94 protein-coding genes and 1 riboswitch (1 of these 95 running past the window's edge) are annotated in these 115,343 nt (G+C 72.3%); of the genes, 55 read left to right on the top strand and 39 right to left on the bottom strand.

Translation table 11 applies throughout. The annotated features are described in order from the left end of the window. A protein-coding gene (locus ACZ58V_RS05080) for a LysR family transcriptional regulator (protein ID WP_468187097.1) crosses the window boundary here: on the top strand, positions 1–663 show its 3' portion. It extends 234 nt beyond the left edge of the window; only the last 663 of its 897 coding nucleotides appear in the window; its start codon lies off the left edge, out of view; the stop codon is at positions 661–663. 47 nt (positions 664–710) lie between these two features. Here the strand turns inward: ACZ58V_RS05080 and ACZ58V_RS05075 are convergent, their stop codons facing one another. Beyond that, entirely contained in the window at positions 711–1,040 is a 330-nt protein-coding gene (locus tag ACZ58V_RS05075; protein ID WP_184591351.1) for a WhiB family transcriptional regulator, read from the bottom strand. Positions 1,041–1,420: 380 nt separating this feature from the next. Here ACZ58V_RS05075 and ACZ58V_RS05070 point away from each other — a divergent pair, with 380 nt between their 5' ends. From ACZ58V_RS05070 to ACZ58V_RS05055, 4 genes are all read left to right on the top strand, one after another. Then, positions 1,421–2,032, top strand: coding sequence for a response regulator transcription factor (locus tag ACZ58V_RS05070; RefSeq protein ID WP_003948568.1), 612 nt, complete (start codon positions 1,421–1,423; stop codon positions 2,030–2,032). A 430-nt stretch (positions 2,033–2,462) separates the two neighbouring features. Then, on the top strand, positions 2,463–3,050 hold the full coding sequence (locus ACZ58V_RS05065; protein WP_382827644.1) for a sigma-70 family RNA polymerase sigma factor: 588 nt from the start codon (positions 2,463–2,465) through the stop codon (positions 3,048–3,050). Positions 3,051–3,199: 149 nt separating this feature from the next. After that, a complete protein-coding gene (gene guaB / locus ACZ58V_RS05060) occupies positions 3,200–4,702 on the top strand; it encodes an IMP dehydrogenase (protein WP_193481566.1) in 1,503 nt (500 codons plus the stop codon). A 105-nt stretch (positions 4,703–4,807) separates the two neighbouring features. Then, complete coding sequence (locus tag ACZ58V_RS05055; RefSeq protein ID WP_184591345.1) at positions 4,808–5,932, top strand: GuaB3 family IMP dehydrogenase-related protein; 1,125 nt, start codon at positions 4,808–4,810, stop codon at positions 5,930–5,932. A gap of 15 nt (positions 5,933–5,947) precedes the next feature. Here the strand turns inward: ACZ58V_RS05055 and ACZ58V_RS05050 are convergent, their stop codons facing one another. Beyond that, positions 5,948–7,156, bottom strand: a complete 1,209-nt coding sequence (locus ACZ58V_RS05050) for a nucleotide sugar dehydrogenase (RefSeq protein WP_471288425.1) — start codon at positions 7,154–7,156, stop codon at positions 5,948–5,950. Between the two features lie 271 nt (positions 7,157–7,427). Between ACZ58V_RS05050 and ACZ58V_RS05045 the strand changes: the two genes are divergently transcribed. Further along, positions 7,428–9,134 (top strand): glycerol-3-phosphate dehydrogenase/oxidase, encoded by a 1,707-nt coding sequence (locus ACZ58V_RS05045; RefSeq protein WP_471288424.1) that lies wholly within the window; start codon positions 7,428–7,430, stop codon positions 9,132–9,134. A 66-nt stretch (positions 9,135–9,200) separates the two neighbouring features. On the opposite strand, the gene ACZ58V_RS05040 is transcribed toward ACZ58V_RS05045, so the two are convergent. Next, complete coding sequence (locus ACZ58V_RS05040) at positions 9,201–10,244, bottom strand: serine hydrolase domain-containing protein (RefSeq protein WP_471288422.1); 1,044 nt, start codon at positions 10,242–10,244, stop codon at positions 9,201–9,203. A 172-nt stretch (positions 10,245–10,416) separates the two neighbouring features. On the opposite strand from ACZ58V_RS05040, the gene ACZ58V_RS05035 reads away from it, so the two are divergent. From ACZ58V_RS05035 to ACZ58V_RS05000, 8 genes are all read left to right on the top strand, one after another. After that, positions 10,417–12,459, top strand: coding sequence for a serine/threonine-protein kinase (locus ACZ58V_RS05035; RefSeq protein WP_471288420.1), 2,043 nt, complete (start codon positions 10,417–10,419; stop codon positions 12,457–12,459). Positions 12,460–12,612: 153 nt separating this feature from the next. After that, entirely contained in the window at positions 12,613–15,114 is a 2,502-nt protein-coding gene (locus ACZ58V_RS05030; RefSeq protein WP_471288417.1) for a protein kinase, read from the top strand. Between the two features lie 167 nt (positions 15,115–15,281). Further along, a complete protein-coding gene (locus ACZ58V_RS05025) occupies positions 15,282–17,042 on the top strand; it encodes a serine/threonine-protein kinase (RefSeq protein ID WP_468187118.1) in 1,761 nt (586 codons plus the stop codon). Positions 17,043–17,147: 105 nt separating this feature from the next. Next, complete coding sequence (locus tag ACZ58V_RS05020) at positions 17,148–18,362, top strand: serine/threonine-protein kinase (RefSeq protein ID WP_468187121.1); 1,215 nt, start codon at positions 17,148–17,150, stop codon at positions 18,360–18,362. 81 nt (positions 18,363–18,443) lie between these two features. Further along, complete coding sequence (locus ACZ58V_RS05015) at positions 18,444–20,105, top strand: serine/threonine-protein kinase (RefSeq protein WP_471288415.1); 1,662 nt, start codon at positions 18,444–18,446, stop codon at positions 20,103–20,105. Between the two features lie 73 nt (positions 20,106–20,178). Next, on the top strand, positions 20,179–21,783 hold the full coding sequence (locus ACZ58V_RS05010; protein WP_471288414.1) for a serine/threonine-protein kinase: 1,605 nt from the start codon (positions 20,179–20,181) through the stop codon (positions 21,781–21,783). A 144-nt stretch (positions 21,784–21,927) separates the two neighbouring features. Then, complete coding sequence (locus ACZ58V_RS05005; RefSeq protein WP_468187130.1) at positions 21,928–23,556, top strand: succinic semialdehyde dehydrogenase; 1,629 nt, start codon at positions 21,928–21,930, stop codon at positions 23,554–23,556. Between the two features lie 81 nt (positions 23,557–23,637). Continuing rightward, positions 23,638–25,425 carry a GMC family oxidoreductase N-terminal domain-containing protein gene (locus ACZ58V_RS05000; protein WP_468187133.1) on the top strand — a complete coding sequence of 596 codons (1,788 nt, stop codon included), beginning with the start codon at positions 23,638–23,640 and terminating at the stop codon, positions 25,423–25,425. A gap of 82 nt (positions 25,426–25,507) precedes the next feature. Here the strand turns inward: ACZ58V_RS05000 and ACZ58V_RS04995 are convergent, their stop codons facing one another. Beyond that, positions 25,508–26,494 (bottom strand): LAETG motif-containing sortase-dependent surface protein, encoded by a 987-nt coding sequence (locus tag ACZ58V_RS04995; protein ID WP_468187135.1) that lies wholly within the window; start codon positions 26,492–26,494, stop codon positions 25,508–25,510. 213 nt (positions 26,495–26,707) lie between these two features. Here ACZ58V_RS04995 and ACZ58V_RS04990 point away from each other — a divergent pair, with 213 nt between their 5' ends. Then, on the top strand, positions 26,708–27,844 hold the full coding sequence (locus tag ACZ58V_RS04990; protein WP_468187137.1) for a hypothetical protein: 1,137 nt from the start codon (positions 26,708–26,710) through the stop codon (positions 27,842–27,844). 456 nt (positions 27,845–28,300) lie between these two features. On the opposite strand, the gene ACZ58V_RS04985 is transcribed toward ACZ58V_RS04990, so the two are convergent. Then, a complete protein-coding gene (locus ACZ58V_RS04985) occupies positions 28,301–28,603 on the bottom strand; it encodes a chorismate mutase (RefSeq protein ID WP_471288411.1) in 303 nt (100 codons plus the stop codon). A 357-nt stretch (positions 28,604–28,960) separates the two neighbouring features. Here ACZ58V_RS04985 and guaA point away from each other — a divergent pair, with 357 nt between their 5' ends. Continuing rightward, positions 28,961–30,541 carry a glutamine-hydrolyzing GMP synthase gene (gene guaA / locus ACZ58V_RS04980; RefSeq protein ID WP_471288410.1) on the top strand — a complete coding sequence of 527 codons (1,581 nt, stop codon included), beginning with the start codon at positions 28,961–28,963 and terminating at the stop codon, positions 30,539–30,541. 9 nt (positions 30,542–30,550) lie between these two features. Here guaA and ACZ58V_RS04975 read toward each other — a convergent pair whose 3' ends face one another. Next, positions 30,551–31,024 carry a pyridoxamine 5'-phosphate oxidase family protein gene (locus ACZ58V_RS04975; protein WP_471288409.1) on the bottom strand — a complete coding sequence of 158 codons (474 nt, stop codon included), beginning with the start codon at positions 31,022–31,024 and terminating at the stop codon, positions 30,551–30,553. Between the two features lie 188 nt (positions 31,025–31,212). Between ACZ58V_RS04975 and ACZ58V_RS04970 the strand changes: the two genes are divergently transcribed. Continuing rightward, a complete protein-coding gene (locus ACZ58V_RS04970) occupies positions 31,213–32,007 on the top strand; it encodes a class II aldolase/adducin family protein (protein ID WP_471288406.1) in 795 nt (264 codons plus the stop codon). Positions 32,008–32,031: 24 nt separating this feature from the next. Here the strand turns inward: ACZ58V_RS04970 and ACZ58V_RS04965 are convergent, their stop codons facing one another. After that, positions 32,032–32,574, bottom strand: coding sequence for a DUF4429 domain-containing protein (locus ACZ58V_RS04965; protein WP_471288742.1), 543 nt, complete (start codon positions 32,572–32,574; stop codon positions 32,032–32,034). Between the two features lie 331 nt (positions 32,575–32,905). Here ACZ58V_RS04965 and ACZ58V_RS04960 point away from each other — a divergent pair, with 331 nt between their 5' ends. Next, positions 32,906–34,147, top strand: coding sequence for a hypothetical protein (locus tag ACZ58V_RS04960; RefSeq protein WP_471288741.1), 1,242 nt, complete (start codon positions 32,906–32,908; stop codon positions 34,145–34,147). A 137-nt stretch (positions 34,148–34,284) separates the two neighbouring features. After that, on the top strand, positions 34,285–34,812 hold the full coding sequence (locus ACZ58V_RS04955; RefSeq protein WP_471288404.1) for a DoxX family protein: 528 nt from the start codon (positions 34,285–34,287) through the stop codon (positions 34,810–34,812). Positions 34,813–34,826: 14 nt separating this feature from the next. Here the strand turns inward: ACZ58V_RS04955 and ACZ58V_RS04950 are convergent, their stop codons facing one another. Further along, complete coding sequence (locus tag ACZ58V_RS04950) at positions 34,827–35,045, bottom strand: hypothetical protein (RefSeq protein ID WP_468187148.1); 219 nt, start codon at positions 35,043–35,045, stop codon at positions 34,827–34,829. After that, positions 35,032–36,513, bottom strand: a complete 1,482-nt coding sequence (locus ACZ58V_RS04945) for a PspC domain-containing protein (RefSeq protein ID WP_471288402.1) — start codon at positions 36,511–36,513, stop codon at positions 35,032–35,034. Before ACZ58V_RS04945 ends, ACZ58V_RS04950 begins: the two co-directional genes overlap by 14 nt. A 178-nt stretch (positions 36,514–36,691) precedes the next feature. On the opposite strand from ACZ58V_RS04945, the gene ACZ58V_RS04940 reads away from it, so the two are divergent. Together ACZ58V_RS04940 and ACZ58V_RS04935 are read left to right on the top strand one after the other, a co-directional pair. After that, positions 36,692–37,978 carry an ATP-binding protein gene (locus tag ACZ58V_RS04940; protein ID WP_468187152.1) on the top strand — a complete coding sequence of 429 codons (1,287 nt, stop codon included), beginning with the start codon at positions 36,692–36,694 and terminating at the stop codon, positions 37,976–37,978. Continuing rightward, positions 37,975–38,715, top strand: a complete 741-nt coding sequence (locus ACZ58V_RS04935; protein WP_471288400.1) for a LuxR C-terminal-related transcriptional regulator — start codon at positions 37,975–37,977, stop codon at positions 38,713–38,715. The genes ACZ58V_RS04940 and ACZ58V_RS04935 overlap by 4 nt, the downstream gene beginning before the upstream one ends. Before the next feature lie 26 nt (positions 38,716–38,741). Here ACZ58V_RS04935 and ACZ58V_RS04930 read toward each other — a convergent pair whose 3' ends face one another. Next, positions 38,742–39,809: a C40 family peptidase gene (locus ACZ58V_RS04930; protein WP_471288739.1), complete on the bottom strand. Its 1,068-nt coding sequence runs from the start codon at positions 39,807–39,809 to the stop codon at positions 38,742–38,744. A 421-nt stretch (positions 39,810–40,230) separates the two neighbouring features. Between ACZ58V_RS04930 and ACZ58V_RS04925 the strand changes: the two genes are divergently transcribed. Next, the gene (locus ACZ58V_RS04925) at positions 40,231–40,584 is read left to right on the top strand and encodes a hypothetical protein (protein ID WP_471288398.1); all 354 of its coding nucleotides are present in this window, start codon (positions 40,231–40,233) and stop codon (positions 40,582–40,584) included. Here the strand turns inward: ACZ58V_RS04925 and ACZ58V_RS04920 are convergent. Further along, a complete protein-coding gene (locus ACZ58V_RS04920) occupies positions 40,562–41,578 on the bottom strand; it encodes an SLAC1 family transporter (RefSeq protein WP_471288397.1) in 1,017 nt (338 codons plus the stop codon). The genes ACZ58V_RS04925 and ACZ58V_RS04920 overlap by 23 nt on opposite strands. A 76-nt stretch (positions 41,579–41,654) precedes the next feature. After that, positions 41,655–42,833, bottom strand: coding sequence for a C40 family peptidase (locus ACZ58V_RS04915; protein WP_468187158.1), 1,179 nt, complete (start codon positions 42,831–42,833; stop codon positions 41,655–41,657). Between the two features lie 8 nt (positions 42,834–42,841). Next, positions 42,842–43,013: riboswitch (cyclic di-AMP (ydaO/yuaA leader) on the bottom strand. A 290-nt stretch (positions 43,014–43,303) separates the two neighbouring features. On the opposite strand from ACZ58V_RS04915, the gene pcrA reads away from it, so the two are divergent. Continuing rightward, positions 43,304–45,781 (top strand): DNA helicase PcrA, encoded by a 2,478-nt coding sequence (gene pcrA, locus ACZ58V_RS04910; RefSeq protein ID WP_468187160.1) that lies wholly within the window; start codon positions 43,304–43,306, stop codon positions 45,779–45,781. Positions 45,782–45,876: 95 nt separating this feature from the next. On the opposite strand, the gene ACZ58V_RS04905 is transcribed toward pcrA, so the two are convergent. Then, the gene (locus ACZ58V_RS04905) at positions 45,877–47,544 is read right to left on the bottom strand and encodes a M23 family metallopeptidase (protein WP_471288395.1); all 1,668 of its coding nucleotides are present in this window, start codon (positions 47,542–47,544) and stop codon (positions 45,877–45,879) included. A 97-nt stretch (positions 47,545–47,641) separates the two neighbouring features. Further along, complete coding sequence (locus tag ACZ58V_RS04900) at positions 47,642–48,508, bottom strand: esterase/lipase family protein (RefSeq protein WP_468187164.1); 867 nt, start codon at positions 48,506–48,508, stop codon at positions 47,642–47,644. Between the two features lie 476 nt (positions 48,509–48,984). Here ACZ58V_RS04900 and ACZ58V_RS04895 point away from each other — a divergent pair, with 476 nt between their 5' ends. Further along, positions 48,985–49,401 (top strand): cobalamin B12-binding domain-containing protein, encoded by a 417-nt coding sequence (locus ACZ58V_RS04895; RefSeq protein ID WP_184591296.1) that lies wholly within the window; start codon positions 48,985–48,987, stop codon positions 49,399–49,401. A 143-nt stretch (positions 49,402–49,544) separates the two neighbouring features. On the opposite strand, the gene ACZ58V_RS04890 is transcribed toward ACZ58V_RS04895, so the two are convergent. After that, on the bottom strand, positions 49,545–51,221 hold the full coding sequence (locus tag ACZ58V_RS04890) for a DUF5691 domain-containing protein (RefSeq protein WP_468187167.1): 1,677 nt from the start codon (positions 51,219–51,221) through the stop codon (positions 49,545–49,547). Between the two features lie 142 nt (positions 51,222–51,363). Next, the gene (locus ACZ58V_RS04885; protein WP_468187169.1) at positions 51,364–52,719 is read right to left on the bottom strand and encodes an SWIM zinc finger family protein; all 1,356 of its coding nucleotides are present in this window, start codon (positions 52,717–52,719) and stop codon (positions 51,364–51,366) included. A gap of 145 nt (positions 52,720–52,864) precedes the next feature. On the opposite strand from ACZ58V_RS04885, the gene ACZ58V_RS04880 reads away from it, so the two are divergent. The 6 genes from ACZ58V_RS04880 to sucD all read left to right on the top strand — a co-directional run bounded on the left by ACZ58V_RS04880 (position 52,865) and on the right by sucD (position 61,648). After that, a complete protein-coding gene (locus ACZ58V_RS04880) occupies positions 52,865–53,983 on the top strand; it encodes an ATP-binding protein (protein ID WP_468187171.1) in 1,119 nt (372 codons plus the stop codon). 51 nt (positions 53,984–54,034) lie between these two features. Next, positions 54,035–56,437, top strand: a complete 2,403-nt coding sequence (locus tag ACZ58V_RS04875; protein ID WP_471288392.1) for a DUF5682 family protein — start codon at positions 54,035–54,037, stop codon at positions 56,435–56,437. 139 nt (positions 56,438–56,576) lie between these two features. After that, complete coding sequence (locus ACZ58V_RS04870) at positions 56,577–57,740, top strand: VWA domain-containing protein (protein ID WP_471288389.1); 1,164 nt, start codon at positions 56,577–56,579, stop codon at positions 57,738–57,740. Between the two features lie 277 nt (positions 57,741–58,017). Next, positions 58,018–59,061, top strand: coding sequence for a hypothetical protein (locus tag ACZ58V_RS04865; protein ID WP_471288387.1), 1,044 nt, complete (start codon positions 58,018–58,020; stop codon positions 59,059–59,061). Positions 59,062–59,563: 502 nt separating this feature from the next. Further along, positions 59,564–60,742 carry an ADP-forming succinate--CoA ligase subunit beta gene (sucC, locus tag ACZ58V_RS04860; protein WP_189722767.1) on the top strand — a complete coding sequence of 393 codons (1,179 nt, stop codon included), beginning with the start codon at positions 59,564–59,566 and terminating at the stop codon, positions 60,740–60,742. 21 nt (positions 60,743–60,763) lie between these two features. Further along, positions 60,764–61,648, top strand: a complete 885-nt coding sequence (gene sucD / locus ACZ58V_RS04855) for a succinate--CoA ligase subunit alpha (protein ID WP_359887117.1) — start codon at positions 60,764–60,766, stop codon at positions 61,646–61,648. A 74-nt stretch (positions 61,649–61,722) separates the two neighbouring features. Here sucD and ACZ58V_RS04850 read toward each other — a convergent pair whose 3' ends face one another. Next, positions 61,723–62,958: a helix-turn-helix domain-containing protein gene (locus ACZ58V_RS04850; protein WP_471288384.1), complete on the bottom strand. Its 1,236-nt coding sequence runs from the start codon at positions 62,956–62,958 to the stop codon at positions 61,723–61,725. 96 nt (positions 62,959–63,054) lie between these two features. Here ACZ58V_RS04850 and ACZ58V_RS04845 point away from each other — a divergent pair, with 96 nt between their 5' ends. Continuing rightward, positions 63,055–65,094, top strand: coding sequence for a cell division protein PerM (locus tag ACZ58V_RS04845; RefSeq protein WP_471288381.1), 2,040 nt, complete (start codon positions 63,055–63,057; stop codon positions 65,092–65,094). A gap of 16 nt (positions 65,095–65,110) precedes the next feature. On the opposite strand, the gene ACZ58V_RS04840 is transcribed toward ACZ58V_RS04845, so the two are convergent. Next, positions 65,111–65,890: a hypothetical protein gene (locus ACZ58V_RS04840; protein ID WP_471288379.1), complete on the bottom strand. Its 780-nt coding sequence runs from the start codon at positions 65,888–65,890 to the stop codon at positions 65,111–65,113. A gap of 333 nt (positions 65,891–66,223) precedes the next feature. On the opposite strand from ACZ58V_RS04840, the gene purN reads away from it, so the two are divergent. Further along, positions 66,224–66,862: a phosphoribosylglycinamide formyltransferase gene (gene purN / locus ACZ58V_RS04835; RefSeq protein ID WP_184591279.1), complete on the top strand. Its 639-nt coding sequence runs from the start codon at positions 66,224–66,226 to the stop codon at positions 66,860–66,862. After that, positions 66,859–68,424 carry a bifunctional phosphoribosylaminoimidazolecarboxamide formyltransferase/IMP cyclohydrolase gene (purH, locus tag ACZ58V_RS04830; RefSeq protein WP_468187186.1) on the top strand — a complete coding sequence of 522 codons (1,566 nt, stop codon included), beginning with the start codon at positions 66,859–66,861 and terminating at the stop codon, positions 68,422–68,424. Before purN ends, purH begins: the two co-directional genes overlap by 4 nt. A gap of 248 nt (positions 68,425–68,672) precedes the next feature. On the opposite strand, the gene ACZ58V_RS04825 is transcribed toward purH, so the two are convergent. Next, positions 68,673–69,311, bottom strand: coding sequence for a peptidase inhibitor family I36 protein (locus tag ACZ58V_RS04825; protein WP_471288376.1), 639 nt, complete (start codon positions 69,309–69,311; stop codon positions 68,673–68,675). A gap of 78 nt (positions 69,312–69,389) precedes the next feature. Here ACZ58V_RS04825 and ACZ58V_RS04820 point away from each other — a divergent pair, with 78 nt between their 5' ends. After that, positions 69,390–69,755 carry an ArsR/SmtB family transcription factor gene (locus ACZ58V_RS04820; protein ID WP_471288738.1) on the top strand — a complete coding sequence of 122 codons (366 nt, stop codon included), beginning with the start codon at positions 69,390–69,392 and terminating at the stop codon, positions 69,753–69,755. A 63-nt stretch (positions 69,756–69,818) separates the two neighbouring features. On the opposite strand, the gene ACZ58V_RS04815 is transcribed toward ACZ58V_RS04820, so the two are convergent. The 8 genes from ACZ58V_RS04815 to ACZ58V_RS04780 all read right to left on the bottom strand — a co-directional run bounded on the left by ACZ58V_RS04815 (position 69,819) and on the right by ACZ58V_RS04780 (position 77,613). Continuing rightward, positions 69,819–71,306, bottom strand: a complete 1,488-nt coding sequence (locus ACZ58V_RS04815; protein WP_468187190.1) for a protein kinase domain-containing protein — start codon at positions 71,304–71,306, stop codon at positions 69,819–69,821. After that, entirely contained in the window at positions 71,303–71,479 is a 177-nt protein-coding gene (locus ACZ58V_RS04810; protein ID WP_189722778.1) for a hypothetical protein, read from the bottom strand. The genes ACZ58V_RS04815 and ACZ58V_RS04810 overlap by 4 nt, the downstream gene beginning before the upstream one ends. A gap of 122 nt (positions 71,480–71,601) precedes the next feature. After that, positions 71,602–72,210 (bottom strand): ALF repeat-containing protein, encoded by a 609-nt coding sequence (locus tag ACZ58V_RS04805; protein WP_471288372.1) that lies wholly within the window; start codon positions 72,208–72,210, stop codon positions 71,602–71,604. Between the two features lie 103 nt (positions 72,211–72,313). Further along, positions 72,314–73,666, bottom strand: coding sequence for a protein kinase domain-containing protein (locus tag ACZ58V_RS04800; protein ID WP_471288370.1), 1,353 nt, complete (start codon positions 73,664–73,666; stop codon positions 72,314–72,316). Continuing rightward, the gene (locus tag ACZ58V_RS04795; RefSeq protein ID WP_468187196.1) at positions 73,663–74,403 is read right to left on the bottom strand and encodes an FHA domain-containing protein; all 741 of its coding nucleotides are present in this window, start codon (positions 74,401–74,403) and stop codon (positions 73,663–73,665) included. Before ACZ58V_RS04795 ends, ACZ58V_RS04800 begins: the two co-directional genes overlap by 4 nt. A gap of 192 nt (positions 74,404–74,595) precedes the next feature. Next, positions 74,596–76,155 carry a protein kinase domain-containing protein gene (locus ACZ58V_RS04790; protein WP_468187198.1) on the bottom strand — a complete coding sequence of 520 codons (1,560 nt, stop codon included), beginning with the start codon at positions 76,153–76,155 and terminating at the stop codon, positions 74,596–74,598. Further along, positions 76,152–76,898: an FHA domain-containing protein gene (locus tag ACZ58V_RS04785; RefSeq protein ID WP_468187200.1), complete on the bottom strand. Its 747-nt coding sequence runs from the start codon at positions 76,896–76,898 to the stop codon at positions 76,152–76,154. The genes ACZ58V_RS04790 and ACZ58V_RS04785 overlap by 4 nt, the downstream gene beginning before the upstream one ends. A gap of 133 nt (positions 76,899–77,031) precedes the next feature. Then, positions 77,032–77,613 carry a hypothetical protein gene (locus ACZ58V_RS04780; RefSeq protein WP_468187202.1) on the bottom strand — a complete coding sequence of 194 codons (582 nt, stop codon included), beginning with the start codon at positions 77,611–77,613 and terminating at the stop codon, positions 77,032–77,034. Between the two features lie 278 nt (positions 77,614–77,891). Here ACZ58V_RS04780 and ACZ58V_RS04775 point away from each other — a divergent pair, with 278 nt between their 5' ends. The 10 genes from ACZ58V_RS04775 (at position 77,892) to ACZ58V_RS04730 (ending at position 90,944) form a co-directional block, all read left to right on the top strand. After that, positions 77,892–78,746 (top strand): bifunctional methylenetetrahydrofolate dehydrogenase/methenyltetrahydrofolate cyclohydrolase, encoded by an 855-nt coding sequence (locus ACZ58V_RS04775; RefSeq protein ID WP_382835631.1) that lies wholly within the window; start codon positions 77,892–77,894, stop codon positions 78,744–78,746. Positions 78,747–79,095: 349 nt separating this feature from the next. Then, positions 79,096–79,647, top strand: coding sequence for a DUF3017 domain-containing protein (locus ACZ58V_RS04770; RefSeq protein WP_471288736.1), 552 nt, complete (start codon positions 79,096–79,098; stop codon positions 79,645–79,647). 385 nt (positions 79,648–80,032) lie between these two features. Beyond that, positions 80,033–81,334: a helix-turn-helix domain-containing protein gene (locus tag ACZ58V_RS04765; RefSeq protein ID WP_471288367.1), complete on the top strand. Its 1,302-nt coding sequence runs from the start codon at positions 80,033–80,035 to the stop codon at positions 81,332–81,334. Positions 81,335–81,970: 636 nt separating this feature from the next. Then, entirely contained in the window at positions 81,971–82,960 is a 990-nt protein-coding gene (locus ACZ58V_RS04760) for a malate dehydrogenase (protein WP_184591259.1), read from the top strand. A gap of 82 nt (positions 82,961–83,042) precedes the next feature. Beyond that, positions 83,043–83,627, top strand: a complete 585-nt coding sequence (locus tag ACZ58V_RS04755; protein ID WP_471288364.1) for a DinB family protein — start codon at positions 83,043–83,045, stop codon at positions 83,625–83,627. 180 nt (positions 83,628–83,807) lie between these two features. Beyond that, positions 83,808–85,328: an aldehyde dehydrogenase family protein gene (locus ACZ58V_RS04750; RefSeq protein WP_471288361.1), complete on the top strand. Its 1,521-nt coding sequence runs from the start codon at positions 83,808–83,810 to the stop codon at positions 85,326–85,328. A gap of 67 nt (positions 85,329–85,395) precedes the next feature. Beyond that, the gene (locus ACZ58V_RS04745; protein ID WP_468187211.1) at positions 85,396–86,928 is read left to right on the top strand and encodes a GMC family oxidoreductase; all 1,533 of its coding nucleotides are present in this window, start codon (positions 85,396–85,398) and stop codon (positions 86,926–86,928) included. A 38-nt stretch (positions 86,929–86,966) separates the two neighbouring features. Then, the gene (locus ACZ58V_RS04740) at positions 86,967–88,037 is read left to right on the top strand and encodes a quaternary amine ABC transporter ATP-binding protein (RefSeq protein ID WP_468187213.1); all 1,071 of its coding nucleotides are present in this window, start codon (positions 86,967–86,969) and stop codon (positions 88,035–88,037) included. Continuing rightward, the gene (locus ACZ58V_RS04735) at positions 88,037–89,986 is read left to right on the top strand and encodes an ABC transporter permease (RefSeq protein ID WP_468187215.1); all 1,950 of its coding nucleotides are present in this window, start codon (positions 88,037–88,039) and stop codon (positions 89,984–89,986) included. Before ACZ58V_RS04740 ends, ACZ58V_RS04735 begins: the two co-directional genes overlap by 1 nt. A 1-nt stretch (position 89,987) precedes the next feature. Then, positions 89,988–90,944 (top strand): ABC transporter substrate-binding protein, encoded by a 957-nt coding sequence (locus ACZ58V_RS04730; RefSeq protein ID WP_468187217.1) that lies wholly within the window; start codon positions 89,988–89,990, stop codon positions 90,942–90,944. A gap of 6 nt (positions 90,945–90,950) precedes the next feature. Here the strand turns inward: ACZ58V_RS04730 and ACZ58V_RS04725 are convergent, their stop codons facing one another. From ACZ58V_RS04725 to ACZ58V_RS04715, 3 genes are read right to left on the bottom strand one after another with little or no spacing between them, the layout of a single operon-like run. Beyond that, entirely contained in the window at positions 90,951–91,667 is a 717-nt protein-coding gene (locus ACZ58V_RS04725; protein ID WP_471288357.1) for an isocitrate lyase/PEP mutase family protein, read from the bottom strand. Beyond that, positions 91,664–92,110, bottom strand: coding sequence for a carboxymuconolactone decarboxylase family protein (locus ACZ58V_RS04720; RefSeq protein WP_471288355.1), 447 nt, complete (start codon positions 92,108–92,110; stop codon positions 91,664–91,666). Before ACZ58V_RS04720 ends, ACZ58V_RS04725 begins: the two co-directional genes overlap by 4 nt. Next, positions 92,107–92,616: a carboxymuconolactone decarboxylase family protein gene (locus ACZ58V_RS04715; protein WP_471288353.1), complete on the bottom strand. Its 510-nt coding sequence runs from the start codon at positions 92,614–92,616 to the stop codon at positions 92,107–92,109. The genes ACZ58V_RS04720 and ACZ58V_RS04715 overlap by 4 nt, the downstream gene beginning before the upstream one ends. Positions 92,617–92,662: 46 nt before the next feature. Between ACZ58V_RS04715 and pdxR the strand changes: the two genes are divergently transcribed. Further along, positions 92,663–94,051, top strand: coding sequence for a MocR-like pyridoxine biosynthesis transcription factor PdxR (gene pdxR / locus ACZ58V_RS04710; RefSeq protein WP_471288351.1), 1,389 nt, complete (start codon positions 92,663–92,665; stop codon positions 94,049–94,051). Positions 94,052–94,100: 49 nt separating this feature from the next. After that, positions 94,101–94,568 carry a carboxymuconolactone decarboxylase family protein gene (locus tag ACZ58V_RS04705; protein ID WP_471288349.1) on the top strand — a complete coding sequence of 156 codons (468 nt, stop codon included), beginning with the start codon at positions 94,101–94,103 and terminating at the stop codon, positions 94,566–94,568. A 95-nt stretch (positions 94,569–94,663) separates the two neighbouring features. Here ACZ58V_RS04705 and ACZ58V_RS04700 read toward each other — a convergent pair whose 3' ends face one another. From ACZ58V_RS04700 to ACZ58V_RS04670, 7 genes are all read right to left on the bottom strand, one after another. Continuing rightward, the gene (locus ACZ58V_RS04700) at positions 94,664–95,461 is read right to left on the bottom strand and encodes an aminotransferase class IV (protein ID WP_471288734.1); all 798 of its coding nucleotides are present in this window, start codon (positions 95,459–95,461) and stop codon (positions 94,664–94,666) included. Positions 95,462–95,474: 13 nt separating this feature from the next. Then, positions 95,475–96,653 carry an FAD-dependent monooxygenase gene (locus ACZ58V_RS04695; RefSeq protein ID WP_471288347.1) on the bottom strand — a complete coding sequence of 393 codons (1,179 nt, stop codon included), beginning with the start codon at positions 96,651–96,653 and terminating at the stop codon, positions 95,475–95,477. After that, complete coding sequence (locus tag ACZ58V_RS04690) at positions 96,650–98,239, bottom strand: class I adenylate-forming enzyme family protein (protein WP_471288345.1); 1,590 nt, start codon at positions 98,237–98,239, stop codon at positions 96,650–96,652. Before ACZ58V_RS04690 ends, ACZ58V_RS04695 begins: the two co-directional genes overlap by 4 nt. A 23-nt stretch (positions 98,240–98,262) precedes the next feature. Beyond that, the gene (locus ACZ58V_RS04685; RefSeq protein WP_468187233.1) at positions 98,263–99,786 is read right to left on the bottom strand and encodes an AMP-binding protein; all 1,524 of its coding nucleotides are present in this window, start codon (positions 99,784–99,786) and stop codon (positions 98,263–98,265) included. Beyond that, positions 99,783–102,524 carry an aminodeoxychorismate synthase component I gene (pabB, locus tag ACZ58V_RS04680; RefSeq protein WP_471288342.1) on the bottom strand — a complete coding sequence of 914 codons (2,742 nt, stop codon included), beginning with the start codon at positions 102,522–102,524 and terminating at the stop codon, positions 99,783–99,785. The genes ACZ58V_RS04685 and pabB overlap by 4 nt, the downstream gene beginning before the upstream one ends. Before the next feature lie 30 nt (positions 102,525–102,554). After that, positions 102,555–103,133: an antibiotic biosynthesis monooxygenase gene (locus ACZ58V_RS04675; RefSeq protein ID WP_468187237.1), complete on the bottom strand. Its 579-nt coding sequence runs from the start codon at positions 103,131–103,133 to the stop codon at positions 102,555–102,557. A 123-nt stretch (positions 103,134–103,256) separates the two neighbouring features. After that, positions 103,257–104,126: a DMT family protein gene (locus ACZ58V_RS04670; RefSeq protein WP_468188271.1), complete on the bottom strand. Its 870-nt coding sequence runs from the start codon at positions 104,124–104,126 to the stop codon at positions 103,257–103,259. A 163-nt stretch (positions 104,127–104,289) separates the two neighbouring features. Between ACZ58V_RS04670 and ACZ58V_RS04665 the strand changes: the two genes are divergently transcribed. The 5 genes from ACZ58V_RS04665 (at position 104,290) to ACZ58V_RS04645 (ending at position 109,395) form a co-directional block, all read left to right on the top strand. Continuing rightward, entirely contained in the window at positions 104,290–104,652 is a 363-nt protein-coding gene (locus tag ACZ58V_RS04665) for a hypothetical protein (protein ID WP_468187239.1), read from the top strand. A 14-nt stretch (positions 104,653–104,666) separates the two neighbouring features. Then, the gene (locus ACZ58V_RS04660; protein WP_471288339.1) at positions 104,667–105,848 is read left to right on the top strand and encodes a glutathionylspermidine synthase family protein; all 1,182 of its coding nucleotides are present in this window, start codon (positions 104,667–104,669) and stop codon (positions 105,846–105,848) included. Between the two features lie 201 nt (positions 105,849–106,049). Continuing rightward, positions 106,050–107,546 carry a glycine hydroxymethyltransferase gene (locus tag ACZ58V_RS04655; RefSeq protein WP_468187243.1) on the top strand — a complete coding sequence of 499 codons (1,497 nt, stop codon included), beginning with the start codon at positions 106,050–106,052 and terminating at the stop codon, positions 107,544–107,546. A gap of 115 nt (positions 107,547–107,661) precedes the next feature. Next, complete coding sequence (gene trpS / locus ACZ58V_RS04650) at positions 107,662–108,675, top strand: tryptophan--tRNA ligase (RefSeq protein WP_468187245.1); 1,014 nt, start codon at positions 107,662–107,664, stop codon at positions 108,673–108,675. Positions 108,676–108,816: 141 nt separating this feature from the next. Next, positions 108,817–109,395, top strand: coding sequence for a 2'-5' RNA ligase family protein (locus ACZ58V_RS04645; RefSeq protein ID WP_471288336.1), 579 nt, complete (start codon positions 108,817–108,819; stop codon positions 109,393–109,395). A 432-nt stretch (positions 109,396–109,827) separates the two neighbouring features. Here ACZ58V_RS04645 and ACZ58V_RS04640 read toward each other — a convergent pair whose 3' ends face one another. Together ACZ58V_RS04640 and ACZ58V_RS04635 are read right to left on the bottom strand one after the other, a co-directional pair. After that, positions 109,828–110,583, bottom strand: coding sequence for a decaprenylphospho-beta-D-erythro-pentofuranosid-2-ulose 2-reductase (locus ACZ58V_RS04640; protein WP_468187250.1), 756 nt, complete (start codon positions 110,581–110,583; stop codon positions 109,828–109,830). A 120-nt stretch (positions 110,584–110,703) separates the two neighbouring features. Continuing rightward, entirely contained in the window at positions 110,704–112,086 is a 1,383-nt protein-coding gene (locus tag ACZ58V_RS04635; RefSeq protein ID WP_468187252.1) for an FAD-binding oxidoreductase, read from the bottom strand. Positions 112,087–112,219: 133 nt separating this feature from the next. Between ACZ58V_RS04635 and ACZ58V_RS04630 the strand changes: the two genes are divergently transcribed. From ACZ58V_RS04630 to ACZ58V_RS04615, 4 genes are read left to right on the top strand one after another with little or no spacing between them, the layout of a single operon-like run. After that, positions 112,220–112,741 (top strand): phosphatase PAP2 family protein, encoded by a 522-nt coding sequence (locus ACZ58V_RS04630; protein ID WP_468187254.1) that lies wholly within the window; start codon positions 112,220–112,222, stop codon positions 112,739–112,741. After that, positions 112,734–113,678, top strand: a complete 945-nt coding sequence (locus ACZ58V_RS04625; RefSeq protein ID WP_471288330.1) for a decaprenyl-phosphate phosphoribosyltransferase — start codon at positions 112,734–112,736, stop codon at positions 113,676–113,678. The genes ACZ58V_RS04630 and ACZ58V_RS04625 overlap by 8 nt, the downstream gene beginning before the upstream one ends. Beyond that, positions 113,675–114,130, top strand: a complete 456-nt coding sequence (locus ACZ58V_RS04620) for a GtrA family protein (RefSeq protein ID WP_468187257.1) — start codon at positions 113,675–113,677, stop codon at positions 114,128–114,130. Before ACZ58V_RS04625 ends, ACZ58V_RS04620 begins: the two co-directional genes overlap by 4 nt. Continuing rightward, entirely contained in the window at positions 114,118–115,047 is a 930-nt protein-coding gene (locus ACZ58V_RS04615) for a YihY/virulence factor BrkB family protein (RefSeq protein ID WP_468187260.1), read from the top strand. The genes ACZ58V_RS04620 and ACZ58V_RS04615 overlap by 13 nt, the downstream gene beginning before the upstream one ends. Positions 115,048–115,343: the final 296 nt, after the last annotated feature.

The raw sequence follows: 115,343 nt of genomic DNA, 5'->3' as shown, positions 1-115,343 counted from the left end.
GCGGAGGAGGAGATCGCCGCCATCGCCGGGCTGCGCGCGGGACGGGTCCGGCTCGTCTCCTTCCCCAGCGGCAGCTCCACGCTGGTGCCGACGGCCCTCGCCGCGCTGCGCGCGGCACATCCCGGCACCCGCGTCTCCCTGGAGGAGGCCGAACCGCCCGCATCGGTCGGCCTGCTGCGCGAGGGCGACTGCGACGTGGCGCTCGCCTTCCGCTACGAGGGAGCGGCGGGCGCGGAGGAGTGGGACGACCTCGTCGTACGGCCGCTGCTTTCGGACCGGCTCGTCGCCCTCGTGCCGGAGCGGCACCGGCTCGCGGGCGCGCGGTCCGTCGCCATCGGCGAGCTCGCGCAGGAGCCGTGGATCGCGGGCTGCCCGCGCTGTCGAGGTCAGTTGGTCGAGGTGTGCGCGGCGGCCGGCTTCACGCCTCGCATCGACTTCGCCACCGACGACTATCCGGCGGTGGTCGGCCTGGTCGGCGCCGGACTGGGCGTGGCCGTGCTGCCGCAGCTGGCCGTCGAGTCGGTACGGCCCCGGGGTGTACGCACCGTGACGCTGGAACCGGCGGTACGGCGGGAGATCGTCGCGCTCACCCTGCCCGACCTCGCACAGGTCCCGGCGGTGTCGGCGACGCTCGACCAGCTGGCGCGGGCGGCCGTCCGCTAGCGAAAACCAAGGGCACGCGTGCGCGTGCCATCCGCAGAAACGTTATTTCAATGGTGCGAGGCGGTATGCCCGCCAGGTGCCGACGCCGACACCAGCCGGTTGCGCGCCCGCCCCATGAGCTCTTCGCGCTCGTCCTCGGTCAGCCCGCCCCACACGCCGTACGGCTCACGCACCGCCAGCGCGTGAGCGGCGCACTCGGCGCGTACCGGGCACCTCATGCAGACCTCTTTGGCCGAGTTCTCGCGAGCACTCCGAGCCGCACCGCGCTCGCCCTCCGGATGGAAGAAGAGCGAGCTGTCCACCCCGCGGCAGGCGGCCAGCAGCTGCCAGTCCCACAGGTCCGCGTTCGGTCCGGGAAGGCGGGAGAAATCTGCCATTACGTGACCCCTTGTAGCCGTTTTGGGCGGATCCGGTGTCTACGACCGTACAACTACGATCTAAGGAGATGAAAATATGACTCATTGCGAATCTAGCTCCAGACACTGGCAAAGCGGAAGAAATGGGTCTGAATGGGGCATAGGTTGTGATGAAAGTTCGTGGGTCTGCTGCGCATGTCTGCACCGTGTCCGCCCCCTCACGTAGAGTGCCGAAGATGACAGCCGACCCCGTAACTCTTTCGAGTGACCGTCGTTGAGAGGGCGAGGCGGTTGAAGGAACAAGCGCTCGGACGGGTGTCCGAGACGGTCGACCGCACAGGTGACGATTCCGTACCAGCCTGGAGGCTCAAGGTGACGTGCATCAGCTGCGGAGGGCGGTCATGACTTCCGTCCTCGTCTGCGACGACTCCCCGCTTGCCCGAGAGGCGCTCCGTCGCGCGGTCGCGACCGTGCCCGGCGTAGAGCGCGTGACGACGGCGGCCAACGGCGAGGAAGTCCTCCGCCGCTGGGGGGCCGACCGCTCGGACCTGATTCTGATGGACGTGCGCATGCCCGGTCTGGGCGGCGTCGAGACGGTCCGGCGGCTGCTGTCCGCCGACCCCGGCGCGCGCATCATCATGCTCACCGTCGCCGAGGACCTGGACGGCGTGGCCCTCGCGGTCGCCGCCGGTGCCCGCGGCTATCTGCACAAGGACGCCTCCCGCGCCGAGCTGCGCGCGACGGTGACGCAGGCCCTGGCCGACCCGACCTGGCGGCTCGCCCCGCGCCGGCTGCGCTCGGCCGAGATGGGCGCCGCGCCCACGCTCACGGCGCGTGAGATCCAGGTCCTCGAAGGCATGAGCCACGGCCGCTCGAACGCGGAGATCGGCCGCGAGCTGTTCCTCTCCGAGGACACCGTCAAGACCCACGCCCGGCGCCTGTTCAAGAAGCTCGGCGCCTCGGACCGGGCCCACGCCGTGGCGCTCGGCTTCCGGTGGGGCCTGGTGCGCTAGGACCTGTCCTTCGGATCGGGCCGGCTTCGGCGCGAGGCACCCGGCGCGGGCCGGGGAGCGGGGGCATGCGGATGCCCCCGCGCGGGCCGTACGCACGGGTGCGAGGGTTCGGCGGGGTGCCTGCGAGGCCGCCCGGCCCCGGGACGATCCGAACGGCAGGTCCTGAGGGCGGCCGCGCGTGTGGCGGTGGTCGCAGTGGGGGCGCGAAAAGGCAGGTGGGCGGGGTCGGACCGGGTGTCCGCCGGGTGCCCGCTGCTTGTTTCGCCGCGGATGCCGCATCCTTGAGGGTGTGGAGTTCCTCGGGGACGAGTCGGTCGAGCGGAAGGGGAGGGCGCAGGGGATGAGTGCCGGCGCACCTGCTCATAACGCTTCGGTGCACAACAACGGGCGCGGTGCCGCGGACCCAACGGCCGCAAGGCACCATGGACCGATGCGCGACGACGAGGCGGTCAATGCCCAAGGGGCGATCGGCGCGCTCGTCCACCGCGCCGTCGACGGGGACGAGCAGGCCACGCACGATCTGCTCGCCCATGTCCACCCCCTGGCGCTGCGCTACTGCCGCACCCGCCTGTCCCGTCTCCCGGGCGACGCCCGGCACTTCGTGGAGGACCTCGCCCAGGAGGTGTGCGTGGCGGTGCTCCTCGCACTGCCCCGCTACCGGGACACCGGGCGTCCCTTCGAGGCGTTCGTCTTCGCCATCGCCGCCCACAAGGTCGCCGACCTGCAGCGCGCGGCGATGCGCCACCCCGGCTCGACGGCCATCCCCTCCGACGAGATGCCCGAGCGCCCCGACGACTCCCTGGGACCGGAGGAACGCGCCCTGCTGAGCAGTGACGCGGCATGGGCCAAGAAACTCCTGGCCAACCTGCCCGAGAACCAGCGGGAGCTGTTGCTGCTGCGCATCGCGGTGGGGCTCACGGCCGAGGAGACGGGCCAGATGTTGGGAATGTCACCCGGCGCCGTCCGGGTGGCGCAGCACCGGGCGCTGAGCCGGCTGCGGGCGCTCGCCGAGCAGTAGCCCTTCAGCAGCCCTTGGTTGAACAGGCGGTGCGCGGCTTCCGTACGAACATACGAAGCCCCGAGCCGACCGGAACCGTGGAATGAGACAGCCGCGCTTCCCGTTAGCATGGACATCCGCACCGATCAAGGCCATTTGGGGAAGGTGTCATGACTGCAAACGTCGACGGAGTGCCCGGAAAATTCGCGACACTCGGGCTGACCTACGACGACGTGCTGCTGCTGCCGGGCGCATCCGAGGTGCTGCCCAACGCGGTCGACACCTCGTCCCGCATCTCCCGCAACGTCCGGGTCAACATCCCGCTGCTCTCCGCGGCGATGGACAAGGTGACCGAATCCCGCCTGGCGATCGCGATGGCCCGCCTCGGCGGCGTCGGCGTGCTGCACCGCAACCTGTCGGTCGAGGACCAGGTCAACCAGGTCGACCTGGTCAAGCGGTCCGAGTCCGGCATGGTCACCGACCCCATCACGGTGCACCCCGACGCGACGCTCGCTGAGGCGGACGCCCTGTGCGCCAAGTTCCGCATCAGCGGCGTCCCCGTCACCGACCCGGCCGGCAAGCTGCTCGGCATCGTCACCAACCGTGACATGGCCTTCGAGACCGACCGCAGCCGTCAGGTGCGTGACGTCATGACGCCGATGCCGCTGGTCACCGGCAAGGTCGGCATCTCCGGCGTCGACGCCATGGAGCTGCTGCGCCGCCACAAGATCGAGAAGCTGCCGCTCGTCGACGACCGGGGCATCCTCAAGGGCCTGATCACGGTCAAGGACTTCGTCAAGGCCGAGAAGTACCCGAACGCCGCCAAGGACGCCGAGGGCCGGCTGCTGGTCGGTGCCGCGGTGGGCGCCAGCCCCGAGGCCCTGGAGCGTGCCCAGGCGCTCGCCGAGGCCGGGGTGGACTTCCTGGTCGTCGACACCTCGCACGGCCACAACAGCAACGCCCTCAGCTGGATGTCGAAGATCAAGTCGAGCGTGTCCGTCGACGTGATCGGCGGCAACGTCGCCACGCGCGACGGCGCGCAGGCCCTGATCGACGCCGGTGTCGACGGCATCAAGGTGGGTGTGGGCCCCGGCTCGATCTGCACCACGCGGGTGGTCGCCGGTATCGGCGTCCCGCAGGTCACCGCCATCTACGAGGCCTCCCTCGCCGCCCGCCCCGCGGGCATCCCGCTGATCGGCGACGGCGGTCTGCAGTACTCCGGCGACATCGGCAAGGCGCTCGCCGCCGGTGCCGACACGGTCATGCTGGGCAGCCTGCTCGCGGGCTGTGAGGAGTCGCCCGGCGAGCTGCTCTTCATCAACGGCAAGCAGTTCAAGTCCTACCGCGGCATGGGCTCGCTGGGCGCCATGCAGTCCCGCGGCCAGGGGAAGTCGTTCTCGAAGGACCGCTACTTCCAGGCCGAGGTGGCCTCCGACGACAAGCTCGTGCCCGAGGGCGTCGAGGGCCAGGTGCCCTACCGCGGCCCCCTGGCCAACGTGCTGCACCAGCTCGTCGGCGGTCTGCGCCAGACCATGGGCTACGTGGGCGCGGCCACCATCGAGGAGATGGAGTCCAAGGGCCGCTTCGTCCGCATCACCTCGGCGGGTCTGAAGGAGAGCCACCCGCACGACATCCAGATGACGGTCGAGGCGCCGAACTACAGCCGTCAGTAGGCATCGGGCTCGATGGGGCGGCCCCGGAAGCATCCGGGGCCGCCCTCGTCATGCCCGTCGGCGATACTGGAAGACGCTGCAACGCATCAGGGAAAGGCCACAAACGTGACTGAGATCGAGATCGGGCGCGGCAAGCGCGGCCGCCGGGCGTACGCCTTCGACGACATCGCCGTCGTCCCCAGCCGCCGTACGCGGGACCCGAAGGAGGTCTCGATCGCCTGGCAGATCGACGCCTACCGCTTCGAGCTGCCGTTCCTGGCCGCCCCCATGGACTCGGTCGTCTCCCCGGCCACCGCCATCCGCATCGGCGAGCTGGGCGGCCTCGGCGTGCTGAACCTCGAGGGCCTGTGGACGCGCCACGAGGACCCGCAGCCGCTGCTGGACGAGATCGCCGAGCTGCCCGCCGAGGCGGCGACCCGGCGCCTCCAGGAGATCTACGCCGCGCCGATCAAGGAGGAGCTGATCGGCGCCCGCATCAAGGAGGTGCGCGACTCGGGCGTCGTCACGGCCGCCGCGCTCTCCCCGCAGCGCACGGCCCAGTTCTCCAAGGCCGTCGTCGACGCGGGCGTGGACATCTTCGTCATCCGCGGTACGACGGTCTCGGCGGAGCACGTCTCCGGGGCGTCCGAGCCGCTGAACCTGAAGCAGTTCATCTACGAGCTGGACGTCCCGGTGATCGTCGGCGGCTGCGCCACGTACACCGCGGCCCTGCACCTGATGCGCACCGGCGCGGCCGGTGTGCTGGTCGGCTTCGGCGGCGGCGCCGCGCACACCACGCGCAATGTGCTCGGCATCCAGGTCCCCATGGCGACGGCTGTCGCCGACGTCGCGGCCGCGCGCCGTGACTACATGGACGAGTCCGGCGGCCGGTACGTGCACGTGATCGCGGACGGCGGTGTCGGCTGGTCGGGCGACCTGCCCAAGGCGATCGCCTGCGGTGCCGACGCGGTCATGATGGGCTCCCCGCTCGCGCGCGCGACCGACGGCCCGGGCAAGGGGCACCACTGGGGCATGGAGGCCGTGAACGAGGAGCTGCCGCGCGGCAAGAAGGTCGACCTCGGCACCGTCGGGACCATCGAGGAGATCCTCACCGGCCCGTCCCACACCCCCGACGGCTCGATGAACCTCTTCGGCGCCCTGCGCCGCGCCATGGCCACCACCGGCTACAGCGAGCTGAAGGAGTTCCAGCGCGTCGAGGTGACGGTGGCGGACTCGCAGCACCGGCGGTAGGACCCGGGCACGACGTCACAGACGGTGGGCGGCACCCGCGGGTGCCGCCCCTCGTGTGTCCAGGAGCAGCTGCGCCTTCACCGACAGGCCCTGGAGGTCGTACGTGCGGTGCTGCTGGAGCAGGATGGTCAGATCCGCGTCGGCGGCCGCTTCGTAGAGCGAGTCCGCCCGGGGGACGGGGCGGTCGAGCACGCTCCAGTCGGGGACGTGCGGGTCGTGGTAGCTGACCGACGCGCCCAGATCCATCAGACGCAGGGCGATCTCCTGGGCGGGGGTGCCCTGCAGGTCGGCGAGGTCGGGCTCGTAGGTGACGCCCAGGAGCAGTACGCGTGCGCCGCGCGCGGACTTGCCGTGCTCGTTGAGGAGCTGGGCGCCGCGCTGGACGACGTAGCGGGGCATCCGGCTGTTGACCTTCTGGGCCAGTTCCACCATGCGCAGGCTGCGGCCGCCGTGGGCGGTCAGGTCCTGGGGGAGGGTGTGGCCGCCGACGCCCGGGCCGGGGCGGAAGGCCTGGAAGCCGTACGGCTTGGTCTCCGCGCAGCGGATCACGTCCCACAGGTCGATGCCCATGTCGTGGCAGAGCGCGGCCATCTCGTTGACGAGGGCGATGTTGACGTGCCGGTAGTTGGTCTCCAGCAGCTGCACGGTCTCCGCTTCGCGCAGTCCACGCGCGCGTACCACCTTGTCCGTGAGCCGTCCGTAGAAGGCGGCGGCCGACTCGGTGCAGGCCGGGGTGAGGCCGCCGATGACCTTCGGGGTGCCGGCGGGCGTGAAGTCGCGGTTGCCGGGGTCGACGCGGCTGGGGGAGTGGGCGAGGTGGAAGTCGCGGCCCGCCCGCAGGCCCGAGCCCTCTTCGAGGAGGGGGCGCAGGAATTCCTCTGTCGCCCCGGGATACACAGGTGACTCCAGGATCACCGTGGTGTGCGGGCGCAGGTGGGCGGCCAGGGTGCGGGCGGCCGTCTCCACCTGGCTCAGGTCGAGCCGGCCGTCCGTGCCCGGCGGGGTCGGTGCGCAGATCACCGCGGTGCGCACCCTGCCGAGCTCGGCGGCGTTCGTGGTCGGCCGGAAGCCCTTCGAGAGCATCCGGCGCAGTTCGGCGGGGCTGAGGGAACCGGTCTCGGGTCCGGTCCGGTAGCCGATGGTGGGGACGCCGGCGGCGACGGCGGCCTGAGCCAGGGGCAGGCCGTAAGGGCCGAGTCCGATGACGGCGAGATCTGCGGGCACGGCGTGGCCGTCCTTCCCAGTAGCCGAAGTGGGACAGGTGCGCAAGCCCTGTGGACAGGACGGGCGAGCGCAATGTCAGACTAGGAGTAAATATGACCGATATGTGGGATTGCCCGGCCGAGTTTCGGTGAGTGTTCCGTGCGGGTTGTCCACAGGCTGAGGGCCCGTGGTGGCTGAAGTCAGGCAACCCGGTCAGAATTTGGGCATGGGGGATACGGACGGGGCCTCACCCGACGGGTGCGGCCGGCGCGACCGATGAGCGGGAGGCAGCGTGAGGACAGCGACACTCGGGCCGGCGCAGCGAGCCGAGTCACTTGCATCCATGGCCGAGCGAGAGCTGGACGTGCTGGTCGTGGGCGCGGGCGTGGTCGGAGCGGGCACCGCCCTCGACGCCGTTACCCGGGGCCTCGCCACGGGCCTGGTCGAGGCCCGCGACTGGGCCTCGGGCACCTCCAGCCGGTCCAGCAAACTGATCCACGGCGGCCTGCGCTATCTGGAGATGCTCGACTTCACGCTCGTCCGGGAGGCGCTGAAGGAGCGCGGCCTGCTGCTGGAGCGGCTCGCCCCGCATCTGGTGAAGCCCGTGCCGTTCCTGTACCCGCTGCAGCACAAGGGCTGGGAGCGGCTCTACGCCGGGTCGGGCGTCGCGATGTACGACGCCATGTCCATGGCGCGCGGCCATGGCCGGGGCCTGCCGATGCACCGCCACCTGACCCGCTCTCACGCCCTGCGCGTGGCGCCCTGCTTGAAGAAGGACGCGCTGGTCGGGGCGCTCCAGTACTACGACGCCCAGATGGACGACGCCCGCTATGTGACGAACCTGGTGCGCACGGCGGTGGCGTACGGCGCCAAGGCCGCCAACCGCGCGCGGGTGACGGGCTTCCTGCGCGAGGGCGAGCGGGTCGTCGGCGCCAGGGTGCAGGATCTTGAGGGGGGCGGGGAGTACGAGATCCGCGCCAAGCAGGTCGTCAACGCGACCGGCGTGTGGACGGACGACACCCAGGCCATGGTCGGGGAGCGCGGCCAGTTCCACGTCCGGGCCTCCAAGGGCATTCACCTGGTCGTGCCGCGCGACCGGATCCACTCCACGACCGGGCTGATCCTGCGCACGGAGAAGTCCGTGCTGTTCGTCATCCCGTGGGGCAGGCACTGGATCGTCGGGACCACGGACACCGACTGGGACCTCGACAAGGCGCACCCGGCCGCGTCCAGCGCGGACATCGACTACCTGCTGGAACATGTGAACTCGGTGCTCGCGGTGCCCCTCACCAGGGACGACGTCCAGGGCGTGTACGCGGGGCTGCGGCCGCTGCTCGCGGGCGAGTCGGACGCCACCAGCAAGCTGTCGCGCGAGCACACCGTGGCGCACCCGGTGCCCGGGCTCGTCGTCGTGGCGGGCGGCAAGTACACGACGTACCGGGTCATGGCCAAGGACGCGGTGGACGCGGCGGTGCACGGGCTCGACATGCGCGTCGCCGAGTGCGTCACCGAGGACGTGCCGCTGGTGGGCGCCGAGGGCTACCGGGCGCTGTGGAACGCGCGGGCGCGGATCGCCGCCCGGACCGGACTGCACGTGGTGCGGGTGGAGCACCTGCTGAACCGGTACGGGGCGATGACCGAGGAGCTTCTGGAGCTCATCGCCGAGGACCCGTCGCTGGGCGAGCCCCTGGCGGCGGCCGACGACTATCTGCGTGCCGAGATCGTCTACGCGGCCTCGCACGAGGGGGCGCGGCATCTGGACGACGTGCTGACCCGGCGGACGCGCATCTCGATCGAGACCTTCGACCGGGGCAGCCGCAGCGCGCGCGACGCCGCCGGCCTGATGGCGCCCGTGCTCGGCTGGGACAAGGACCAGATCGAGCGCGAGATCGAGCACTACCAGAAGCGGGTGGAGGCCGAGCGGGAGTCGCAGCGGCAGCCCGACGACCTCACGGCGGACGCGGCGCGGCTGGGGGCGCCGGACATCGTGCCCCGGTAGGCCCCGGTAGGCATCTCACTCGAACGAGTGTCACGAGCGGGGATCTCCGTTCGGGGCCCGGTCGTTCTACGAGGTGCGGGGGCAGAACTCGGCCGCGAGCACCGCGGGTTCGAGGTCGGGATCCGCGATCGCGTCCGTGTTCACGCGGAGGGTGAGGGCACGCCGGCCGTCGACGGTGGCTGCGGTGCGCACGTAGCTGCCGGATATGTGCCCGTTGTGCCCCCACACCGTGGTGCCGCACGGAAGTTTCTCGGGGAACAGCCCCATGCCGTACGCGCCGTGTGCGGCACGGGTGTCGAGCATCTCGCGCAGCCAGTGCGGGGGCAGCAGCCGCCCGCCGAGCAGGGCCGCGTAGAAGCGGTCCAGATCGGCGAGCGTGGTCACCAGCTCGCCCGCGGCGCCGGCCACCCGCGGGTCGAGATCGGTGACGTCGGTTCCGTCGGCGGCGTAGGCGCGGCCGTGCGGAGAGGGCAGCGAGGGGCGGGAGCCGGGGAAGGAGGTGCCCGTCAGGCGCAGGGGAGTGATGATGCGGCGCTCGGCCTCGGCGGCGTACGAGTCGCCGGTGACCTGCTGGATGACCAGACCGAGCAGGACGTAGTTGGTGTTCGAGTAGGAGAAGCGGCCGCGAGTGGCCGGAGGGTGGGTGAGTGCGATGCGTACGGCCTGACGGGGTGTGACGGGTGCCGTTCCGCCGGTGTCCGCGGTGAAGTCGTACAGGCCGCTGGTGTGGGTGAGCAGGGAGCGCAGGGTCAGCGCGCGGCCGTCGTTGCCCGCTCCCCGCACCAGGCCGGGCAGGTGCCGCTCCACGGTGTCGGACAGCGACAGCCGGTGCTCGGCGGCCAGTTGCAGCACGACCGTCGCGATGAACGTCTTCGTGATGCTGCCGGCGCGGAAATGGTCCGACCGGGCGATTCCGGGACCTGCCTGGGCATAGCGGGTGGTGCGCCCTTCCCGGGCCAGCAGGGCCGCGGCGGGAGCCTTGCCCCGGGTCACGAGCAGCGGCAGCACCGCGTCCGTGGGCGGGGCCGAGAGGGCCGAGGAGTCGGCCGGGGGCAGACCGAGGAGGGCGACGGACACCGGCAGGGCCAGCAATGTCCGAAACGGCGGCATGCGGGCTCCTCCCTCGTCAGGGCCCATCATGCAAGGCGGCGAGGGGCGCGGCACACCCGGGTTCCGGGTGGACGGGCCCGGCGCCCCGTGCCCAGGGGCCCCCTGGGCACGGGGCACTTGTCGGGTGAGAGACAATGGAGGCTCTGTCAGGGCGGGTTGTATGAGGGGACGCATGTCGGAGGCGGAGCGGGCGGCGGGCACATCTCGTCAGGACACTCGTCAGGACAACAGGGAGCGTCTCCTGGCCGGGCGGTACCGGCTGGGCGAGGTGCTCGGCCGCGGCGGCATGGGCACCGTGTGGCGTGCCGAGGACGAGACGCTGGGGCGGACGGTCGCCGTCAAGGAGCTGCGGTTCCCGACGAACATCGACCAGGAGGAGAAGCGGCGGCTGATCACGCGGACGCTGCGCGAGGCCAAGGCGATCGCGCGGATCCGCAACAACAGCGCCGTGACCGTCTTCGACGTGGTCCAGGAGGACGACCGGCCCTGGATCGTGATGGAGCTCGTCGAGGGCAAGTCGCTCGCCGAGGTCATCCGGGAGGACGGCCTCCTCGAGCCGAAGCGGGCCGCCGAGGTCGGGCTGGCCGTCCTCGACGTGCTGCGGTCCGCGCACCGTGAGGGCATCCTGCACCGCGACGTGAAGCCGTCGAACGTGCTGATCTCCGAGGACGGCCGGGTCGTGCTCACCGACTTCGGCATCGCCCAGGTCGAGGGCGACCCGTCCATCACCTCGACCGGCATGCTCGTCGGCGCGCCCTCCTACATCTCCCCGGAGCGGGCGCGCGGGCACAAGCCGGGCCCGGCCGCCGACCTGTGGTCGCTCGGCGGGCTGCTGTACGCGTCGGTGGAGGGAGCGCCGCCGTACGACAAGGGGTCGGCCATAGCGACTCTCACCGCGGTGATGACCGAGCCGCTGGAGGAGCCGAAGAACGCGGGCCCGCTGACGGACGTCATCCACGGGCTGCTCACCAAGGACCCCGCCAAGCGGCTCGACGACGCGGGCGCCCGGGCGATGCTGAACTCCGTCATCCACGCGCCGGAGACGACCGAGCCGGAGCCGATGGACGCGACGAAGGTCGTGCCGCTGCCGGCGCAGCCGGACAAGGCGTCGCGCAAGGGCAGTCCCTCGGGTGCCGCGGGCAAGCGGGGCGAGGAGGCCGGGGAGCGGCTGCGCGGGGCGCTGCGCTCCGTGCGCAAGGCCGCGGCCGGACCGGCCGCGGCGTCGGCAGCGACCCGTACCGAGACCGAGGACGCCAAGGCCGCCTCCGGACAGAAGGACGAGGCGGCCGCCGGGGGCGCGGGCGCGGCCGTGTCGCAGTCGGGTCCGAAGCAGGACTCGGGGGCGGCGGCCTCCGGGTCCGGTGAGCGGGGCGCGCAGGACGCGAAGGCGACCTCCGAGGGGCGGAGTTCGGGGTGGCCCGTCATGCCGCCGCCGGACCTGCCGCCCCGGCAGGTGCCCCGGGCGCCGCTCACCGACGTGGTGTCGCGGCGGACCCTGGTGATCATCGCCGTGGTCGTGGTGCTCGCCGTGCTCGGCACGGTGCTCACCATCGCGTTCAGCGGGGACGACAAGGGCTCGAACGGGGCGGGCGAGAGCGGCGGCAAGACCGTCGCCACCGCGTCGGGCAGCGCCGACACCAAGGGCGACGAGAAGGACGGCACGCGCACCGACAACACGGCGACGCAGCCCGCGCCGTCGGGGCCCTCCTCGAAGGCCGAACCGAGCGGCGGGGCGAGCGGATCCGCCGGCGGCGGTGCGGGCGGGTCCGCCGGAAAGGGCACCGCTGCGGAGTCGACTCACAAGGGGAACCAGGGGTACTCGATAGGCCTGCCGAAGGGGTGGAAGTTCCAGTCCACGGGCTCCGCCGGCGACCGGTTCACCGGGCCCGACGGGCAGAAGCTGCTCATCGCCTGGACGTCCACGCCCAAGGGCGACCCGGTGGCGGACTGGAAGAGCCAGGAGCGCTACATGCAGCGCGCGGAGTACAAGAAGATCCGCATAGAGAAGGTGGACTACCGCGGCTGGAACACGGCCGACTGGGAGTTCACCTACCGGGAGAGCGGCACCGAGTACCGGACCATCGACCGCGGGTTCGTCGTCGACGACTCCCAGGGCTACGCGCTGATGTACACGGCGAAGGCGGCCGACTGGGACGGCGACTCACGCAAGGACACCTGGGCGACGCTGACCAAGACCTTCGAACCCAAGTCCTGAGCATGAGGGTCCCCGGGTTTGGGGAGGCAGATCTGGCATCCCCACATTGCGGGTTGCCTGCGGCACGTATCGTAAATATTTGCGGTCCGTGCGCAGCCGGAACGGACCGTGGGGCGAACGGATGTGACCGACCGGGCTGACGGGGGAGGCAACGTGGACGACTATGCGGGCCGGGTACTCGCCGACCGCTACCGCCTGCCGCTGCCGCCGTCCGACGAGTACGAACTCACCGAGACCCGGGCCTTCGACACCTACAGCGGACAGGAAGTCCTGGTCAGGCAGGTGCCGTTGCCGGAGGTGGTCGAGGCCGAGGTCCTCGACGCGGAGGGACTGCCCGACGGCTTCACCGCGCGTGACGGTGGCGCGCGACGGTCCGGCACGCGTCCGGGCCCCCGGCGGCCCGCGGACCCGGTGGTACGGCGCGCGGTCGACGCCGCGCAGGCCGCCGCGGCCATTCCCGACCATCCGCGGCTCGACCAGGTATTCGACGTGTTCGCCGAGGGCGGTTCGCTGTGGATCGTCAGCGAGCTGGTGTCCGCGCGTCCGCTGGCGGCGCTGCTCGCCGAGAAGCCGCTGACGCCGTACCGGGCCGCCGAGGTCGCCTCCGACGTCCTCATGGCGCTGCGGGTGCTGCACGCCCACGGCTGGGTGCACCGCAATGTCACCGCGCGGACGGTGCTCGTCTGCGACGACGGCCGGGTGATGCTGACCGGTCTCGCGGTGGGCGCCGCGGAGGAGGCGCTGTGCGGGTACGACCCGGTGCCGGCCTCCGAGGAGTTTGAGCAGGGACCGGGCCACGAGGGCGGCGGTGGTGCCGTCCGAGGTCCGGGTGGCGGCGCCCCGGCCGGCCTCGGTGGCGGGGCCGATCCCGAGGCCGCGCGGCGAGCCGCCATAGAGGCGCGGGAGTCCAGGGGACTGCCCGCGGCCGGGAGTGACACGGCGGGCCGGGACCCGGCCGTGCCGGCCCGCAGGAGTGGGGACGACAGCGGTGACCCACGGGTCGCGCGAGCCGGGGCGATCGCGGCCTACCGGGCGGGTGCCCGGGCCGCCGCACGGGTCCAGGAGGCGCAGGAGGGCGGGCGGGCCGCACTGCCCGGTGCCCGGTCCGCCCCGGACGGCGGGCCCGTGCCCCACAGCAACGGCTCGGCGCAGTCGCCGTACATCCCCGGGCAGGGCACGGCACCCGGTGCGGCCCCGCCGGGTCGGATAGCCGACCCCTACGGAGTCGGCGGCGCCCCCCGGACGACCGCCTGGCACGGCGCCACCCCCCGGGGCGGAACCGGCGGCGTGCCCCTGCCGCAGGGGCAGGAACAGGCGGCTCTCCCGCCGGCCCCGGACCCCTCCGCCCAGGGCTCGCCCGCCCGGTGGGACGAACTGGTCGCCGACACCCCCGCACCCCGGCGCGGCCCGGCCACGGCCCTGGCCGCCGAGCGGGCGCGGCAGGCGCGGATGGCCGTGGTCGGGCCGGTGACGGAGCGCTGGGCGCCCGAGCAGGCCGGACCCGTGCACGAGAACTGGCAGTTGGCCGCCCCGATCGGTCCCGCGACCGACCTGTGGGCGCTCGGCGCGCTGCTCTTCAGGGCCGTACAGGGGCATGCGCCCTACCCGGAGGAGTCGACGGCCGAGCTGGTGCAGATGGTGTGCGCCGAACCGCCCGCCTACGCCGAGGAGTGCGGGCCGCTCCGGCCGGTGGTGGAGTCGCTGCTGCGTCAGGACCCCACCGAGCGCCTCGACTTCGAGGAGCTGCGCGGCTGGCTGCGCTCGCTCGTACGCTCGGCGCCCGAGCCGGAGGCCGGGGTGCACGTCGTCGCGGCGCCGCCCGCCGACGCGAGCCGGCTGCCCGTCGTACGCCGCCGGGGCGAGCTCGTGCGCAGGCGCAAGGCCGGACTGCCCGCACACCACGGGCGGCACAAGCGGGCCAAGCGCGAGTCCCGGTCGCCGAACCGTCTCGGCCGCACCCTGCTTCTGCTGGTCCTGCTCGTGATGGCCGCCGCGATCGCCTACGCCATGCTCTTCATGCCCAAGTCGAAGACCGACGGCGCAGAAGGCACGGACCGCACCGGTTCCGCCGGTGAGGTCAGCCAGGCACCCGAGCCCGACGCCAGCAGCGAGCCCCGGCCCGACCAGACGTCGCCCGAGCCGGAGAAGAGCCCGTCGACGTCGGCCGGTTCCGCCGAGACACAGACCGCGGGCCCCGGTGCCGCCGACGGCTTCACCCTGCGCAAGGACGCGGCGGGGTTCCAGGTCGCCGTCGCCAAGGGCTGGGGGCACACCCCGCGCAACGGCAGCGGCCAGGTCGTCTACGCGAAGGGCGACTTCGAGCTCATCGTCGTACCGGGCCGGGACAGCGCCTCCGAGTTCGGCAGCGATCCGATGGCCTACCAGCGGGAGAAGGAGCGCGAGTTGCAGCCGTACCGCGACTCCAGCTGGGCCACCTCCACCGGGCTGAAGACGATCGAGGTGGGCGGGCGGACCATGGCCGAGGGGCAGTTCACCTGGACCGGCGGCGACGGGGGCGAGCTGTATGTGCGCAACCTCGCGATGCTGGTCGGCGGGCGGTACCACGTGGTCCAGGTGCGCGGGCCGGAGGCCGAGCGGGACGAGGTGACGCGGCTGTACGAGCAGGCGGCGGCGACCTACAAGGCGACGGGCTGAGCGCTCGGCGCGCCGCCTGTACCCGGTAGTTCAACCTCTGGTTGCCTCTCGTCCCGGCAGGCGACAACCGTCACAGTGCGGTCACCGTGCTACCCCGCTTGTTCCCTGGGGAAGGGCGGGTCCTTACGCTGACCCTGTCAAGACCATTGCGGGGCAACGTGAATCAGATGCAGGGCCAGCTCGTCGCGGGCCGCTACCGGCTCGCCGACTCCATCGGCAGCGGCGGCATGGGCCGGGTGTGGCGCGCCCATGACGAGGTGCTGCACCGATCCGTCGCCATCAAGGAGTTGACGGCGGCCCTCTACGTCTCCGAGAGCGAGCAGGCCATCCTCCTGGCGCGCACCCGGGCGGAGGCGCGGGCCGCCGCCCGGATCAACCACTCGGCGGTCGTCACGGTGCACGACGTGCTGGAGCACGACGGCCGCCCGTGGATCGTGATGGAGCTGGTCGAGGGCCGCTCGCTGGCCGACGCGGTCAAGGAGGAGGGGCGCGTCGAGCCGCGCGAGGCGGCACGCGTCGGCCTCTGGGTGCTGCGGGCCCTGCGCGCCGCGCACACCGCCGGTGTCCTGCACCGCGACGTCAAGCCGGGCAACGTCCTCCTCGGCCGGGACGGACGCGTCCTGCTCACCGACTTCGGCATCGCCCAGATCGAGGGCGACACGACCATCACGCGGACCGGAGAGGTCGTCGGCTCGGTCGACTACCTGGCGCCCGAGCGGGTGCGCGGCCACGACCCGGGCCCGTCCTCCGATCTGTGGGCGCTCGCCGCGACGCTCTACACGGCGGTGGAGGGCCGGTCGCCGTTCCGCCGCACCACCCCGCTGACCACCATGCAGGCGGTGGTCGAGGAAGAGGCCGCCCAGCCGCAGCACGCCGGTCCGCTCGCGCCCGTCATCAACGCCCTGCTGCGCAAGGACCCGGCCACCCGGCCCGACGCCTCCCAGGCCGAGCAGATGCTCGCCGAGGCGGCGGAGGGGCGTCGGCCGAGCGGGGCACAGGCGTACGTCCCGACGCAGTACGGGGGGACGCCGTACCGGGACGTCCACAGCGGCATGGGCACGCTGGGCACGACCGGCCAGGGCATGGGCGCGGGCCCGTCCGGCACCGGCTCGGGGTCTCACACCCGGACGCCGCTTCCGCCGCTGGCCGGCACCCTCGCCACCGGTGCCCCGGCCTCCGGGACGCCGGCGTCCGGGACCCCCGTCGCCGGCCATCCGACGACCGGACCCACCACCACCGGTCCGACGGCGACGGGTCCGCAGGGGTCCGGGCCGCAGCAGACCGGTTCGGGCCGGCGCCGCCGGCTGCGTACGCTCGCCCTCGTCGTCGCGCTCGCGGCCATCATCGGCGGGGGCACCGCCGTGGTGCTGCAGCAGTGGAACGAGGGCCGGCAGACGCCGGGCGGCGCCTCCGGATCGGCGAGTCCCACGAGCACGCGGCAGCCCGGGGGATCGGTTCCCGACAGCTGGGTCCGCCACGACGACCCCGCGGGTTTCAGCCTCTCCCTGCCCAAGGGCTGGAAGCGCAAGCCCTTCGGTCCGCAGGGCGAGCTCAAGCAGATCGACTACACGCCCGACGGCGGACGGCACTTCGTGCGCATCGCCATCGACACCTCCCCGGACTTCGCCGACCCGTACGCGCACCAGCTCGACCTGGAGCAGCAGATCAAGGATCTGGTCGACTACAGGCGGATCACGCTGGAGCGCAACGTCTACCGTGACCGGGGCGGCGCCCTGTGGGAGTACACCTGGACCGCGCGCGCGAAGGACACCCCGTTCCCCGGCCCGCGACGCGCCATCGAGGAGACGTACGTCGCCCGCGACGGCACCGAGTACGCGCTCTACATGTCGTCGCCGGTGGAGGACTGGGCGAAGGCGCGCAAGCAGTTCACCTCGCTGCTCCAGGGCTGGCAGGAGAAGACCTCCTGACGCAAGGGCCTCGTGACGTGGAGCCCCTCTGACGCGGGCCGTCTGTTTCGGCCACCCGCGGCCGCGGCCCCGGAGCCGTTCCGTCCGGTGGGGCATGATTGCCGCATGGGGACCGAGGGGCACAACACGCGTGTCATCGCGGGCCGCTACCGGTTCGAGGAGAGACTCGGGCGCGGTGGCATGGGCGTGGTGTGGCGGGCGACCGACCAGCTGCTCGGCCGGGGCGTGGCCGTCAAGGAACTCCCCTACGACGAGACGCTCTCCGCGGCGGAGGCACGCAGACAGCGGGACCGTACGCTGCGCGAGGCCCGGGCCGTCGCCCAGCTGAGCCATCCGCACATCATCGTCGTCCATGACGTCGTCGAGGACGACGAACGCCCGTACATCGTCATGGAGCTGATCGAGGGCGGCTCGCTCGCCGACCGGCTCGCCCACGATGGCCCGGTCGACGCCTCCGAAGCGGCCCGCATCGGCATCGCCCTGCTCGGCGCGCTGAGCGCCGCGCACGCGGCCGGTGTGCTGCACCGCGACCTCAAGCCGGACAACGTGCTGCTGGAGACCGGCACCGACCGCGTCCTCCTGACCGACTTCGGCATCGCCCAGGTCGCCGGAACCCCCACCCTCACCGAGAACAACTCCTTCGTCGGCTCGCCCGAGTACACCGCGCCCGAGCGGATGTCCGGAGCCAGGACCGGGCCCGAGTCCGACCTGTGGTCTCTGGGCGCGCTGCTGTGCGCGGCCCTCAGCGGCGAGTCGCCGTTCCGCCGCGACTCGTTGGGCGGCATCCTGCACGCGGTCGTCGCCGCCGAGATCCGGCCACCCGCGCAGGCCGGGCCGCTCCTGCCCGTCGTACAGGGCCTGCTCGAACGCGATCCGGACCGGCGGCTGGACGCGGACCGGGCGGAGCGGATGCTGCGGGCCTTTCGCGACACGGGCCGGACACCGGAGGCGCCGCCGCCCGGCTACGCGCCGACGGTCCGGGGCGCGGCGCGCGGCCGGTCGCGCGGAGCATCTCGGGACACCGCGGACCGGCAGCCGTTCACGCCGCCGGCGGGCATGCCCGCCCCGGGCCGGCTCGCCGAACAGCTGATGCGGCAGCCCACCCGGAGGGTGCTCGTGGCCGCGCTGCTGGTCGCCGCGATGGCGGGGGCGGGGGTGTCCGCGGCGGCGCTGCTCATGGACGAGGGCGGCGAGCCGGGAGGCGGCCCGACGCCGACGAGTTCGGCCCCCGGGACGCCCACGACCCGGCCCTCCTCCCCGAGCGCCCCCGTCCCCACGACCACTCCTGTCAGCTCCCCTACCGGCACAAACGGGAGATAAGCCCCGGCCAGGGTCACGGGTCTGTGACCGGTTCGCGGCCTTGGTGGATACGTAAGCGCTTGGCGCGATATGGATGACCTCATGAGCAGCAGCGGGGGATCCCGATCCGGGGCCGATGAGCCGACAAGTTTTGTTCTGCAACCGCCCAGCCCACCGGCACCGGTACCGGGCAACCCCTACGCGACGCCCACCCAGGTCGTGCCGCCCCGGTCGGAGGCCGCGGCACCGGCGGCGACGGAGGCGGCCGAGGATCCCGGTACCGGGCGCCTCATCGCCGGGCGTTACCGGCTGATCGCCAAGCTCGGGCACGGCGGCATGGGTACGGTGTGGCGGGCCGAGGACGAGACGGTGGACCGGGAAGTCGCCGTCAAGGAGCCCCGCGTCCCGGATCATCTTCCCGAGCGCGAACGTGCCAACGCCTTCGAGCGCATGCGTCGTGAGGCGCGTGCCGCGGCCCGGCTCGACCACCCGGCGGTGGTCGACGTCCACGACGTGGCGGTCGTGGACGACCAGCCGTGGATCGTGATGGAGCTGGTGCGGGGACGGTCGCTGGGCGACGCGCTCCAGGAGGGCACCCTGTCCGCGCGCGAGGCGGCCCGGATCGGCCTGGAGGTGCTCGGCGCGCTGGAGGCCGCGCACGCGGCGGGCATACTGCACCGCGATGTGAAACCGGACAACGTGCTGCTCGGCCGGTACGACCGGGTCGTCCTCACGGACTTCGGCATCGCCCAGATCGAGGGCGAGACCAACCTGACCGACACCGGCGGCTTCGTCGGCTCGCCCGAGTACATCGCTCCGGAGCGGGTGCTGGGCCAGCGCCCCGGCCCGGCCAGCGACCTGTGGTCCCTGGGCGTGGTGCTGTACGCGGCGACGGAGGGCGTCTCGCCGTTCCGCCGCAGCAACACCCCCGCCACGCTCCAGTCCGTCCTCAACGCCACGCCCGCGCCGCCCGCCTCCGCCCCGGGCCCGCTCGCCGAGGTCATCACGGGCCTGCTGCACAAGGACCCGGCCCGCCGCCCGAACGCCGCACAGGTGCGGGCCCGGCTGGAGGCGGCCGCGAACCCGCCCGCCGCTCAGCCCACCCAGGCCGTGCAGGTCACGGGCCAGGGCACCGGAAGCCGGGGCATCCGGCTCGGCCGCCGGGCGTGGACCGGCCTCGGCGCGGCGCTCGTGGCGGCGGCGGTGACGGCGTACCTGGTCATCGCGGACCCGTTCGCCGGGCCCTTGCCCGACGGCTGGCAGACCAAGCAGGAGAAGGGCCTCGCCGTGTCGCTGGCGGTTCCCGGCGGCTACCAGCGGACCGTGCCCGACCGGGAGCGGGACCAGGGGCACTGGGTCACGTACACCGACTGGAGCGGCAGCGTCTGGATCGGCCTGACCCTCGACAAGAAGGCGGAGGACACCGGCAGCACCATCGCGGGCTCCGCGGCCGCCGAGATGTACGACGACGACAGCGGGTTCAAGGAGAGCGGCAGTTACGACCTGGACATGCCGGAGAACCCGAAGACGAACCCCAGGGTGACCACCTACAGAGACAAGAAGGCCGCCGAGAACACCGTCGTCTACGACACCGACGACAGCGAGAACCCCCGCCCCCGCGAACTCCGGATGTTCTACTACAGGACTGCCGGCGGCGACATGTACAAGCTCACCGTCAGCTATCCGGGCGAGGGCGACTTCACCGAGCGCGGACGTGAGGTGGCGAGCACGGCGATCGCCAACCTGGACATCGACGGGACCTGAACCCGCGCTCCTCCAACACCCCCGGAAATGACCCGCGTCGACAATCGCCCGCCCCGCACGGTACTGATGGGGTATGAGCAACGACGGGGGCGGGACGGGAGCCCAGGGCCGGCTGATCGGTGGGCGCTACCGGCTGATCGAGCGCATCGGCTTCGGCGGGACGGGCACCGTCTGGCGGGCCCGCGACGAGCTCGTACAGCGTGAAGTCGCCGTCAGACAGCCCCGGTTGCCGGGCACCCCGGAGGACGAGAGTCACCGGCGGGCGGCCCACCGGCTCCACCGGGAGGCCCGGGCCGCCGCCCGCGTCGACCATCCCGCCGCCGTCACCATCCACGACGTGGTCGTCGAGCCGGAGCGGCCGGACGAGGGCCCGCGCCCTTCGGGCCCCGACGAGCTGGACGCGGCCGAGGCGCTCGACGGACTCCCCTGGATCGTCATGGAGTCGGTCCAGGGCGAGTCCCTGCACGAGACGCTCCGGCGCGGACCCCTCGACGCGCGCGAAGCGGCCCGGATCGGCCTCGCCGTCCTCGGCGCCCTGCGCGCCGCGCACTCCGTCGGCATCGTGCACCGGGACGTGAAGCCCGCCAATGTGCTGCTCGGCCCCGGCCGGCGCGTCGTCCTCACCGACTTCGGCATGGCCCATGTCCAGGGCGAGGAGTCCCTCACGGGCGGCGGGGAGTTCGCCGGCTCGCCGGAGTTCGTCGCCCCCGAGCGGATGTCCGGCCGTATCGCCGGGCCCGCATCCGACCTGTGGTCCCTGGGCGTCCTGCTGTACACCGCCGTGGAGGGCTCGTCGCCGTTCCGCCGGACCACGCCGGAGGCCACACTCGCCGCGATCCGCGCCGCCGAGCCGCCCGAACCGGAGCGGGCCGGACCGCTCGGGCCGCTGATCGTCCGGCTGCTGGCGCACGACCCCGACCGGCGGCCGGACGCCGAAGAGGTCGCGAAGGAACTGGAAGCGGTGGCGGGACCGACAGCGGCCGGAGAACCTCAGGAGGCCGAGTCCATACGGGAGTTCACGCAGGACACGCCGAGGCCCGAGGAGACCGCCGAACCGCCGGAGGCCGGCCTCGCGGAGCGGCACGACGTACCCCCGAAGCGCCAGAGCCTCCTCCGCCCCGCCCCCCTCGCCCTCCTCAGCGCACTGCTCGCCGGCGGGATAGGCGCAGTCACCCACCTCGATGGCGCCGGCACCGCTGAGAGCGCCGAACAGACCGCCGACACGGCGGACACCTGGACCCCGCACCACGATCCGGACCTGGCGGCCGTCCTCCATCTCCCGCGCCACTACCGCGAACTCGACCGGACCGGCAGCGCGACCGACCAGCCCCGTACCGTGCTCTACGGCGACGAACGGGGCGGCACCGTCCAGGTCCGCCTCCTCCTCTGGGACCGGGCCCCGGGCTCCCCGATGGACCAGGCCCGGAAGGAACCCGTCGTCCCAGGGGACACCCGCTACACCCGCACCGGCGTCCAGGGCCACGAGGCCGCCCTCGCCGACACCACCTACCAGGCGGACGAGGGCCCCAGGCGGGTCACGCGCGTGCTGATCCGCACCGGCGACGACCGCATGTACGAACTGCGCGTCGACATGCCCAGGGGCACGCCGGAGGAGGAGGAAGGCACCGCGGTGTTCCAGGGAGCCCGGGACCGGCTCGGGCTCGCCACGGGATCGTAAAAGGCTGAATTACACCGACTGTCACCGCACAACGCCCTGATCAGGGCGTTTGTTGCCAGCAGCCACTGGCATCGTGTGTGTACTCGGTGAAGCCGTATTACCGACGGGTACCCAAAGCCTTCGCCGGGGCATACCCTGCGGCTCATGACGGACGCGCACGCCCCGGAGAAGACCGGCACGGCACAGACCGGCACGAACCCCCTCGCCCCCGCCCCGGAGGGCGCCCGCACCGCCGCCGACGTGGTCACCCCAGAGCTGGTCGCCCAGCTCACCAAGGGCGTGGCCGGTTCCGGTCGCACCGCCAACCACACGCCGTTCACCGGGGAGAAGCTGGCCGACCTCCCCGAGTCGACGCCCGAGGACGTGGCGGAGGCCTTCGAACTGGCCCGCACCGCCCAGGCCGTGTGGGCGCGGACCCCCCTGCGGCAGCGCGCCGCCGTCCTGCTCCGCTTCCACGACCTGGTGCTGGAGCGCCAGGCCGAGGTGCTCGACCTGATCCAGCTGGAGACCGGCAAGGCCCGGCTGCACGCCCACGAGGAGGTCCAGGCCGTCGCGGTCGCCGCCCGGCACTACGGCCGCAAGGCCCCCGCCTACCTCCGGCCCAAGCGGCACGCCGGTGCCATGCCGACCCTCACCAAGGTCACCGAACTGCGCCACCCGCGCGGTGTGATCGGCCAGATCGCCCCCTGGAACTACCCGCTTGAACTGTCGGTCGGCGACGCGATCCCGGCCTTCGTGGCGGGCAACGCGGTCGTGATGAAGCCGGACACGGAGACCTGCCTCACCGCCCTGTGGGCCCGTGACCTGCTCATCGAGGCCGGCCTGCCCGCCGACGTCTTCCAGGTCGTCCTCGGCGACGGCCCGGTCGTCGGCCCCGAGGTCGTCCGGCACGCCGACTACGTCTCCTTCACCGGCTCCACCCGCACCGGCCGCGAGGTCGCCCAGGGCGCCGCCGCCCGGCTGGTCGGCGTCTCCCTCGAACTCGGCGGCAAGAACGCCATGCTGGTGCTGGAGGACGCCGACATCGAGAAGGCCGCGGCCGGCGCCGTCCGCGCCTGCTTCTCCTCCGCCGGCCAGCTCTGCATCTCCATCGAGCGGCTCTACGTCCACGAGTCGATCGCGGACGCCTTCCTGGACCGCTTCGCCGCCCGTACGAGGGCGATGCGCCTCGGCACCTCGCTGGCGTACGGCGCCGACATGGGCTCCCTGGTCGGCGAACGCCAGCTGGAGACCGTCACACGGCACGTGGAGGAGGCGGTTGCCAAGGGCGCGAAGGTCCTCGCCGGCGGGACGGCCCGCCCGGACATCGGCCCGTACTTCTTCGAGCCCACGATCCTCGACGGGGTTGAAACGGAGATGTCCGTCTGCGCCGAGGAGACCTTCGGCCCGGTCGTCTCGGTCTACCGCTTCAAGGACGAGGACGAGGTCATCGAGCGCGCCAACGCCACGGCGTACGGCCTGAACTCCTCGGTCTGGACGAAGAACGGCCGACGCGGCCAGGAGGTCGCCGCCCGGCTGCGCACCGGCACGGTCAACATCAACGAGGGCTACGCCCCCGCGTACGGCAGCGTCCAGTCGCCCATGGGCGGCATGAAGGACTCCGGCCTGGGTCGCCGCCACGGCTCCGAGGGCATCCTCAAGTACACCGAGGCCCAGACGGTCGCCCACCAGAGGGTTCTCCCGATGGCCCCCTCCCTGGGCATGGACGACGAGAAGTACGCCCAGTTCATGAGCAGGAGCCTCCGCCTGATGAAGGCATTCCGGTTCCGGTAGCCGACCTTTCTTTTCAGGGGCGCGGGGAACTGCGCTATCAACCGCTGACGGCCCGCACGCGAAACTCAACGAGGAGAACACGTGCCTCAGGACGTTCATGACTACGACGTCATCGTCGTAGGCTCCGGCTTCGGCGGCTCCGTGACCGCCCTGCGCCTCACCGAAAAGGGCTACAAGGTCGGCGTCCTGGAAGCAGGCCGCCGCTTCACCCGCGAAACTCTCCCCAAGAACTCCTGGGACCTCAAGAACTACCTCTGGGCGCCGAAACTCGGCATGTACGGCATCCAGCGCATCCACCTGCTGGGCAACGTCATGGTCCTGGCCGGCGCGGGTGTCGGCGGCGGTTCCCTCAACTACGCCAACACCCTCTACGTACCGCCGAAGCCGTTCTTCGAGGACCCGCAGTGGCGGGACATCACGGACTGGCAGGACGAGCTGAAGCCGTTCTACGACCAGGCCCGGCGCATGCTGGGCGTGCGACTCAACCCGACCATGACCCCGTCCGACGTCCACCTGAAGGCCGCAGCGGAGCGCATGGGCTGCGGCGACTCCTTCCATCTCGCCCCGGTCGGCGTCTTCTTCGGCGACGGCGAGGACGCCGACGGCACGGCGAAGGCGAAGCCGGGCCAGGAGGTGCCCGACCCGTACTTCGGCGGGGCGGGCCCGGCCCGCAGGGCCTGCGCGGAGTGCGGCGAGTGCATGACCGGCTGCCGCCACGGCGCGAAGAACACCCTCAACGAGAACTATCTGCACCTGGCCGAGAAGGCCGGCGCGGTCGTCCACCCCCTGACGACGGTCGTCTCGGTCACCGACGACTCGCGCGGCGGGTACGCCGTCGCCACGCTCCCCACCGACGACCGCCGCAAGGCGAAGGGCCGCACCTACACGGCCCGCCGGGTCGTCCTCGCCGCCGGCACCTACGGCACCCAGACCCTGCTGCACCGCATGAAGGCGGGCGGCCAACTGCCGTACATCTCAGACAAGCTGGGCGAGCTGACCCGTACCAACTCCGAGGCCCTGGTCGGCGCCCAGACCGACGACCGGCGCTACCGCAAGGCCCACGGCGCCCGCAAGGCCGACTTCACCCGGGGCGTGGCCATCACGTCCTCGATCCACCCGGACGAGAACACCCACATCGAGCCGGTCCGCTACGGCAAGGGCTCCAACTCGATGGGCGGCCTGTCCATCCTCCAGGTCCCCTACGCCCGCGGCGCCTCGGGCACCTCGCGGGTCCTGGGCTTCCTCGCCCACGCGGCGAAACACCCCCTGCTGGTGCTGCGTTCCCTGTCCAACCGGCGCTGGTCGGAGCGGACCATCATCGGCCTGGTGATGCAGTCGCTGGACAACTCCCTGACGACGTATCTCAAACCGTCGGGTGCCGGCCGCGGACTGCTCACCGCACGCCAGGGCCACGGAGCCCCCAACCCCAAGCAGATCAAGGCCGCCACGGAGAGCGCCTCGGCCCTGGCCGCCGAGATCAACGGCTTCGCGGGCTCCAACGTCGGCGAACTGATGGGCACCCCGCTCACCGCCCACTTCCTGGGCGGCTGCCCCATCGGCGCCTCCCGCGAGACCGGCGTGATCGACCCGTACCACCGCCTCTACGGCCACTCCGGCATCTCGGTGGTCGACGGCGCCGCGGTCTCCGCCAACCTGGGCGTCAACCCGTCCCTCACCATCACCGCCCAGGCCGAGCGGGCGATGTCGTACTGGCCCAACAAGGGCGAGCCCGACCTCAGGCCGCGGCAGGGCGCGGCCTACCAACGTCTCCAGCCGGTCGAGCCCAAGTCCCCGGCGGTCCCGGCGGACGCGTTCGGCGCGCTGCGGCTGCCGTTCCTGGGCATGCCTGCGGTGCCGCCGGAGAAGTAACCGAAGCCGGTACACAGAAGAGGGACCTGCGCCCCCCTCCGAGCGCAGGTCCCTCTTCCGTCTTGCGTAAAGCTCTGGCGTGTTACGCCTCCGCGCCGGCCTTGCGGCGACGCACCACGAAGATCGCACCGGCACCGGCGACGACCGCGGCACCGCCGACGAGGCTGATCATCGGCAGGGCGGAGCTGGAGCCGGTCTCGGCGAGGCTGCCGGTGACCTCCGGCGTGGTGCCGGCCGGCTTCTTGTCGGTGACGGGCGCCTTGCCGCCTTCCTGCGGCTTGGTGCCACCGGTGTCTGTACCGGCGGAGACGATCTGGAACTTGTAGGAGATCTGGCCGAAGCCGGTGCACTCGGCGTCGTTGTCGCCGTAGATCGTCGCGCCGAGCGAGAAGCCGGCGCCGACCGGGGCGGACGGCTTGACGTTGAGGCGCAGCGGGATGTTGACCTCGTAGTCGGGCTTCAGCTCGTCGGTGTAACCGACGTAGCCGACCGCGAGGCCGCCCTCGTTGAGGTCGACCCAGATCTTGTCCTCGGGGTCCCAGGCCTGGAGCTGGACCTGCTTGCTGGAGAACAGGTCCTCGCCGTTCTTGTCGGCGGAGGCGCCGGCGAAGAAGTCGAGGTCGTTCAGCGTGGAGTCGGAGTTGTTGCGCACGTTCAGCGAGAACTTGTGCCAGCCGCTGCCCGCCGAGATCTTGCCGGGCAGACCGCTGATGCCGACGTCGACCTTGGTGTCCTTGCAGACCGAGGGTTCGGGGTCGGGGGACTCCGACTCCTCGGGCTCGGACGCGGTGGGCGCCGGGGAGGACTCGCTCGCGGAGGCGCTCGGCGTGGGCGTCGTCTCCGGAGCGGACTCGCTCACGGACGCGCTCGGAGTCGGCGTCGTCTCGGCGGGCTTGGACTCGGTCGCCGACGGCGAGGGGCTGTTGCTCTCGGGCGCCGACTCGCTCGCGGAGGCGCTCGGCGTGGGCGTCGTTTCGTCGGTCGCGTACGCGGCCGGTGCCGCGAGCAGTGCCACCGGGGCTATGACCGCCGTAGCGGCCGCTGCTGCCATGGCGCGGCGAAGCTTCATGAAGACCTCGGAGAGTCCGGCGTACCGCAGGGTGCGGCACGAACGTTGGGGGAGGCCTCCGCGTGTGGGGCGCGGGAGTGCCCGTGGTTCTGCAGGTTTGATCCGTGAAACCTGTGAATGGTTGCGCTGGCATTCACAGAATTTTTATGTGTCCTGAGTCACGTCCATGGCCTTCTTGTGAAGGCACTTGCCGAGCGCCTAGAACTGTCGCTCGTGTCTGACAAGCCGTCCGACGATCATCCGTCGGCCTCCGAGATCCCTGACGACGTCTGGGAACAGTTCACCCGCGACACCGAACGGGACATCCGCGGCTCCGCACCGAAGGAGCCGTCCGCGCGGGCGCGCATGGTGACCGAGCGGTTGCGCCGGCAGGAGGAGCGGGGCGAGTCGCCCCCGGGGTGGCGTACCGGCCCCGTAGCGCCGGAGACGAACCGCCGGGCGGGCCGCCGCCGCACGCTGTGGACCGTTCTCGGTGTGGCGGTCGCCGTCGCCGTCGCCCTGGTGGCCCTGAAGCCGTCGCTGCTGCCCGGTGACCCTCTTGGTACGGGTGAGCCCGAGGCAGCCGAGGCCTCGCCCCTGCCCGCCGAGACGGCGGCGCCCACCGCCGCACCCGGGGCGTCGGACCCCAAGACCCCCACCCTGGACGAGCCCTTCGCCGGCTCTCCGGCGCTGCACTGGGCAGACGGCGAGGCCGGCATCGTCCTGCCCGAGGCGAAGGCCGTCGGCCCGGTCTCGAAGGACCGCGTGGAACAGGCGCTGAAGCTGACGAAGAAGCTGCTGGTCGCCGCCAACCTCGACCCGGAGACGGTACGCGGCGAGCGTCCCGAGGCCGCGCTCTCCCTGCTCGACCCCAAGCAGCCGGGACTCCTCGACGACCTGAACACCGCCCTGCGCGCCCCGAGCGGCACGCACGACCCGGTGACGATGTTCAGCCGTTTCGACCCCGACGAGATACGGTCGGCCGGCGACGTGATCAAGACGCGCGGGCGCATGACGTTCGAGAAGGGCTCGCACGCCGGGGTCGCGGTGCGCGCCGACTACACCTTCGTCTACCCCGTCACGCGGGCCGACGGATCGACCGAGGTCACCCGAACGATTGTGCGCAGGGTCCTCGACGTCGAACTCGCCGATCCCGCCCGCTACCGGGTCACCCCGGGCCGGCTGACCGTCCGGAAGTACGACGAGGAGATCGGCAACTCCACCTGCGACGTCAACGACGGCTACCTGCACCCGGAGTTCCCGTCGAGCGGGGAGAAGGGCCCCGACCCCACCGGCCCGACGACGGATCCGTACGACCGCAGCAGGAGCCTCGACGACGGCCACGCCTGCGGGACGGTGACCCGCACCTGAGCAGGCGCGAAAGAGCATGAGCGGGCGCGAAAGCATGAGCGAAGGGCCCCGCGGGATGGAGCCGCGGGGCCCTTCCTCTCGTCAGCACCGACGTCAGGGCTGCGCCGGTGCCTGGAAGCGGCGCCGGGGGGTTGCGCCGCTGGTCTCGACCTTCTGGCAGTCGGGCAAATGCGGGTGTCGGCGGGGGATGTCCGCCGGGCGGCCCCGGGCGTCCCCGGAGCCGTCCGTTCTCTTGGGTGACCGGGCTGCTGTCCCCTGCCGTCCGGTCACTTCCCTGGAGCGAGGTCCCACGACGTACGGCACGATCCGTACGTCTCATCGCTCCAGTGAGCCACGCGTGGTTCTTTCGGGCCCGCCCCTGGCTGGCACGGACAACGAGACCAACGAGGCGTCCCGGGGCCGGTCACGCGCCGTACGGGTGAGAGGGGTGCGTACGTCTGTCCCGGGAACGCGGATTCAGATCTTGCCCCGGCACAGCTCCAGCAGGGTCATCGCCAGGGCCGTACCCGGCTTGCCCAGCGCGTCCCTGTAGTGGCCGAGCACCTCCATCTCGCGGGAGAGGTTCACGCGCCGGCCTCCGGAGGTGATCCGCGCCTCCTGGATGACGGCCGACACGGCCACCCGTTCCTGGATCAGGCCGATGATCCGGTCGTCGAGCGCGTCGATCCGCTCACGCGCGCCGGTGATCACCTCGGCGGCCTCGAGGGTACGGGCGCCGGTCACGTCGGTGGTGGTGGGAACGGTGGTGGGAACGGTCATGGGAGGGGCTCCTCGTCGTCAGGGGGCGCCTCGGAGCGGCAAGGCCCGGACGACGACAGACGCCCCGGGCCTTGTCGGCCCGGGGCGCCTGGGAAGTCGCTTGTCAGTTGCTCAAGCAGCACGACCATGGCAGCCGGCGGGCCGGATGCCATAGGTAAAGCGGAAGGTCTGGTGCGTGAGCATGGCGCTCAGTATGCCCTGGGGCGGCGCGGCGTCCAAGCGGGTTCGCATGGTGAGACCCGCATGGTGAGACGAGAGGTCCGGAGTCCGGGCCTCCCGTGGGCGGGACACCGCGCACGAGCACCTCGGTAGAATCGGGTGGCACAAGACCCCCGCCCCACCGCCGGAAGGCACCCCGTGTCATCAGCGACTCCCGCTGCGAACGCCCCCGACACCGTCCTGGTCGTCGACTTCGGCGCGCAGTACGCCCAGCTCATCGCCCGTCGTGTCCGCGAGGCGCGGGTCTACAGCGAGATCGTGCCGAGCACCATGCCGGTCCAGGAGATCCTCGCCAAGAACCCCGCGGCGATCATCCTCTCCGGCGGCCCCTCGTCGGTCTACGAGGAGGGCGCCCCGAGCCTCGACCGCGCGATCTTCGAGGCCGGCGTCCCCGTGTTCGGCATGTGCTACGGCTTCCAGCTGATGGCGCGGACCCTCGGCGGCACCGTCGACAACACCGGAGCCCGCGAGTACGGCCGCACCGGCCTGCACGTCTCCAAGTCGTCCTCCACCCTCTTCGAGGGCACCCCCGCCGAGCAGGCCGTCTGGATGTCGCACGGCGACGCCTGCTCCGCCGCCCCCGAGGGCTTCTCCGTGACGGCCTCCACGGACGTCGTCCCGGTCGCGGCGTTCGAGAACGACGAGAAGAAGCTCTACGGCGTCCAGTACCACCCCGAGGTGATGCACTCCACGCACGGGCAGCAGGTGCTGGAGCACTTCCTGTACCGGGGCGCTGGCCTCACGCCGAACTGGACGACCGGCAACGTGATCGAGGAGCAGGTCGCCGCGATCCGCGAGCAGGTCGGTGACCGGCGTGCCATCTGCGGGCTGTCCGGCGGTGTGGACTCCGCCGTCGCCGCCGCCCTCGTCCAGAAGGCCATCGGCTCCCAGCTGACCTGCGTGTACGTCGACCACGGCCTGATGCGCAAGGGCGAGACCGAGCAGGTCGAGAAGGACTTCGTCGCCGCGACCGGCGTCCAGCTGAAGGTCGTGGACGCGGAGGAGCGGTTCCTCAAGGCGCTCGCCGGGGTCTCCGACCCCGAGGAGAAGCGGAAGATCATCGGCCGCGAGTTCATCCGGGTCTTCGAGCAGGCCCAGGCCGAGATCATCGCCGACCAGGGCCCGGCCGTGGAGTTCCTCGTCCAGGGCACCCTCTACCCGGACGTGGTCGAGTCCGGCGGCGGCACCGGCACGGCCAACATCAAGTCCCACCACAACGTGGGCGGCCTGCCCGAGGACCTCGAGTTCAAGCTGATCGAGCCGCTGCGCCAGCTGTTCAAGGACGAGGTCCGGATGGTCGGCCAGGAGCTCGGCCTGCCGGACGAGATCGTCCAGCGCCAGCCGTTCCCCGGCCCGGGCCTCGGCATCCGTATCGTCGGCGCGGTCAGCAAGGAGCGCCTGGACCTGCTGCGCGAGGCCGACGCCATCGCCCGCGAGGAGCTGACGGCGGCCGGCCTCGACCGGGACATCTGGCAGTGCCCGGTGGTCCTGCTCGCGGACGTCCGCAGCGTGGGCGTCCAGGGCGACGGCCGTACGTACGGCCACCCGATCGTGCTGCGCCCCGTCTCGTCCGAGGACGCCATGACGGCCGACTGGTCGCGCCTGCCGTACGAGGTCCTCGCCCGGATCTCCACGCGGATCACGAACGAGGTCAAGGACGTCAACCGGGTCGTCCTCGACGTGACCTCGAAGCCCCCGGGGACGATCGAGTGGGAGTGACCCCCGGGCCTACGTGCGCTTGATCGTGCGCAGGGCCTCGCCGGGCGTCCAGACCTGGACGACGAGGTACGTCTCGTCCTCGACGTAGGTCCTCACGACCTCCGTCAGCTCGGTGCGGAAGAGGTGGAACGGCTCCGGCGGTTCCACCTCTTCGACGTATCCGGCCTTGGTCTCGGCGTCTTCCACCTCGATCGCCCGGCCGCTGATCCGGACGTCGCCGCCGCCCATGCCCGTGCCCTCCCCGGGGTTCGCCTGGAGCGCGAAGCGCGGGTCGCGGCGCAGGTCGAGCGCCTTCACCGAGTCCGGCATCATGCCGAGCCACAGCTCGCCGTTCAGGAACCGCACCTCCAGGCCGCTGGTGCGGGGCGAACCGTCCTTGCGGAGGGTGGCGAGGACATGGTGGGTGTAGGCGCCGAAGCGCTTCTCGACCGTGTCGGCCAGGTCCGGTTCGGCGGTCGCGAAAGCCGCCCAGTTCGCTGTCATACGGAGAGTGTGGCGCCGAAATCCGACATCTTCTGTCGGCTATTCGTGGGGTAGGGGAGACCGGAGGCACGAGGGTGCGCACAGGGTGCTCACGGGGGCGCTCGTCTCATCTTTACGAAACGGTTCTGTTCATCCCGGCCCGACCGGCGGTAGCTTCCGCCCGTACGAAGAACCACGCTGGAGGACCTATGCACGGGCCCACCCCGCCCCTGCCGCTGCCCACCGACCGGCTGCGGTTCGCGATGCCGCCCATGCACGAGTCGGTCGAGGACGAACGCCGGCACCGCAAGGAACGGCTCGCGGGCGCCCTCAGGATCTTCGGGCGGCTCGGCTTCGAGGACGGCGTCTCCGGTCACATCACCGCCCGCGACCCGGAGTACACCGACTGCTTCTGGGTCAACCCGTTCGGGCTGCCCTTCCGGCACGTCACCGTGAGCGACCTGGTCCTCGCCAACCAGGACGGCCAGGTCGTCGAGGGCCGCTACCACGTCAACCAGGCCGCGTTCACCGTGCACGCCCAGGTGCACGCCGCCCGCCCCGACGTGGTCGCCGTCGCCCACTGCCACTCGGTGCACGGCCGGGCGCTCGCGGCCCTGGGCGAGCTGCTGGAGCCGATCACCCAGGAGAGCTGCGCCTTCTACGAGGACCACGCCCTCTACGACGCCTACACCGGTGTCTCCGTCGACGCCGAGGAGGGGCGGCGCATCGCGGACGCGCTCGGCTCCCGCAAAGCACTCGTGCTCCGCAACCACGGCCTGCTGACCGTCGGCGACTCGGTGGACGCGGCGGCCTGGTGGTTCGTGTCGATGGAGCGGTCCTGCCAGGTGCAGCTGACGGCGCAGGCGGCCGGGCGGCCGGTCCGGATCGACCACCGGATGGCGGTGGCGACGCGGGAGCAGCTGGGCGGCGACCTGGTGGCGTGGATCAACTACCAGCCGATGTGGCAGGACGTCACCCGGAGTGAGCCGGATCTGCTGAGCTAGGCGGCAGTGGGGGCGCCGCTGGTGTCAGAAGCCGCGGAGCACCACCGCTTTCGTCCTCGCGAACTCCTCGTCCGTGAGCACCCCGTCCCGGTGCAACCGGCCCAGTTCGCGCAGGCGGCGCAGCAGTACGTCGTGGTGCTCGGAGGTAGGGGGCACGGCCGGTGCCGGGCGCTGGGCGTACGAGTGGTGCTCGGCGTCCGTCGACGGGTGCGGCAGCCGGGCCGTGACCGCCGTGGCGACGAGCGCCGTGAGCAGATCGCGGCGGATCTCCTCGGCGACCCCCGTCCGGTCGGCGTCCACCGCCAGCCGGTACGGATCGGCCGCGTCCGGCAGCCGCCCGCCGGTCGCCTGGAGCAGGGGGTCGGCACCCTTCCGCAGCCGCAGCCGCAGCCGCAGCCGCAGTCGTCCGCGCCTGCGTTCCGGTTCGAGGACGACACTCGAGACCGCCTCCAGCGGCACGGCGATCTCTCCGTACGTCTGCCGGAACAGCGGCACGGAGCGGTGCAGACCGGGCGTGATCCGGACGTTGTCGCCGTCGAAGGCCCAGGTCCCGTCACGCTGGATGATCTCGGCCGTAGGGGAATTCTCCCAGTCAGGTCAACACGGCACGCCGAAGTTCACCCGTGTTGACCAGAGCGAGCGGACGCGAACCGGCTGGTGTAGGGCACAATTCGCTGTCGTCGCAGGGGAGTTGTACAGCGGTGTTTCCGGGGTCCGGAAGGCCGACGGTGGTTGGGTCGCGGGAAGGCGGGCGTCGGGCGTGGCGGTGCGCGAGGGACAGGGCGGCGCGGACGCGGGTGGGTACGCGGACGCGGGGGCGTATGCGGGCCGGTACGCGAGCGGACACGGCAGTGCCTATGGGAGTACTCACGGCAGTGCTCATGGTGGTGCTCACGGCATTGCTCATGAAGGCGGGTGCGCCTGTGGGGACTGCCCGCACGGGGCGCGCGAGGGGCACCGGCGGGCCGTCGCCGCGTTCCTGCGCAGGCGTGACGAGTTCGCGGCCGGGCAGGGGCTGCCGGCCGCGGTGGCCCACTCCGCCTCGGCTTCCCGGCAATGGGTCTCGGAGGAACTGGCGCAGTCCGCGGAGTCCGTCGCCGAGCGCGGCCGGGCCGAGGGCCGGGCCTGGCTGACGGGCCTGTGGCGCCGTACGGCGGCTGTGGTGTGGGCGGCCGTCGTGCTGTTGCTGCTCGGGCAGTGCCTCACCGCGGTCGGTGCGGGCTGGACGGCGGCGCGTACGGCAGGGCTGGCCGCGGCGCTGGTGGTGGCCGGTGCGGTGACCGCGGCGTCGTGGTTCCACCGGTCGAGGGGCGGTGCCCTGGCACCCGTGATCGGCGACGACAACCGGCTGTCCACCTCCCGCACGGTCGCCGCGGCGTGGGTGCTGTTCGTGGCCTACGCGGTGCTCGTCCTGGCGGGGCGGCTGGCGGCCGCCTCCCGGCACCGGGAGCGGGACGCGCTGATCTCCGGGCTGGAACTCGCCCGTGGCGCCGGGATCGTGACCGTGCTCGCCGTGGTGTGCGGGATCGCCGTGCTCGTGCGGCGGGTGGTCGGGCTGCGGGTGCTGGGGCAACGGCTGCAGAAGGTGCGCGCCGACCGGCCGCGCGCCGCCGACCTGCTGACCGACGACGCGGGCCGGGGCACCTTCGCCGACATCCAGTACGTCGTCATCAGCGGTGTCGCCCTGGTCTTCGCGGCGGTGCGGCTGGCCAGGCGCCCGGACCAGTTGCCGGACCTGCCGTGGGGTCTGGCGGTGGTGGTCCTGGTGTCGGCGGCGACCTATCTGGCCGGCAAGTACGCGGAGGGCGGCCGGCCGGTCATCCTCTCCGTGGTCCGGGCCCGGGAGGCGGGCGACCTCGACGGGCCGATCCGCACGGGCGACGACATCGAGATCCGGGGCGCCGGCTTCGTGCCGCCGGGTGCGCAGGGGGCCGACCGGCTGGCCCGGATGGTCGTCCGGGTGGGTGCCGTGCACGTCCACGTCCCGCTGGTACCGGTACCCGGTGGCTTCAGCAACCCGGCGGACACGCTGCTGACGGTGCCGGTGCCGGCGGATGTGGAACCGGGGCGGTTGGACGTGCAGGTGGTCACGGCGGCGGGGGTGGAGACGAATCGGTACGCGGTTGATGTGACGGAGTGACGGCTGCCTGCCGACTCCGGCGGTCGGGCAACAACGAGCAACAATTGGGGACGGACAGGGTTGAGCGCGGTCCGTTTGTCGTACGTATGGTCTGTTGAGGGGGTCTCGGCACCGGCGGCGAGAGGCGGCTTGCAGCGATGACTCACAGTATGCGATCGGACACGAACGCCCCCCACTTCCGAGGTGACGGAGGCTGGCGGGATACCGCCGGCCGCTACGCCCTCCTTCCTCTGCGCATCTTCCTCGGCGTCACCTTCATCTACGCCGGCCTGGACAAACTCACCGACAGCGCCTTCATGAAGGACTCCGGCGCCGGGTCGATCGGCGACATGATGCGCGCGGTCCGCGACTCCTCCGCCATTCCCGCCCTGGTCGACCTCTCCCTGAAGAGCCCGGTCGGCTTCGGCTACGCCATCGCCTTCGGAGAACTGGCCGTCGGCATCGGCACCCTGCTCGGTGTGCTCGCCCGTCTGGCCGCATTCGGCGGCGCGCTGATCTCCCTCAGCCTGTGGCTGACGGTGAGCTGGGCCTCCGATCCGTACTACTACGGCAACGACCTCGCCTACCTCATGGCCTGGACCCCCCTCCTCCTGGCGGGCGCGCCCCTGTTGTCCGTGGACGCCGCCCTGAGGTCGCGACGACGGCAGAGGCGGGAGTACCGGTAGCCGGAGCCCAGCGGCTAGTCGGCGGCGGTGCGGCCCGTCGTGCGGCGTCGGCGCATGCGGCCCGTCATGAACGCCACCGCGCCGGCCAGGCACAGTCCGCCCGTGACGAGGGGGATCGCCACGAACCACGGGATCTCCCAGGCGCCGCCCGCGTCACCGGCGTAGAGGACGCCCGTCAGGACGAGGACGACACCGGCGACCAGCTTTCCGGGCCGGGGCTCATGACGAAGCACGGGTCACCTCCGCCTGTCCCATGCCGACCTGGAGGTCCAGGTCGATGGTGCCGGACCTCTCGACGCCCTTGGCGGGGGAGAGGGTGATCCGCTTCTGCTGGCCCGGTCTCACGTCCACGTCCTTCGTGTCGTCGCCCGGCAGCTGGAGGTCGCCGAGCCCCACGTCGACGCTCAGCCGCACGGTCACGTCCTCGGGCACGAGCACCTTCACCCGGCCGATGCCCACGTCGGCGCTTGTCGTCACGGTCTGTCTCCCGGCCATGTCCAGCCCGGTCAGGTCGAGGGTGCCGACGCCGGTGCCCAGTTCGTACTGCTGGCGTACGTCCGCCACCGTGGCGGGCCGCCAGGTCGTGCGGGCCCACCGGGTGTCGATGTCCTTGGGCAGTGCCGCCGAGCCGGCGAGCAGTCCGGCCGTGATGACCGCCAGGAGGATCGAGCCCGCCCCGGTCCGTCCCAGGAAGGCGCTGACGGCTATGCCCAGGCCCAGGACGGCGAGCGCGCAGGACAGACCCGTCTGCAGGCTGGTGCCCAGCGGGTGATCGTCCCAGGTCAGGTCGGCGCCCAGGGCCCCGGCGAGCAGGGCCAGCAGGAAGACCCAGCCGCCGATCCAGCGAGGGCCGCGCGGCTCGGGCGGCCGGGTGCGCGGGGCGGGTATGTCCTGGCGGCCACCGGCCCGGGTGCCGAGCCCGATGTTGATGGCTGCCGCGACGTCCGGGTCGCGGGCGTCGCGGGGGCCCCACAGATAGCCCGTGCCGCCGATGTGGGTGCCGTCCTTGACGATGGGGTCGCGCCACCAGGAGGGGGAGGTGGCGAGGACCGGCGGTGCCTGGGGTTCGGGCGGGGCGTCGGCGGCGGCCTGGGCGGCCAGCGGGTCGGGGCTGGGGGCGCCGCGCTGGCGTGACCAGTATCCGGAGCCGGCCAGGAGTATGGAGAGGACGAAGGCGAAGGTCAGCACTCCGCCGTTGTTCAGCAGGGTCAGGAACACTCCGCAGCCGACCAGCGCGAACAGCACGGCCGTCAGGGCCTGCCCGTCGACGCGGCCGGTCAGCAGCTTGCGCACCTCGTTCTCGTCCTCGTCGTCGTACGGGACGAGGAGCCAGACGAAGCCGTAGAAGAGCAGACCGATGCCGCCGGTGACGGAGAGCACCGCGAGCGTGATCCGGAAGATCACCGGGTCCAGGTCGCACTGCCGCCCGAGCCCGGCGCAGACGCCGGCCAGGGTCTTGTGGCGGCGGTCGCGACGGAACGCGCGCGGAGGACCGGGCAGGCCGGTCGGGCCGGTCGGGCCGGGCGGGGTGGCTTCCCCGGCCGGGTCGGCCGCGTCGGGAGCTCCTCCCTGTTCTCCCGCGCCCGCACGCCCTTGCGCGGGGGAGCCGGCGGGCGCGGCATCCCGCGGCCCGGCTCCCGGTGCGGAGCGCGGGCCGGAGCCGGGTCCCGGACCCGTCGCGGCGTGCTCGTGATCGGTCATGGGTCCATGGTGACGGGCGCGGCGCCGCGACGGCAGTCGGAACGACCCTGGCCGGACCCTGATATCGGCCCTGAGGAACGGCTCGGGAAGCGTTCGACGGGCCGGCCGCCGGAGATCAGGGGAGTCTCCGGGGTCGACCCTGATGCTCCGGCCTCGCGGCCGTGTGACCATCGGTGGCATGTCGGAAGCCGCAGCAGCGCCACTCGCCGAACCGCGGCCGCCGCGCAAGCTCTACCGCAGCAGTGACGGACGCTGGCTCGGTGGCGTGGCGCGAGGTCTGGCCGGGCACCTCGGGCTGCCCGTCGTCTGGGTGCGGCTCGTGTTCGTCGGCCTGTTCATGGCCGACGGCCTCGGTGCGCTGCTGTACGCCGCGTTCTGGTTCTTCGTCCCGCTCGGCGTCGGCGGAGTCGACGCGCAGAAGCCGCCGGCCGCCTCGGAGACCTCGCCCGACGGCCGCCGCAGACTCGTCGCCCGCAAACCCGACAAGGGCCAGATAGTGGCCCTGCTGCTCATGGTCGCCGTGGCCTTGGTGTTCGTGGGCAACGTGAACCTCAGCGGCGGCGCCCGGGCCTATCTCTGGCCGGCGGTGCTCGTCGGGGCGGGTGTCGCCCTGGTCTGGCGGCAGGCGGACAACGCCCGCCGGGCCCGCTGGGTCGAGGTCGGCCGCCGTCGGCGCACGGTCACGCTGCTGCGCGCGGGGGGCGGGGTGCTGCTGGTGACGGCCGGCGTCTCCGGCATCTTCGTCATGCAGGGCTCCGCCGCCCACCTCGGCTCCGTCCTGCAGGCGGCCCTCGCGGTCCTCGTCGGGATCACGCTCCTCGCCGGGCCGTATCTGGTGCGCATGACGCAGGACCTCTCCGAGGAGCGCCTGATGCGCATCCGTGCCCAGGAGCGCGCGGAGGTCGCCGCCCATGTGCACGACTCGGTGCTGCACACCCTCACCCTGATCCAGCGCAACGCGGAGAACGCGAACGAGGTGCGCCGCCTCGCCCGCGCCCAGGAGCGCGACCTGCGCACGTGGCTCTACAAGCCCGAGGGCACCGGCAAGGACGAGGCCGACGAACCCACCACGCTCGCCGACGCCGTGCGGCGCAACGCGGCCGAGGTGGAGGACAAGCACGGAGTGCCCATCGAGGTCGTCGTGGTGGGGGACTGCCCGCTCGACGAGGGGATCGGCGCACAGATGCAGGCCGCACGGGAAGCAATGGTGAACGCCGCCAAGTACGGTGGCGAGGGCGGAGCCGTACAGGTCTACGCCGAGGTCGAGGGGAAGACGGTCTTCGTGTCCGTCCGGGATCGCGGCCCCGGCTTCGACCTCGACTCGATACCCGCCGACCGCATGGGTGTCAGAGAATCGATCATCGGCCGCATGGAGCGCCACGGCGGCACGGCGCGGCTGCGCGCGGTGCCGGACGGCGGCACGGAGGTCGAGCTGGAGATGGAGAGGGCGGAGAAGACGTCATGAGCGACCCGACCGAGGCGAACGGTACGGCGGGACCGGCGGAGGCGGCCGGGCCCGCGGAGGCGGGCGGCGCCGGCGGGCGTCGGGTGCGCGTGGTCCTCGTCGACGACCATCGCATGTTCCGTACGGGGGTCCAGGCCGAGATCGGGCAGACCGAGCAGACCGGTGTCGAGGTTGTCGGCGAGGCCGCGGACGTCGACCAGGCGGTCACGGTCATCACCGCGACCCGGCCCGAGGTGGTTCTCCTCGACGTGCATCTCCCGGGCGGCGGTGGGGTGGAAGTGCTGCGCCGCTGTGCCCCGTTGATGGCCGACGCCGAGCAGCCGGTCCGCTTCCTCGCGCTGTCCGTGTCGGACGCGGCGGAGGACGTGATCGGCGTGATCCGCGGCGGGGCCCGCGGGTACGTCACCAAGACGATCACCGGCACGGACCTCGTCGACTCCGTCTTCCGCGTCCAGGAGGGCGACGCGGTCTTCTCCCCGCGGCTGGCCGGGTTCGTCCTCGACGCCTTCGCCTCCACCGACGCGCCTCCGGTCGACGAGGACCTGGACCGGCTGACCCAGCGCGAGCGCGAGGTGCTGCGGCTCATCGCCCGGGGATACGCGTACAAGGAGATAGCCAAGCAGCTGTTCATCTCCGTGAAGACGGTCGAGTCGCATGTCTCGGCGGTCCTGCGCAAGCTCCAGCTCTCCAACCGGCACGAACTGACGCGGTGGGCCACGGCTCGACGGCTGGTGTGACCCGGGGCCCCGGCCCGGCCGCCCTGTCAGACCACCCGCGTCGCCCCCGCGTACGGCATCTCGTCGAGCGGGGCGACCCGTACCGGGGCCGAGGAGTTCGGGGCGTGGATCATCTGCCCGTTGCCCACGTAGATGCCGACGTGACTGATGCCGGCGTAGTAGAAGACCAGGTCACCGGGGAGGAGTTCGGAGCGGGAGACGCGGCGGCCGGCGGCGATCTGGGAGTACGTCGTGCGGGGCAGCGCGACGCCCGCGGAGCGGTACGCGGCCTGGACGAGGCCCGAGCAGTCGAAGGCGTTCGGGCCGGTCGCGCCCCAGACGTAGGGGCTGCCGAGCTTCTGGTAGGCGTAGGAGACGGCGGCGGCCGCGCGGGCGTTGGGCGCCTGCGAGCCGGCGGATCCGGGGGCCGCCAGGGTGTCCCGGAGGCCCGTCGAGGAACGTGAGGCGCGCTTCGCGCCCGGCCCTTCGCCCAGGCCGGCACGTTCCTGCGGGGTGAGCTGGGACAGCAGCTGCCGTGCGGAGCCCAGCTTGCCGGTGATCGTCTTCTTGTGCCGCTTCAGCTCCGTCTGCCGCGACTTCAGGGACGTCAGCTCGATATGGGCGGCCCCGCGCAGCTGCTCGATCTCCCGGAGCTGCTTGCGGACGCCCGCGACGGCCGACTTCTGCCGGTTCCCGGCCCGCTCCACGAACTCGGCGTTCTCGAGGTACCGGTCGGGGTCGTCGGACAGGGCGAGCCGGAGGGCGGGGTCGATGCCGCCGTCCCGGTACTGCGCGGCGGCGACCGAGCCCAGGGCGTCGCGGGCCGAGTTGAGCCGTTCCTCCTTGCGGGCCGCCTGGTCCTGGAGCTTCCTGAGCCGTTCTCCGGCGGCGTCGGCCTTCTCCTTCGCGCCGTTGTACTTCTCGGTGGCGACCTCCGCCTCCTGGTACAGCTTGTCCACCTCGGCCTTGACCTGGCCGGGGGTGAGCTGCGGTTCGGCGTGTCCGGTTCCGTCGAAGCCCGTCGCGGTCGCCGCGCCGGCGAGCGCGATCGTGGCGGCCGTACGGGCCGTGTTGCCGCTCGCGGTGCGCTGTCGGGGCTTGCGGTGCGCTGCCACCTTGGGAGCCACGTCCTTTCCTGCGACCGCCCGGTGCGTGCGACGGCCGCCGTGGGGAGCGGACCGGCGGCCTGCGCGTCCGGCGGCCGCCCGCACAGGGGAAGCGGGCCGCCGCCGGACTTCTGGCGGTGGTGCCCGACTGCCGCCCCTGGCCCGGGCGGCGGTGGGGAGCCGGTCACCTGGAGGAGGACGGTAAACCTCGCCATGGCCGACCCGTGGCCGGTGCGCGGAACTGTTCCGAGAGGACCGACGGTGACCGTATGCGACCGCGATCTCGCCCCGGCGCCGTCGACTTAACTCAGCGTGATGACCGATGCGTCGAATCCTGGGCGAGTGCCGGTCATCGGGTGCTATGGGGCGCATATATGCATCGGTGGGCCGGTGTCGGGCGGATCGGACCCCCTGATTAGGCTCCGGCCTCATGGACGTACTCATCCACCTCTTCGTCGGCCTCCACATCATCGGCATCGCCTCGCTCCTGGGCGGCTTTCTCACCCAGATGAAGGCGATAGGCGAGGGCACCGCCCGCTACACCCCGGCGATGCTGCACGGCGCGCTGACGATGCTGGTCACCGGTGTGATCCTGGTCGGCCTCAACCAGGCCGACGACCAGTCCGTGAACAACATCAAGATCGGCGTGAAGCTGGCCCTGCTGATCGTGATCCTCGGCCTGGTCTACGTGAAACGGGACGACGAGAAGGTGGAGAAGGGCCTGTTCGGCCTGGTCGGGCTGCTGACCACGGTGAACGTCTTCATCGCCGTGCTCTGGACCTGATCGGGCGGCCGGGGAGCACCCCGGACCGGGCCGAGGCTGCCGTCCAGGCGGCGGCCACGAGCCACGCCGCGACCGCGATCCACAACAGCGCCTCCCCGAACCCGTCGAGCCAGGAGACGTCGAGGGCGACGGCGACGGCCAGTGCCGCCGTCCCCGTCTTGGCCCAGGTGAACACGGTCGCCCAGCGGCGGACGTCATGGCGGGGCCGGGGCCACAGGAACTCGGCGGCGAGCAGGACGGCGTAGCTGACCAGTGCGAGCACGAGCAGGGCGACGGTCACCGTGCGCAGGACGTCCCGGTCGTCCTCGTTCCACAGGTACAGACGCGCGCTGTCGGCGCTGAGCAGCCGCGCCCCGGCGAGTGCCGAGAGGGCGAGCGCCCCGCCCGCGAGCCAGTGATCGCCGGTCCCCTCGGCCACCTGCCGCACATCGAAACGGACCAGGGCGAGGACGTACAGCACCAGCCCCAGCCAGAACAGCACCAGCGCCGCGTGCGCGAGCCACGCCTCCGACTCGGTCGCGGCCAGCGTGGCGCCGAGGACGGCGAGTCCCTGCGTGGCCATGCAGCGCGCGAACACCGTCCCGGGCCCGCGCCGCTCCCCGCCCTGCGGGACGAGGACGAGCGGCACCGGCCAGAGCAGTACGGCGAGCACCAGCAGAGCCACGGCCAGCGTCTGCGAGCCGGCCGCCGAGAAGGCGGTGCCCAGGACGGCCGTCGCCGCCACGGTGGTGAGGGCCGTCGTCATCACGCTCTCGAGGACGCCCGGCCTGCGCGTATACGCCCGCCACCTGGTCCCGGCCCGCAGCAGCCGCAGGGTGAAGTCCGAGGCGAACAGCAGCCAGGCCGCGCAGGCCAGACCCAGGGTGATGCGTGAGAGGGCCTCGTACCCCGCCAGATCCAGTCCGACCGACAGGGTGCCGGTCGCCAGCACGGCGGCACTGGCCGCCGGGGCACGCTGCGCCCACCAGGCGACGGAGGGGGAGGGGCCGGGCATGGGGCCGATGCTAGGAGGCCCCGCGCGCGTTACGGGCAGGGCACGCGCGCGGGGTCCCAAAAACCTGCGAGACCCGTCAGGCCGGCCGCACCACGCTGTGGATCGACGACTCGCCGTCGTAGTAGATCGACTCCTCGCGCACGTACGTGCCGGGCTTCGGAGCGTGGATCATCATGCCGTTGCCGATGTAGATACCGACGTGGGTGACATCGTCGTAGAAGAAGACCAGGTCACCGGGCTGAGCGTCGGCCAGGGGGACCGTAGTGCCGGCGTTGACCTGGTCGTACGTCGTGCGCGGCAGGGTCACCCCGGCGGCCTTCCAGGCGGCCTGGGTGAGGCCGGAGCAGTCGTAGGAGCCGGGGCCGGTGGCGCCCCAGACGTACGGCTTGCCGATCTGGGCGCGGGCGAAGGCGAGCGCCTTCTCGGCCTTGGTGGCGTACGAGGAGTCGGGCGCGGTGGACGACGAGGACGAGCCCGTCGACGCGGAGGAGCCGCTGTCCTGCTGCTGGGCGGCCTCCTGCTGGGCGGCTTCCTGCTCCCTCTGCTGCTCGGCCTGCTGACGGGCCAGCTCGGCCGCCTTGCGGGCCGCCTCCTCCTGCTTCTCCTTCTCGATCGCCGCGAGCCGCGCCTTCTCCTCGGCGGTCAGCTTCGACAGCAGCTCGCGCGCGTCGGCGAGCTTCCTCTGGACGGTCGCCTTGGCCGTCTTCAGGTCGCCCTGCGACTCGGTGAGCGTCTCGAGGCTCTCGGTGGCCTCCTGACGCTTCTCCATCGTCTCTGACTGCTGGGTGATGTAGTCGTCGACCGCCACCTTCTGACGGCCGGTCATCCGGTCCATCAGCTGGGTCTGGTCGAAGTAGTCCTGCGGGGTGTCCGCGAGCAGGAACGTCGCCGTGTCCGGGGCGGAGGCGCCGGTGCGGTACTGGGCGGCGGCGAAGGTGCCCAGCTCCTCCCGTGCCTCGTTCAGCTTCTGGGTGCGCTTCGCGACGTCGTCGAGGAGGGTGTCGACGCGCTTGCGCTGCTTGGCGGTCTTCTCCTTGGCCCCGTTGTACTTCTCGGTCGCGGACCCCGCCTGGCGGTAGAGGTCGTCGACCTTCTTCTCGACTTCCTCCAGGCTGGGCTTGTCGTCGGCCTCGGGGGCGGCGTTGGCCGACTGGGACAGCAGGGCCACGGAGGTGAGGGCCGCCGTTGCGAGGGCGGGGGTCCGTATGCCTGCCACGCGCGAACCCGTAGGACGCGACTTGCGGTGCGACGCCAAGGGAGGCGACTCCTTCCATGCTCCGCCTACCGGGTTAGCTGTCGGGTTCGGGCGGGTGCTTCGGAAGGGTTGCCCTACGGCCTTCTCCGGAAAGGGAGTCGGGCCGATTCACCCCGGGGTCTCGGTGGGTCCCCGGCTCCGGCTGCCGCTGCGGCACGCCGGACTCGGCGGAGGCCACGCGGCCCGGCGACGTTCGCCGGTGGGGGTCGTGTGGCCTCCTCGCACGGTAGCCAACTCGTGTGGCCCTTGTGAAGGTTGATGGGTGATATGCCCGATACATTTCCGTGACCTTGCTCATGAACATCGCCGAGAGTGGTCAATCGAGGGGGGTTGGTCACTGTTCGGGAGTAATTGTGAAGGCTGTAGCGGCCTGTGTTCGCATGGACCTGGAGGGTGACAGGGGGGTCCTTTCGGCGATGTTCTCAGGGCGGCGGCGGGCTGTCAGTGGGGCGCCCTAGACTCGGAGAGCGATGAGCAGCCTCTTTGACGACAGCTTCCTGGCGGACCTCCAGGCCCAGCGGGGCCCCGCGGACGAGCCCCCGCCGCCGCCCGAGGACGATCACGGACCGGAGAACGTTCCGGACGATCTGTTCGGCGGGAAGTTCGACGTGCCGCCGGACCGCGACGCCTACTACCGGGACGGCGCCGCGCGCCCGCCGGTGGACGCCGCCGCGCTCCTGGAGGGGCTGAACGACAACCAGCGCGCCGCCGTCGTGCACTCCGGCTCCCCGCTGCTCATCGTGGCCGGCGCCGGCTCCGGCAAGACCCGCGTGCTCACGCACCGCATCGCCCACCTGCTCGCCGAGCGGGACGTCCACCCGGGCCAGATCCTCGCCATCACCTTCACCAACAAGGCCGCCGGCGAGATGAAGGAGCGCGTCGAGCAGCTCGTCGGCCCGCGCGCGAACGCCATGTGGGTGATGACGTTCCACAGCGCCTGCGTGCGCATCCTGCGCCGGGAGAGCAAGAGGCTCGGCTTCACGTCGAGCTTCTCGATCTACGACGCCGCCGACTCCAAGCGCCTGATGGCCCTGGTCTGCCGCGACCTGGACCTCGACCCCAAGCGCTTCCCGCCGAAGTCCTTCAGCGCCAAGATCAGCAACCTGAAGAACGAGCTGATCGACGAGGAGGACTTCGCCGCCCAGGCCGCCGACGGCTTCGAGAAGACCCTCGCCCAGGCCTACGCGATGTACCAGTCGCGGCTGCGCGAGGCGAACGCCCTCGACTTCGACGACCTGATCATGACGACGGTCAATCTGCTGCGCGCCTTCCCGGACGTCGCCGAGCACTACCACCGCCGCTTCCGCCATGTGCTGGTGGACGAGTACCAGGACACCAACCACGCCCAGTACGCCCTCGTCCGGGAGCTCGTGGGCACCTCCGAGCACCCCGTCGACGTACCGCCCAGCGCGGACGACCTGCCGCCCGCCGAGCTGTGCGTGGTGGGTGACGCCGACCAGTCGATCTACGCCTTCCGCGGCGCGACGATCCGCAACATCCTCCAGTTCGAGGAGGACTACCCGGACGCGACGACGATCCTGCTGGAGCAGAACTACCGCTCCACGCAGACGATCCTGAGCGCGGCCAACGCGGTCATCGAGCGCAACGAGTCCCGCCGCCCCAAGAACCTGTGGACCAACGCGGGCACGGGCGCACAGATCACCGGCTACGTCGCCGACACCGAGCACGACGAGGCGCAGTTCGTCGCCGACGAGATAGACCGTCTCACCGACGCGGGCGAGGCGAAGGCGGGCGACGTCGCCGTCTTCTACCGCACCAACGCCCAGTCCCGTGTCTTCGAAGAGATCTTCATCCGGGTCGGCCTGCCCTACAAGGTCGTCGGCGGCGTCCGCTTCTACGAGCGCAAGGAGGTCCGGGACGTCCTGGCCTACCTGCGCGTGCTGGCCAACCCGGAGGACTCGGTGCCGCTGCGCCGGATCCTCAACGTGCCCAAGCGGGGCATCGGCGACCGCGCCGAGGCGATGATCGACGCCCTCTCCCAGCGGGAGAAGATCAGCTTCCCGCAGGCGCTGAAGCGCGTCGACGAGGCGTACGGCATGGCCGCGCGCTCCACCAACGCCGTCAAGCGGTTCAACACGCTGATGGAGGACCTCCGTACGGTCGTCGAGTCCGGCGCCGGCCCCGCCACCGTGCTGGAGGCGATCCTGGAGCGCACCGGATACCTCGCCGAACTGCAGGCCTCCACCGACCCGCAGGACGAGACCCGGATCGAGAACCTCCAGGAACTCGCAGCCGTCGCCATGGAGTTCGAGCAGGAGCGCGGCGAGGACGAGCGGGGCACCCTGGCCGACTTCCTCGAGCAGGTCGCGCTGGTCGCCGACTCCGACCAGATCCCCGACGAGGAGGACGGCGACGGCGTCATCACCCTGATGACCCTGCACACCGCCAAGGGCCTGGAGTTCCCGGTCGTCTTCCTGACCGGCATGGAGGACGGCGTCTTCCCGCACATGCGCGCCCTCGGCCAGACCAAGGAACTGGAGGAGGAGCGGCGCCTGGCGTACGTGGGCATCACGCGCGCGCGGGAACGGCTGTATCTGACGCGCTCCACCCTGCGCAGCGCCTGGGGCCAGCCGTCGTACAACCCGCCCTCCCGGTTCCTGGAGGAGATCCCGCCGACCCACCTGGAGTGGAAGCGGACCGGTGCGACCGCGCCCGCGTCCTCCGGGCCGGTCTCCGCCGTGGCGGCCTCGCTGTCGTCGTCCCGTTCACGTTCGTCGGCGTCGGGCGCCTCCGGTTTCGCCACGCGCCGCACCGCCGAGAAGCCGGTCGTGTCACTGGCGGTCGGGGACCGGGTCACGCACGACCAGTTCGGGCTCGGGACCGTCGTGGCGGTCAAGGGCACGGGTGCGAACGCCGAGGCGACGATCGACTTCGGGGACAAGCCGAAGCGGCTGCTGCTGCGGTACGCGCCGGTGGAGAAGCTGTAGCCCTGGGCGGCGACAGTCCTGTGAGGTGAGCCTCCGCCGGCCGGACCGGCGGGGGCTGGACCGGCAGGGCTGGATCGGCGGGGGCTGCCGGGACGTTACGTCGGGTCGACGCCGTGGCTGCGCAGCCACGGGAGCGGGTCGATCGGCGAGCCGCCGGCCGGACGCACCTCGAAGTGCAGATGAGGGCCGGTCGAGTTGCCGGAGTTACCCGAGCGCGCGATCGGATCGCCGGCCTTCACGGACGTACCGGAGGGGACCGTGTACGTGGAGAGGTGGCAGTACCACGTCTCCGTGCCGTCCTTCGCGGTCAGGATCAGCATGTTGCCGTACGCGCTGTTCCACTGAGTGCGGACGGTGCCGTCGGTCGCGGCCATCACGGTCGTGCCGTACGAGACGGGGAAGTCGATGCCGGTGTGCAGGGACATCCAGTTGATGCCGGACTGGCCGTACTGGGCGCTGAGTCCGTGGCGGGCGACCGGCATGGCGAACTTCGGGCGCAGCCGCTCCTTGCGGGCCGCCTCTTCCGCCGCCCGCTTCCGCTCGGCCGCCTGCTGGGCCTTGAGGTCGATACGTTCCTGCGTACGGCTGGCCCGGTCGGCGAAGTCGTCCGCGCCGGCGGAGAGACTCTGCAGCTGCGTGTCCAGCTTGTTGTTGGCGGCGGCCGGCTTCACCGGCTGCGCGTCCGCCGCGGTGGTCTGCGCCTCCGCGGCGCTGTCCTCGGTGAGGCTGCCGACGGACGCGGCGGCGATCCCCGCGACGCCCATCACGCACGCCGAGGGCACGGCGATGGTCATCAGTGCCGAGCGCTTGGGGGGCGTACGGCGGCGGGAACGGGACCCGGCGCGCGAGGCCGCCCGTGCGGCGGTGCGCGGGCCGACCTCTTCCTGGCCGTCCAGGAGCGGGGCGACGGTGGGCAGTTCGCCGGTGGCGGCCGGCTCACCGCCGTCCGCGGCGGGGTCGTCGTAGGAGGCCCCGGTGGCCTCGTCGTAGCCGAGCTGCTCGAACGTCGCCGTCTCTTGCTGGTGGAAGGCGTCCGCGTGCTGCTCGTACCCGTCGGGGGACGCCGCGGCGGAGCCGTCGGAGTTCCACTGCGTGGCGTCGTAGGTGCCGGTGTCGAAGGCCTGCGTGCCCCATTCCCACTGCTGGGTCTGGTCGGCCGGATTGCCGGACTGGTCGGGCTGGAGCCAGGCGCCGGTGTCCCACTGGCCGGTGGCGTCGGGGGACGCGGCCTGCGGCGGGATGACCGACAGCGGCTGCTGCTGGGCCGGCCAGGAGGTCGTGTCGTAGACACCGGTGTCGTAGGCGGCGTGGTGCTGGGCCGCGTACGCGTCGTAGTGCGGGTTCTCGTGCGTGCCCGTGGGCCAGTGACCGGTGTCGTACGTGCCCGTGTCGGGGCCGCTGCCCGGGAGGTTGCCGAAGAGGGGGTCGCTGGCGAAGCTCGCGGTGGCGTGCCCGGTGGCATCGAAACCGGCGCCGTCCGTACCGGTGGTGTGGGCGCCGGTGGCGTCGAATCCGGTGGCGGCGTAGTCGCCGTACGTGGTGAAGTCGCCGTACGGGGCTTCCTGGGTGCCGTACGACGCGTAGTGCGCCGAGGCGGCCTCGGAAGCCGGAGCCGGGGGCATGGTCCCCGACGGGTGACGGTCGTTCACCAACTTCTCTTTCGCCTCGACAACAGGGGCTGCCAGAGCAGTGCGGCGACTGTACCCGGCGGTACGCGGGCACGACAATCTTCGGCAGGTTTCGCGCGCGCATGAAACGGGCATTCGGCCGTGTTTTGGCGGACGGCGGGCGCGGGTTTGGCTTTGTGTTCGAAGTTTGTTCGACATTTCGATACGAGGCGCGCATCGCCCGGGTCCGGTTTCAGGCCACCGTGAGGCCGCCGGTGTGATCGACGGACGGTTCACCCGGGTGGGCCGTGTCGAGGACCTGCCGTATTCCGTTGGCGACTGCGGGGTGCACGGGCAGGGCGAGATGGCCGATGCCGGTCACCCGCACGTTCCGCACCGTCAGATCGGGATGGTCGATGCGGGCCGTCTCCAGCGGATCCATCACGGTGTCCAGGTCGCTCCAGTAGCTGACGAAGTGCGTACGGCAGTCAGGGGCGGGCCGAGTGAGCTCCTCGAGCACCGGTGAGCCGGGGCGCATCTGGCGCACGATGGGGTGCGCGTCCGCCAGGGGCGCGACTCGGGTGCCGGAGTGCGGCGTGCCGAGGGTGACAAGGGTCCGGACGCGGGCGTCACCGCCGAGCCGCTGCACGTAGTAACGCGCTATCAGGCCACCGAGGCTGTGTCCGACGACATCGACCTGCGGGGCTCCGGTGCGCTCGCAGATCTCCTCTATGCGCCGGCCCAGCAGCTCGGCCGCGGCGCGTATGTCGCAGGTCAGCGGCGAGTAGTTGAGGGATTCGATCCGCTGCCTGCCGTGCTGGGCGAGGCTGCGGCGCAGCAGGACGAAGACCGAGCGGTTGTCGATGAAGCCGTGCAGCAGGACGACCGGGGGCTTGGCCTCCGTGGGCAGTTGGGCGGCACCGTCCGCCGGGGGCAGTGCCGGGGCGGGGGCTCGTCGCTCCTGGGTGATGCCGGAGGGATAGAGGAGGAGATGGCCGGCCAGGATCGCGATCTCCAGTGCGGTGGCCTTCAGAAGTGCCAGGGAGAGTCCCGTCAGCCGGCTCGGCAGCAGGCGCTGGCAGAACGGAAGAAAGGGCAGAGCAGCCCTGGTGACCTTCATGGCCGACCTCCTGTCGGCACGCGGAAGGACGGCTCCGCCCCCCGTGTGCCCTCGTGGAAAGCTGCTGCGAAGACGGCCGGCGATGACCACGTGAGCGGCCTGAGCCGCGTGTGCCGTGGGGCCTGAGTGAGGCGTGTGGCGTGTGTGGCGCCAGTGGTCCCTTGCGTGCGGTACGTGCCGTCCGTGCGGTTCTTGCCCTGCGTGTCTTCGCCGAAGTGCCGTACCGCCGCTGTGCGTGGTGGGTGGAGCGGCGGTACGGCGACTTCGTCGCGGCTCCCCTTGCGCTTGTCCCACCGTGTGATTTCCCCCTCGGTCCGCAGCGCGAAACTGCCGGTTGCGGGATCCTGGAGATAACGTTCGTTCACTTGCCCGGACGATGCGGGGCGGGGTGTCCGTGCGGTGCGGCGTGTACGGCGTGCCCGATGTGTGCGGTACTTGTCGGTACGGATGGATGTATTCGCTTCATGGAGGCAGTGATGGGTGTGGCAGCCGGTCCGATCCGCGTAGTGGTGGCCAAGCCGGGGCTCGACGGCCACGATCGCGGGGCCAAGGTGATCGCGCGGGCCCTGCGCGACGCCGGTATGGAGGTCATCTACACGGGGCTCCACCAGACTCCCGAGCAGGTCGTCGACACGGCGATCCAGGAGGACGCCGACGCGATCGGGCTGTCCATCCTCTCCGGCGCGCACAACACGCTCTTCGCGGCGGTGATCGAGCTGCTCAAGGAGCGGGACGCGGCGGACATCCTGGTCTTCGGCGGCGGGATCATCCCCGAGGCGGACATCCCCCTGTTGAAGGAGAAGGGCGTCGCGGAGATCTTCACGCCCGGCGCGACGACGACGTCGATCGTGGAGTGGGTCCGGACGAACGTGCGTCAGCCGGCCGGGGCGTAGGCCTCCGGCGGTTTGGCCGGGACGGCTTCGCCTGGTCGGTGCCGGTGCCGGTGCCGGTGCCGGGGCTGAGGTTGGTGTCGCGGCTGGTGGGCCTGTTGTCGGCCGGGGCCGGTTCCTTGCGCAGACGTCGGGTGCGTGCGGACCTACGACGCGCCCAGTTCCTCCGCCATCGCCGCGCGCAGCCGCAGCGTCGTGACCAGGCGCTGGAAGGCCTCCGCCCAGTAGCTCCCGGCTCCGGGTGACGCGTTCTCCGGTTCGTCGGGTACGGCCAGCAGAGCGTCGAGGCGGCCGGCTTCGGACGGGTCGAGGCAGCGCTCGGCCAGGCCCATGACCCCGCTGAAACTCCATGGATAACTCCCTGCGTCACGGGCGATGTTGAGCGCGTCCACCACCGCCCGGCCGAGCGGCCCGGACCACGGCACCGCGCACACCCCGAGCAGCTGAAAGGCCTCGGACAGGCCGTGCGTCGCTATGAAGCCGGCCACCCACTCGGCCCGTTCGGCGGCACCCAGCGTGCCGAGCAGCTTGGCGCGTTCGGCCAGGGACACCGCGCCCGGGCCGCCCGCCTCCGGTGCCGAGGGCTCGCCGAGCAGCGCACGCGACCACTCGGCGTCCCGCTGGCGCACCGCCGCCCGGCACCAAGCCGCGTGCAGCTCGCCCTGCCAGTCGTCCGCCACCGGCAGCGCCACGATCTCCCGGGGTGACCGCCCGCCCAGCCGACGCGACCAGGTTCCGAGCGGTGCCGCCTCCACCAACTGGCCGAACCACCAGGACCGTTCTCCCCGTCCCGCCGGGGCCTTCGCGACGACGCCGTCGCGCTCCATGCCCGGGTCGCACTCGTGGGGTGCTTCGACGGCGATCGTCGGCGCGGCCGGTGCACTCGGTGCGGCCTGGGCGGTCTGAGCCGCCGGCGCGGCCTGTGGGGTCTGCGTGTGGTCGATGGCCACACACGCCTCCGCCCTGACCGCCATCCGCGCGGCGAGCGCCGAACCGGGCAGCGCCGACAGCAGCTCCGCCGCCGTCGCCCGGACGTTGCGGCTGCGGTCGGCCAGGGCCTGTTCCAGGAACGGCTCGTCGTCCGCGCCCAGGCCCGCGCGCAGGGAGTCGAGGAACATCAGCCGGTCCTCGGCCCGTTCCGTCGCCCAGGTCGCAGCGAGCAGTTCGCGTGCGGCGGCCGGTTCGCGGGAGCGCAGGGCGGAGAGGAGGGCGACCCGTTCGGCGAACAGGCCCTCCTGCCACAACTGACGGATCCGGTCGTCGTCATCGACGTGCGGCAGGGCCGCTCCACCGCCCGGTGCCGAGCGCAGGGCGAACCGCCAGTCCTGGTTCAGCCGCGCCAGCCACAGGGCCCGTGGCCCCGCGAACTCCAGCACCGCCGGACGCAGGTCGGTACGCCCCCGGGCCGCGTCCAACAGTGCGGGAAGCGCGTGCGGAGGCGGGGCGAAACCACGGGCGTTGGCCGCCGCGAGCCACTGGGGCAGCAGCTCCATCAGGTCGGGCGCTGCGCCCCGGCGGCCGCCGCCGGACGGGCCGGGGCGGTCGGCCAGCAGTAGCGCGAGTCTGCGGGCCGCCGCGGGCGGCAGCGGCGGACGAGGGTCCTCCGGGGCCGCTTGCGGGCGCTCCGCCGCCCGCGCAGGACGCAGACCGGCCCGACGCCGCACGGTCTCCGTCGCCGCCGCGTCCAGCAGAGCCACCGGTGCTTCCGGGCCCGGACCGGCGCCCGGCGGAGTGCGCCGGTCCGTGCCCAGCAGAGCCGTGGTGACGAGCCCCTCCCAGGCGCCCGTGACGGGCGCGTCCACAGCAGCGGAGGTCCTGGTCATGAGCGTCCTTTCCGCGGGGCGCACGGGAGTGGTTGAAGGCTCACCCTCACCGGTTGTCCCGTGATGCCTGAAAGATGCGTTGATTTGGCTGATTCATGGGAAGGGTGGGTCGAGTCGGAAAGGCCGGTCCATCGCCGTCGGTTCAGCACAGGGCCACCGCGTCGCCCGTCCCCTCGGGCCAGGCCGTCAGCGGGGTGAAGCCCTGGTGGCCGCACTCGCCGAAGACCCTGACCGGGGCACCGCCCGACAGGGCGACCAGCCGCCACAGGCCGGGCCGGGAACGCGCGGCGGGTGTGAGCGGCAGCGCCGCGTCCTCGTCGGCGTCCGCCAACTGCCAGGAGCCGCCGTCCGGTGTGGGGACGACCCGGTCCAGCGTCACCGGGACGGAGTCCAGCCATGGATCGTCGCGCAGGGCGTCGCCGTAACGGGCCGCCGCCTGCGACGTCGTCATCCCCGGCGGACGTATGTCCGAGGGCGTGGGCGGTGCGAACCGTTCGCCCAGGGCCACCCGCAACTGCCCGGCGCCCGGGTAGACGGACATCTCGGCATCCAGGGTCAGGCCTACCGGCAGCGCCAGCTCCGGGGCGCGGCCGGCGGCGCCGTAGGAGAGGAGCAGCACGGTGCGGTGCGAGCCGGCGCCGTGGAGCCAGATCCTGCGGGTCGTCAGGCGTGGGTCCGTCGTGTCGTACTGGGCGAGCACCAGCCAGCGGTCCCGCGCCGGCGGGCCGTCCGCGGAGGCCGGCAGGCCGATCCGGGAACGGACCGTGGCGGCGAGGGTGTCCGGCAGCCGCTCGCGGCGCAGCCAGCCCTGGCCGAGGAGATGCAGCAGCGCGCACTCCTCCAGCAGTCGCACCGGCCAGCCCGGACCGGTGGACGGGATCGCCCCCAGCTCCCGGACCCGCGCGGCAAGGCCCTGCGCCTGCGCGTCGACCATGCGGGCCGCCGTCTCCTCCCAGAGGCCATAGCCGGACTGCTCCGCTGTCGCCAGACCGCCGCGCAACAGGTCCGCCAGGCGCTGCTCCAGCTCCACCGCACCCGCCGTGACCCGCTCGGCCCGTCGCTCCGCCCGGCGCCGCGCCGCCTCCGGATCAGCGGACCCGGACGGCGAAGCCGGGCTCGCTTCCGAACTCTTCTCCTCCGCGCGCTTGCGCCGCCCCGCTATCCACTGCCCGGCCCACTCCGGTGCCTGTCCCGACGGCACCGCTCCGTCGCCGCCCGCCCAGAGCAGCAGCAGCCCGAGAGCGTGCTTGCACGGGAACTTGCGGCTCGGACAACTGCACTTGTACGCGGGCCCGGAGGCGTCCGCGATGTCGACGACCGTCTGATACGGCTTGCTTCCGCTGCCCTTGCACAGCCCCCACACCGTCCCCTCGTCGGAACTCCCCGCCTCGGACCACGGCCCCGCCGCGCCGAGTTTGCTTCCCGCTTTGCGTGACGCGGTGTCAGGCGCCAGTGCCAGCACCTGGTCCGCCGTCCAGCGCACCCCCTGCTGAGTCATGTCATCGAAGGTAGATCCCACCACTGACAATCGGGTCCGCGAGCGGCTCCGGCAAAGTGTTTGTGCAGGTCAGAACGCATTGTCAGTGGTGTGGTGCAACGTGGTCACCAGATCCGAACCGGCCGAGCTGGAGGGGGACTCAGCCATGCCTGTGTCCGTTGAACCGACGTCGCAGACCGACGGTGCCGAGGCGCTGCGGCCGCACGCCGAGGACGCTTTCGCCGGCGAACTCGCCGCACTCGCCGCGCAGGACGACCGCCCGCGCCCGGCCCGCTGGAAGCTGTCGCCGTGGGCCGTCGCGACCTACCTGCTCGGCGGCGCGCTGCCGGACGGCACGGTGATCTCACCGAAGTACGTGGGCCCGCGCCGCATCGTCGAGGTCGCGGTCACCACGCTCGCCACCGACCGCGCCCTGCTCCTGCTCGGCGTGCCCGGCACGGCGAAGACCTGGGTGTCCGAGCACCTGGCCGCGGCGGTCAGCGGCGACTCCACGCTGCTGGTGCAGGGCACCGCCGGCACACCGGAGGAGGCCATCCGGTACGGCTGGAACTACGCGCGGTTGCTCGCCCACGGCCCGAGCCGCGACGCCCTCGTGCCCAGCCCGGTCATGCGGGCGATGGCCGACGGCATGACCGCCCGCGTCGAGGAGCTGACGCGTATCCCGGCCGATGTGCAGGACACGCTCATCACGATCCTGTCGGAGAAGACGCTGCCGATACCGGAGCTGGGCCAGGAGGTGCAGGCGGTCCGCGGCTTCAATCTGATCGCCACGGCCAACGACCGCGACCGCGGGGTCAACGACCTGTCCAGCGCCCTGCGCCGCCGCTTCAACACGGTGGTGCTGCCGTTGCCGGAGAGCCCCGAGGCCGAGGTCGACATCGTCTCGCGCCGCGTCGACCAGATCGGCCGCTCCCTCGACCTGCCGGCCGCGCCCGACGGCCTCGACGAGATCCGCCGGGTCGTCACGGTCTTCCGGGAGCTGCGCGACGGGGTCACGGCCGACGGCCGCACGAAGCTGAAGTCGCCCAGCGGCACGCTGTCCACGGCCGAGGCGATCTCCGTCGTCACCAACGGACTCGCCCTGGCGGCCCACTTCGGCGACGGCGTGCTGCGTCCGAGCGACGTCGCCGCGGGCATCCTCGGCGCGGTGGTCCGCGACCCGGCGGCCGACCGCGTCATCTGGCAGGAGTACCTGGAGACGGTCGTCCGCGAGCGCGACGACTGGAAGGACTTCTACCGGGCCTGCCGTGAGGTGAGTGTGTGAGCGGTACGAGGAGGGGCCGTCAGAGGTGCGTGTGGAGGGGAGGGGATTGGCGTGACAGGCGTGGAGAGGGCTGAGAGCCGGGGGGCCGGGGCCGGACCGCTGCTGCTCGGGGTGCGGCATCACGGGCCGGGGTCCGCCCGGGCGGTGCGGGCGGCGCTGGAGGAGGCCCGGCCGCGGGTCGTGCTGATCGAGGGCCCGCCCGAGGCCGATGCCCTGATCCCGCTCGCCGCCGACGAGGAGATGCGGCCTCCGGTCGCCCTGCTCGCCCATGCCGTGGACGAACCCGGCCGCTCGTCGTTCTGGCCGCTGGCCGAGTTCTCCCCGGAGTGGGTCGCCATCCGCTGGGCCCTGGCACACGACGTCCCGGCCCGCTTCATCGACCTGCCGGCCACGCACACGCTGGCCTGGGGGAGGCAGGAGGACGCGGCGGGGACCGACACCGACGCAGACGGAGACGGAGGCGGCGAGGGCGACAGCGCCGGTGAATCGGCCCCCGGCCCCGCCGGCCTGCGGATCGATCCGCTCGGCGTGCTCGCCGAGGCCGCCGGCTACGACGATCCGGAGCGGTGGTGGGAGGACGTCGTGGAGCACCGGGGCGTGGGGAAGGGCGACGCGCTCGCGCCGTTCACCGTGCTCGAGGAGGCCATGGGGGCGCTGCGCGAGACCTACGGCGTCGGGGGACACGACCGGGACCTGGTGCGGGAGGCCCATATGCGGCTTCAGATGCGGGCCGCGCAGCGGGAGTTCGAGGACGGCGTGGCCGTCGTCTGCGGGGCCTGGCATGTGCCCGCCCTGCGGCAGAAGGCGACCGTCGCCGCCGACAAGGCGCTGCTGAAGGGGCTGCCCAAGGTCAAGACGGATATGACATGGGTGCCGTGGACCCACCGCAGGCTGTCCCGGATCAGCGGATACGGGGCCGGCATCGAGTCGCCGGGCTGGTACGGGCATCTGTTCAGCGCCCCGGACCGGCCGGTCGAGCGGTGGCTGACCAAGGTGGCCGGGCTGCTGCGCGCCGAGGACCGGATCGTCTCCTCCGCGCATGTCATCGAGGCGGTGCGGCTGGCCGAGACGCTCGCCGCGATGCGCGGCCGTCCGCTGCCCGGCCTGAGCGAGACGACCGACGCGGTGCGGGCGGTGATGTGCGAGGGCTCGGACGTGCCGCTGGCCCTGGTGCACGACCGGCTGGTCGTGGGCGACGTGCTGGGGGAGGTGCCGCCGACGGCGCCGGCGGTTCCGTTGCAGCGGGACCTCGCCCGGCTCCAGCGCCGGCTGCGGCTGAAGCCGGAGGCGCTGGAGCGGGAGTTGGAGCTCGACCTGCGCAAGGAGACCGACGCCGGCCGCAGCAGGCTGCTGCACCGGCTGCGGTTGCTCGGAGTCGCGTGGGGCGAACCGGCAGCCTCGCGGGGCAGCACGGGCACGTTCCGGGAGACCTGGCGGCTGCGCTGGGAGCCCGAGCTGTCGGTGCGGGTCGCCGAGGCCGGAGTGTGGGGGACGACCGTACTGTCCGCCGCGACCGCGAAGGCCGAGGCGGACGGGGTCGCCGCGCAGGGCCTCGCCGATGTCACCGCGCTCGCCGAGCGCTGCCTGCTGGCCGAACTGCCCGACGCCCTGCCCACGGTGATGCGGATCCTCGCCGACCGGGCGGCCCTCGACACGGACGTCGGTCATCTCGCCCAGGCGCTGCCGGCCCTGGTCCGCTCCCTGCGTTACGGCGATGTGCGCGGCACGGACACCGGGGCCCTGGGGGAGGTCGCCGCGGGCCTGGCCGAGCGGGTCTTCGTCGGCCTGCCCCCGGCCTGCGCCGCGCTCGACGCGGACGCCGCCGAGGAGATGCGGCGTCATGTGGACGCGGTGCACGGGGCCGTGGGGCTCCTGGGCGACGCGCCCGCGACGGGACACGGCGATCTGAGAGGCCGTTGGCAGTCGGTGCTGCGCGTGCTGTGCGGGCGGGACACCGTGCCCGGGGTGATCCGGGGGCGGGCCGTGCGGCTCCTGCTCGACGACGGGGAGCTGGCGCAGGACGAGGCGGCGCTGCTCATGGGGCTCGTCCTGTCACCGGGCACACCGCCCGCGGACGCGGCCGCGTGGATCGAGGGCTTCGTCGGAGGAGGCTCCGGTGGCGGGATGCTCCTGGTGCACGACGAGCGGCTGCTCGGGCTGGTCGACGCGTGGCTGACCGGGGTGCCGGCGGACGCGTTCACGGACGTGCTGCCCCTGCTGCGGCGGACGTTCTCGGCGTACGAGCCCGGGGTGCGCCGGACCCTGGGCGAGCTCGTCCGACGCGGGCCCGGGGTCGGGGGCGGTTCGGCGGCGGCCGGCTCCGGCATACCCGGCTTCGCGGCCGAACTTGACATGGCGCGCGCGGATGCCGTGCTGCCGGTCGTGCGGCTGCTGCTCGGGCTGGACGACGTGGATGAGAAAACCGGTAACGACCTGGCAGGGGTGACGGGATGACGACCGACGGACTGAGGGAGCCGGCTCCGAGGACGGAAGCGGCGGACACCATCGGCAACGGGCCCCGGGCGGAAGGCCGGCCGACGACGACCGTGCCGGTGATCCCGCTGTGGGAACGGCTTCGCGGGGGAGGACGCGGATGACGACCGAGGTAACGGATCCGGCGCAGGAGCGGTTGCGGCGGTGGCGGCTGGTGCTCGGGGGCAACGCGGCGGACGGCACCGGATGCGCGCTGTCGGGGCAGGACGCGGCGATGGACGGGGCGCTCACCGCGCTCTACGGCAAGGGGGAGAAGCCGCAGGGGGGCCGGGACCGTTCAGCGGGGCTCGGGGCGTCGGCGCCGTCCGTGGCGCGCTGGCTCGGGGACATCCGGACGTACTTCCCGTCCTCCGTCGTGCAGGTCATGCAGCGCGACGCCATCGACCGGCTCGGCCTCGCCACGCTGCTTCTGGAGCCGGAGATGCTGGAGGCGGTGGAGGCCGACGTGCATCTTGTCGGCACGCTGCTGTCGCTGAACAAGGCCATGCCGGAGACGACGAAGGAGACGGCACGGGCCGTCGTGCGCAAGGTCGTCGAGGACCTGGAGAAGCGGCTCGCCACCCGCACCCGGGCCACCCTCACCGGTGCCCTCGACCGCAGCGCCCGCATCAACCGGCCCCGCCACCACGACATCGACTGGAACCGCACGATCGCGGCCAACCTCAAGCACTACCTGCCCGAGTACCGAACGATCGTGCCGGAGCGGCTCATCGGGTTCGGGCGGGCGTCCCAGTCCACGAAGAAGGAGGTCATCCTCTGTATCGACCAGTCGGGATCCATGGCGGCATCGGTTGTGTACGCGTCGGTGTTCGGAGCGGTGCTCGCCTCGATGCGGACGATCTCCACGCGACTCGTCGTCTTCGACACGGCGGTCGTCGACCTCACGGACCAGCTGGACGACCCGGTCGACGTGCTCTTCGGCACGCAACTCGGTGGCGGTACGGACATCAACCGGGCGCTCGCGTACTGCCAGTCGCAGATCACCCGGCCCGCCGAGACTGTGGTCGTGCTGATCAGCGACCTCTACGAAGGGGGCATCCGGAACGAGATGCTCAAGCGGGTCTCGGCGATGAAGGCGTCGGGGGTGCAGTTCGTGACCCTGCTGGCGCTCTCGGACGAGGGGGCACCGGCCTACGACCGGGAGCACGCGGCCGCGCTCGCCGCTCTGGGGGCACCGGCGTTCGCCTGCACGCCCGATCTGTTCCCGGAGGTGATGGCGGCGGCGATCGAGAAGCGGCCGCTGCCGATACCGGACGCGGTGTGACGATTTGTCGACGCATCGTCGTCCGATTCGGTCCGGCGAAACGGATATGACGGGCCATCAGTCGAGAGGGGCTTGCGCGACCTCCGCACTCCCGTGCGAGGATCGGCGCCTGCTCGGCAGGGCGTCGCGCCGCGCTGGGCAGTGCCGCGTTGTGCAGTGCCGCGTTGTGCCGGCTCGTTGCCCGTGACGCGTGATGCGTTCCGCACTTGTTCCGTCGCACGGGAGGAAGCTCCCCCTCTTGTCCTCGTCAGCAGCTCTGTCCGGTGCCGCTGTGCGCATGCTGCGCACAGCGGCCGGGGGACGTGCGCTCCAAGTGGCGCTGCTGGTGGGCGGGGTGCTGATCCTCGGGCTCCTGTGCGGCGAGCGGGCGTATGCGGCGGACGGTGTGCGGGCGTCGGCGGACAGCACGGCCGGGCGGTTGGTCAGCGGGCAGAGACTGCTGGTTCGACCCGACGCGCACGCTCAGGCGGCCCGGGATCACTCACGTACGCACGCTCCGGCAGTCCGGAAGCGTCCGTCCGACAGCACTCAGCTCGTCCGGACCGTGGGGGAGCGGGCCGTACGAGTGGCCGATGGTGCGAGGGAGTCGGTCAGCAGGGAGCCGGTGAACGCACGGGCGAGCCTGCCGACGCCGCCGAAGGCTCCCTCGCTGCCGGATGTGCCGGCCCTGCCCGTACCGCCGAAGGCACCGTCCGCGCCTGCCCTGCCCGACCTGCCTGCCCTGCCCGACCTGCCGACCCTGCCTGACCCGCCGGCGATGCCGGACCTGCCCGGGCTGCCGGGCCCGCCCGCTCCGCCCGATGGTGACGTCGCGGCTCCGGGAGTGCCCGTTCTGCCCGGGGCTCCGGGCTACCCGGCGTTCCCGAGTCGCCCCCTGCCCGCGCCCGTCACAGTCGATCCGCAGCCGGGTGGGGCGACGGCGCAGCCGGTCGGCGCACCTGCCGCCCCGGCCCGGACCGGGGCGGCGGACCCCGTGGCGCACGGCGTGCATGGCGACCAGTACCGCGCCCCGCACGCCGACCGCGCAGCCCACGGTCACGCGGGTTACGACCGCGCGCACCACATCAGACGCGCAGCTCACGCCGGACCGTCCGCAAGCGTCGGAGGCGCCGCCCCGGTCGGCCACCTGCCCGGAGATCGTCCGGACGGCACGCTCTGCCACCGTTCCATGGCCGACAACGGCACACCGCGTCACGGCGACGCACATGCCGTCACGCTGAGCAGCCGGGCTCCGCTGAGCCTCGTGCGCGGTGCCGCTGCCCGCGCCTGCGTGGCCGGTACCCGGGACAGTCACCGGGACATTCCCGTCCTCCCCGGCTAGCGGCCGCGCGGGGGCGTGCCCCTTCTGTCGCCTTCCATCGCACGCACCCCTTGCCCCCAGGACTCCGCGAGCCCTCACGCCCGGACGGTCGAAAGCCGTCGACGGTCCGAGGCCGAAACCTCGTGGATGAGGTCGGCCGGCCCCCATTGGGGTGGGGACCAACCGACCCGCGCCCCCGAGAGCAGGGCCCTGAACTGGGCCTTTGTGCTCCTTCGGAGGTGTTCGGCGGGCCTCACCGGGCGTACCCCAGCCCGGTGAGGCCCCTCACTCCAGGCACGCTGTGCCAGAGAGCGCGGCATCATGTGACAGGTATCACCGCTCAGGTGTGACCCTCGATTTAGGGGCCTCCTGCAAGCAGCGATAACCTGCGAGACGGACATGCCGCGCGCTCGGACACCGTGTGCGCCTCCCTTGTGACTGACAGACGGCGGACGTCACGTTGCCCTCGCGGCACGCCCACGCAGACAACGAACCGCGAGATCACTGATAGGGACGGAAGCGCGTGGACCTGTTCGAGTACCAGGCGAGGGACCTCTTCGCCAAGCACGATGTACCGGTGCTGGCCGGTGAAGTCATCGACACGCCTGAGGCGGCCCGCGCAGCCACCGAGCGCCTCGGTGGCAAGTCCGTCGTCAAGGCCCAGGTGAAGGTCGGCGGCCGTGGCAAGGCCGGCGGCGTGAAGCTGGCGGCGACCACCGACGAGGCGGTCGAGCACGCGACCAACATCCTCGGCATGGACATCAAGGGCCACACGGTCCACAAGGTGATGATCGCCGAGACGGCTCCGGAGATCCTGGAGGAGTACTACGTCTCCTTCCTCCTGGACCGTGCCAACCGCACCTTCCTCTCCATCGCGTCCGTCGAGGGCGGCATGGAGATCGAGGAGGTGGCGGAGACCCGCCCCGAGGCCGTCGCCAAGACGCCGATCGACGCCAACGTGGGTGTGACCCCCGAGGTCGCGCGCCAGATCGTCGAGGCCGCGAACTTCCCGGCCGAGGTCGCCGACAAGGTCGCGAACATCCTCGTCACCCTGTGGAAGACCTTCGTCGAGGAGGACGCCCTCCTGGTCGAGGTCAACCCGCTGGCCAAGGTCGCCTCCGGTGACGTCATCGCCCTCGACGGCAAGGTCTCCCTCGACGAGAACGCCGAGTTCCGCCAGCCGGAGCACGAGGCTCTCCAGGACAAGGACGCGGCCAACCCGCTCGAGGCCGCCGCCAAGGAGAAGAACCTCAACTACGTCAAGCTCGACGGCGAGGTCGGCATCATCGGCAACGGCGCGGGTCTCGTCATGAGCACCCTGGACGTCGTCGCGTACGCCGGTGAGGCGCACGGTGGCGTCAAGCCCGCCAACTTCCTCGACATCGGCGGTGGCGCCTCCGCTGCCGTCATGGCGAACGGCCTGGAGATCATCCTCGGCGACCCGGACGTCAAGTCCGTCTTCGTCAACGTCTTCGGTGGCATCACCGCCTGCGACGAGGTCGCCAACGGCATCGTCCAGGCGCTCCAGCTGCTCAAGGACAAGGGCGAGGAAGTCACCAAGCCCCTGGTCGTCCGCCTGGACGGCAACAACGCGGAGCTCGGGCGCAAGATCCTCTCCGACGCCAACCACCCGCTGGTGCAGCGTGTGGACACCATGGACGGAGCGGCCGACAAGGCCGCCGAGCTCGCGGCTGCGAAGTAAGGGACGAGGGACTAAACAGCCATGGCTATCTTCCTCAACAAGGACAGCAAGGTCATCGTCCAGGGCATGACCGGTGCCACGGGCATGAAGCACACCAAGCTCATGCTGGCCGACGGCACGAACATCGTGGGTGGCGTGAACCCCCGCAAGGCGGGCACGTCCGTCGACATCGACGGCAACGACATCCCGGTCTTCGGCTCGGTCGCCGAGGCGATCGAGAAGACGGGTGCCAACGTATCCGTCCTCTTCGTGCCGCCGGCCTTCGCCAAGGCCGCCGTCGTCGAGGCCATCGACGCCGAGATCCCGCTCGCGGTCGTCATCACCGAGGGCATCGCCGTCCACGACTCGGCCGCGTTCTACGCCTACGCCGTGTCCCAGGGCAACAAGACCCGCATCATCGGCCCGAACTGCCCCGGTCTCATCACCCCGGGCCAGTCGAACGCCGGCATCATCCCGGGCGACATCACGAAGCCGGGCCGTATCGGTCTGGTCTCGAAGTCCGGCACGCTGACGTACCAGATGATGTACGAGCTGCGCGACATCGGCTTCTCGTCCGCCGTCGGCATCGGTGGCGACCCGGTCATCGGCACGACGCACATCGACGCGCTCGCCGCGTTCGAGGCCGACCCCGACACCGACCTGATCGTGATGATCGGTGAGATCGGTGGCGACGCCGAGGAGCGGGCCGCGGCCTTCATCAAGGAGAACGTGAAGAAGCCGGTCGTCGGCTACGTCGCGGGCTTCACCGCGCCCGAGGGCAAGACCATGGGCCACGCCGGCGCCATCGTCTCCGGCTCCTCCGGCACGGCCGCCGCGAAGAAGGAGGCCCTCGAGGCCGCCGGTGTCAAGGTCGGCAAGACCCCGACCGAGACGGCGAAGCTGGCCCGCGCCATCCTCGCCGGCTGAGCAGCACCTCACGGCTCACAGGTGGGCCCGCTCCCCGCACGGGGGCGGGCCCACCGCCGTTTCACCAAGGGTGCTCAACGCGGCTGCGGCATCAGCCGGTCCGGCCCCTTCTGCTGCTCCTTGCGCAGCTTGGACCGCAGGTCCCGCTCCGACTCCGAGAGCGGTCCGGGCGCGACCGGCGGCGGTACGCCCTGGACGGTCTCGCCCGGCGGTACCGGTGGCTCGTAGCGCGTCGGGGCCGTGCGCACGGTGAGCACCGTGGTCCCGATCAGCAGGGCCGTGAAGGCGATGGCGGCCCGGGTCCAGAGGCGGGCCCGGCGTTCCCCGGCCTGTCGCACCACCAGCGGCTTGGCGGCGCGCAGCCGCTCGGTGGAGGCGAGTTCGACCAGCCGCCAGTGCAGGACCTCCGGGTCCGCCAGCTCCGGAAGCCGCTCGGCGAGCGCCTCACGCGCGTGCATCAGCCGGTTCACGGCGGCGCGAGTGCTCGCCTCCGTCTCCGCCGCCGTCTCCGGGAGGCCCAGACCGACGCCGTCGTAGAGCAGCAGGGTGCGGCGGTACGAGGGCGGGAGCCTCAGCAGGGTGTCCATCAGCGCGCGGTCGAACGCGTCGGGCGGCGGCGGCTCGGGGTGCCGGTAGCGGGGGCGGAGACGGTGCCACGGGGAGAGCGCGCACTCGTACGCCGCCGCCCGCACCCAGCCCGCCGGGTCCCGGTCGCGGGCCACCTCGGGCCAGTGCTGCCAGGCGATCTGGAAGGCCCGCTCGACGGACTCCCGGGCCAGTTCACGGCGCCCGGTCAGCAGATAGGTCTGCCGGACCAGCGCGGGGGCACAGAAGGCGTACAGCGCGTCGAAGGCCTGTTCAGGGTCCAGAGCGGAGGTCGCGTCGTCCGGCCGGTGCGGGGGCTTCGCGCGGTCGGTGGCCCGGTTGCGGTCGGCGAGGGTGACGGGGGCGGTGGTGCGGCCGCGGTCGGGGGCGCGGCCCCGCTCGGCGAGACGGGTGCGGTCCCGGTCCCTGGCCGGCGGGCGGCTCCTGGCACTCCCGCCCGGGGCGGAGGCCCTGCCTCGGTCGCTCGTGGCGACGCTCGTATGAGGCTCCGTCACCTCCCGCTCCCCGCCCAGTGAGTTCAGCATCCGCGCGTACTTCTCCCCCTTCCGGCCGCGCGGCGTCGCGCGGCCGGTCTCCCATCCGCGCACCGTCTCGCTGGTGACGCCCACCCGGGAAGCCAGCTGAGCCCGCGTCAGCGAGGCGGCCTCGCGCAGGCGTCGGCGTTCCTTGGGCGGAGGCAGCGGGAGGGCAGGGCTCTGTGTCACAGGGCGCCCCTCAGTACGGAAAAGTACATAAGCGTATATTGAGCGACACAACGATGGTTCGCCTGTTACGACGGGAAAGCGCGTGTCGTTGGGAGCATGGCGGGCGTGATCAAGATGACCGCTCGCCGACGTCTGCCGGCGCTCCTGCTCACCCGGGTGCGGGACCGCTCGCCCGGACTGGGCGACGCCCTTGTGAGTGGTGCGGTGGCGGCGGGCCTGGGGCTCGCGTGGTTCGCCGTGCTGGTGATGATGCTGTGGATCACCTCGCCGTACCCCGACAGCGGGCCCGGCGGCGTGCTGCACGTCACTGCGGCGCTGTGGCTGCTGGCCCACGGAGCCGAGCTGGTCCGCGTCGACACGCTCTCCGGCGTCCCCGCCCCCGTGGGCATCTCGCCGCTGCTCCTGCTCGCGCTGCCCGGGTGGCTGCTGCTCCGGGCGGCACGCGACGCCACGGACGGCGGGGCGGGGGAAGGGGACGACGACGCCGACGGCTTCGAGGACATCGAGGATGTCGAGGACATCGAGGGGGCGGGGCCGCCGCTGGTCGCCGCCCGTACGGCGTGGACGGGCGTCGTCCTCGGCTATCTGGCCGTCGCCCTGCCCGCCGCGCTGTTCGCCGCCGGCGGCGTGCTGCGGCCGTCGTGGCTGTGGACGGGGGTGTACGTGCCGCTGGTCGCCGCCGTGGTGGCGGGGGTGGGCGTGTGGTCGGCGTACGGCCGTCCGAGCGGTCCGCTGCGGCGGCTGCTGCCGGTGGGCCTGCGGCCGCTGGTCCACGGCCCGGACGGGCGCCCTGGTGTCGCCGCCCGGGCCGCGGCGGCCGGAGTGGCGGTGCTGCTCGGGGGCGGCGCGCTGCTGGTGGCGGTGTCGCTGGCGGTGCACGGCACGGAGGCCCAGGCCTCGTTGCTCCGGCTGACCGAGGGGTGGTCGGGGCGGTTCGCGGTCCTGCTGCTGTGCGCGGCCCTGGTACCGAACGCGGCGGTGTGGGGTGCCTCGTACGCCCTCGGCCCCGGCTTCGTCCTCGGCGCCGGCCATGTCGTCGGGCCGTTGTCCTCCGCGCCGCCGCCGTTCCTGCCGACGTTTCCGCTGCTGGCGGCGGTGCCGGAGGCGGGGCAGGGGGCGTTGGTGCACTGGATGGCCGGGGTCGTGCCGGTGGTCGCCGGGGTGGTGGTGGGCCGGACCGTGGTGAGGGGTGCGGCCCCCGGAGGGCGGGGCGGGACGAAGCCGGGCGGCGGGCGCGGTGTCGGCTGGTCGCCATGGCGCGGTGCCGGTGCCGCCGCGCTGGCGGCGCTGCTGTGCGCGGCCGCGCTCGCGGGGCTCGCCGCGCTTGCCGGCGGGCCGCTCGGGGTCTCCGTACTGGCCCGTTTCGGGCCGGTGTGGTGGCAGGTGGGCGTGGCGACCCTGGCGTGGCTGACGCTGGTGGCGGTCCCGACGGCGGTGGGGGTGGGGATCTGGCGGTGCCGGTCACCCCGAGAGGAGGAGCCGGTGATCGGCAGACAGCGTGAGGAGCCGGCCGAGGGCGCCGACAGGGCCGGGAGGACGCGCCGCCGGGGCGGTTGGTTCGCGCGCGGGAGAGCCGCCCGGACCGCGGGGACCGCCGCACGCACCGGGCGGGCCGGACGCACCGCAGGCGCCGGGGGCACGGGAGCCGCCGGGGAGGCCGGGGGAGGCGGAGCTGCCCAGGGCGCCAAGGGGACCGGAGCCGCTGAGCAATCCGGCGCCGCCCGGCGTGTCAGGGCCGCCAAGGGCGCTGGAGTCGCGGGGGATGTCGGAGCCGTTTGGGGCGCCGAGGGGGCTGGACCAGCCGGGGATGCCGGAACTGCCCAGGACGCCGAGAGGGCCGGTGTTTCCGGGGAATCCGGAGCCGTCTGGGGCACCAACAACGCCAAGAGCGCCGGAATCGCCGGGGGAGCCGGAGCCGCCCGGGCTGCCAAGAACGCCAAGGGCACCTCAGGCACCGGACGTGACGCCTCGTCGTGGGACGGGTCCGGGACATCACGCACCCCGGACCTGCCCTACGCCCCCTTCCAGTACGACGACGCCCCGTACGGTCTGCGAGACGAGGACGATGACGACGCCGGTTACGAGCCCTACGACTTCCTGCCGGCCGACCCGGCTCGCGGGTCCGACAGCACCTGACGGGGGCGGGAGCGCCTCAGCCCTTCGTCCCCAGCAGCCCCCGCAGCTCCTCCGGCAGCAGCTTCGTACAGGACTGCTCGGCCTTGTTGGTGAGGGCGTCGTTCGTGCACGTGTAGTAGTCGCGGTAGACCAGCTGCGCCGTGAAGGACGCGGCGACCAGGGCGATCGCCAGGGACGCCGTGACCAGGCCGCTGACCGCGGCGGTCGTCTGGGGGCGGCCCGGCTGCTCGGCGGGGGCCGGGGAGTCCGGGTCGGACCTGCGGGGCTTGGCGCGCAGCGCGCTGATGCCCCAGTAGAGGGCGAGCGCGCCGAGCAGCAGCGCCACGTACGGCCAGCTGAACAGGGCGAAGAAGAAGGCCCACATGCCCGACAGCAGGGCATAGCGCGCACGGCGCTGGGAGGGATCCGTCGGGTCCCAGCGGAGGTTCGGGCCGCCGCCCTGCGGGCCCTGGCCCTCGGGGCCGCCGCGGGGGCGGTCGCCGAAGCCGTCGGGGGAGCGGCCGGGCTGCCGGTCGCTCCACTGGCTGCCCCACGGCGCACGGTCGCCCTCGCCGCCGTCCTGGGAGTCGTCGCCCGACGGTCGGCGCGGCTGCCAGGGCCGGTCCGGGGTGCCCTCGGGCGGCGGGGCGAAGGGGTTGTCCTCCTGGGAGCCGGGCTCTCGCCCGTCTCCGCCGGAGCCGTCCGACGGCGCGTCGGGCGGTGAGCTGGGGCGCTCCCGCAGCAGCACGGCGCCGCGCTCCCCTCCCTGTGCCGAAAGCGGGGGGAACGTGAGGAGTCGCAGGCTGCGGTCCGGCATCAAGTGAGCGTCTTCCCGTTGGTGAGTGGGGCGGTGTGGAGGAGAGCGGGGATCTGGACTGGACGAACAGAGGTCGGTGCGGCGTCGGGACCGGCTCCGTCACCCTCCTGAACGTGCCACGCCCGGACGGCGTTCCCGAACCGGCTCCGCCCAGACGCTACCTTCCGGCCACGCCCCCGTCCCGTGGGGGCCGTCCGGTGTGCCGGTATCGTTGCTGACGGTCGGCCGGTTCGTAGGCTTCCCCGTATCCGGGAGCCCGAAGCATTCGTATGAATGTACAAACGCCACGGTCCGGCCGCCTGGACAGACGCTTCCCCGAGAAAGGCCCCCACCGTGGCCGCCAAGCCCGTGGCCCCGCGCGCCAAGCGCCTCGTCGTGCTGGTCTCCGGATCCGGCACCAACCTGCAGGCGCTCCTCGACGAGATCGCCGCCACCGGTGCGCAGGCGTACGGAGCCGAGATCGTGGCCGTCGGCGCCGACCGCGAGGGCATCGAGGGGCTGGCGCGCGCCGAGCGTGCCGGGCTGCCGACCTTCGTCCGCAAGGTCAAGGACCACGGGAGCCGCGAGGAGTGGGACACCGCCCTCGCCGAGGCCGTCGCCGCCTTCGAGCCCGACCTCGTCGTCTCCGCCGGCTTCATGAAGATCGTCGGCAAGGAGTTCCTCGCGCGGTTCGGCGGGCGGTTCGTCAACACGCACCCCGCCCTGCTGCCCAGTTTCCCGGGAGCCCACGGCGTGCGGGACGCGCTCGCGTACGGCGCCAAGGTCACCGGCTGCACCGTCCACTTCGTCGACGACGGCGTCGACACCGGCCCGATCATCGCCCAGGGCGTGGTCGAGATCCGGGACGAGGACGACGAGAGCGCTCTGCACGAGCGCATCAAGGACGTCGAGCGAAGGCTGCTCGTCGAGGTCGTGGGGCGGCTCGCCCGCAACGGCCATCGCATTGAGGGACGAAAGGTAGTTATCCAGTGACCGCCGAGAGCAACAAGCGGCCCCTTCGCCGGGCGCTCGTCAGCGTCTACGACAAGACCGGGCTCGAGGAGCTCGCGCGCGGGCTCCACGAGGCCGGGGTGGAACTCGTCTCCACCGGCTCCACGGCCGCGAAGATCGCCGCTGCCGGCGTCCCCGTCACCAAGGTCGAGGAACTCACCGGCTTCCCCGAGTGCCTGGACGGCCGCGTCAAGACCCTGCACCCGCGCGTGCACGCGGGCATCCTCGCCGACCTGCGTCTCGAGGACCACCAGCGGCAGCTCGCCGAGCTGGGCGTCGAGCCGTTCGACCTGGTCGTCGTCAACCTCTACCCGTTCCGTGAGACCGTCGCCTCGGGTGCCTCGCCCGACGAGTGCGTCGAGCAGATCGACATCGGCGGTCCTTCGATGGTCCGCGCCGCCGCCAAGAACCACCCCTCCGTCGCGGTCGTCACCAGCCCGGGCCGCTACGCCGACGTGCTGAAGGCCGTGCAGAGCGGCGGCTTCGACCTCGCCACCCGCAAGCGGCTCGCCGCCGAGGCCTTCCAGCACACGGCCGCCTACGACGTCGCCGTCGCCTCCTGGTTCGCCTCCTCCTACGCGCCCGTCGACGAGTCGCGGTTCCCCGACTTCCTCGGCGCCACCTGGGAGCGCGAGCACACCCTGCGCTACGGCGAGAACCCGCACCAGCCGGCCGCGCTCTACGTCTCCCCGGAGGGCGGCGGCCTCGCCCAGGCCGAGCAGCTGCACGGCAAGGAGATGTCGTACAACAACTACACGGACACGGACGCCGCCCGCCGTGCCGCGTACGACCACGCCGAGCCGTGCGTCGCGATCATCAAGCACGCCAACCCCTGCGGGATCGCGGTCGGCGCGGACGTCGCCGAGGCACACCGCAAGGCGCACGCCTGCGACCCGCTGTCGGCGTTCGGCGGCGTGATCGCGGTCAACCGCCCGGTCAGCAAGGAGATGGCGGAGCAGGTCGCGGAGATCTTCACCGAGGTCATCGTGGCGCCGGACTACGAGGACGGCGCCCTCGAGGCCCTCACCAAGAAGAAGAACATCCGCGTGCTGCGCTGCCCCGACGGCCCCTCCGCCCCGGTCGAGGTCAAGCCGATCGACGGCGGCGCGCTGCTCCAGGTGACCGACCGGCTCCAGGCCGACGGCGACGACCCGGCCGGCTGGACGCTGGCGACCGGCGAGGCGCTGAGCGCCGACGAGCTGGCCGACCTGGCCTTCGCCTGGAAGGCCTGCCGCGCGGTGAAGTCCAACGCGATCCTGCTCGCCAAGGACGGCGCCTCGGTGGGTGTCGGTATGGGCCAGGTCAACCGTGTCGACTCCTGCAAGCTCGCGGTGGAGAGGGCCGGGGAGGAGCGGGCCCGGGGCTCGTACGTCGCGTCGGACGCGTTCTTCCCGTTCCCTGACAACATCGACGTCCTGGGCGCCGCGGGCGTCAAGGCCATCGTCCAGCCCGGCGGATCGGTCCGCGACGAACTGGTCGTGGAGGCCGCGCAGAAGGCCGGCATCACGATGTACTTCACGGGGACGCGGCACTTCTTCCACTGACGGACACCTCACCCGGGCGGCGCCGAGCCGGATCGACACCCACGTCGAACTGCGCGGCGCCGCCCAGGTGTTGGGTCCCACCTTGCCGTCCACGGCGAGGCCCTTGGTCCTCTGGAACTAATTCACGGCGCTCCTGCGCCCGCGCCGACGCGGGACGACGAAAGCGCGTCGCAGCGGAGGGGGGGGGGGGTTCGAGGCCAGCGCCTCGAAGTCACCCCCGAGAGAGGTGCCCAGCTCTGGGCAGCTTCTCAGCAGACCTGGACCCCGTCGATCATGTTGTCCCAGGGGGTGTTCGCGAGGGAGTCCTCCGTGTGGTATGCGTGGCTGTCGAACTTGTAGATCCAGGGACTTGAGCCCCCCTCCCAGTTGTAGAACTTGGCCCTCGTGCCGGAGCTCTGGTTGTTCTTGTACGAGGTGAGGCGGTTGTCGAAGTTGACGTCGCCCAGGTCGCGGAACTCACACTTGTAGAACGACAGCTTGTCGCCGGTCCAGTTGGCGCCCGCCCACAGGCACAAATAGGTGTATTTACAGCTGCTGTCGGCCGCCGCGCCGGGCGAGGACAGCGTGATGCTCGCGCTGCCGTCCGTGGTCCGGATCTCGTTGTAACTCACCTGCTGGGCAGGGACCTTGAGGTTCGCCAGGCGGGCGTCCACCCGGTCCTGCAGCTGGGCCGCCTGCCGGGCCGAGAGCCCCGCAGCGCCTGCCTCGGCCGCGTACACCGACTCGGCCGACGGTGCGGCCTGGTCCGCGACCGTGTTGAGCTCCCCGGACCCCGCGGCCGAGTCGGACGCCGCGAAGCTGCTGCCCCCAGTCGCCAGGCTCCCGACGGCGATGCCGACGACGGTGACGGCGCTGACGAGCGTCCTTGCCAGAATGCGCGATCGCATGTGCTTCCCCCTTGAACTCGTGGGTCTTGGTCTTGACACAGATGAGTTTCGAGGGACACGCAGGGGACCGGTACCTGAATAGTTTCAGGTACCTGTGCCCCGGCAGACAAGGCGGTCGCCCCGGTCTCGGCCGCCGCCACCGAACTCGCCCGGCTCCTTGGCTCCACACGGGCTTCTCTGCTCGACGAGACGGCGGCGCACGACTGCGGCACCACATCGGAACTGGCGGGAGCGGTGGGGGTCTCCCTGCCGAGCGCCAGCCAGCAGTTGGCGGTGCTGCGGGAAGCGGGACTGCTGACGAGCCGCCGCGAGGGCAAGCACGTGCTGCACACGGTGACGCCGCCGGGGCGACTGCCGCCGGACCGAACGGGCTCCCCTAGCCGACCGCAGCCCAGTGACGTGCCCCCGGTCGACACCCGTCGACCGGGGGCACGTCACCGGTAGTCGATCCGCCGGTCACGCCTCCTCGGCCTTGCGCAGCGCCCGTCGGCCCGCCTCGGGAGGGCTTCAGCCGAACAGCGAAAGGATCGTCCACAGCGTCGACTTGGTCGAGCAGCTGTCCACCAGCCGGTGCGACCGCGGGGCGGCCTCGCCCGCCACGTTGCCCATGGAGTTCACGGTCGAGCAGCCGCTGCGCTGGGCCATACGCCGGCGGTCGGCACCGGCGGGCTCGAAGTCCGCCCCGCGGAAGTAGGTCACGTCGTGGTTCTTCCGCTCGTCCGCGACGTTGTTGAAGATCGAGCGGACCGGAGCAGTGGCCGCCCATGCGCAGGTCTCGTCGCCCGAGTGCCAGTCGGCGTCGTCGCCGCGCCAACTGCACAGGTCGCCGTTGCCGTTGTACTCGCTGAAGAAGCAGACGCTGTCCTCGGGGCACCGGTGGTAGCCGTAGACCAGCTGGCCGTCAGGCCCTCTTGACGCCGACTCCGTGGGCAGGGCCGCGTACACCGGCACTCCGTCGTCCTGGTTCACGTACAAGTACCCCGCCCCCAGCGTCCCGGTCGTGGCCAGCAGCACTGTGGCCAGGGCCGACGTCAGTACGGGGTGCCGCTGCCAGAAGCGGGGGCGCAGGCGCGGCAGGCGGGCCGAGCGCGCAACGCCCGCCGCCTCCTCCACGCGGCGCAGGAGCGTGGCCGTGTCGTGCGTGACGCGTTCCCGGTGTTTCGGGGCCAGGCAGTCCCGCACTATCTCCCGCCACGCCTCGGGCAGATCGGGAGACAGCCGCAGTTCCTCCGCGCCCCGCGCGTACCGCATCGCCGCGTCGGTGCGAGCCTCCGTGCTGCTGCCCGGCAAGGGGTAGGAGCCCGTGAGGACCACGTGTGCGAGGACGCCGAAGGACCAGACGTCGGCGGACGGACGGATCCGCGTGCCCCGCTCGTCGATCTCGGCCCAGAACAGTTCCGGTGGGGTGTAGTCGGGGGTGGCGAAGACGGGCGCGTACGCGTGTGTGCCTTCCAGTTCGGCAGCCAGGTTGAAGTCGGCCAGTCGTACCGAACCGTCTGTCATCAGCAGGACGTTGGCGGGCTTCAGATCGCCGTGCACCCAGCCGGCGTGGTGCAGTTGGTGCAGGCCCTCGCAGATCTGGGCCAGCAGCGCGGGGCCCGACTCGGGCGTCGGGTCGTTTTCCAGTACGGCGTCCAGGGAGCCCTCGGCGTGTTCCAGGACGAGGACGGTGGCGCCGTCGAGTTCGGGGTGGTCCGGGTCGTCCACGGTCAGTGTCTCGTACATCCGGATCAGGCGCGGTGCGCGCAGCCGCTCCAGCAACTCCACTTCCCGCTTGGCCAGTTCGCGCAGATGGCGCAGTTGGCGCGGGGTGCGGGTGCCCGTCGGCAGGAACTTCAGGGCGGCCCGGCGGGGCAGGTCCGGATCCGCCTCGCCGGTCGCCCGGCCCGCGTACACGGTCGCGAAGGCACCCGACGCCAGAGGCTCCCGTATCTCCCAGCGCCCCACGCGATAGCCCTGCGGTACGGGGACCGTGTGCGACTGCTGTCCGGTCATGGGGCCGCCTCGCTCGGTGCCGCGGTCAGCACGGCCGGGTCGTCCTCGCGGACCAGGCCGAAGGGCATCGCGAGGGAGACCGGCGACCCCAGGCGTTCCACCAGCTGCTCGACCGCCCGCAGCGGGGCGTCCGGTCCGACGCAAGCCGGTGGCACGACGATGACTCTGTGCACGGACCCGCCCTCCCCCGATCGCACGAGGGCAACCCTCACCCGTCAACGAAGGGCAGAGTAAGGGCCGTTTAGGACAGACGACGAAGCTTTGCCCGCGCCACGGCGCGTCCGCGAGACGGGGCCTAGCCGTCCACCTCGTACTGCCCCACCTCGATGAAGTACCGCAGCTCCTCCGGCGTCCCGTCGATGGCGTCCTCCGCCGCGGCCCGCAGCGTGTCGCTGATGGCCGGGTCGGCGAGGATGCGGGCGACACGGACGCGGTCGTCCTCGGCCCGGGCGAGGCGGTGACCGGTCTCCAGGAAGGCGCGCAGGGCCTGAGGGGTGTTGGCGTCGAGGGCCTCGTTGGCCTCCCTGATGACCGCCTTGTCGGTCTTCGGGTCGGCGGACGCGAGGATGCGGGCGATGGCGACGCGATCGTCCTCGGCCTGGGCTGTCCAACGGCCCGTCTCCAGGAAGTACCGCTGGTCCTCGATGGTGCCGTCCATGGCCTGCTGCGCGGCGGCGTACACGGCCTTGCCGGTGCTCGGGTCGGCGATGATGCGCATGATCGCGACTCGGACGTCGTCGTCGGACATCTCGTCGACACCCGAACCGGCCGCGTCGGTCGCGGTCGCCACGGCGACGGCGGACGGCGGAACGGACTCGGCGGCGAAGGCCGGGCCGGTCAGCAGGAGCGCCGGGGCCAGGGCGGCGGTTGCCACGAGGGTCAGGGCGGTACCTATCGGTCTCACGTGTGAACCTTCCTTGAACCTGAATACGTCGTGTGCCTGTGTGTATCTTTCCTGAGCTCGTGAGCCCGCGCCGGAGATCACCGCAATATCCAAGTCCCGCAGGTCACACCTCCCCGCCCCTCCGCAGCGCGTTCCACGTTCGCGCCTCCACCACCCCGTCCGCGTCCAGCCCCGCCCGCTTCTGGAAAGTCACCACCGCCCCGTGCGTCAGCGGGCCGAAGTCCCCGTCAGCCTCGCCGACTTCGGTGATGCCGTGCAGATACCTGAGCAGGCACTGGGCCTCACGGACCTGGCTGCCGCCCTCACCCTGCTTGATGGTGAAGTCCCAGGCGTTGCTCCAGCCCGCGGTGTAGCCGCGGCCATGCGCCTCGTCCTCGTACACCGCGGGCTTCTCGCAGCTGGGAGGTGCCGTGGCGGCGGGGGGCTCGTCGCGCAGCGCGTAGGTCACCGCCGTCCCGCCCAGCACCGCCACCGCCACGAGTGCCGAGACCAGCACCGGACGCCGCCACCGCCGGGGCCGCAGCCTGGGCAGACGGGCCGAGCGGGAGGCGCCAGCCGCCTCTTCCGCCCGGTGCAGGAGCGCACCGGCGTCAGGGACCCGGGCGACGCGCTCCACGTGAGTGGGGGCCAGACAGTCCCGGACGATCTCCCGCCAGGCTTCGGGGAGTTCGGGGGACAGGCGTAACTCCTCGGCGCCGCGGGCATAGCGCGTCGCCGCGTCGGTACGTGCCTCGGTGCTGCCGCCCGGCAACGGGAAGGAGCCCGTGAGGGCGACATGGGCGAGGACGCCGAAGGCCCAGACGTCGGCGGACGGACGGATGCGCGTGCCCCGCTCGTCGATCTCGGGCCACAGCAGCTCCGGTGGGGTGTAGTCGGGCGTGGCGAAGGCGGGTGCGTAGGCGTGCGTGCCCTCCAGCTCCGCCGCCATGTTGAAGTCGGCCAGTCGTACCGAGCCGTCTTTCAGCAACAGCACGTTGGCGGGCTTCAGGTCGCCGTGCACCCAGCCCGCGTGGTGCAACTGGTGCAGGCCCTCGCAGATCTGGGCCAGCAGAGCCGGGCCCGACTCCGGCTTCGGCTCGTGTTCCAGTACGGCGTCCAGGGAGCCCTCGGCCTGCTCCAGCACGAGCACGGTGGCGCCGTCCAGCTCCGGGTGCCCCGGGTCGTCGACCGTCAGGGTGTCGTACATGCGGATCAGTCGGGGGGCGCGCAGGCGGCCCAGCAACTCCACCTCTCGCTCGGCGAGTTCACGCAGGTGGCGCAGCTGCCGAGGTGTGCGGGTGCCGGTGGGCAGGAACTTCAGGGCGGCCCGGCCGGGCATCTCGGAGTCCCCTGCCTCGACGAGCCGCGCCGCGTACACGGTGGCGAACGCACCGGAGGCCAGAGCCCCGCGCACCTCCCACGCGCCGACCCGGTAGCCCTTCGGTACGGGGACGGCGTAGGACGACTGCCTGGTCACCGGACTGTCTCGCCCGCCGTCGAGGCCAGTACCACCAGGTCGTCCTCGCGGACCAGGTCGAAGCGGAGCGCGAGCGAGACCAGAGAGTCCTTCTTGCCGTTGACGCGCAGGCCGGGCTCGGCGGCGTCGGGGCCGGGGCGCAGGCGGAGTTTGAGGGCCAGGTAGTCGATGTTCCAGTAGACGGACGAGCGGCTGACCGCCGGCCAGACCGGACGTAATCGGTCCACCAACTGCTCCACCGCCGGAAGCGACGCGTGCGGTTCCCCGCGCAGCCGGGGCTCGCACAGGGCGGCCAGCACCGCGAAATACCGGCTGGTGCGGTCCAGGGCGAACGCGGGTGCCGTGGCGGCGCCGGGGAGTCCCCGGCGGTCGGCGCTGCGGAAGGCGTGGCGTGGCGCCCAGACGTCGAAGGTGAGCAGGTCTCCCGACGCGGGCAGGACCACCCGCGAGAACTCGAACGGTACCGGGGCTTCCATACGGCCCGGCGCGATCTTGAGGTGTTCTCCCGCGCCCTCCGGGTTCTCCACCACGTAGGTCTGGTCCTCGCTGAGGTTGCTCAGCAGCCAGAAGGACCGGTGTGCCGTGATCTCCCCGGCGACCCGGGGCACCCCTTCGTGGTCGATCACGAGTCCGCCGTCCGTCCCGGCCCTGCCGAACGTCAGCCGTTCGCCCGCGGCGATCCTGATCTGCCCCTCCGTGCCGCCGCACATCGGTGGTACGACGATGACGCTGTACATGGAGTCGTCCCCCTCCTCCTACGACGCCAAGGGGCGCAGCCCTCAGTCCGATGAGGGGCAGGGTATGGGACGTTTTCCAACGAGTAAGAAGCCCTGCGCCTGATACGGCGTGTCTGTGAAGGGTTCGTGAGAGAAAGCGGCACCCGCGCGGGACGGCACCGGGACGACGGGGGTACCTCGGATCTCTCAGGGTCACCTCTTCCCCGGCGGGCTGTACTCCTTGAGGTAGTGCGCGACGCGGTCGGCGTAGGTGCGGGTGTCCGGGGGAACGCCGCCCGCGTCGTTCACCGTCTTGTACGACGTCCGGTACGCGGCGGCGACCAGCACCCGCCTCTCGCCGCGCAGCCCGGGCTCCAGGCGCGGGGCGATCCAGCACAGGTAGCGGCCCATCGCCGGGATGGACTCGGCGGGCGGGAACGGGGGTTGGGGGACGGCCTCGCCGGGAGTGCCGTCCTCGTTCATCCACCAGCGCAGTACGCGCGGGGTCCAGCGGGCGATGCCGTACTCGTCGTTGGCGGGGTCGGAGAGGTCCGGGTCGAAGTCGCTCTCCACCTTCAGCATGGCGGCGATCAGGGCCGGGGTGACGTCCTTCTGGTCGCAGTCGTGCGCCGTCTCCACGATCAGCAGCCGGTAGGCGGGCGGGATGCCCCGGTCGGTGCGCAGGTCGGAGGCGCCGTACGTGGCGGCCGAGACGTTCGCGGTGGCGCCGGAGCCGCTGCCGCCGGGGGCGCCGTCGGCCCAGACGCCGATGCCGTAGGCAAGGGCGGCGAGGACGCCGGCGGCCACGGCCGCCGCGACGGACGTACGGCGCACGCGGTGCCGGGCCGGGCCCAGCCGGGGCAGCCGGAAGGGACGCGGAGCCGTCCCGGCGGCAGCCGCCCGGACGCGGCGCAGCAGTGCCTGGCCGGTGATGCGGTCCTGATATGAGCGGGTCAGACAGGCGCCTACGATCTCCCGCCAGTCGTCGGCCAGTCCGGGCGACAGGCGCAGTTCGTCGGTGCCTCGGGCGTAGGCCGCCGCCGCGTCGCGGCGGGCCGTCGGGGTGGCGCCGGGCAGCGGGAAGGAGTCAGTGAGGACGAGGTGGGCGAGGACGCCGAAGGCCCACACGTCGGCGGACGGGCGGATGCGGCGGCCCCGTTCGCCGATCTCGGTCCACAGGAGCTCGGGCGGCGTGTAGTCGGGGGTCGAGAAGGCCGGGGTGTAGGCGTGGGTGCCCTCCAGCTCGGCCGCCATGTTGAAGTCGGCCAGCCGGACCGAACCGTCCTCCATCAGCAGCACGTTGGCCGGCTTCAGGTCGCCGTGCACCCAGCCCGCGTCGTGCAACTGGGCCAGTCCCTCGCAGATCTGCGCGAGCAGCGCGGGACCCGCCTCGGGCCGGGGCGTCGCCGAGAGCAGGGCGGACAGAGAGCCCTTGGCCTGCTCCAGGACGAGGACGGTGGCGCCGTCCAGCTCCGGGCGGCCCGGGTCGTCGACGGTCAGCGTCTCGTACATCCGCACCAGCCGCGGGTGTTTCAGCCGCCGGTACAGAGCGACCTCCCGCTCGATCAGCTCGCGCAGGTGGGTGAGCCGGCGGGGCGTGGCCGTACCGGTGGGCAGGAACTTCAGGGCGGCGGTCCGAGGCAGCTCCGCGCTCTCACCGACGCGCCGGGCGGCGTACACACTGCCGAAGGCGCCGGTCGCGATCGGCTCGCGCACCTCCCAGGCACCGACCCGGTACCCCTTCGGCACCGGTACGGCGTAGGGCTCGTTCACCGCGTCACCCGACCCGACGGGGCGGCAAGGACGACCAGGTCGTCCTCCCGGACCAGGTCGAAGCGGAGCGCCAGGGAGACCAGGGACTCCTTCTTGCCGTTGAGCCGCGGGCCCGTGTCCGCGCTCTCCGGGCCCGGTTTGAGGCGCAGCTTCACGGCGAGGTAGTCGATGTTCCACCGCACGGCCGTGCGGGACGCGGCCGGCCAGGTGGGGCGCAGGCGCTCGGCGACCTGGTCGACGGTGGGCAGCGGGGCGTGCGGGGTGCCGCGCAGGCGCGGTTCGCACAGGGCCGCCAGAACCGCGAAGTAGCGTTTGGTGCGGTCGACCGAGAAGGCCGGCGCGGTCGTGGCGCCGTCGAGGCCGCCCGTGCCGCTGAGGTAGTCGTGGCGCGGCGCCCACACCTCCAGCGCCAGCAGGTCGCCCGCGGCGGGCAGCACGATCCGCGAGAACTCGAAGGGGACAGGCGCGTCCAGCCGCCCCGGCGCCACCTTGACGTGTTCGCCCGCGCCCTCCGGGTTCTCCACCACGTAGGTCTGTTCGCGGCTGAGGTTGCTCAGGATCCAGAAGGCGCCCTGCGCGGTGATCTCACCGGCTCTGCGGGAGACCCCGTCGTGGGCGATGGGCAGGTCGTTGTCGTGCGCGGACCGGCCGAAGGTGAGGCGTTCGCCGGGCGCGAGTCTGCGTTGGGTGCGGTTTCGCTCGTCCTCCGTGGTCGGCGGAGGTACCACGATGATGCTGAACAAGGTGCTCTCCCCGTGCCTGCACAGCTACCACCGTCAGACTAGGGCGACGCACCAGGGCCGTGCCCCCCTCGTAAGGGTGAGACACGGCCCTTGGATGTGATTGGCGTGAACTGGTCCGGTCGACCGGGCCCGTTCAGTACTTGGGGCGGTTGAACCAGGCCTTGCCGTTGGCGTTGCCGACGAACACCGCGACCAGGACGGCCAGGATGGTGTGCACCAGGCCGATGATGACGAACGGGTAGATGCCGAGGACGGCCGTGATGATGGCGAAGACCAGGATGGTGATCCGGGCGCTGTTGCCGCCGGACTTGAACTTCGTCGCCAGGACCGCGCCGAACACGAGCCAGGCCAGGCCGAACACCGCGTAGCCCCAGATCACGCCGGTCGACTGGCCGACCAGGTCCTGGAAGGCGGTGTTGTCCTGGAGGGACTCGTCGTCCTTCGCGGCGTTGAGGGCCGCGGCGGCGAAGACCATGAGCGCCACGCCGACGACCTGCAGACCGACGATCACCCACATCATCGCGCGGGCCGCGCTCACCGAGCCCGGCATCGTGGTCGGCGCGGCGGGGCCGGCACCGTAGGGGGACACCGGAGGGGCCTGCGGGTAACCGTAACCGGGCGCCTGGCCCTGCTGCTGCGGGTAGCCGTAGCCCGGCTGCTGCGGCTGCTGCCCCTGGGGAGCGCCGTAGGGGTTGTTCGGGTCGCCGTAGCTCATGGCTGACTTTCCTCCGTTGATTTTCCGAGTGCGGGGACGACGCGGGGCATCCGCACGGAGGAGAAGTACTTCGTATTGCGACCGTCCCCCCGTTGAACTGCCCGCGGCACTTGTCATGTCATCGTTCTGCACCGGTGACGGGCTTGTCCAGCCGCATTCCCGATGTGTTGTGCAAGTGCAACATCGCTGATCATGGGCGGATACGGGAGGAGCGGCCCCCGGTGCCCGGATTGTGGCCGGATTGGAACCGTGGGCGGGTCATCCGCGAGGATGGGGTCATGACCGCCCAGATTCTCGATGGCAAGGCCACCGCAGCCGCGATCAAGTCCGATCTGACCGCCCGCGTGGCGGCGCTGAAGGAGAAGGGCGTCACGCCCGGCCTCGGCACGATCCTGGTCGGGGATGACCCCGGCAGCCAGAAGTACGTCGCCGGCAAGCACCGTGACTGTGCGCAGGTCGGTATCGCCTCCATCCAGCGTGAGCTGCCCGCGACGGCCACGCAGGAGGAGATCGAGGCGGCCGTTCGCGAACTGAACGAGGACCCGGCCTGCACCGGGTACATCGTGCAACTGCCGCTCCCCAAGGGCATCGACGAGAACCGCATCCTGGAACTGATGGACCCGGACAAGGACGCGGACGGGCTCCACCCCATGAACCTCGGCCGCCTGGTCCTGAACGAGCCGGCCCCGCTGCCCTGCACCCCGAACGGCGTGCTGACCCTCCTGCGCCGCTACGGCGTGGAGATCAAGGGCGCGGAGGTCGTGGTGATCGGCCGGGGCGTGACCATCGGCCGGCCGATGCCGCTGCTGCTGACGCGGCGCAGCGAGAACGCGACGGTGACCCAGTGCCACACCGGCACGCGTGATCTGTCGGCGCACCTCAAGCGCGCGGACATCATCGTCGCCGCGGCCGGTTCCGCCCATCTGATCCGCGCCGAGGACGTCAAGCCGGGCGCGGCCGTCCTCGACGTCGGTGTCTCCCGCAGTGCCGAGGGCAAGATCGTGGGCGACGTCCACCCCGACGTGGCCGAGGTCGCCGGCTGGATCTCCCCGAACCCCGGCGGAGTCGGCCCGATGACCCGTGCCCAGCTGCTCGTCAACGTGGTCGAGGCGGCGGAGCGCAGTGTCGGCTGAGCGGAGCGCGGCGGGCGGCGGGAGCGTGGAAGGCACCCGGGCCGGAGGCACGCGGGCCACGCGGAGCGGCCTGGGCGCGGAGAGCGCCCCGGGCGGACGGAGCGCGGAAGGCGCCGAGGCGGCGGCCGGTCGCGGTGCGCGGACCGGGCGGGGTGCCGAGGCCGGGCAGGGCGTCGAGGCCGGGCAGGGCGTCGAGGCCGGGCAGGCCGGCCTGAGCGCTTCGGTCGAGCCGGACGGACGTGTGCGCCGCAATGTTCCGGGCGAGGCGGATGAGCAGGTCGGTCCGAGTGCTTCGGTCGAGCCGGACGTGAAGGCCGGTCCGAGCGCTTCGGGCGAGCCGGACGGACGTGTGCGCCGGAGCGCTTCGGATGAGGCGGATGCGCGGGTCGGTCCGAGCGCTCCGGCCGAGCGGGGCGAATCGGGTGAATCGGACGAGTCGGAAGCGGGCGAAGACGGCCTCACCGTCCGGGATCCGGTCAGCGCGCCCGACGCCGAGGGGCGGCCGCGGCGGGTCACCCGGCGGTTCCCGCTCTTCACCAAGGACACCGCGCGGCCCGAGGGCGGTGGCCGGGCCGTGTCAGGGGACGCGCCCGCGCCGGTACGGCAGTGGCCCGTTCTCGCCGTGCTGGGGCTGGTGGGGCTCGGGCTGCTGGTGACCGCCTTCGACCAGTTCCGGCTCGGGACGCTGCTGATCGGCGTCGCCCTGCTGGGCAGTGGCGTGATGCGCTGGCTGCTGCCGGACGTCGGCATGCTCGCCGTCCGCTCCCGCTTCACGGACATGGTCACCTACGGCGTGCTGGGCCTGGTGATCGTCCTGCTGGCGCTGATGGCACAGCCGGAACCGTGGCTGCAGATCCCGTTCCTGAAGGACACGCTGCACTTCACGGTCACCAGCGGATGACCGGACGGCGGTCCGTCCTCTCCCCCGAGGAAGGACGGGCCGCCGCCACGGACCACCCTCCTGCACGGCGAACGGCCTGTTCAACGGCTGTCAGTGCGCTGTGGCACGGAAGTGACGGTTCCGGTACTTCCTCTGGCGGATTCCGCACGAAGTGGTGCGGCAACGGGGTTGGCGTGGACAATCGGGACGGTCCGGGGTGTATCGCGCGCGGTCACCGTGCTTCAGTGCGCCCCCAGTCAGGGAACTGAGATCCTGAGTGTGCGCATCCCTGTGGGTAACCAGAACGGGGACTCGGCCGAGGCCGCCAACGCGCGGGGCGAACAGCGCGGGAAATATCAGCACGACCGGGGGGAAGAGGGGGGAAGCAATGCCTCGTTGGAGGGCCTTGCCGGATGAGCTCGATCCACAGATCAGGGAGTTCACCAGCCAGCTGCGCAGGCTCGTGGACCGCAGTGGTCTGAGCATCGCGTCGGTGGCGGACCGCACGGGCTACAGCAAGACGTCGTGGGAGCGTTATCTGAACGGCCGGCTGCTCGCGCCCAAGGGCGCGATCGTGGCGCTGGCCGAGGTCACCGGGACCAACCCGCTGCACCTGACCACCATGTGGGAGCTCGCCGAGCGCGCCTGGAGCCGCTCGGAGATGCGGCACGACATGACGATGGAGGCCATCCGGATCTCCCAGGCGCGCGCCGCGCTCGGGGAGTTCGGCGGGCAGGACTTCGGCGACCCCTCGGCCGGCTCCAGGGGCGGCGGTACGACGGCCTCCGGCGGCAAGTCCGCCTCGGGCAAGTCGGCGTCCGGGGGTGACGACAAGCCCGCCCGCAGGAGCGGCAGCGCCACGGTCACGCCGGGTATCGCGGGGCCGGCCGGAGTGGCTCCGACCGTGCCGCCGCAGCCGACGGCGCCCGAGGTACAGGACTCCACCACCAGCGGTGCCGTGCGGGAGGACGGCGGCCGGGGCGGTGCGGCCGGGGTCAACTCGTGGGGGATAGCCGGGTACCAGGGGCCGTCGCCGTCGGGCGGACGCTCCACCGGCGACGGCAGTGGCATCGGCAGCGGTTCCCGGCCCGGGGCGGGGGACGGCGCTCCCGCCGGGGCGTCCGACGGGCCCGCCCGGACGCCGGGTTCGGACGGCGGCTCGTACGACCGGTCGCCGCGGGACGCCTCCCGGGGCCGGGCGAAGGGCTCCGCCGGGGGCAAGCGGCGGACCGTGACGTTCCTCGCCGGTGTCGTGGGCGTGCTCGTGGTGATCGCAGGCGCGTTCTATCTCACCGGTGGCGGTGGCGACGACGAGGCCAAGGGCGGTGCCAAGTCGCCCTCGCCGAGCACCACCACGAACCCGGACCTGCCGCCCGGTGTGAAGTGCAGCGGCGACAGCTGCACCGGCAAGGACGCGGAGAGCATGGGGTGCAGCGGTGACCTGGTCACCACGGCGCAGACCGCGACCGTCGGCAACACCGTCGTGGAGGTCCGCTACAGCGAGACCTGCAAGGCGGCCTGGGGCCGTGTCACCCAGGCGGCACAGGGCGACGAGGTCCAGATCAGCGTGGGCAAGGCGAAGCAGACCGGAAGCATCACCGTCGCCGGCGACGCGATCGCGTACACCCCGATGGTGGCGGTGAAGAACGCCACCGACGCCAAGGCCTGCGCGACCTTGGCATCGGGCCGTCAGGGCTGCACGGAGTAGGCCGCCGGGCGGCGTCGCGGGCGGCGGGTGCGGGCCTGTGGGGGTTGTTCGCGCAGTTCCCCGCGCCCCTTCCAGGGGCACGGTGGGATTCGGTGGGGCGCGCCTCGCGGGCGGCCTGCCCCGGCCCGCCGCCCCAAGGGACTTGATCGGGCGCCGGCCCGCGGTGCCCCGGACGGCGGGTGCGGGCCTGTGGGGGTTGTTCGCGCAGTTCCCCGCGCCCCTGGAAGTGGCCTGTCGGCAGCGCCTTCCAGGGGCGCGGGGAACTGCGCGACCGGCCACGACGGCGCCGCGGCCGACGTGGCATCCGGCGCCGGACGGCCCGGTCGTCGGACCCGTCCGAACGAATTTCGGAGACGGAGGAATGGTCGGGGGAATCGCGGGCACGCGAAACGTACCCCCACGGGAGTCCGGCACGATCGGTTCCCCCCGGCGGCCGCCCCAGTCCACCTCTCCCGGACGGGCGGCCGCCTTTTGCGTGGGCGCCGGGCGGGTTGTGGGGTGGGCCACACCGACCCGGCCGTGCGAGATACCGGATGCGCGATAGCCTGACCGCTGGTGGATCTCTTGATACCAAGAGATCGATCAGACGTCCGGGGCAGGGACCGCCCCACCGCCAGCTGTCATACGGAGAACGCCATGACCCGCACTCCCGTGAACGTCACCGTCACCGGCGCGGCCGGCCAGATCGGTTACGCCCTGCTCTTCCGCATCGCCTCCGGTCAGCTGCTCGGCCCGGACGTGCCGGTCAAGCTGCGCCTCCTCGAGATCACCCCGGCGCTCAAGGCCGCCGAGGGCACCGCCATGGAGCTGGACGACTGCGCGTTCCCGCTCCTGCAGGGCATCGAGATCTCGGACGACCCGAACGTCGCCTTCGACGGCGCCAACGTCGCGCTGCTCGTCGGCGCCCGCCCCCGTACCAAGGGCATGGAGCGCGGTGACCTCCTCGAGGCCAACGGCGGCATCTTCAAGCCGCAGGGCCAGGCCATCAACGCCCACGCCGCGGACGACATCAAGGTCCTGGTCGTCGGCAACCCGGCCAACACCAACGCCCTGATCGCCCAGGCCGCCGCGCCGGACGTACCGGCCGAGCGGTTCACGGCCATGACCCGCCTCGACCACAACCGCGCGCTGACCCAGCTCGCGAAGAAGACCGGCTCGACGGTCGCCGACATCAAGCGGCTCACCATCTGGGGCAACCACTCCGCCACCCAGTACCCGGACATCTTCCACGCCACGGTCGCCGGCAAGAACGCCGCCGAGGTCGTGAACGACGAGAAGTGGCTGGCCGAGGACTTCATCCCGACCGTCGCCAAGCGCGGCGCGGCCATCATCGAGGCCCGCGGCGCCTCGTCGGCCGCCTCCGCCGCGAACGCCGCCATCGACCACGTCTACTCGTGGGTCAACGGCACCGCCGACGGCGACTGGGTCTCCATGGGCATCCCGTCGGACGGTTCGTACGGCGTGCCGGAGGGCCTCATCTCCTCCTTCCCCGTCACCACCAAGGACGGCACGTACGACATCGTCCAGGGCCTGGACATCAACGAGTTCTCCCGTGCCCGGATCGACGCCTCCGTCAAGGAGCTCGAGGAGGAGCGCGAGGCGGTCCGCGGCCTCGGCCTCATCTGACCGGAGCCTCTCCGCGCAGGCCCCCACCGGTTTTCGGCCGGTGCGGGGCCTGTCGGCTGTCCCGGGTCGTAGTCTCCGCGGCATGACACCGGACGTGGAACGGGTCGTGGCCGAGATACCGCTGGAGCCACCGCTCGCGGGCGACGAGGCCGACACGCTGGTCGGCTCCCTGGAGCGCCAGCGCAGGACGTTCGCCTGGAAGTGCGAGGGGCTGGACGAGGCCGGTCTGAGCGCGCGGGTGGCCTCCTCGGCCGTCACGCTGGGCGGGCTGCTCAAGCACCTCGCCCTGGTCGAGGACCACTACCTGTCCGTGCGGCTGCTGGGGAGGAAGCCCGCGCCGCCGTGGGACGCGGTGGACCGGGACGCCGAGCCGGACCGGGAGTGGAGCTCGGCCGCCGGGGACCCGCCCGAGCAGCTGTACACGCTGTGGACGGAGTCCGTGCTGCGGTCCCGGGCGAATCTGCGGGAGGTGCTCGCGGGGAGCGACGCCGGCCGCCTCGCCGCCTTCACGACCCGGGACGGCCGGTCACCGAGCGTGCGGCGGCTGCTGGTCGACCTCATCGAGGAGTACGCCCGCCACGTCGGCCACGCCGACCTCCTACGCGAGTCGATCGACGGCGCGTGGGCGAAGACCCCCCCGGAGGGCTTCCGACCTCGGACGACCTGACGTCAGCCGCACCTGATCAGCGAGTGTTTCGCCCCTGTTTGCCCGCATCTTCAGTGACGCAGCGCACTTTCGGCCACGGATCGCGCATGCATCCGGGGGTCGAGGGCAGGCGCACTCGGTCTCTTAGTGACACACCTGTGACACAAGGGCGCTGATCAGGAACGGAAGGCGAAAGCGGTCATGGCGGAAAGCAACGTACTTCAGGCGCGCAGCACCATTCACGCGGGAGGGGAGTGGCGTGCCGCCGTCTCCGGCGCCACCCGGGAGATCCTCGACCCCGCGGACGCGCAGCCGTTCGCCGTGGTCGCGGAAGGCGACGAGAAGGACACCGACCTGGCGATCGCCGCCGCCCGGCGCGCCTTCGACGAGGGCGAGTGGCCCCGCACGCCCGTCACCGAGCGCGCCGCGCTGCTGAGGCGCGTCGCCGACCTGCTGGTGCGCGACCGCGAGGAGCTCGGGCGGCTGGAGGCCCAGGACGCGGGCAAGACCGTCGAGGAGGGCCGCGTCGACATCGACTGCGTCGCCGACGCCTTCCGCTACTTCGCCGACCTGGTCGCGGGCGAGGCTCCCGGCCGGGTCGTGGACGCGGGCTCGCCCGACATCCACAGCGTCGTCGTGCACGAGCCCATCGGCGTCTGCGCGATGATCACGCCCTGGAACTACCCGCTGCTGCAGGCCAGCTGGAAGATCGCCCCGGCGCTCGCGGCGGGCAACACCTTCGTCATCAAGCCGAGCGAGATCACCCCGATGACGACCATCGCGGTCATCGAGCTGCTGGTCGAGGCCGGACTGCCCGCCGGTGTCGCCAACATCGTCACCGGGCCCGGCCACTCGGTCGGCGCGCGGCTGTCCGAGCACCCCGATGTCGACCTGGTCTCCTTCACCGGCGGTCTGGTCAGCGGCACCAAGGTCGCCCAGGCCGCCGCGCCCGGCGTCAAGAAGGTCGCCCTCGAACTCGGCGGCAAGAACCCCAACGTCGTCTTCGCCGACGCCTGCGCCACCGAGGAGGGCTTCGACACCGCCGTCGACCAGGCCCTCAACGCCGCCTTCATCCACAGCGGCCAGGTCTGCTCGGCCGGCGCCCGCCTCATCATCGAGGAGTCGGTCCGGGACCGCTTCGTCGCCGAACTGGCCCGCCGCGCCGAGAAGATCCGGCTCGGCCGCGGCACCGAGGACGGGGTCGAGTGCGGCCCGCTCGTCTCCGAGCAGCAGCGCGCCAAGGTCGAGATGTACGTCGACTCCGCCCTCAAGGAGGGCGCGGTGCTGCGCTCCGGCGGCAAGCGCCCCGAGCCGTCCCCGCAGCGGCCGGAGAGCGGCTACTTCTACGAGCCGACCGTCCTCGACCACTGCCACCGCGAGATGCGTGTCATCCGGGAGGAGGTCTTCGGGCCGGTCCTCACCGTCGAGACCTTCCGCACCGAGGACGAGGCCGTGACCCTCGCCAACGACACCGAGTACGGCCTCGCCGGCGGTGTCTGGACCTCCGACGCGGGCCGCGCCCGGCGGGTGGCCGGCCGGCTGCGTCACGGCACGATCTGGATCAACGACTTCCACCCCTACCTGCCGCAGGCGGAGTGGGGCGGTTTCGGCAAGAGCGGAGTGGGCCGGGAGCTCGGCCCGGCCGGACTCGCCGAGTACCGAGAGACCAAGCACGTCTACCAGAACCTCGCTCCGAAGCCGGTGCGCTGGTTCGCGGGCTGACCTCCCTCACCCTTCGGACCCGACCTCTTCGTCCCCGCTGGTTCATCCCCTCTGGAGCAAGTACGCCATGTCCCACACCAGTCATGAGTACGACTATGTCGTGATAGGAGGCGGAACCGCAGGTTCCGTCATTGCCTCCCGCCTGACCGAGAACCCCGACGTCACCGTCGCCGTCATCGAGGGCGGCCCCAGCGACGTCGGCCGCGACGACGTGCTGACCCTGCGCCGCTGGATGGGCCTGCTGGGCGGCGAGCTCGACTACGACTACCCGACCACCGAGCAGCCACGCGGAAACTCGCATATCCGGCACAGCCGCGCCCGGGTCCTCGGTGGCTGCTCCTCGCACAACACCCTGATCGCCTTCAAGCCGCTGCCGGCCGACTGGGACGAGTGGGAGGCCGCCGGCGCCAAGGGCTGGGGCGCGGTGCAGATGGAGGCGTACTTCGCGCGCCTGCTCAACAACGTCGTCCCGGTCGACGAGAAGGACCGGAACGCCATCGCCCGCGACTTCGTCGACGCGGCCCAGGCGGCGCTGAACGTGCCGCGCGTGGAGGGCTTCAACAAGAAGCCGTTCACCGAGGGCGTCGGCTTCTTCGACCTCGCCTACCACCCCGAGAACAACAAGCGTTCCTCGGCGTCGGTGGCGTATCTGCACCCGGTCATGGACGAGCGGCCCAACCTGACGATCCTGCTGGAGACCTGGGCGTACAAGCTGGAGCTGGACGGCAACCGCGCCGAGGGCGTGCACGTCCGCACCAAGGACGGCGAGGAGATCCTCGTCAAGGCCCGGGGCGAGGTCCTGCTCTGTGCAGGCGCGGTCGACTCGCCCCGGCTGCTGATGCACTCCGGCATCGGCCCGAAGGCCGACCTGGAGAAGCTCGGCATACCCGTGACGCACGACCTGCCGGGCATCGGAGAGAACCTGCTCGACCACCCCGAGTCGGTGATCGTGTGGGAGACGAACGGCCCCATCCCGGAGAACTCCGCGATGGACTCCGACGCGGGCCTGTTCGTGCGCCGGGACCCCGAACAGCCGCACCCCGACCTGATGTTCCACTTCTACCAGATCCCGTTCACGGACAACCCGGAGCGACTGGGCTACCAGCGGCCCGAGTTCGGCGTCTCGATGACCCCGAACATCCCGAAGCCCAAGAGCCGCGGCCGGCTCTACCTGACCAGCGCCGACCCCGAGGTCAAGCCGGCCCTGGACTTCCGCTACTTCACCGACGAGGACGACTACGACGGTCAGACCCTCGTCGACGGCATCAAGATCGCCCGCGAGATCGCCAGGACCGAGCCGCTGGCCGGCTGGCTCAAGCGCGAGGTGGCGCCCGGCCCGCACGTGACCGATGACGCGGAGCTCAGCGAGTACGCCCGCAAGGTCGCCCACACCGTCTACCACCCCGCCGGCACCTGCAAGATGGGCGACGCCGACGACCGGCTCGCCGTCGTCGACCCCGAGCTGCGCGTCCGCGGCCTGGAGGGCATCCGCATCGCGGACGCCTCCGTGTTCCCGACCATGACGACCGTGAACCCCATGATCGGCGTGCTCATGGTCGGCGAGAAGGCCGCCGAGCTGATCGGCGGTGGTGACCGGTGACCGAGATACCGACCCTCGAACCCCCCACGGAGCAGACCATGGACACGACCCCCGTCTTCTCGGTGGAGGGCCTGTGGAAGGTGTTCGGCCCCAAGGCCGAGCGCGTTCCCGCCGACCCCGAGCTGACCGCCCTCGACCCCGCCGAGCTGCGCTCCCGCACCGGCTGCACGGCCGCCGTCCGCGACGTCAGCTTCGATGTGCGCAAGGGCGAGGTCTTCGTCGTCATGGGCCTGTCCGGCTCCGGCAAGTCCACGCTGGTGCGCTGTCTGACCCGGCTCATCGAGCCGACGGCCGGCACCATCGCCATCGACGGCGAGGACGTCCGCGCCATGGACCGCTCCCGGCTGCGCGAACTGCGCCGCCACCGCGCCGCCATGGTCTTCCAGCACTTCGGCCTGCTGCCGCACCGCACGGTCCTCGACAACGTCGCCTACGGCCTGGAGATCCAGGGCATGGGCAAGGCCGAGCGGCGCGAGCGCGCCGCCGAGGTCGTCGCCAAGGTCGGTCTGGAAGGCATGGAGCACCGCCGCCCCAGCCAGCTCTCCGGCGGCCAGCGGCAGCGCGTCGGCCTCGCCCGCGCGCTCGCCGTCGACCCCGCGGTCCTGCTCTTCGACGAGCCGTTCAGCGCCCTCGACCCCCTCATCCGGCGCGAGATGCAGGAGGAGGTCGTCCGGCTGCACCGCGAGGAAGGCCGCACGATGGTCTTCATCACCCACGACCTCCAGGAGGCCCTCAAGCTGGGCGACCGCATCGCCCTGATGCGCGACGGCCGGGTCGTCCAGCTCGGCACGCCCGAGGAGATCGTGGGCTCCCCCGCCGACGACTACGTCCGCGAGTTCGTCCGGGACGTCCCGCGCGAGCAGGTCCTCACCGTCCGCACGGCCATGCGCAACCCCTCGGCGGACCTGGACGGCAGCGGACCGGCCGTCCGCCCCGACGCGACGGTCTCCGAGGCGATCGAGGCGGTCGCCCGCGCCGGCGCTCCGGCCCGGGTCGTGGACGAGGGCCGATGCGTGGGCATGGTCGACTCCGACACGCTGCTCGGTGTCGTCGCCGGCACGGAGCAGCCAGCTCCGCCCGGGACGGAGCAGTCCAAGGAGGCGGTGTGATGGCGACCATCACCGCCTCCCCGCCGCGCGTGGGACTGCCCGGCCTCCTCAAGACCCCCGCCGTCCGCAAGCTGCTGCTCCTCGCCCTGGCGGCGGCGATCCTCGTCCCCCTGGCGAACGCCCGCTGGGCGAGCGGCAGCTGGCCGACCGCCCTGACCGTCGACTTCTCCGAGCCGCTCGCCAAGGCCAGCGACTGGATCATCGACAACCGTGACAGCCACCCGCTGTTCCTGTACTTCTTCGGCCACGTCAGCAACGTCGTCGTCATCGCCGTACGAGCCGTCTACCTCGGCCTCCTGGCCGTCGGCTGGGCGGGCGTCACGGCCCTGGGCGCGCTGGTCGCCTGGCGCGTCGCGGGCATCCGGCTCGCGCTCGGCACGGGCGTCGCGTTCCTGGCCTGCGGCCTGCTCGGCATGTGGGTGCCGACCATGCAGACGCTCGCCCTGATGGTCGTCGCGGTCCTCGCGTCGGTCGTCGTGGGCGCGCTGCTCGGGCTCGCCGCCGGGCTGTCCGACCGGATGGACCGCCTCCTGCGCCCGGTCCTGGACACCATGCAGGTGCTCCCGGCCTTCGCCTATCTGCTGCCGGTCGTGCTGGTCTTCGGCATCGGCGTCCCGGCGGCCGTCCTGGCCACCGTCATCTACGCCGCCCCGCCCATGGCCCGCCTGACCTCGCTCGGTCTGCGCGGCGCCGACAAGGAGGTGCTGGAGGCGGTCGAGTCGCTCGGCTCCACCGCACGCCAGCGGCTGCTGACGGCCCGTATCCCGCTGGCCCGCAAGGAACTCCTGCTCGGCCTCAACCAGACGATCATGATGGCGCTGTCCATGGCCGTCATCGCGGCCGTCATCGGCGCGGGCGGTCTCGGTGACCGCGTGTACCAGGCGCTGGCCTCGGTCGACGTCGGTGCCGCGCTCGCCGCCGGTATCCCGATCGTGCTTCTGGCCGTCGTCCTGGACCGCGTCACGGGCGCGGCGGGGGTGCGGCTCGGCGCCGAACCGGAGCCCCGGCGCGGGCTCGGCTGGCTGTACGCCCTGGTCGCGTTCGTCGCCGTGGCGGTCGCCGGGCGTCTCGCGGGCCGGCTCGACTGGCCCGAGTCGTGGGTCGTCGGCATCGCCGAGCCCGTCAACCGCGTGGTCGACTGGATGACCGCGCACCTCTACTCCGGCGTCCCCGTCATCGGCGGCACCGCCGACTGGGCGGGCCACTTCACCACCTGGGTGCTCGACCCGATGCGCGACGGCCTGCAGTCGCTGCCCTGGTGGTCGGTCCTGCTGATCGTCGCCGCCCTGGCCTGGGTGATCGGCACCTGGCGCACCGCGCTCACCGCCGTCCTCGCCATGGCCGCGATCGGCGTGCTCGGCGTCTGGAAGCCCTCCCTCGACACCCTGTCGCAGGTCCTCGCGGCCGTCGCCGTCACCCTCGTCGTCGGCTTCGCCACCGGCATCGCGGCGGCCCGCAGCGACCGTCTGGAGCGGCTGCTGCGTCCCGTCCTGGACGTCTTCCAGACGATGCCGCAGTTCGTGTACCTGATCCCGGTCGTCGCCCTGTTCGGCGTCGGCCGCGCCCCGGCCGTCGCGGCCGCGATCGTGTACGCGCTGCCGGCCGTCGTCCGGATCACCACCCAGGGCCTGCGCCAGGTCGACCCGGCCGCGCTGGAGTCATCGAGCTCGCTCGGCGCGACCAGCTGGCAGCAGCTGCGGCAGGTCCAGCTCCCGCTGGCCCGCCCGGCGCTGCTGCTCGCCGTCAACCAGGGCCTCGTCCTGGTCCTCGCCGTCGTCGTCATCGGCGGCCTGGTCGGCGGTGGCGCCCTCGGCTACGACGTGGTCTTCGGCCTCGCCCAGGGCGACCTGGCGACCGGTCTGGTGGCCGGCGCGGCGATCGTCTGCCTCGGCCTGATGCTCGACCGGGTGACCCAGCCCACCGAGCGGCGCGCGAAGAAGGGAGCGTGACATGCGAGTCCGTACGACTGCCATGATCGCCGCCGTGAGCTCCCTGGCGCTGCTCACCGGCTGCGGCGCGGCCGACATGACCAAGCAGGCCTCGCCCTTCGCCAACGCGCAGGGCGCCAAGTCCGTGACCCTGTCCGTGCAGTCCTGGGTGGGCGCGCAGTCCAACGTGGCCGTCGCCCAGTACCTGCTGGAGAACGAGCTGGGCTACCGCGTCGACACCGTCCAGGTCGACGAGGTGCCCGCCTGGGACGCGCTCAGCCAGGGCCGTGTCGACGCGCTCCTGGAGGACTGGGGCCACCCGGAGCAGGAGCAGCGGTACGTCAAGGACAAGAAGACGATCGCGCCCGGCGGCGGACTCGGTGTCACCGGGCACATCGGCTGGTTCGTCCCGACGTACTTCGCCAAGAAGCACCCGGACATCACGAACTGGAAGAACCTCAACAAGTACGCCGACCAGTTCCGCACCCCGGAGAGCGGCAGCAAGGGCCAGCTGATGGACGGTTCGCCGTCCTATGTCACCAACGACAAGGCGCTGGTGAAGAACCTGAAGCTGGACTACCAGGTGGTGTTCGCCGGGTCCGAGGCGGCGCAGATCACCCAGATGAGGCAGTTCGCCAAGGAGAAGAAGCCCTTCCTCACCTACTGGTACTCCCCGCAGTGGCTGTTCAAGAAGGTCCCGATGACCGAGGTGAAGCTGCCGGCGTACAAGGAGGGCTGCGACGCCGACCCGGAGAAGGTCGCCTGCGCCTACCCGCACACGCCGCTGCAGAAGTACCTCAACGCGGACTTCGCGAAGAACGGCGGCAAGGCGGCGGCGTTCCTGAAGAAGTTCAAGTGGACGACCGAGGACCAGAACGAGGTCTCCCTGATGATCGCCGACAAGAAGATGACCCCGGAGGAGGCGGCGAAGAAGTGGGTGGACAGCCACAAGTCCACCTGGAAGAAGTGGCTGTCCTGACCTGCTCTACGTCAACTGACCGGCGATCTCCCGCAGGGCCCGGGCGGCCCGCCGCTGGAGTCCCGGCCCGAAGGTGATCCGGGTGGCCCCTCGCGCGCCGAGTTCGGCGGGCGAGGGGCCCTCGTCGGTCAGGGCTCCCACGTTGACGGGCCCCTGGATCCCGGCCCGCAGCAAGGGCAGCACCTCGTACGGGGCCTCGATCGGGTAGACACAGTCGGCGCCCGCGGCGACGTACAACGCGGCCCGCTCGATGGCCCGTCCGGGATCGGCGACCCCGCAGGCGAAGGTGTCCACGCGCGCGTTCACGAAGAGCCCGTCACCGGCCGCGGCCCGCACCTCGGCCAGCCAGTCGGCGTGCGCGCGCGGGTCCTTGAGCACCCCGTCCTCGGAGTCCTCCAGGTTGCAGCCCACCGCCCCCGTCTCCAGCAGCCGCTCCACCAGCTCCTTCGGCGCGAGTCCGTAGCCGCCCTCGACGTCCGCCGACACCGGCACGTCGACGGCACGGACGACCCGGGCGACCGCTGCGAACATCTCGTCGGCCGGGGTCTGTCCGTCCTCGTACCCCAGGGACGCGGCGACCCCGGCGCTGGGCGTGGCGAGCGCCGGGTACCCGGCCTCCACGAACACCCGGGCACTGGCCGCGTCCCAGGGGCCGGGCAGCACGAGGGGATCACCGGGCACCCGGTGGTGGTGCAGGGCGCGGAACACATCGGCCTTGCTCATGGCGTGTATCCCCCCGGCGGGATCCGGCGGCTCACCATCACCCGGTTCCAGTTGTTGATGGCGACGCCCAGCCCGATCAGATGGGCCAGCCGGGCCTCGTCGAAGTGCTTGGCGGCCTGCTCGTACACCTCGTCCGGCACGAAGCCCTCCGTCAGGAGAGTCACCGCCTCCGTCAGCGCCAGTGCGGCCCGCTCCCGCTCGTCGAAGACGTCCTCGGCCTCCTCCCACGCGGCCAGCAGGTCGAGCTGCTTCTCACTCACCCCGTACTCGCGGGCGATCGCGAGGTGCATGTCGAGGCAGAACGCGCAGTGGTTGAGCTGCGAGGCGCGGATGACGACGAGTTCGGCGAGGGCCGGGTCGCCCAGGCCCTTCTTCGCGGCGGCGCTGAGAGCCGACATGGCCCGGCCGACCGCGGGGTCCAGCAGCGGGGTACGGCTCGTCACTTGTACTGCCCCGGCTCGTAGTGCCCCGGCGCCATCCGGCAGGTCACCCCGAACCGGTTCCAGGCGTTGATCACCGTGATCGCCGCGATGACCTGCGCCAGCTCCGCCTCGTCGAAGTGCTTGGCGGCGTTGTCGTAGACCTCGTCCGGCACGAAACCGTCCGTCAGGACCGTCACCGCCTCCGTCAGCTCCAGCGCGGCGATCTCCTTCGCGGTGTAGAAGTGCCGCGACTCGTCCCAGGCGCTGAGCTGCACGATCCGCTCGACGCTCTCGCCCGACGCCAGGGCGTCCTTGGTGTGCATGTCGATGCAGAACGCGCAGTGGTTGATCTGGGAGGCGCGGATCTTCACCAGCTCGTACAGCTTGTGGTCGAGGCCCTTTCGGGCGGCGGTCTCCAGCCGGACCATCGCCTTGTAGACCTCGGGCGCGTGCTTGGCCCACTCCAGGCGGGCGGGCTGCTCGGGGGCGTACTCCACGGTCGTCGGGGTGTCGGTGTTGGTCGTCATGCCTCGACCCTAGGAGCGAAGCAGCCCAGGAGTATGGTCCATTTCCATGGCGGAACCATGGGCCACTCTGGGCATCGACCTGCACGTGGAGCCGACCGGCCCGGGCCTGCGCCGGGGGCTGACCGACGCCCTGCGCGAAGCGGTGCGCTCCGGCCGGCTGGCCCCCGGCACCCGGCTGCCCTCCTCCCGCGCGCTCGCCGCCGACCTGGGCATCGCCCGCAACACGGTCGCCGACGCCTACGCCGACCTGGTCGCCGAGGGCTGGCTCACCGCCCGGCAGGGCTCGGGGACCCGGGTCGCCGAGAGGACCGTCGTCCCGCCGGCCGGTACGGCACCCCACCCCCGCGCACGCACCCGCCCGGCCTACGACCTGCGCCCCGGCAGCCCCGACCTCACGTCCTTCCCGCGCGCGGAGTGGCTCAAGGCCGCCCGCCGAGCCCTCACCGCCGCCCCGTACGACGCGCTGGACTACGGCGCCCCCCGGGGCCGCCCGGAGTTGCGGGCCGCGCTCGCCGGCTACCTCTCCCGGGCCCGGGGCGTACGCGCCGACCCCGAACGGATCGTGGTGTGCGCCGGGTTCGCGCACGGCCTGAAGCTGCTCGGCACCATCCTGCGGGCACGCGGGGCTCGGACCGTCGCGGTCGAGTCGTACGGGCTCGACGCGCACGGGAGGCTCCTCGCCGCGTCCGGCCTGCGCACCACCCCGCTGCCCTTCGACGGACTGGGCACGGACCCGGGCGAGTTGTCCGGCGCCGACGCGGTCCTCCTCACCCCCGCCCACCAGTTCCCCATGGGCGTGCCCCTGCACCGCGACCGCCGAGCGGCGGTCGTGGACTGGGCGCGCCGCACCGGCGGGCTGGTGCTGGAGGACGACTACGACGGCGAGTTCCGCTACGACCGTCAGCCCGTGGGCGCGCTCCAGGGCCTGGACCCCGACCGGGTGATCTACCTGGGCACCGCCAGCAAGTCCCTCGCCCCCGGGCTGCGGCTGGCCTGGGCGGTGCTGCCGCCGGGCCTCGCCGAGGAGGTCGCGGCGGCGAAGGGCGGCGTCGACACCTGCGGGGTGCTGGACCAGCTGACCCTGGCCGAGTTCCTCGCCTCCGGGGCCTACGACCGCCATGTGCGCGCGACCCGCCTGCGCTACCGCCGCCGCCGGGACGCCCTGGTCGCCGCCGTCGCGGCCCGTGCTCCCGGGGCCCGGGTCACCGGCATCGCGGCCGGTCTGCACGTCCTGCTGCGGCTGCCGCCCGGCACCGAGCAGTCGGTGGTCCAGGCAGCCCACTGGCGGGGACTCGCGCTCCACGGACTCGCCCGCTACACCCACCCCGCCGCGCAGGCCGCTCCGGCCGACGCCCTGGTCGTCGGCTACGGCACACCGCCGGACCACGCCTGGACCGGGGCGCTGGACGCGCTGTGTGCGGTACTGCCCGGATAATCGCGCGAATTCCCCTTCGGTAATGCGCTCCTGGGGATATGGTCACCTCATGAGTGAAAGCCCTTCCGCATCCCGTGTCGCCCTGAAGAAAATAACCCCGGACGTCTCCGCCGCAATGGGTTCCCTGCACTCCGCCGCCGTTTCCGCGGCGCAGGACGCCAAGGTCGAACCGGAACTGCTCGAACTGGTCAGGATCCGCGCCTCGCAGATCAACGGCTGCGCGTTCTGCCTCGACATGCACACCAAGGACGCCCGCGCCCAGGGCGAGACCGAGCAGCGCCTGTATACCCTGAACGCCTGGCGGGAGACGCCTTTCTTCACCGAGCGGGAGCGCGCCGCACTGGCGCTGACCGAGGCCGTGACCCTGGTCCACGACGGTCGCGTCCCGGACGCGGTGTATGCCGAGGCGGCCGAGGTGTTCGACGAGAACCAGATCGCCGCGTTGATCTGGGCGGCCACCGTCATCAATGCCTACAACCGCATCGCGATAGCCACGCGTATGGTGCCGAAGAGCTGACGTACGGCGCCGGAAAACTGAAACGAACAGCGGAAATCACGCCGGGTCGAATTCCTTCGACCCGGCGTCGTCATGTCCTCTGTTATTCTGCGAATTCAGGTCGGCAGCGGCTCCATCAGGCCGTCCAGCCAGGTCCGCCATTCCGCGGCCCGCTGTGCCGGAGGCACCCGCATCGGGCGTCCCGTCCAGTCCGTCACGGGCCGGATCCCGTGCAGCGCGTTCACCAGCCACACCTCGCGGCCGTCCAGCTCGGCCACGGTCCGCTCACGGTGCGCGATCCGGATCCCGGACCACAGCGCCCGCTCCTGGATCAGCCCGGCCGTCACACCCGGCAGGACGGGCAGATGGGGCGGGGGCAGGCACAGGGTGTCGTCCTCCCACCACAGCACGCCGGCGGTGGCCGACTCCAGCACCGTGCCCGAGGGCGCGATCAGCACCGCCTCCTCCGCGCCCTCGCCGGCGGCCCGGCGACGCACCCGGGCCAGGGTCTCCAGGTCCGGGCCCTTGCGCCGGGGCACGGTCCGCGGGTCGGGCTGGCCCGCCGCCCACAGCCGGATCTCGGTGCCGAGCGGCGGGGCGGGACGCAACAGCAGCCGCAACTCCAGGGAGCCCGCCGCGAGTTCCACCCGCGGGAACCACTCACCCGTGCGCGGCAGCGCGGCGGTCACGTCCTGCCAGAACGCGACGAGCCGGCGCGGCTCCGGCCCGCCGCACTCGACGCAGGACCGCGAGAACCGCTCCCGGTGCCGGGCATAGGCCCGCACCCGGCCCCCGCGCAGCAGCCACGAGTCCGCGACGAGCAGCCGCCCCCCGGCCTCCTGGTCCGGGGCGGGGGCCAGGCCACGGCCGGGCGTCCACGTCCACACGCCTTCCGCCACCGCCGGTCGTGTCACCACCAGGGCCTCCTCAGTACTTGCGGCCCGCGACGGCCGGCGCCCCGTTCCGGGGCCCGTACGGCGCGTGCTCCAGCCAAGATCCGCACCACGGCAGCACCGGTGCCAGGGCCGCCGCCGCCCGCTGCCTGACCCGGACGATACGGCGGTGCGGCCGCAGATGGTCCAGGGCCGTACCGGCGGCGGCGCTGTTGAACAGGCCCGCCGCCCGCCGCACCTCGGCGAAGCGCGCGACCGCCTCGCCGGTCCCCGCGGCGATCGCCTCGGCGGCGGCCGCCGCGTCCGCGATCCCGCTGTTCATGCCACGTGCCCCGAACGGCGGGAAGAGATGCGCCGCCTCCCCGGCCAGCAGCACGCGCCCGTGCGGATCGGTGAACGAGGCCGCCACCTTGCGCAGGAAGCGGTACGTCGACACCCACAGGATCCGCTCGCCGTAGCCGTCCCCGACGATCGCGGGCAGCCAGCGGCGTACGGCCTCCTCGGTGCCGTACTCCTCCTGCGCGTCGTCGTCCCGGCACTGCAGGTCGACCTGGAAGCCCCCGGTGAACGGCACCCGCATCACACTGCGCCCGCCGACCCCGGGATGCTCGTAGTGGAAGACCCGCTCCAGCGGCAGCTCCGCGCCCGGCACGTCGGCGACGTCCACCACGACGTGGAAGCCCTCGCCGTGCGTGCCCTCCATGGGGATGCCCAGCTCGCGCCGGACCGCGGAGCGGGCGCCGTCGGCGGCCACGGCGTACGTGCCCGTCCACACCCGACCGTCCTCACCCGTCAGCCGGACCCCCGTCTCCGAGGTGCTCACACCCGTCACGCGCGCGCCCCACACGAACTCCACCCCGGCCCCCTCGCAGGCCGCGCGCAGGAACCGTTCGGTGTCCGTCTGGCGCAGGCTGGTGAAGGGCGGCGGACCGGACGGCGGCGGGAACGTGCGGGCGTAGACCTCACGTCCCCGGTAGAGGGTGCGCCGGGTGTGCCAGGTCCGCCCGTACGAGGTGATCTCGGCGGCGAGACCGGGCAGCATCGCGTCCAGCAGGCCCAGGGTCTCCCGGTGCACGAACAGGGCCCGGCTGCCGGGCCGTTCCCGGTCCTCGGGGCCGGCCTCCAGCAGCACGACCGGGAGTCCGTGCCCGCGCAGGGCCAGGGCCGCGGACAGGCCCACCGGTCCGGCGCCCACGACCACGACCACGGTCATGCGCGGGCGCCTTCGGTGAGCATCCGGGCGATCTCCACGCGCTTCACCTTCCACGTCGCGGTCATCGGCAGCTCCTCGAACCGCCACTGCCGCGGCTCGGCCATCGCCGGCAGTCCCGCCGTCGCCTGCCGCCAGCGCTCCGGGTCCAGGGGCCGCTCGCCGCGCACGCACACCACCGGCACCGGCTCGCGGTCCGCGCCCGGCACGATGACGACCTCGCGCAGCTCCTCGAGACGGGACATCAGCGTGTCCTCGACCTCCAGATTGCTGTGCACGGCGTCGATCTGGTCCACCTCACGGTCGATCAGGTACAGCGCGCCCAGGCGGCTCCGGTAGCCCATGTCGCCCATCTCCCACCAGCCGTCGGTGAGCTGACGGTCGTAGCGCTCCGGCATGCCGAGGTAGGTGAGGATCCGGCCCCGGGTGCGGGCCTCGATCCGGCCGGGCGTGCCGGGCGCGACCCGTCGGCCCTCGGCGTCGGTGACACGGACCCGGGTGAAGCCGGGTATCCCGATCCCGACCCGGCGCCCGTCCACCCGGGCGGCACCGCGCCGCGTCACCACCTGGAACGCCACCGGGCCCGTCTCGCTCTGCCCGTACAGCTGGATCAGCCAGGGCGTACGGCGTCGGGAGGCGCCCAGCAGCCGCCGTACGGTGCGCGGGTGGATCGCGTCGAACGTGGAGCCGTACGACCGGACCCGGGACAGCGGGGCCCCGGGCGCGTCGGCCAGCTCCTCCCACAGCACGAACGTGTTGGGATGCGTCTCCACGATGCCGGGCCGGTGCCGGACCAGCAGCGGGCCCACCGCGGCCGGATCCGGGTCGGTGATCAGCACGAGCGGGCTGCCGAAGTGCAGCAGGACACCCAGCAGATGGTAGAAGCGCGAGTGCACGAACGACATGTGCAGCGCCGCAGGCTCGCCACGGGTGGGCCAGCCCATCGCCTGCTGCGGCACGAGCCGGTTCCACATGGTCTGCGCGCAGTGCACGGCCAGCTTCGGCACACCGGTGGTGCCCGAGCTGTGGGTGATCAGGGCGGGTTCGCGGGGGTGGAGCCGGACCGGTGGGGGCGGCTCGGCGCCTGCGTACTTCGCCAGGGGCTCCGCCCCGGACGCGTCGTCCACGGAGAGCGTGCGCCGCACGAGCCCGGACAGGGCGAGGTCCTTCAGACCGTCCAGGGTGGCGCTGTCGGTGATCAGCCAGGGGCGGCGCAGCCGGGCGAGGAGCTGCCCGGCCACCTGCGGGGCCAGCGCGGGCGACAGCAGCACGGGCACGGCGCCGATCCTGGAGGCGGCGCAGGTCAGCAGCATGATGTCGACGTTGTCGGCCTTGTGCACGACGACCTGCTCCGAGGGCCGCACCCCGGCCTCCCACAGCCGGCCGGACAGTTCCTCGACCACGTCGGCGAGCACGGTGTAGCTCAGGTCGACCCCGAGGGAGGGGGTGACGTCCAGCGGCCGGTCCAGGGTGACGAAGACGGCCCCGTGCCGGTCGGCGGCACGCCGGAAGACCGGTCCCAGGTAGAAGCCGCGATCGGCGAGCGAGGGCAAGGGCAGGGACAAGGGCTGGGCCTGCGACTGTCGCATGCGGCCGTTCCTTTCCGTGGTGTTCACCAGGCGCCCCGGCGCACCAGATGGCGGCGGAGCTTCCCGGTCGGGGTGCGCGGCAGCGACGAGACGAAGCTGACGCTGCGGGGGACCTTGAAGGCGGCGAGGCTCTCCCGCGCCAGGCCGATCAGCTCGTCCGACAGACCGTCCCGCACGGACGCGACCGGCACCACGAAGGCCCGCAGCCGGCTCGCGCCCCGCCCGTCCGCGACCGCCGCGACGGCCACCTCCCGCACCGCCGGATGGCCGCGCAGCACGGCCTCCACCTCCAGCGGGGAGACGGTGATGCCGCCGACCATCTCCATGTCGTCGGCGCGGCCCAGATGCCGGTAGGAGCCGTCCGGTTCGCGGCACGCCCGGTCGTGGGTGGCCAGCCAGCCGCCGACCAGGGTCCGCGCGGTCTCCTCCGGCCGGTTCAGATAGCCGGGTGTGACCGTCGGCCCGCGCACCCACATCTCGCCTTCCTCGCCGTCCGGCACCGGGTGCCCGTCACGGTCCCGCAGCTCCACCTCGAAGCCGGGCACGGGACGGCCGACGGTGCCCGGGTGGTCGTGGGCGAAGCCGTTGGCGCAGAACGCGTGACCGGCCTCGGTGGAGCCGATCTGCTCCAGCACCGGCGCCCCGAGCAGCGCGGTCAGCTGCCGTGCGAGCCCGTCCGGCAGCCCCTCGCCGGCCGACACCGCGGCCCGCACCGAGGCGAAGCAGCCCTCGTGCCCGTGGCCCCGCTCGGCGACCAGCGCCGCGTACGCGGACGGCACGGAGTACAGCAGCGTCACCCGGTGCCGGGCGACCAGCTCGTCGATGGTGGCCGGACCGGGACGCCGGTCCACCAGCACCGCGGACGAACCGGAGAACAGCGGGAAGACGAAGGCGTTGCCGAAGCCGTAGGCGAAGTACAGCTTCGACACCGACAGGGTGACGTCGTCCGCGGTGATCCGCAGCACCCGCCGGCCGACCAGGTCGTGGTACGTCCGCGGATCTCCGTGCGTGTGCACGACGCCCTTGGGGCGGCCCGTGGTGCCGGAGGTGTACTGCACGTAGAGCGGGGCGTGCGCGTCGACCTGGTGGGCGGGCGCGGGCTCGGCGGCGGGGGAGAGCGCCATCAGATGATCCGCTCCGAGGCAGGACCGGCGGGCGAACCGCTCCTCCAGGCCCGGCCCCGTCACGCACAGCAGGGCCCCGGTGTCCTCGGCCAGGAACCCATGGTCGGCCGCGGGGAGTTCGGGATTGACCAGGACCGCGACGGCGCCGAGCCGGGCGGTGGCGAGGAACGCCGTCACCCAGGCGAGGGAGTCGGGCAGCGCCAGCAGCACACGGTCCCCGGGGCGCACCCCGTGCTCGGCGAGCACGGTGGCCGCACGGGCCGCGAGGTCGTGCACCTCCCCGTGGGTCCAGGCCCGGTGCCCCTGGTGAAAGGCGGTCCGCCCGTTCCATCCGCGCCGCTCGGCGAGTTCCGCGAGCTGGGCCGCCATGTTCCCGGGCGCCTCGGTATCGGCCGGGTTCAGCTCTACCTGCGGACTGGTCATCGCAGGGCCTCCCCGGCCGCCCCGGCTCTGTCCCCGGGCGGGGCCTGCCGCCGTATCCGGTCGGCCGTGTGCTGGTGCAGGGCCCGCATCGGGGCCGCGGTCTTCAGCAGCATCTCGTCGTACTCCGCCTCCGGATCGGAGCCGAGCACGATCGCGCCGCCCGCGCCCAGATGCATCTGGCCGTCGGCGAACACGGCGGTACGGATGACGATGCTGAGATCCGCGCCGCCGCCGCACCCGAAGTAGCCGAGGGCGCCGGAGTACACGCCCCGGGCCTCGGTCTCCAGCGAGTCGATGATCTCCAGCGTGCGCAGCTTCGGCGCGCCGGTCATCGACCCGCCCGGGAAGCAGGCCCGGACACAGTCCACCGCGTCCGTGCCCGGCCGCAGCCGTCCCACCACGGTCGAGACGAGCTGATGCACCGTGGCGTACGTCTCCGTGGCCATCAGCTTGGAGACCCGCACCGTCCCCGTCCGGCAGACCTGTCCCAGGTCGTTGCGGAGCAGATCGACGATCATCAGGTTCTCGGCCCGGGTCTTGTCGTCCGACGCGAGCGCGTCCCGCAGCCGGGCGTCCTCCTCCGGCCCGTCGCCCCGGGGCGCGGTCCCCTTGATGGGCCTGGCCTCGGCGGTACCGTCCCGACCGATCTTCAGAAACCGCTCGGGCGAGGAGCCGGCCACCTCCAGCTCCCCGAACCTCAGGAACGCCGCGTACGGGGCCGGGTTGTCGCGGCGCAGCGTCCGGTAGAACTCGAGCGCGTCCGGCGGAGCGGGTAACCGGGCGGCGTTCGTGAGGCAGACCTCGTAGCTGGTGCCGGCCCGCAACTCCCGTCGGCACGCCTCGATGTCCGCGAGATACGTCGCCCGGTCGCGTACGAGCCACGGCTCGGCGGCGCCGGGGTCGGCCGGGGCAGACGACACGGGCAGGGGCGCCCGCTCCGTCGCCACGCAGCTGAGGTCCGCCAGCGCGCCCTCCAGCCAGTCGGCGGCCTCCCGGGCCGCCTGCGGGGTGTCCTCCGCCAGGCATACGGCGTAGGTGAAGCCCTCCTCGTGGTCCACCGCGATCACCCGGTCGGCGAACAGCCAGGCGGCGTCCGGGGCGGGGGAGCGGTGCCGGTTGGGCGACCCGCAGTCGGCCTTCACCTCGTAGCCGAGGTAGCCGACGTAGCCCCCGGTGAAGTCGAACGGCAGCCCGGTCGCGTCCACCCGCCGATTCGTCAACTGCCGCTTCAGATAGTCGAAGACACTCGCCGCGACCCTCCGCACCGGCCGCCCGGCCCGCTCGATCTCACAGCGCCCGGTGGTGACGTCGTACCGCACGAACTCGGCGAGCGGCCCGCTGTCGTCCCCCAGGAACGAGAACCGCGACCGCCCGGGCTCGACCAGTGAACTGTCCAGCCAGAACGACCGGGGCGACCCGGCGAACATCCGGGTGAAGGCCGCGTCGGTGTCGACGGCACCGGTGACCCGGCGGGTGTGCAGGCGGTAGCCGACCCGTCCGGGGCGCCGGGGGCGGGGAATGGCGACGGCGGGCGGCGTGGGTGGCAGGGGGACGTCGGCGCCCGCGGTGGCCCCGTCGACCGGAACGGCGTCTCCGGCCGCTTCAGCCCCGTCAGCCCGGGACATCGCCGAGACGGGGAAGACGGCAGCAGGCCGAGGCACCGCGGCCCGCGGCGGCCCCGCCGCGGCCCCGGCCGCGAAAGTGGCCGCTGCCCGACTGCTCACCGCAGCCCCGGCCCCGGCAACGGCCACAGGCCGAGGTTCCGCCCCGCCGCCGGAGACAGGCCGAGGTTCCGCCATGCCGCCGGCGACAGGCCGAGGTTCCGCCCCGCCGCCGGCAACAGCCACAGGCCGAGAGCCCGCCCCGGCCTCGGAAACGGCCCCGGGCTGATCGCAGGCCTCGGCCCCGGCCTCGGATACAGCCACCGTCCCACTGCTCAGCAGGGCCCCGGAAACCCCCGCCGCCCGACCGCTCGCCCCGGCCCCGGCAACAGCCGCAGGCCGGGAATCCGCTCCAACCGCCGCCTGAGCCCCTGCCGTAGTCCTCCGAGCCCCCGTCGGTCGCCGGACGCCCGCGTCGCACTCCGGTACCACTGCCCGGCGGCGGGTCGGGATCTCGGGGGACGGGACCGCGGTGTTCTTCGTGCGCAGCTTGCCGGCGCGCTCGGCGGTCAGGTTGCGGAAGTTCACGAGCATGCGGTGGCCGTACTCCGTGAGCACGGACTCCGGGTGGAACTGCACGCCCCACAGCGGCCGGCCGCGGTGCCGCAGTCCCATCAGGACGCCGTCCTCCGCCCAGGCCGTGGCCTCGAGCGCCGGAGGCAACGGCTCGCGCACGGCCAGCGAGTGATAGCGGACGGCGGTGAAATGCTGCGGCAGGCCCTGGAACAGATCCCGTTCGTCGTGCCGGACCGTGGAGAGGTGCCCGTGCCGCGGCTCCGGAGCCGGCCCCACCACACCGCGCTCCCCGAGCGCGATGCCCTGATGGCCGAGGCACACGCCGAGCACGGGAACCGGGGAGATCGCGAGCAGCCTGGCCCCGATGCCGAAGTCACGCGCGTCGCCCGGGTGCCCCGGGCCCGGGGACACCACCAGATTGTCGAACTCCCGGAGATCCGGAATCCCGTCGACGGGGGCGTCGTTACGCACCACCACCGGCTCCTCGCCGTTGACCTCGGCGATCAGCTGGAACAGGTTGTACGTGTACGAGTCGTAATTGTCGATGAGCAGGGTCTTCACCCGCCCACCTCCCTCTGTTCGTTCGCGGACCTACGTGGCCCGGCGTTTGTGCCGCCCACGAAGCGCCTGGAGCGACGGGTACAGCCATTTCCTGAAGAAACGCTGGAGGCGCGGCATGAGAATCCAGGTGACAAGGGCGGTCACACACAGACATAACAACAGCGTGCGTATCAGTGCATTGAGATCACCGAGATAAGGAAGCACCGTCAGATTGAACAGGAGCACCGGCGGGAAAACCGCGCTCATATTCACGAACCACAGTTTCCATTTCTTCGGCGGTGCCGGCGGCGCGGGCGTCAGAGTCTGCGCTTCGAACCAGGCCCGGGCGCCCGGCACCCTCCGGCGCTCCGCCTCCCGGGCGACCCCCTCCAGCCGGGCGTCCCACTGCGTCCGGGAAAGCGATTGTTCCCAGGCCAGGGCCGACCCCTCGCTGGCGAAGCGATAGACGACATGCCACTCCGCCCCTCCGTCGACAAGTACCCCACCCCCCAGAAACCCCGGCTGCCGCGCGGTCGCGCCCAGCATGGCCCACCCCCAGGAGTGGAAGTCGGCCGCACGGCCCGGCATCACGCGATAGGCCACGGTGACCGTGACGGGATTACTGGTCACGTCGTCCCATACGGAAAGCGGTTCCCGCGCGTTCAAGATTCAACAAACAATTTTCCGGCTGCCCGGAAGTCGTCCGGAACGTGAAGCCTTACGGCACGCGCACCCCCTGCGGAAAAGCCCAGCTCACTTCGGTGCGACCGCGTCCTCCCCGGCTTCCCCGGACGCCCCGCCCCCGGACTCCACCGGTGCCTCCCCGAACCGCGAAAGCGCCAGCGCCCCGGCCACCGCCACCGCGAAACCGAGTACCGCCAGCCAGCCCAGCCCCTCCCGCGTACGGTCCCCGAGCCACACCACGCCGATCAGCGCGGGCGCGACTGTCTCCCCGAGCACCAGACCGGCGGTCGCCGTGGTCACCGACCCGCGCTGCAGGGCCGAGGTCAGCAGCAGGAACGCGGCCCCGCCCCCGAGCACCAGCGCGTACGCCGCCGGATTCGTGAAGAGCTCCCCGGGCGACAGCCCGTCGATGAGCCGGACCGCCACCTCCACCACCCCGAACCCGCAGCCGGCCCCCAGGCCGAGCGCGAGCGCCCGCCCCCGCTCCGGCAGCCGCCCGCCCACCGCCCCGAGCAGCAGCACCCCGCCGGCCGCCCCGAGCATCGCCCACTTCAGCCAGGCCGGCCCCGTCTCGTCGCCCTCCGCCCCGGCCGCAAGACCCAGCAGCGCGAGCCCGGCGCACACCACCCCCACCGCCCCCCACTCCATGCGGCTCAGCCGCACCTTGAGCAGCCGCGCCGCGACCACGGCCGTCACCGCGAGGCTCGCGGCCAGCGCCGCCCCCACGGCATAGATCGGCACCGACCGCAGCGCCACGATCTGGAGCAGGAAGCCGAGCCCGTCCAGCGCGAGCCCCACCAGATACCGCCACTGCCGCAGCGCCCGCCACAGCAGCGCCACGTCCCCGCCCGGACCGGTCGCGGCCGCCGACCGCGCGGCCATCGCCTGCAACACCGTCGCCGTACCGAAGCAGACGGCCGCACCAAGGGCGCACACCATTCCAAAGATCACAAAACGACAGTAGGGGAGGGGGTGCGGGCAGGGGGGCATGCACGCCCGCTCGCACCGATCTCTAGGCTGACCGCTCGGCAGTACACGGCGCGGTACACGAAGCGGTACCCGACGCCGTACACGACACGAAGAACACGGGGGAGAGACGAACATGGCCGAGACACGGCGGCGACTGCGCTCCAGCACGGTGGTGCTGGGCGGCATGGGTGTCCTCGCGGCGGCCCTGTCCGCCTGCGGCTCCGACCCGGACCGCCGCTGTGTGGACCGGGACAGCTACGACTACATCAACGGCTACAAGATCGTCGCCGACAAGAACTGCAACGCGTCCTCCTCGTCCGGCTCCTCCTACGGCAAGGGCCGCAAGAAGACCGGCAAGACCACGACCACGAACGCCGACTGGTACTACGACGCCGACGTCAGCGGCGGCTACGCCGACAACGGCACCTTCAGCCGCAGCGAGGCCGTGGACCGCGGCGGCTTCGGCTGCTCGGGCTCCGGCAGCGGCGGCGGCTGAACGGGCCCGGGCAGATGGAACGCCGCACCATGGAGCCCCGCCCCGGCTGGCAGCAGACCGTCGAGGAACAGGGCCTGATCTACCCCCTCACCCGCTACCCCGACGACTCCCTGCGCCCCTACTGGGACGAGAGCGCGTACTACGTCTTCACCCTGCCGGAGATCGAGGCGCTGGAAGAGGTCGTCGAGGAACTCCACCGCATGTGCCTGGAGGCGGCCCGCCACATCGTCGCCGAGGACCGTTTCGCGGACCTCGGCATCACCGACCCCCGCGTCGCCCACGCGGTCGCCGAGTCCTGGCACCGCCGCGCCGAACTCCCCTCCCTCTACGGCCGTTTCGACCTCCGCTACGACGGAACCGGCCCGGCCAAGCTCCTGGAGTACAACGCCGACACCCCCACCTCACTGGTGGAGGCCGCGTCACCCCAGTGGTTCTGGATGGAGGAGCGCTTCCCCGGCGCCGACCAGTGGAACTCCCTCCACGAACGCCTGATCGACGCCTGGAAGAAGCAGGCCGCCCTCCTCCCGCCGGGCAGCCCCCTGTACTTCGCGTACTCCTCCGCCGACGAACTCGGCGAGGACCTGATGACGGTCGCCTACCTCAAGGAGACGGCCGAGCAGGCGGGCCTGGAGACCGACTGGATCTCCATGGAGGAGATCGGCTGGGACCGCCTCTCCGGCCGCTTCGTCGACCAGCGCCTCCGCTTCATCCGCAGCGCCTTCAAGCTCTACCCCTGGGAGTGGCTCACCACCGACCGCTTCGCCGGCCACGTCCTGGACACCCTCGACAACGGCGGCGGCACGGGCTCCACCCTGTGGATCGAACCGGCCTGGAAGATGCTCCTCAGCAACAAGGCCCTGCTCGCGATCCTCTGGGAGCTGTACCCCGGCCACCCGAACCTCCTCCCGGCCCACCTGGACGGCCCCCGCGACTTGCCCGCCCAGGGCTGGGTCGCCAAGCCCCTCCTCGGCCGAGAGGGCGCGGGCGTCACGATCCACGACCCCGGCACCGACCCCTTCGTCCGCGACGAACCCTGCGTCTACCAGCAGCTTGCCCCCCTGCCCGACTTCGACGGCAACAGGGTGGTCCTGGGCGCATGGGTGGTGGAAGACGAGTCGGCGGGCCTGGGCATCAGAGAGTCCTCGGGCCTGATCACGGACGAGTACGCCCGGTTCCTGCCCCACGTGATCCTTTAGCGACCTGCTTTTCAGGGGCGCGGGGAACTGCGCGACCAGCCCCCACGCACCCGCACCCGGCAGCGAGGAGTGACCCGGCAGACGCTCCCCCGCCCCAGCCGGTAGGCTGATCGCCGGGCCGTGACTGGCGTGCTGGGATGGGACCGACCATCGGGAAGCGGCCCCCGGACCTGGCTGAACGCCGGGGACCGGAACCGTGCCGTGCGCCTGGGCCGTACCGTGAACGCTGAACGCAACGTCCGGAGGTCCCCCATGCCCGAGCAACTCTCCCCCGCTTCCACCGCCTACCGCGCCGCGCTGGACGTCATCCGCACCGTGGAACCCCGTGTGGCGGACGCCATCGGCCAGGAGGTCGCCGACCAGCGCGAGATGCTCAAGCTGATCGCCTCCGAGAACTACGCCTCCCCCGCCACGCTCCTGACCATGGGCAACTGGTTCAGCGACAAGTACGCCGAGGGCACCATCGGCCGCCGCTTCTACGCCGGCTGCCGCAACGTCGACACCGTCGAGTCGCTGGCCGCCGAGCACGCCAAGGAGCTCTTCGGCGCCCGCCACGCCTACGTCCAGCCGCACTCCGGCATCGACGCCAACCTCGTCGCCTTCTGGGCCGTCCTCGGCGCCCGCGTCGAGGTGCCCTTCCTGGAGAAGACCGGCGTCCGCCAGATCAACGACCTGACCGAGGCCGACTGGGCGGAGCTGCGCCAGGCCTTCGGCAACCAGCGCATGCTGGGCATGTCCCTGGACGCAGGCGGCCACCTCACCCACGGCTTCCGCCCGAACATCTCCGGCAAGATGTTCGACCAGCGCTCCTACGGCACCGACCCGGCCACCGGCCTGATCGACTACGAGGCCCTGCGCGCCCAGGCCCGCGAGTTCAAGCCGCTGATCATCGTCGCGGGCTACTCGGCCTACCCCCGCCTGGTGAACTTCCGGATCATGCGCGAGATCGCCGACGAGGTCGGCGCCACGCTGATGGTCGACATGGCGCACTTCGCCGGCCTGGTCGCGGGCAAGGTCCTGACCGGCGACTTCGACCCGGTCCCGCACGCCCAGATCGTGACGACGACCACCCACAAGTCGCTGCGCGGCCCCCGCGGCGGCATGGTCCTGTGCGACGACTCCCTGAAGGACCAGGTCGACCGCGGCTGCCCGATGGTCCTCGGCGGCCCGCTCCCGCACGTCATGGCCGCCAAGGCCGTCGCCCTCGCGGAGGCCCGCCAGGAGTCCTTCCGCGACTACGCCCAGCGCATCGTCGACAACTCCCGCGCCCTCGCCGAGGGCCTGATGCGCCGCGGCGCCACGCTGGTCACGGGCGGCACGGACAACCACCTCAACCTGATCGACGTCGCCTCCTCCTACGGCCTCACCGGCCGCCAGGCCGAGGCCGCCCTGCTCGACTCGGGCATCGTCACCAACCGCAACGCGATCCCCGCCGACCCGAACGGCGCCTGGTACACCTCCGGCATCCGCATCGGCACCCCGGCCCTGACCACCCGCGGCCTGGGCACGGCGGAGATGGACGAGGTCGCCGGCCTCATCGACCGCGTCCTCACCGCGACGGAAGCGGGCACGACCAAGTCGGGCGCCCCCTCCAAGGCGTCCCACGTCCTCGACGCGAAGATCGCCGACGAGATCTCCCACAGGGCGACGGACCTGGTCGCGGGCTTCCCGCTGTACCCGGAGATCGACCTCGGCTGACGAATGCCCTCAGGGGCAGCGTCCTCAGGGGCGCGGGGAACCGCGCGAATGGGCCCCACCGGCCCGCAGTTCCCCGCGAACCGATCCCCCCGAGGTCTCTGAGACAATAAGAAACATGGCCTCTGACCGTCCCCGCGTGCTCTCCGGCATCCAGCCCACCGCCGGCTCGTTCCACCTCGGCAACTACCTCGGCGCCGTCCGCCAGTGGGTAGCCCTCCAGGAGACCCACGACGCGTTCTACATGGTCGTCGACCTGCACGCGATCACCATCCCGCAGGACCCGAAGGACCTGCGCGCGAACACGCGCCTGGCCGCCGCCCAGCTCCTCGCCGCCGGTCTCGACCCGGAGCGCTGCACGCTCTTCGTCCAGAGCCACGTCCCCGAGCACGCCCAGCTCGCCTGGATCATGAACTGCCTCACCGGCTTCGGCGAGGCCGGCCGGATGACCCAGTTCAAGGACAAGTCCGCCAAGCAGGGCGCCGAGCGCGCGTCCGTCGGCCTGTTCACGTACCCGATCCTCCAGGTCGCGGACATCCTGCTCTACCAGGCCCACGAGGTCCCGGTCGGCGAGGACCAGCGCCAGCACATCGAGCTCACCCGCGACCTCGCCGAGCGCTTCAACGGCCGTTTCGGCCCGACCTTCACCGTGCCGAAGCCGTACATCCTGAAGGAGACGGCGAAGATCTACGACCTTCAGGACCCGACGATCAAGATGAGCAAGTCGGCGTCCACGCCGAAGGGCCTCATCAACCTCCTCGACGAGCCGAAGGCCACCGCCAAGAAGGTCAAGAGCGCGGTCACGGACACCGACACCGTCATCCGCTACGACGCGGCGGAGAAGCCCGGCATCAGCAACCTCCTCGGCATCTACTCGACCCTCACCGGCGAGACCATCGCCGAGCTGGAGCAGAAGTACGAGGGCAAGGGCTACGGCGCGCTCAAGACGGACCTCGCGGAGGTCATGGTCGATTTCGTGACGCCGTTCCGGGAGCGCACCCAGCAGTACCTGGACGACCCCGAGACGCTCGACTCGATCCTCGCCAAGGGCGCCGAGAAGGCACGCGCGGTCGCCGCGGAGACCCTTTCCCAGGCGTACGACAGGGTCGGTTTCCTGCCCGCCAAGCACTGAACCCGCCCCCGCGCACAGCCGTACCACCGGACAGCGCTGTACATCACTCTGGTTGCGCCTGCCCGTAACCCGGCAGTGGCCGTACAGTCGATAACCGGGTGGTCGTATCAGCGACCCGCCAACTGAACGACAGGAGACGACGTGGGGACCGTAACGATCGGTGTCTCGATCGCGGTCCCGGAGCCTCACGGCAGCGAGCTCCAGCAGCTGCGCGCGGGCTTCGGCGACGCCTCGGCTCACGGCATCCCCACACACGTCACCCTGCTGCCGCCGACGGAGATCGACGAGGCCGCGCTGCCGGCCGTCGAGGCGCATCTGACCGAGGTCGCAGCGGCCGGCCGGCCGTTCCCCATGCGGCTGTCCGGCACGGGCACGTTCCGGCCCGTGTCGCCGGTCGTGTTCGTCCAGGTCGCCTCGGGAGCGGAGGCCTGCACGGGGCTCCAGCAGCAGGTCCGCGACCCCGCCGGGCCGGTCCCGCGTGAACTGCAGTTCCCGTACCACCCGCACGTCACGGTGGCGCACGGCATCGACGAGGCGGCGATGGACCGCGCCTTCGAGGAACTCGCCGGCTACGAGGCCGAGTGGCCCTGCACCGGCTTCGCCCTCTACGCACAGGGCGCCGACGGCGTCTGGCGCAAGCTCCGCGACTTCCCCTTCGGCGGCGCGGTCGTCCCACCCCAGGCGGGCCCCACGGAACGCGGCTCGGTCCCGACGCGCTGAAGCGACGGGCGCTGCTCGGGCGCGGAAGCGGCCGGCGTCGCCTCGTGCTCAAGTGCCCGGCGTCGCCTCGTGCTCAAGCGGCCGGCGTCGCCTCGTGCTCAAGTGCCCCGCGTCGCCTCGTGCTCAAGCGGCCGGCGTCGCCTCGCGCTCAAGTGCCCGGCGTCGCCTCGTGCTCAAGTGCCCGGCGTCGCCTCGTGCTCAAGCGGCCGGCGTCGCCTCGTGCTCAAGCGGCCGGCGTCGCCTCGTGCTCAAGTGCCCCGCGTCGCCTCGTGCTCAAGCGGCCCGCGTCGCCTCGTGCTCAAGCGGCCCGCGTCGCCCCCGCGCTGAAGCGGCGCTTGCCCTCGGGACGGCGGCCGCGGGGCGTCTGTGGCTTGTCGCGCCCACGCGGTGGTAGCCACAAGTCGACTACACCCCGCGCCCCTGAGCGCGGTCTCAGATCGGCAGCCGCCGGAACACCCCGCGCGGCAGGTGGCGCAGTGCCGCCATCACCACGCGCAGGGCGCCCGGTACCCACACCGTCTCCGAGCGGCGGCGCAAGCCCAGCTCCACGGCTGTCGCGACGGCCTCGGGCGTGGTCGCCAGGGGCGCCTCGGGCAGACCGGCGGTCATCCGCGTACGGACGAAGCCGGGGCGTACGACCATGACGTGCACGCCCGTGCCGTGCAGCGCGTCGCCCAGCCCCTGCGCGAAGGCGTCGAGGCCGGCCTTGCTGGAGCCGTAGATGAAGTTCGCGCGGCGGGCCCGCTCGCCCGCGACGGAGGACATGACGACCAGGGAGCCGTGCCCCTGGGCCTGGAGCGCGCGGGCGCACACCAGGCTCGCCGAGACCGCGCCGGTGTAGTTGGTCTGCGCGACCCGCACCGCCGCCTCCGGCTCCCGCTCGTCACGGGCCTGGTCGCCGAGCAGGCCGAAGGCGAGCAGCACCATGTCGATGTCGCCCTCGGCGAAGACCTTGCCGAGCACGGCCTCGTGGGAGCCGGGGTCGAGCGCGTCGAACGCGATGGTGTGCACATCGGCCCCGAGTCCGCGCAGCCGCCCGGCGGCCTCCTCCAGGGCGGCCGAGGGGCGGCCCGCGAGCCAGACCGTGCGGGTGCGGCGGGCGACCAGCCGGCGGGCGGTCGCCAGCGCGATCTCCGACGTACCGCCGAGGACGAGCAGGGACTGGGGGAGACCGAAGGCGTCCTTCATGACAGCTCCTAGTGCCGAGGGGGCTTCTGATGGATCTCCGCGGCGTCGCGACGCCCGGCACGCACTCTCGCCACGCACCGAACGCCGCTCCTTCTTCCACGGAGATCCATCAGAAGCCCCCTAGAGGTGGAGGCGGCGGGCCAGGTCGGACACGAACACCCCGTGCGGGTCCAGTTCGGCGCGCAGTGCGCGGAAGTCGTCCAGGCGCGGGTACATGGCCGCGAGCAGCTCCGGACGCAGCCGGGCGTCCTTGGCGAGGTAGACGCGCCCGCCCGCGCCGGCGACCTCCTCGTCGAGTTCGTCGAGGAACGCCCCGAGGCCGGGCAGCCCCGCCGGGATGTCCAGCGCCAGCGTCCAGCCCGGCACGGGGAACGACAGCCAGCCCGGGTCGGACTCCCCGAACCGCTTGAGGACGGCCAGGAAGGACGGGCAGCGGCGCTCGGAGATACGGCGGACGACGCGGCGCAGCGCGTCCTCCCGGCCGTGGCCGACGACGAACTGGTACTGCACGAAGCCGCCGCGGCCGTAGACCCGGTTCCAGTGGGGCACCCCGTCCAAGGGGTGGAAGAAGGCGGAGATGCGCTGGAGTCGGCCGATTCGCGCGCGGGGGGACTTGCGGTACCAGAGCTCGTTGAAGAGGCCCACGGTGGTCCGGCTGAGGAGGCCCTCGGGGACGAGGGCCGGGGCGGCCGGGAGGCGGGCGGTGCGGAAGGCCAGCGGGTCCGAGCGCAGGCGGGCGGGCAGCGCGTCCAGGGGCGCGTGGTCGCCGCGGGTGAGGACCGCCCGGCCGGTGGCGGCGCCCCGGGCCAGCAGGTCGATCCAGGCGACCGAGTAGCGGTAGCGGTGGTCGGTGGCCGCCAGCCGGGCCATCAGGTCGTCGAGGTCCGCGGCCCGTTCGGTGTCGACCGACATCAGCGAGGTCTCGACCGGCTGGAGGCGGATCGTCGCGGTGAGGATCACGCCGGTCAGCCCCATGCCGCCCGCGGTGGCGTCGAACAGGGGCGTGCCGGGGACCACCGTGCGGATCTCGCCGTCGGCGGTGAGCAGTTCGAAGGACAGCACGTGCCGCGAGAACGAGCCCGAGACATGGTGGTTCTTGCCGTGGATGTCGGCGCCGATCGCCCCGCCGACGGTGACGTAGCGCGTGCCGGGGGTGACCGGCACGAACCAGCCGAGCGGCAGCAGCACCTGCATCAGCCGGTGCAGGGAGACGCCCGCGTCGCACAGCACGGTCCCGCCGGCGGCGTCGATCGCGTGGACGCGGTCCAGGCCCGTCATGTCGAGCACGGACCCGCCCGCGTTCTGCGCCGCGTCCCCATACGCCCGTCCCAGGCCCCGGGGGATCCCGCCGCGGGCCCCGCACTCCCGGACGGCCGCCGCGGCCTCCTCGTACGTCCTCGGACGGATCAGCCAGCCCGCGGTGGGAGCGGTGCGGCCCCAGCCGGTGACGGTGGTGTGGTCCGGGCCCATGACGTCCGGGGCGGAATCGGTGTCGGCAGACATGTCCGTGACCGTATCGCCCTCTTGTGAGCGATTAGTTAGCGAACATGGCATCCCTCCCCGAAATGGGTGATTAATGGGATGTCGCTCAATATTGCCGGAGTTCGGGCCGCGCGGGCGTGAACAGTGAGTCCACATGGACGACCTCGACGACCTGCACGACATGGACCACCGGATCGTTTCGGCGCTCAGGGTGTGCGGCACCGACCCGCGCGTGGCAGGCGCCGCGCGTGCCCTGTCCTGGGCCGGGGAGCACGCGGCGCTGTGGCTGGCGGCGGGGCTCGCCGGAGCCGCCGTGGACGGCGGACGGCGCGGCGCCTGGCTGCGCGGCACGGCGCTGACCGCCGGGGCGCATCTCGTCAGCATGGGCGTGAAACGGGTCGTGCGCCGACCGCGCCCCGCGCATGTCGAGCCCCTGGTGCGCACCGCCGGCCGGCACTCCTTCCCCAGCTCACACGCCGCCTCCGCCGCGGCTGCCGCCGTCGCCTTCGGCGCCCTGGGAGCGCGCGCGGTCCCGCCCCTCGCCGCCGCCGTGTGCGTCTCACGGCTGGTGGCCGGCGTCCACTACCCCTCGGACGTCGCGGCCGGCGCCGCCCTCGGAGCGCTCACCGCCCGGCTCGGCGCCCGCTGGGTGGAGGGAGGCGCCCGCCATGACTGAGACGGCCGTCCTGCGGCAGCGCGCGGGCGGGGAGCCGCCCGCACCACCCCGCAAGGGCAGTCTCCTGGCCGGTCTCCTCAGGACCGCGCGCCCCCGGCAGTGGATCAAGAACATCCTGGTGGTCGCCGCCCCCGCGGCCGCGGGCGAGCTCTTCTCCCGGCACGCCCTGACGCAACTCGCCCTCGTCTTCGTCCTCTTCACCGCCTGCGCCGCCGCCGTCTACCTCGTCAACGACGCCCGCGACGCCGAAGCCGACCGGGCCCACCCCGCCAAGCGGCACCGCCCGGTCGCCGCCGGGCAGGTCCCGGTGCCCGTCGCCTACGCCGTCGGCGGCGTCCTCGCCGTCCTCGCGCCCGCCGCCGCGGCCCGGCTCTGCTCCCCGGCCGTCGCCGCCCTGCTGGCCGCCTATCTCGGCATGCAACTGGCCTACTGCATCAGCCTCAAACACGTCCTCGTCGTCGACCTCGCCGTCGTCACGACCGGCTTCCTGATGCGGGCGATGATCGGCGGACTCGCCCTCGGCATCCCGCTGTCACGCTGGTTCCTGATCACCACCGGCTTCGGCGCGCTGTTCATGGTGTCGGCCAAGCGCTACTCCGAAGCCGTGCAGATGGCCGGGAAGGCGGGCGCCACGCGCGCGTTGCTCACCGAGTACACCAGCGACTACCTCCGCTTCGTCTGGCAGCTCGCGGCCGGGGTCGCCGTCCTCGGCTACTGCCTGTGGGCCATGGAGGAGGGCGGCGTCCCGCACACCAGCGTGCTGCCCTGGCGGCAGCTGTCCATGGTCGCCTTCATCCTCGCCATCCTCAGATACGCCGTCTTCGCCGACCGCGGCACGGCCGGCGAACCCGAGGACGTCGTCCTGCGCGACCGGGCGCTCGCTCTCATCGGCCTGGTGTGGATGGCGATGTACGGCCTGGCGGTGGCCAATTGGTGACCACGCGCGCGTGGCGAAGCCGGTCAGCCCTCCCCTCGCGCCGGGAACTGACCGGCTTCGCCACCGCCGGTCTCCTCGCCTACGCCGTCGACCTGGCCCTGTTCACCTGCCTTCGCGGCCCCGCCGGACTCGACCCGCTCACCGCCAAGGCCCTGTCCTTCGTGGCCGCCTGCTCGGTGGCCTACGCGGGCAACGCCCTCGGCACCTACAGATCCGCGCGGGGCCGGGGCTGGCGCCCGTACGCCGTCTTCTGCGCGGTGAACCTCGCCGGTGCCGCCGTCCAGTTGCTCTGCCTCGCCGTCAGCCACTACGGCCTCGGACTGACCTCCCAGCGTGCGGACACGGTCTCCGGTGCGGTCGTCGGTATGGCTCTGGCCACGATTCTGCGGTTCTGGGGTACCCGTACATGGGTGTTCCGGGCGGAGGGCAGAAGCGGATCATGGACTGGCTGAAAAAGCTTCCGGTCGTCGGGCCGTGGGCGACCCGGCTGATGATCACGCACGCGTGGCGGTCGTACGAGCGGCTGGACCGCGTGGCGTGGACGCGGCTGGCCGCCGCGATGACCTTCACCAGCTTCGTCGCGCTGTTCCCGCTGCTGACCGTGGCCGCCGCGATCGCCGCCGCCACGCTCGGCAAGGACCAGCAGGACAAGCTGCAGGACAAGATCGCCGAGCAGGTGCCCGGCATCTCCGACCAGCTGGACATCTCAGGCCTGGTGGACAACGCCGGTGCCATCGGTCTCATCGCGGGCGCGCTGCTGCTCTTCACCGGCATCAGCTGGGCGGGCTCCATGCGCGAGTGTCTGCGCGCGGTGTGGGAGCTGCCCGAGGAGGAGGAGAACCCGGTCCTGCGCAAGGCCAAGGACGCGGGCGTCCTGGTCGGTCTCGGCGGCGCGATCCTCGTCACCCTCGCCGCCTCGGCGGTGGCCTCCGCGATGGTCGGCTGGATCATCCGGCAGTTGGGCATCGACGAGGGCGGCTGGGGCGGGGCCCTGCTGCGGATCGCCGCGTTCCTGGTCGCCGTCCTCGCCGACTTCCTGCTCCTCCTCTACGTCCTGACGCTCCTGCCCGGCGTAGAGCCCACGCGCCACCGCCTGATCGTCGCCGCACTGACCGGCGCGGTCGGCTTCGAACTCCTGAAACTGCTCCTCAGCGGCTACCTCCAGGGCGTCGCCGCGAAGAGCATGTACGGCGCGTTCGGCGTGCCCGTGGCCCTGCTGCTGTGGATCAACTTCACCTCGAAGCTGGTGCTGTTCTGCGCGGCCTGGACGGCGACGCAGAGCAAGGAGGACGAACTCCCGGACACCGGCCGTCGTGCCCCGGACGGGTCGGGCGGTGCGTCGGATCCGGCGGTGGCGGGCGGCGGGTGACCTTGAAGGCATCGGCAGCGCCGCGGTGGTGCCGGTGCCTGGGGGTGAGTCGTCGCCGGGGCCGGTCCGGCGGCGCGTCAGGTCCGGGGGTGGCCGGTGGCGGTTGACCTGGAAGGCGTCGCCCGTGAGTGGCCCTCTGGTGATGGCGTGCGGGGTGCTGGGCGTCAGTGGTCGTCGCCCTGGCGGGTCGGGTGGCGCGGTCAGGTCCGGGGGTGGCCGGTGGCGGTTGACCTGGAAGGCGTCGCCCGTGAGTGGCCCTCTGGTGATGGCGTGCGGGGTGCTGGGCGTCAGTGGTC

The organism is Streptomyces sp. NPDC040589, assembly GCF_055594445.1.
The sequence above is the reverse complement of the archived record's forward strand: the minus strand, read 5'-3'. Positions and strand labels throughout refer to the sequence as shown.

Bases quoted from the DNA above. Each gene is read 5' to 3' on its own strand.
- ACZ58V_RS05075 (WP_184591351.1), bottom strand. From the start codon at position 1,040: ATGGCAGATTTCTCCCGCCTTCCCGGACCGAACGCGGACCTGTGGGAC.
- ACZ58V_RS05070 (WP_003948568.1), top strand. From the start codon at position 1,421: ATGACTTCCGTCCTCGTCTGCGACGACTCCCCGCTTGCCCGAGAGGCG.
- ACZ58V_RS05065 (WP_382827644.1), top strand. From the start codon at position 2,463: ATGCGCGACGACGAGGCGGTCAATGCCCAAGGGGCGATCGGCGCGCTC.
- guaB (WP_193481566.1), top strand. From the start codon at position 3,200: ATGACTGCAAACGTCGACGGAGTGCCCGGAAAATTCGCGACACTCGGG.
- ACZ58V_RS05040 (WP_471288422.1), bottom strand. From the start codon at position 10,244: ATGCCGCCGTTTCGGACATTGCTGGCCCTGCCGGTGTCCGTCGCCCTC.
- ACZ58V_RS05035 (WP_471288420.1), top strand. From the start codon at position 10,417: ATGTCGGAGGCGGAGCGGGCGGCGGGCACATCTCGTCAGGACACTCGT.
- ACZ58V_RS05025 (WP_468187118.1), top strand. From the start codon at position 15,282: ATGCAGGGCCAGCTCGTCGCGGGCCGCTACCGGCTCGCCGACTCCATC.
- ACZ58V_RS05020 (WP_468187121.1), top strand. From the start codon at position 17,148: ATGGGGACCGAGGGGCACAACACGCGTGTCATCGCGGGCCGCTACCGG.
- ACZ58V_RS05015 (WP_471288415.1), top strand. From the start codon at position 18,444: ATGAGCAGCAGCGGGGGATCCCGATCCGGGGCCGATGAGCCGACAAGT.
- ACZ58V_RS05010 (WP_471288414.1), top strand. From the start codon at position 20,179: ATGAGCAACGACGGGGGCGGGACGGGAGCCCAGGGCCGGCTGATCGGT.
- ACZ58V_RS05005 (WP_468187130.1), top strand. From the start codon at position 21,928: ATGACGGACGCGCACGCCCCGGAGAAGACCGGCACGGCACAGACCGGC.
- ACZ58V_RS04995 (WP_468187135.1), bottom strand. From the start codon at position 26,494: ATGAAGCTTCGCCGCGCCATGGCAGCAGCGGCCGCTACGGCGGTCATA.
- ACZ58V_RS04985 (WP_471288411.1), bottom strand. From the start codon at position 28,603: ATGACCGTTCCCACCACCGTTCCCACCACCACCGACGTGACCGGCGCC.
- ACZ58V_RS04975 (WP_471288409.1), bottom strand. From the start codon at position 31,024: ATGACAGCGAACTGGGCGGCTTTCGCGACCGCCGAACCGGACCTGGCC.
- ACZ58V_RS04970 (WP_471288406.1), top strand. From the start codon at position 31,213: ATGCACGGGCCCACCCCGCCCCTGCCGCTGCCCACCGACCGGCTGCGG.
- ACZ58V_RS04955 (WP_471288404.1), top strand. From the start codon at position 34,285: ATGACTCACAGTATGCGATCGGACACGAACGCCCCCCACTTCCGAGGT.
- ACZ58V_RS04945 (WP_471288402.1), bottom strand. From the start codon at position 36,513: ATGACCGATCACGAGCACGCCGCGACGGGTCCGGGACCCGGCTCCGGC.
- ACZ58V_RS04940 (WP_468187152.1), top strand. From the start codon at position 36,692: ATGTCGGAAGCCGCAGCAGCGCCACTCGCCGAACCGCGGCCGCCGCGC.
- ACZ58V_RS04935 (WP_471288400.1), top strand. From the start codon at position 37,975: ATGAGCGACCCGACCGAGGCGAACGGTACGGCGGGACCGGCGGAGGCG.
- ACZ58V_RS04925 (WP_471288398.1), top strand. From the start codon at position 40,231: ATGGACGTACTCATCCACCTCTTCGTCGGCCTCCACATCATCGGCATC.
- ACZ58V_RS04920 (WP_471288397.1), bottom strand. From the start codon at position 41,578: ATGCCCGGCCCCTCCCCCTCCGTCGCCTGGTGGGCGCAGCGTGCCCCG.
- pcrA (WP_468187160.1), top strand. From the start codon at position 43,304: ATGAGCAGCCTCTTTGACGACAGCTTCCTGGCGGACCTCCAGGCCCAG.
- ACZ58V_RS04905 (WP_471288395.1), bottom strand. From the start codon at position 47,544: ATGCCCGTTTCATGCGCGCGCGAAACCTGCCGAAGATTGTCGTGCCCG.
- ACZ58V_RS04900 (WP_468187164.1), bottom strand. From the start codon at position 48,508: ATGAAGGTCACCAGGGCTGCTCTGCCCTTTCTTCCGTTCTGCCAGCGC.
- ACZ58V_RS04895 (WP_184591296.1), top strand. From the start codon at position 48,985: ATGGGTGTGGCAGCCGGTCCGATCCGCGTAGTGGTGGCCAAGCCGGGG.
- ACZ58V_RS04890 (WP_468187167.1), bottom strand. From the start codon at position 51,221: ATGACCAGGACCTCCGCTGCTGTGGACGCGCCCGTCACGGGCGCCTGG.
- ACZ58V_RS04885 (WP_468187169.1), bottom strand. From the start codon at position 52,719: ATGACTCAGCAGGGGGTGCGCTGGACGGCGGACCAGGTGCTGGCACTG.
- ACZ58V_RS04880 (WP_468187171.1), top strand. From the start codon at position 52,865: ATGCCTGTGTCCGTTGAACCGACGTCGCAGACCGACGGTGCCGAGGCG.
- ACZ58V_RS04870 (WP_471288389.1), top strand. From the start codon at position 56,577: ATGACGACCGAGGTAACGGATCCGGCGCAGGAGCGGTTGCGGCGGTGG.
- ACZ58V_RS04865 (WP_471288387.1), top strand. From the start codon at position 58,018: ATGCTGCGCACAGCGGCCGGGGGACGTGCGCTCCAAGTGGCGCTGCTG.
- sucD (WP_359887117.1), top strand. From the start codon at position 60,764: ATGGCTATCTTCCTCAACAAGGACAGCAAGGTCATCGTCCAGGGCATG.
- ACZ58V_RS04845 (WP_471288381.1), top strand. From the start codon at position 63,055: ATGGCGGGCGTGATCAAGATGACCGCTCGCCGACGTCTGCCGGCGCTC.
- ACZ58V_RS04840 (WP_471288379.1), bottom strand. From the start codon at position 65,890: ATGCCGGACCGCAGCCTGCGACTCCTCACGTTCCCCCCGCTTTCGGCA.
- ACZ58V_RS04825 (WP_471288376.1), bottom strand. From the start codon at position 69,311: ATGCGATCGCGCATTCTGGCAAGGACGCTCGTCAGCGCCGTCACCGTC.
- ACZ58V_RS04815 (WP_468187190.1), bottom strand. From the start codon at position 71,306: ATGACCGGACAGCAGTCGCACACGGTCCCCGTACCGCAGGGCTATCGC.
- ACZ58V_RS04795 (WP_468187196.1), bottom strand. From the start codon at position 74,403: ATGTACAGCGTCATCGTCGTACCACCGATGTGCGGCGGCACGGAGGGG.
- ACZ58V_RS04780 (WP_468187202.1), bottom strand. From the start codon at position 77,613: ATGAGCTACGGCGACCCGAACAACCCCTACGGCGCTCCCCAGGGGCAG.
- ACZ58V_RS04775 (WP_382835631.1), top strand. From the start codon at position 77,892: ATGACCGCCCAGATTCTCGATGGCAAGGCCACCGCAGCCGCGATCAAG.
- ACZ58V_RS04760 (WP_184591259.1), top strand. From the start codon at position 81,971: ATGACCCGCACTCCCGTGAACGTCACCGTCACCGGCGCGGCCGGCCAG.
- ACZ58V_RS04755 (WP_471288364.1), top strand. From the start codon at position 83,043: ATGACACCGGACGTGGAACGGGTCGTGGCCGAGATACCGCTGGAGCCA.
- ACZ58V_RS04750 (WP_471288361.1), top strand. From the start codon at position 83,808: ATGGCGGAAAGCAACGTACTTCAGGCGCGCAGCACCATTCACGCGGGA.
- ACZ58V_RS04745 (WP_468187211.1), top strand. From the start codon at position 85,396: ATGTCCCACACCAGTCATGAGTACGACTATGTCGTGATAGGAGGCGGA.
- ACZ58V_RS04740 (WP_468187213.1), top strand. From the start codon at position 86,967: ATGGACACGACCCCCGTCTTCTCGGTGGAGGGCCTGTGGAAGGTGTTC.
- ACZ58V_RS04735 (WP_468187215.1), top strand. From the start codon at position 88,037: ATGGCGACCATCACCGCCTCCCCGCCGCGCGTGGGACTGCCCGGCCTC.
- ACZ58V_RS04730 (WP_468187217.1), top strand. From the start codon at position 89,988: ATGCGAGTCCGTACGACTGCCATGATCGCCGCCGTGAGCTCCCTGGCG.
- ACZ58V_RS04725 (WP_471288357.1), bottom strand. From the start codon at position 91,667: ATGAGCAAGGCCGATGTGTTCCGCGCCCTGCACCACCACCGGGTGCCC.
- ACZ58V_RS04715 (WP_471288353.1), bottom strand. From the start codon at position 92,616: ATGACGACCAACACCGACACCCCGACGACCGTGGAGTACGCCCCCGAG.
- pdxR (WP_471288351.1), top strand. From the start codon at position 92,663: ATGGCGGAACCATGGGCCACTCTGGGCATCGACCTGCACGTGGAGCCG.
- ACZ58V_RS04705 (WP_471288349.1), top strand. From the start codon at position 94,101: ATGAGTGAAAGCCCTTCCGCATCCCGTGTCGCCCTGAAGAAAATAACC.
- ACZ58V_RS04695 (WP_471288347.1), bottom strand. From the start codon at position 96,653: ATGACCGTGGTCGTGGTCGTGGGCGCCGGACCGGTGGGCCTGTCCGCG.
- ACZ58V_RS04690 (WP_471288345.1), bottom strand. From the start codon at position 98,239: ATGCGACAGTCGCAGGCCCAGCCCTTGTCCCTGCCCTTGCCCTCGCTC.
- ACZ58V_RS04685 (WP_468187233.1), bottom strand. From the start codon at position 99,786: ATGACCAGTCCGCAGGTAGAGCTGAACCCGGCCGATACCGAGGCGCCC.
- ACZ58V_RS04670 (WP_468188271.1), bottom strand. From the start codon at position 104,126: ATGGTGTGCGCCCTTGGTGCGGCCGTCTGCTTCGGTACGGCGACGGTG.
- ACZ58V_RS04665 (WP_468187239.1), top strand. From the start codon at position 104,290: ATGGCCGAGACACGGCGGCGACTGCGCTCCAGCACGGTGGTGCTGGGC.
- ACZ58V_RS04660 (WP_471288339.1), top strand. From the start codon at position 104,667: ATGGAACGCCGCACCATGGAGCCCCGCCCCGGCTGGCAGCAGACCGTC.
- trpS (WP_468187245.1), top strand. From the start codon at position 107,662: ATGGCCTCTGACCGTCCCCGCGTGCTCTCCGGCATCCAGCCCACCGCC.
- ACZ58V_RS04640 (WP_468187250.1), bottom strand. From the start codon at position 110,583: ATGAAGGACGCCTTCGGTCTCCCCCAGTCCCTGCTCGTCCTCGGCGGT.
- ACZ58V_RS04635 (WP_468187252.1), bottom strand. From the start codon at position 112,086: ATGTCTGCCGACACCGATTCCGCCCCGGACGTCATGGGCCCGGACCAC.
- ACZ58V_RS04630 (WP_468187254.1), top strand. From the start codon at position 112,220: ATGGACGACCTCGACGACCTGCACGACATGGACCACCGGATCGTTTCG.
- ACZ58V_RS04625 (WP_471288330.1), top strand. From the start codon at position 112,734: ATGACTGAGACGGCCGTCCTGCGGCAGCGCGCGGGCGGGGAGCCGCCC.
- ACZ58V_RS04615 (WP_468187260.1), top strand. From the start codon at position 114,118: ATGGACTGGCTGAAAAAGCTTCCGGTCGTCGGGCCGTGGGCGACCCGG.